Source organism: Micromonospora sp. DT43 (assembly GCF_049841645.1).
Taxonomy (GTDB): domain Bacteria; phylum Actinomycetota; class Actinomycetes; order Mycobacteriales; family Micromonosporaceae; genus Micromonospora.
Map to the genome: position 1 here is coordinate 57,095 of NZ_JBNCKR010000003.1, position 115,343 is coordinate 172,437.

General features: G+C 71.6%; 98 protein-coding genes and 3 pseudogenes (2 of these 101 running past the window's edge). 71 read left to right on the plus strand and 30 right to left on the minus strand.

Annotated elements, in window-relative coordinates:
* Positions 1 to 6 carry the end of a DUF4328 domain-containing protein gene (locus ACLQ26_RS08060; protein WP_425743839.1) on the plus strand. Its footprint begins 864 nt before the window's first position, so 6 of the gene's 870 nt are visible here — the last part of the coding sequence; its start codon lies off the left edge, out of view; the stop codon is at positions 4 to 6.
* A gap of 123 nt (positions 7 to 129) precedes the next feature.
* Positions 130 to 1,350, plus strand: a complete 1,221-nt coding sequence (gene ilvA / locus ACLQ26_RS08065) for a threonine ammonia-lyase (protein WP_425743840.1) — start codon at positions 130 to 132, stop codon at positions 1,348 to 1,350.
* A 119-nt stretch (positions 1,351 to 1,469) separates the two neighbouring features.
* Here the strand turns inward: ilvA and greA are convergent, their stop codons facing one another.
* Together greA and ACLQ26_RS08075 are read right to left on the minus strand one after the other, a co-directional pair.
* Complete coding sequence (gene greA, locus ACLQ26_RS08070) at positions 1,470 to 1,967, minus strand: transcription elongation factor GreA (protein ID WP_266248993.1); 498 nt, start codon at positions 1,965 to 1,967, stop codon at positions 1,470 to 1,472.
* Between the two features lie 167 nt (positions 1,968 to 2,134).
* A complete protein-coding gene (locus ACLQ26_RS08075) occupies positions 2,135 to 2,575 on the minus strand; it encodes a DUF4307 domain-containing protein (protein WP_425743841.1) in 441 nt (146 codons plus the stop codon).
* Positions 2,576 to 2,775: 200 nt separating this feature from the next.
* Between ACLQ26_RS08075 and mca the strand changes: the two genes are divergently transcribed.
* The 9 genes and pseudogenes from mca to purE all read left to right on the plus strand — a co-directional run bounded on the left by mca (position 2,776) and on the right by purE (position 13,107).
* Positions 2,776 to 3,657: a mycothiol conjugate amidase Mca gene (gene mca, locus ACLQ26_RS08080; protein ID WP_425743842.1), complete on the plus strand. Its 882-nt coding sequence runs from the start codon at positions 2,776 to 2,778 to the stop codon at positions 3,655 to 3,657.
* A 49-nt stretch (positions 3,658 to 3,706) separates the two neighbouring features.
* Entirely contained in the window at positions 3,707 to 4,000 is a 294-nt protein-coding gene (locus ACLQ26_RS08085; protein WP_425743843.1) for a hypothetical protein, read from the plus strand.
* 229 nt (positions 4,001 to 4,229) lie between these two features.
* The gene (locus ACLQ26_RS08090) at positions 4,230 to 6,710 is read left to right on the plus strand and encodes a putative bifunctional diguanylate cyclase/phosphodiesterase (protein ID WP_425744390.1); all 2,481 of its coding nucleotides are present in this window, start codon (positions 4,230 to 4,232) and stop codon (positions 6,708 to 6,710) included.
* Positions 6,711 to 6,866: 156 nt separating this feature from the next.
* Complete coding sequence (locus ACLQ26_RS08095; protein WP_425743844.1) at positions 6,867 to 7,751, plus strand: hypothetical protein; 885 nt, start codon at positions 6,867 to 6,869, stop codon at positions 7,749 to 7,751.
* An 81-nt stretch (positions 7,752 to 7,832) separates the two neighbouring features.
* A pseudogene (locus ACLQ26_RS08100) lies at positions 7,833 to 7,970 on the plus strand (DUF255 domain-containing protein); the annotation flags it as partial.
* A gap of 474 nt (positions 7,971 to 8,444) precedes the next feature.
* Positions 8,445 to 9,194 (plus strand): MerR family transcriptional regulator, encoded by a 750-nt coding sequence (locus ACLQ26_RS08105; RefSeq protein ID WP_425743845.1) that lies wholly within the window; start codon positions 8,445 to 8,447, stop codon positions 9,192 to 9,194.
* Between the two features lie 58 nt (positions 9,195 to 9,252).
* Positions 9,253 to 11,289, plus strand: coding sequence for a thioredoxin domain-containing protein (locus ACLQ26_RS08110; protein ID WP_425743846.1), 2,037 nt, complete (start codon positions 9,253 to 9,255; stop codon positions 11,287 to 11,289).
* A gap of 118 nt (positions 11,290 to 11,407) precedes the next feature.
* A complete protein-coding gene (locus ACLQ26_RS08115) occupies positions 11,408 to 12,583 on the plus strand; it encodes a 5-(carboxyamino)imidazole ribonucleotide synthase (protein WP_425743847.1) in 1,176 nt (391 codons plus the stop codon).
* A gap of 32 nt (positions 12,584 to 12,615) precedes the next feature.
* Positions 12,616 to 13,107, plus strand: coding sequence for a 5-(carboxyamino)imidazole ribonucleotide mutase (purE, locus tag ACLQ26_RS08120; RefSeq protein ID WP_425743848.1), 492 nt, complete (start codon positions 12,616 to 12,618; stop codon positions 13,105 to 13,107).
* Between the two features lie 10 nt (positions 13,108 to 13,117).
* On the opposite strand, the gene ACLQ26_RS08125 is transcribed toward purE, so the two are convergent.
* Positions 13,118 to 18,013 (minus strand): SCO7613 C-terminal domain-containing membrane protein, encoded by a 4,896-nt coding sequence (locus tag ACLQ26_RS08125; RefSeq protein ID WP_425743849.1) that lies wholly within the window; start codon positions 18,011 to 18,013, stop codon positions 13,118 to 13,120.
* A gap of 151 nt (positions 18,014 to 18,164) precedes the next feature.
* Positions 18,165 to 19,592 carry a UDP-glucose dehydrogenase family protein gene (locus tag ACLQ26_RS08130; protein ID WP_425743850.1) on the minus strand — a complete coding sequence of 476 codons (1,428 nt, stop codon included), beginning with the start codon at positions 19,590 to 19,592 and terminating at the stop codon, positions 18,165 to 18,167.
* A gap of 248 nt (positions 19,593 to 19,840) precedes the next feature.
* Here ACLQ26_RS08130 and ACLQ26_RS08135 point away from each other — a divergent pair, with 248 nt between their 5' ends.
* Together ACLQ26_RS08135 and ACLQ26_RS08140 are read left to right on the plus strand one after the other, a co-directional pair.
* Complete coding sequence (locus ACLQ26_RS08135; protein ID WP_425743851.1) at positions 19,841 to 21,004, plus strand: acyl-CoA dehydrogenase family protein; 1,164 nt, start codon at positions 19,841 to 19,843, stop codon at positions 21,002 to 21,004.
* Between the two features lie 6 nt (positions 21,005 to 21,010).
* Positions 21,011 to 21,724, plus strand: coding sequence for a sulfotransferase domain-containing protein (locus ACLQ26_RS08140; protein WP_425743852.1), 714 nt, complete (start codon positions 21,011 to 21,013; stop codon positions 21,722 to 21,724).
* 51 nt (positions 21,725 to 21,775) lie between these two features.
* On the opposite strand, the gene ACLQ26_RS08145 is transcribed toward ACLQ26_RS08140, so the two are convergent.
* Both ACLQ26_RS08145 and ACLQ26_RS08150 read right to left on the minus strand, forming a co-directional pair.
* The gene (locus ACLQ26_RS08145) at positions 21,776 to 22,921 is read right to left on the minus strand and encodes a M23 family metallopeptidase (protein ID WP_425743853.1); all 1,146 of its coding nucleotides are present in this window, start codon (positions 22,919 to 22,921) and stop codon (positions 21,776 to 21,778) included.
* Positions 22,918 to 23,394 carry a hypothetical protein gene (locus tag ACLQ26_RS08150; protein ID WP_425743854.1) on the minus strand — a complete coding sequence of 159 codons (477 nt, stop codon included), beginning with the start codon at positions 23,392 to 23,394 and terminating at the stop codon, positions 22,918 to 22,920. The genes ACLQ26_RS08145 and ACLQ26_RS08150 overlap by 4 nt, the downstream gene beginning before the upstream one ends.
* Before the next feature lie 254 nt (positions 23,395 to 23,648).
* On the opposite strand from ACLQ26_RS08150, the gene ACLQ26_RS08155 reads away from it, so the two are divergent.
* From ACLQ26_RS08155 to pheT, 8 genes are all read left to right on the plus strand, one after another.
* Entirely contained in the window at positions 23,649 to 24,170 is a 522-nt protein-coding gene (locus ACLQ26_RS08155; RefSeq protein ID WP_425743855.1) for a hypothetical protein, read from the plus strand.
* 10 nt (positions 24,171 to 24,180) lie between these two features.
* Complete coding sequence (locus ACLQ26_RS08160; protein ID WP_425743856.1) at positions 24,181 to 24,465, plus strand: hypothetical protein; 285 nt, start codon at positions 24,181 to 24,183, stop codon at positions 24,463 to 24,465.
* Between the two features lie 28 nt (positions 24,466 to 24,493).
* Entirely contained in the window at positions 24,494 to 25,246 is a 753-nt protein-coding gene (locus ACLQ26_RS08165; RefSeq protein ID WP_425743857.1) for a hypothetical protein, read from the plus strand.
* Complete coding sequence (locus ACLQ26_RS08170; RefSeq protein ID WP_425743858.1) at positions 25,246 to 26,535, plus strand: hypothetical protein; 1,290 nt, start codon at positions 25,246 to 25,248, stop codon at positions 26,533 to 26,535. Before ACLQ26_RS08165 ends, ACLQ26_RS08170 begins: the two co-directional genes overlap by 1 nt.
* Before the next feature lie 5 nt (positions 26,536 to 26,540).
* Positions 26,541 to 28,013 carry an SCO6880 family protein gene (locus ACLQ26_RS08175; protein ID WP_425743859.1) on the plus strand — a complete coding sequence of 491 codons (1,473 nt, stop codon included), beginning with the start codon at positions 26,541 to 26,543 and terminating at the stop codon, positions 28,011 to 28,013.
* Between the two features lie 14 nt (positions 28,014 to 28,027).
* The gene (locus ACLQ26_RS08180) at positions 28,028 to 29,491 is read left to right on the plus strand and encodes an ATP/GTP-binding protein (protein ID WP_425743860.1); all 1,464 of its coding nucleotides are present in this window, start codon (positions 28,028 to 28,030) and stop codon (positions 29,489 to 29,491) included.
* Between the two features lie 150 nt (positions 29,492 to 29,641).
* Positions 29,642 to 30,679 carry a phenylalanine--tRNA ligase subunit alpha gene (gene pheS / locus ACLQ26_RS08185; RefSeq protein ID WP_425743861.1) on the plus strand — a complete coding sequence of 346 codons (1,038 nt, stop codon included), beginning with the start codon at positions 29,642 to 29,644 and terminating at the stop codon, positions 30,677 to 30,679.
* A gap of 15 nt (positions 30,680 to 30,694) precedes the next feature.
* The gene (pheT, locus tag ACLQ26_RS08190) at positions 30,695 to 33,109 is read left to right on the plus strand and encodes a phenylalanine--tRNA ligase subunit beta (RefSeq protein WP_425743862.1); all 2,415 of its coding nucleotides are present in this window, start codon (positions 30,695 to 30,697) and stop codon (positions 33,107 to 33,109) included.
* A gap of 19 nt (positions 33,110 to 33,128) precedes the next feature.
* Here pheT and ACLQ26_RS08195 read toward each other — a convergent pair whose 3' ends face one another.
* From ACLQ26_RS08195 to ACLQ26_RS08245, 11 genes are read right to left on the minus strand one after another with little or no spacing between them, the layout of a single operon-like run.
* Entirely contained in the window at positions 33,129 to 34,283 is a 1,155-nt protein-coding gene (locus ACLQ26_RS08195; RefSeq protein WP_425743863.1) for a glycosyltransferase family 4 protein, read from the minus strand.
* Positions 34,280 to 35,233, minus strand: a complete 954-nt coding sequence (locus tag ACLQ26_RS08200; RefSeq protein ID WP_425743864.1) for a hypothetical protein — start codon at positions 35,231 to 35,233, stop codon at positions 34,280 to 34,282. Before ACLQ26_RS08200 ends, ACLQ26_RS08195 begins: the two co-directional genes overlap by 4 nt.
* Entirely contained in the window at positions 35,230 to 36,366 is a 1,137-nt protein-coding gene (locus ACLQ26_RS08205) for a DegT/DnrJ/EryC1/StrS family aminotransferase (RefSeq protein WP_425743865.1), read from the minus strand. The genes ACLQ26_RS08200 and ACLQ26_RS08205 overlap by 4 nt, the downstream gene beginning before the upstream one ends.
* A gap of 28 nt (positions 36,367 to 36,394) precedes the next feature.
* Positions 36,395 to 38,227, minus strand: a complete 1,833-nt coding sequence (locus tag ACLQ26_RS08210; protein WP_425743866.1) for a B12-binding domain-containing radical SAM protein — start codon at positions 38,225 to 38,227, stop codon at positions 36,395 to 36,397.
* 36 nt (positions 38,228 to 38,263) lie between these two features.
* On the minus strand, positions 38,264 to 39,187 hold the full coding sequence (locus tag ACLQ26_RS08215; RefSeq protein ID WP_425743867.1) for an NAD-dependent epimerase/dehydratase family protein: 924 nt from the start codon (positions 39,185 to 39,187) through the stop codon (positions 38,264 to 38,266).
* A gap of 39 nt (positions 39,188 to 39,226) precedes the next feature.
* Positions 39,227 to 40,315, minus strand: coding sequence for a 3-phosphoserine/phosphohydroxythreonine transaminase (gene serC, locus ACLQ26_RS08220; protein WP_425743868.1), 1,089 nt, complete (start codon positions 40,313 to 40,315; stop codon positions 39,227 to 39,229).
* 7 nt (positions 40,316 to 40,322) lie between these two features.
* On the minus strand, positions 40,323 to 41,108 hold the full coding sequence (locus ACLQ26_RS08225; protein ID WP_425743869.1) for a hypothetical protein: 786 nt from the start codon (positions 41,106 to 41,108) through the stop codon (positions 40,323 to 40,325).
* Positions 41,105 to 42,007 (minus strand): methyltransferase domain-containing protein, encoded by a 903-nt coding sequence (locus tag ACLQ26_RS08230; protein ID WP_425743870.1) that lies wholly within the window; start codon positions 42,005 to 42,007, stop codon positions 41,105 to 41,107. Before ACLQ26_RS08230 ends, ACLQ26_RS08225 begins: the two co-directional genes overlap by 4 nt.
* A complete protein-coding gene (locus ACLQ26_RS08235) occupies positions 42,004 to 43,032 on the minus strand; it encodes a zinc-dependent alcohol dehydrogenase (protein WP_425743871.1) in 1,029 nt (342 codons plus the stop codon). The genes ACLQ26_RS08230 and ACLQ26_RS08235 overlap by 4 nt, the downstream gene beginning before the upstream one ends.
* Positions 43,029 to 43,853: a glycosyltransferase family 2 protein gene (locus ACLQ26_RS08240; protein WP_425743872.1), complete on the minus strand. Its 825-nt coding sequence runs from the start codon at positions 43,851 to 43,853 to the stop codon at positions 43,029 to 43,031. Before ACLQ26_RS08240 ends, ACLQ26_RS08235 begins: the two co-directional genes overlap by 4 nt.
* Positions 43,854 to 43,858: 5 nt before the next feature.
* On the minus strand, positions 43,859 to 45,433 hold the full coding sequence (locus ACLQ26_RS08245; protein ID WP_425743873.1) for a pyridoxal phosphate-dependent decarboxylase family protein: 1,575 nt from the start codon (positions 45,431 to 45,433) through the stop codon (positions 43,859 to 43,861).
* Between the two features lie 212 nt (positions 45,434 to 45,645).
* On the opposite strand from ACLQ26_RS08245, the gene ACLQ26_RS08250 reads away from it, so the two are divergent.
* The 3 genes from ACLQ26_RS08250 to ACLQ26_RS08260 all read left to right on the plus strand — a co-directional run bounded on the left by ACLQ26_RS08250 (position 45,646) and on the right by ACLQ26_RS08260 (position 49,570).
* The gene (locus tag ACLQ26_RS08250) at positions 45,646 to 46,224 is read left to right on the plus strand and encodes a hypothetical protein (protein WP_425743874.1); all 579 of its coding nucleotides are present in this window, start codon (positions 45,646 to 45,648) and stop codon (positions 46,222 to 46,224) included.
* 46 nt (positions 46,225 to 46,270) lie between these two features.
* Positions 46,271 to 48,100 carry a type IV secretory system conjugative DNA transfer family protein gene (locus tag ACLQ26_RS08255; protein ID WP_425743875.1) on the plus strand — a complete coding sequence of 610 codons (1,830 nt, stop codon included), beginning with the start codon at positions 46,271 to 46,273 and terminating at the stop codon, positions 48,098 to 48,100.
* Positions 48,101 to 48,289: 189 nt separating this feature from the next.
* A complete protein-coding gene (locus tag ACLQ26_RS08260) occupies positions 48,290 to 49,570 on the plus strand; it encodes a multidrug effflux MFS transporter (RefSeq protein ID WP_425743876.1) in 1,281 nt (426 codons plus the stop codon).
* Between the two features lie 70 nt (positions 49,571 to 49,640).
* On the opposite strand, the gene ACLQ26_RS08265 is transcribed toward ACLQ26_RS08260, so the two are convergent.
* The gene (locus ACLQ26_RS08265) at positions 49,641 to 50,309 is read right to left on the minus strand and encodes a hypothetical protein (protein WP_425743877.1); all 669 of its coding nucleotides are present in this window, start codon (positions 50,307 to 50,309) and stop codon (positions 49,641 to 49,643) included.
* A 23-nt stretch (positions 50,310 to 50,332) separates the two neighbouring features.
* Here ACLQ26_RS08265 and ACLQ26_RS08270 point away from each other — a divergent pair, with 23 nt between their 5' ends.
* Entirely contained in the window at positions 50,333 to 50,851 is a 519-nt protein-coding gene (locus ACLQ26_RS08270) for an acyl-CoA thioesterase (protein WP_363678658.1), read from the plus strand.
* Positions 50,852 to 50,993: 142 nt separating this feature from the next.
* The gene (locus ACLQ26_RS08275) at positions 50,994 to 53,003 is read left to right on the plus strand and encodes an acetoacetate--CoA ligase (protein ID WP_425743878.1); all 2,010 of its coding nucleotides are present in this window, start codon (positions 50,994 to 50,996) and stop codon (positions 53,001 to 53,003) included.
* Positions 53,004 to 53,110: 107 nt separating this feature from the next.
* Here ACLQ26_RS08275 and ACLQ26_RS08280 read toward each other — a convergent pair whose 3' ends face one another.
* The gene (locus ACLQ26_RS08280) at positions 53,111 to 53,800 is read right to left on the minus strand and encodes a TIGR03089 family protein (RefSeq protein WP_425743879.1); all 690 of its coding nucleotides are present in this window, start codon (positions 53,798 to 53,800) and stop codon (positions 53,111 to 53,113) included.
* Positions 53,801 to 53,952: 152 nt separating this feature from the next.
* On the opposite strand from ACLQ26_RS08280, the gene ACLQ26_RS08285 reads away from it, so the two are divergent.
* Together ACLQ26_RS08285 and ACLQ26_RS08290 are read left to right on the plus strand one after the other, a co-directional pair.
* Positions 53,953 to 55,098, plus strand: a complete 1,146-nt coding sequence (locus ACLQ26_RS08285; protein ID WP_425743880.1) for a glycosyltransferase family 4 protein — start codon at positions 53,953 to 53,955, stop codon at positions 55,096 to 55,098.
* A 64-nt stretch (positions 55,099 to 55,162) separates the two neighbouring features.
* Positions 55,163 to 56,254, plus strand: coding sequence for a mannose-1-phosphate guanylyltransferase (locus tag ACLQ26_RS08290; protein ID WP_425743881.1), 1,092 nt, complete (start codon positions 55,163 to 55,165; stop codon positions 56,252 to 56,254).
* On the opposite strand, the gene ACLQ26_RS08295 is transcribed toward ACLQ26_RS08290, so the two are convergent.
* A complete protein-coding gene (locus ACLQ26_RS08295) occupies positions 56,202 to 56,777 on the minus strand; it encodes an NUDIX hydrolase (protein WP_425744391.1) in 576 nt (191 codons plus the stop codon). The two genes, ACLQ26_RS08290 and ACLQ26_RS08295, sit on opposite strands and share 53 nt — an antisense overlap.
* 102 nt (positions 56,778 to 56,879) lie before the next feature.
* Between ACLQ26_RS08295 and ACLQ26_RS08300 the strand changes: the two genes are divergently transcribed.
* Complete coding sequence (locus tag ACLQ26_RS08300; RefSeq protein WP_425743882.1) at positions 56,880 to 57,926, plus strand: hypothetical protein; 1,047 nt, start codon at positions 56,880 to 56,882, stop codon at positions 57,924 to 57,926.
* A 290-nt stretch (positions 57,927 to 58,216) separates the two neighbouring features.
* A complete protein-coding gene (locus ACLQ26_RS08305) occupies positions 58,217 to 59,215 on the plus strand; it encodes a winged helix-turn-helix domain-containing protein (RefSeq protein ID WP_425743883.1) in 999 nt (332 codons plus the stop codon).
* A 198-nt stretch (positions 59,216 to 59,413) separates the two neighbouring features.
* Here the strand turns inward: ACLQ26_RS08305 and ACLQ26_RS08310 are convergent, their stop codons facing one another.
* A complete protein-coding gene (locus ACLQ26_RS08310; RefSeq protein WP_425743884.1) occupies positions 59,414 to 60,523 on the minus strand; it encodes a coenzyme F420-0:L-glutamate ligase in 1,110 nt (369 codons plus the stop codon).
* Complete coding sequence (cofD, locus tag ACLQ26_RS08315) at positions 60,520 to 61,467, minus strand: 2-phospho-L-lactate transferase (protein ID WP_425743885.1); 948 nt, start codon at positions 61,465 to 61,467, stop codon at positions 60,520 to 60,522. The genes ACLQ26_RS08310 and cofD overlap by 4 nt, the downstream gene beginning before the upstream one ends.
* Positions 61,468 to 61,565: 98 nt before the next feature.
* On the opposite strand from cofD, the gene ACLQ26_RS08320 reads away from it, so the two are divergent.
* The 6 genes from ACLQ26_RS08320 (at position 61,566) to ACLQ26_RS08345 (ending at position 68,346) form a co-directional block, all read left to right on the plus strand.
* The gene (locus tag ACLQ26_RS08320; protein ID WP_425743886.1) at positions 61,566 to 62,549 is read left to right on the plus strand and encodes a hypothetical protein; all 984 of its coding nucleotides are present in this window, start codon (positions 61,566 to 61,568) and stop codon (positions 62,547 to 62,549) included.
* A gap of 297 nt (positions 62,550 to 62,846) precedes the next feature.
* On the plus strand, positions 62,847 to 65,390 hold the full coding sequence (locus tag ACLQ26_RS08325) for a bifunctional FO biosynthesis protein CofGH (protein ID WP_425743887.1): 2,544 nt from the start codon (positions 62,847 to 62,849) through the stop codon (positions 65,388 to 65,390).
* Positions 65,391 to 65,555: 165 nt separating this feature from the next.
* Positions 65,556 to 65,834, plus strand: a complete 279-nt coding sequence (locus ACLQ26_RS08330; RefSeq protein WP_358106100.1) for a hypothetical protein — start codon at positions 65,556 to 65,558, stop codon at positions 65,832 to 65,834.
* A gap of 51 nt (positions 65,835 to 65,885) precedes the next feature.
* Positions 65,886 to 67,280: a DUF4331 domain-containing protein gene (locus ACLQ26_RS08335; RefSeq protein WP_425743888.1), complete on the plus strand. Its 1,395-nt coding sequence runs from the start codon at positions 65,886 to 65,888 to the stop codon at positions 67,278 to 67,280.
* 21 nt (positions 67,281 to 67,301) lie between these two features.
* Positions 67,302 to 67,631 carry a phospholipase gene (locus ACLQ26_RS08340; protein ID WP_425743889.1) on the plus strand — a complete coding sequence of 110 codons (330 nt, stop codon included), beginning with the start codon at positions 67,302 to 67,304 and terminating at the stop codon, positions 67,629 to 67,631.
* A 457-nt stretch (positions 67,632 to 68,088) separates the two neighbouring features.
* Positions 68,089 to 68,346 carry a WhiB family transcriptional regulator gene (locus ACLQ26_RS08345; protein ID WP_007455784.1) on the plus strand — a complete coding sequence of 86 codons (258 nt, stop codon included), beginning with the start codon at positions 68,089 to 68,091 and terminating at the stop codon, positions 68,344 to 68,346.
* A gap of 70 nt (positions 68,347 to 68,416) precedes the next feature.
* Here ACLQ26_RS08345 and ACLQ26_RS08350 read toward each other — a convergent pair whose 3' ends face one another.
* Positions 68,417 to 68,866 (minus strand): metallopeptidase family protein, encoded by a 450-nt coding sequence (locus ACLQ26_RS08350; protein WP_007455785.1) that lies wholly within the window; start codon positions 68,864 to 68,866, stop codon positions 68,417 to 68,419.
* Positions 68,867 to 69,019: 153 nt separating this feature from the next.
* Between ACLQ26_RS08350 and ACLQ26_RS08355 the strand changes: the two genes are divergently transcribed.
* The 9 genes from ACLQ26_RS08355 (at position 69,020) to ACLQ26_RS08395 (ending at position 76,784) form a co-directional block, all read left to right on the plus strand.
* The gene (locus tag ACLQ26_RS08355; protein WP_039905477.1) at positions 69,020 to 69,388 is read left to right on the plus strand and encodes a DUF3499 domain-containing protein; all 369 of its coding nucleotides are present in this window, start codon (positions 69,020 to 69,022) and stop codon (positions 69,386 to 69,388) included.
* 302 nt (positions 69,389 to 69,690) lie between these two features.
* Entirely contained in the window at positions 69,691 to 70,461 is a 771-nt protein-coding gene (locus tag ACLQ26_RS08360; protein ID WP_425743890.1) for a helix-turn-helix domain-containing protein, read from the plus strand.
* Complete coding sequence (locus tag ACLQ26_RS08365; protein ID WP_363678685.1) at positions 70,452 to 70,637, plus strand: DUF397 domain-containing protein; 186 nt, start codon at positions 70,452 to 70,454, stop codon at positions 70,635 to 70,637. Before ACLQ26_RS08360 ends, ACLQ26_RS08365 begins: the two co-directional genes overlap by 10 nt.
* 236 nt (positions 70,638 to 70,873) lie before the next feature.
* Positions 70,874 to 72,058: an extracellular solute-binding protein gene (locus ACLQ26_RS08370; protein WP_425743891.1), complete on the plus strand. Its 1,185-nt coding sequence runs from the start codon at positions 70,874 to 70,876 to the stop codon at positions 72,056 to 72,058.
* Positions 72,059 to 72,063: 5 nt separating this feature from the next.
* Complete coding sequence (locus tag ACLQ26_RS08375; RefSeq protein WP_425743892.1) at positions 72,064 to 73,215, plus strand: ABC transporter ATP-binding protein; 1,152 nt, start codon at positions 72,064 to 72,066, stop codon at positions 73,213 to 73,215.
* On the plus strand, positions 73,212 to 74,120 hold the full coding sequence (locus ACLQ26_RS08380) for an ABC transporter permease (protein ID WP_425743893.1): 909 nt from the start codon (positions 73,212 to 73,214) through the stop codon (positions 74,118 to 74,120). Before ACLQ26_RS08375 ends, ACLQ26_RS08380 begins: the two co-directional genes overlap by 4 nt.
* The gene (locus tag ACLQ26_RS08385; protein ID WP_425743894.1) at positions 74,117 to 74,947 is read left to right on the plus strand and encodes an ABC transporter permease; all 831 of its coding nucleotides are present in this window, start codon (positions 74,117 to 74,119) and stop codon (positions 74,945 to 74,947) included. The genes ACLQ26_RS08380 and ACLQ26_RS08385 overlap by 4 nt, the downstream gene beginning before the upstream one ends.
* 413 nt (positions 74,948 to 75,360) lie before the next feature.
* Complete coding sequence (locus ACLQ26_RS08390; RefSeq protein ID WP_425743895.1) at positions 75,361 to 76,008, plus strand: G5 domain-containing protein; 648 nt, start codon at positions 75,361 to 75,363, stop codon at positions 76,006 to 76,008.
* 107 nt (positions 76,009 to 76,115) lie between these two features.
* Positions 76,116 to 76,784: a hypothetical protein gene (locus ACLQ26_RS08395; RefSeq protein ID WP_425743896.1), complete on the plus strand. Its 669-nt coding sequence runs from the start codon at positions 76,116 to 76,118 to the stop codon at positions 76,782 to 76,784.
* A gap of 72 nt (positions 76,785 to 76,856) precedes the next feature.
* On the opposite strand, the gene ACLQ26_RS08400 is transcribed toward ACLQ26_RS08395, so the two are convergent.
* Positions 76,857 to 78,098 carry an SUKH-3 domain-containing protein gene (locus ACLQ26_RS08400; protein ID WP_425743897.1) on the minus strand — a complete coding sequence of 414 codons (1,242 nt, stop codon included), beginning with the start codon at positions 78,096 to 78,098 and terminating at the stop codon, positions 76,857 to 76,859.
* A 78-nt stretch (positions 78,099 to 78,176) separates the two neighbouring features.
* On the opposite strand from ACLQ26_RS08400, the gene ACLQ26_RS08405 reads away from it, so the two are divergent.
* From ACLQ26_RS08405 to ahcY, 15 genes and pseudogenes are all read left to right on the plus strand, one after another.
* Positions 78,177 to 78,599, plus strand: coding sequence for a YbaB/EbfC family nucleoid-associated protein (locus ACLQ26_RS08405; protein WP_425743898.1), 423 nt, complete (start codon positions 78,177 to 78,179; stop codon positions 78,597 to 78,599).
* Positions 78,596 to 78,928 (plus strand): hypothetical protein, encoded by a 333-nt coding sequence (locus tag ACLQ26_RS08410; protein WP_425743899.1) that lies wholly within the window; start codon positions 78,596 to 78,598, stop codon positions 78,926 to 78,928. Before ACLQ26_RS08405 ends, ACLQ26_RS08410 begins: the two co-directional genes overlap by 4 nt.
* A 15-nt stretch (positions 78,929 to 78,943) precedes the next feature.
* The gene (locus ACLQ26_RS08415; RefSeq protein WP_425743900.1) at positions 78,944 to 83,347 is read left to right on the plus strand and encodes a toxin glutamine deamidase domain-containing protein; all 4,404 of its coding nucleotides are present in this window, start codon (positions 78,944 to 78,946) and stop codon (positions 83,345 to 83,347) included.
* A 50-nt stretch (positions 83,348 to 83,397) separates the two neighbouring features.
* Complete coding sequence (locus tag ACLQ26_RS08420) at positions 83,398 to 83,784, plus strand: hypothetical protein (RefSeq protein ID WP_425743901.1); 387 nt, start codon at positions 83,398 to 83,400, stop codon at positions 83,782 to 83,784.
* Positions 83,785 to 83,836: 52 nt separating this feature from the next.
* Complete coding sequence (locus ACLQ26_RS08425) at positions 83,837 to 84,130, plus strand: hypothetical protein (protein ID WP_425743902.1); 294 nt, start codon at positions 83,837 to 83,839, stop codon at positions 84,128 to 84,130.
* A gap of 122 nt (positions 84,131 to 84,252) precedes the next feature.
* A pseudogene (locus ACLQ26_RS08430) lies at positions 84,253 to 84,839 on the plus strand (DinB family protein).
* Entirely contained in the window at positions 84,839 to 85,495 is a 657-nt protein-coding gene (locus tag ACLQ26_RS08435) for a tetratricopeptide repeat protein (RefSeq protein ID WP_425743903.1), read from the plus strand. The pseudogene ACLQ26_RS08430 and the gene ACLQ26_RS08435 overlap by 1 nt, the downstream one beginning before the upstream one ends.
* Before the next feature lie 126 nt (positions 85,496 to 85,621).
* Positions 85,622 to 86,362, plus strand: coding sequence for an endonuclease V (locus ACLQ26_RS08440; RefSeq protein WP_425743904.1), 741 nt, complete (start codon positions 85,622 to 85,624; stop codon positions 86,360 to 86,362).
* Between the two features lie 194 nt (positions 86,363 to 86,556).
* Positions 86,557 to 87,630 carry a hypothetical protein gene (locus ACLQ26_RS08445; protein ID WP_425743905.1) on the plus strand — a complete coding sequence of 358 codons (1,074 nt, stop codon included), beginning with the start codon at positions 86,557 to 86,559 and terminating at the stop codon, positions 87,628 to 87,630.
* Positions 87,631 to 87,699: 69 nt separating this feature from the next.
* Positions 87,700 to 89,085, plus strand: coding sequence for a phosphomannomutase/phosphoglucomutase (locus tag ACLQ26_RS08450; RefSeq protein WP_425743906.1), 1,386 nt, complete (start codon positions 87,700 to 87,702; stop codon positions 89,083 to 89,085).
* Between the two features lie 61 nt (positions 89,086 to 89,146).
* Positions 89,147 to 89,332: a Trm112 family protein gene (locus tag ACLQ26_RS08455; RefSeq protein WP_030490836.1), complete on the plus strand. Its 186-nt coding sequence runs from the start codon at positions 89,147 to 89,149 to the stop codon at positions 89,330 to 89,332.
* Entirely contained in the window at positions 89,329 to 90,528 is a 1,200-nt protein-coding gene (locus ACLQ26_RS08460) for an SIS domain-containing protein (protein WP_425743907.1), read from the plus strand. The genes ACLQ26_RS08455 and ACLQ26_RS08460 overlap by 4 nt, the downstream gene beginning before the upstream one ends.
* Before the next feature lie 58 nt (positions 90,529 to 90,586).
* Positions 90,587 to 91,594 carry a cation diffusion facilitator family transporter gene (locus tag ACLQ26_RS08465; RefSeq protein ID WP_425743908.1) on the plus strand — a complete coding sequence of 336 codons (1,008 nt, stop codon included), beginning with the start codon at positions 90,587 to 90,589 and terminating at the stop codon, positions 91,592 to 91,594.
* 3 nt (positions 91,595 to 91,597) lie between these two features.
* Positions 91,598 to 92,761 carry a mannose-6-phosphate isomerase, class I gene (manA, locus tag ACLQ26_RS08470; RefSeq protein WP_425743909.1) on the plus strand — a complete coding sequence of 388 codons (1,164 nt, stop codon included), beginning with the start codon at positions 91,598 to 91,600 and terminating at the stop codon, positions 92,759 to 92,761.
* Positions 92,762 to 93,025: 264 nt separating this feature from the next.
* Positions 93,026 to 94,525 (plus strand): adenosylhomocysteinase, encoded by a 1,500-nt coding sequence (gene ahcY / locus ACLQ26_RS08475; RefSeq protein ID WP_425743910.1) that lies wholly within the window; start codon positions 93,026 to 93,028, stop codon positions 94,523 to 94,525.
* A 78-nt stretch (positions 94,526 to 94,603) separates the two neighbouring features.
* Here ahcY and ACLQ26_RS08480 read toward each other — a convergent pair whose 3' ends face one another.
* A complete protein-coding gene (locus ACLQ26_RS08480) occupies positions 94,604 to 94,762 on the minus strand; it encodes a hypothetical protein (protein ID WP_425743911.1) in 159 nt (52 codons plus the stop codon).
* Between the two features lie 150 nt (positions 94,763 to 94,912).
* Between ACLQ26_RS08480 and efeU the strand changes: the two genes are divergently transcribed.
* The 8 genes from efeU to hpf all read left to right on the plus strand — a co-directional run bounded on the left by efeU (position 94,913) and on the right by hpf (position 104,520).
* Entirely contained in the window at positions 94,913 to 95,920 is a 1,008-nt protein-coding gene (efeU, locus tag ACLQ26_RS08485; RefSeq protein WP_425743912.1) for an iron uptake transporter permease EfeU, read from the plus strand.
* Between the two features lie 23 nt (positions 95,921 to 95,943).
* A complete protein-coding gene (gene efeO / locus ACLQ26_RS08490; RefSeq protein WP_425743913.1) occupies positions 95,944 to 97,077 on the plus strand; it encodes an iron uptake system protein EfeO in 1,134 nt (377 codons plus the stop codon).
* 25 nt (positions 97,078 to 97,102) lie between these two features.
* Positions 97,103 to 98,380: an iron uptake transporter deferrochelatase/peroxidase subunit gene (efeB, locus tag ACLQ26_RS08495; RefSeq protein WP_425743914.1), complete on the plus strand. Its 1,278-nt coding sequence runs from the start codon at positions 97,103 to 97,105 to the stop codon at positions 98,378 to 98,380.
* Between the two features lie 275 nt (positions 98,381 to 98,655).
* Positions 98,656 to 99,345 carry an MtrAB system response regulator MtrA gene (gene mtrA / locus ACLQ26_RS08500; protein WP_425743915.1) on the plus strand — a complete coding sequence of 230 codons (690 nt, stop codon included), beginning with the start codon at positions 98,656 to 98,658 and terminating at the stop codon, positions 99,343 to 99,345.
* Between the two features lie 12 nt (positions 99,346 to 99,357).
* The gene (mtrB, locus tag ACLQ26_RS08505; protein WP_425743916.1) at positions 99,358 to 101,115 is read left to right on the plus strand and encodes an MtrAB system histidine kinase MtrB; all 1,758 of its coding nucleotides are present in this window, start codon (positions 99,358 to 99,360) and stop codon (positions 101,113 to 101,115) included.
* Positions 101,112 to 102,929: an LpqB family beta-propeller domain-containing protein gene (locus ACLQ26_RS08510; RefSeq protein ID WP_425743917.1), complete on the plus strand. Its 1,818-nt coding sequence runs from the start codon at positions 101,112 to 101,114 to the stop codon at positions 102,927 to 102,929. Before mtrB ends, ACLQ26_RS08510 begins: the two co-directional genes overlap by 4 nt.
* A 4-nt stretch (positions 102,930 to 102,933) precedes the next feature.
* The gene (locus ACLQ26_RS08515) at positions 102,934 to 103,641 is read left to right on the plus strand and encodes a ComF family protein (RefSeq protein ID WP_425743918.1); all 708 of its coding nucleotides are present in this window, start codon (positions 102,934 to 102,936) and stop codon (positions 103,639 to 103,641) included.
* Positions 103,642 to 103,887: 246 nt separating this feature from the next.
* Entirely contained in the window at positions 103,888 to 104,520 is a 633-nt protein-coding gene (gene hpf, locus ACLQ26_RS08520; RefSeq protein WP_405427047.1) for a ribosome hibernation-promoting factor, HPF/YfiA family, read from the plus strand.
* A gap of 63 nt (positions 104,521 to 104,583) precedes the next feature.
* Here the strand turns inward: hpf and ACLQ26_RS08525 are convergent, their stop codons facing one another.
* Positions 104,584 to 105,696, minus strand: coding sequence for a GNAT family N-acetyltransferase (locus ACLQ26_RS08525; protein WP_425743919.1), 1,113 nt, complete (start codon positions 105,694 to 105,696; stop codon positions 104,584 to 104,586).
* Positions 105,693 to 106,844, minus strand: a complete 1,152-nt coding sequence (locus tag ACLQ26_RS08530) for a GNAT family N-acetyltransferase (RefSeq protein WP_425743920.1) — start codon at positions 106,842 to 106,844, stop codon at positions 105,693 to 105,695. The genes ACLQ26_RS08525 and ACLQ26_RS08530 overlap by 4 nt, the downstream gene beginning before the upstream one ends.
* A gap of 168 nt (positions 106,845 to 107,012) precedes the next feature.
* Between ACLQ26_RS08530 and secA the strand changes: the two genes are divergently transcribed.
* On the plus strand, positions 107,013 to 109,934 hold the full coding sequence (secA, locus tag ACLQ26_RS08535) for a preprotein translocase subunit SecA (protein WP_425743921.1): 2,922 nt from the start codon (positions 107,013 to 107,015) through the stop codon (positions 109,932 to 109,934).
* 543 nt (positions 109,935 to 110,477) lie between these two features.
* Here secA and ACLQ26_RS08540 read toward each other — a convergent pair.
* Together ACLQ26_RS08540 and ACLQ26_RS08545 are read right to left on the minus strand one after the other, a co-directional pair.
* Positions 110,478 to 111,059, minus strand: coding sequence for an Rv3235 family protein (locus ACLQ26_RS08540; RefSeq protein ID WP_425743922.1), 582 nt, complete (start codon positions 111,057 to 111,059; stop codon positions 110,478 to 110,480).
* A gap of 228 nt (positions 111,060 to 111,287) precedes the next feature.
* Entirely contained in the window at positions 111,288 to 111,515 is a 228-nt protein-coding gene (locus ACLQ26_RS08545) for a helix-turn-helix transcriptional regulator (RefSeq protein WP_053657286.1), read from the minus strand.
* 217 nt (positions 111,516 to 111,732) lie between these two features.
* Here ACLQ26_RS08545 and ACLQ26_RS08550 point away from each other — a divergent pair, with 217 nt between their 5' ends.
* Positions 111,733 to 112,242, plus strand: coding sequence for a DUF6912 family protein (locus ACLQ26_RS08550; RefSeq protein WP_425743923.1), 510 nt, complete (start codon positions 111,733 to 111,735; stop codon positions 112,240 to 112,242).
* Positions 112,243 to 112,627: 385 nt separating this feature from the next.
* Here the strand turns inward: ACLQ26_RS08550 and ACLQ26_RS08555 are convergent.
* A pseudogene (locus ACLQ26_RS08555) lies at positions 112,628 to 113,599 on the minus strand (hypothetical protein); the annotation flags it as partial.
* A gap of 471 nt (positions 113,600 to 114,070) precedes the next feature.
* On the opposite strand from ACLQ26_RS08555, the gene pruA reads away from it, so the two are divergent.
* Positions 114,071 to 115,343, plus strand: partial view of an L-glutamate gamma-semialdehyde dehydrogenase gene (gene pruA / locus ACLQ26_RS08560; RefSeq protein WP_425743924.1) — the 5' portion only. It continues 356 nt past the right edge of the window; the window shows 1,273 of its 1,629 coding nt (coding positions 1–1,273); its start codon is at positions 114,071 to 114,073; its stop codon lies off the right edge, out of view.

A 115,343-nucleotide genomic window follows, 5' to 3' on the forward strand; every position in this document is an offset into this window, starting at 1 on the left:
GCGTGATCCACTCCAGGTCGCCGATGGTGCGGTGTCGGAGCGCGGTTGATGCCGCGACGTCGGGGATGTCGAGTGAATCAACCCGGTGTCGCCGCAGGGGGCACCGGGGCCGGGTGGCACGATCGGGGCATGACGGAACTGGTCGGCCTCGACGACGTACGGGCTGCGCGGAAACTACTCGCCGACGTCGTCCGGACCACCCCGCTGGAGCCCTCCCGGCCACTGAGCGCGGCACTGGGCGGACCGACCTGGCTCAAGTGCGAGAACGTGCAGCGGGCCGGCTCGTACAAGGTGCGGGGCGCGTACGTGCGGATCTCCCGGCTCTCGGCGGCCGAGCGCAGACGCGGCGTGGTCGCGGCGAGCGCCGGTAACCACGCGCAGGGTGTGGCTCTCGCCGCCGGCCTGGTCGGCACGCACGCGACCGTCTTCATGCCCGTCAACGCGCCGCTGCCGAAGGTCGCCGCCACCAAGGGGTACGGCGCGCAGGTCGAGCTGGCCGGCAACACGGTCGACGAGTCGCTGGTGGCGGCGCAGACGTACGCCGAGCGCACCGGCGCGGTGCTCATTCACCCGTTCGACCACCCGGACGTGATCGCGGGGCAGGGCACGGTGGCGTTGGAGATCCTCGAACAGTGCCCGGACGTGCGGACGATCATCACCGGCGTGGGCGGCGGAGGCCTGATCTCGGGCATGGCGGTGGCCGCCAAGGCACTGCGGCCGGACGTACGCATCATCGGTGTGCAGGCGGCCGGCGCGGCGGCCTTCCCGCCCTCCCTGGTGGCCGGGGAACCGGTCCGGCTGCCCGCGTTCGCCACCATCGCGGACGGCATCGCGGTCGGGCGGCCGGGGGAGATCACCTTCAACCACGTCCGCAAGCTCGTCGACGAGATCGTCACGGTCACCGAGGAGGACATCTCGCGGGCCCTGCTGATGCTCCTGGAACGCGGCAAGCAGGTCGTCGAGCCGGCCGGAGCGGTGGGCGTGGCCGCGCTGCTGGCCGGGGTGGTGGAGGTGGAGACGCCAGTGGTCGCGGTGCTCTCCGGCGGCAACATCGACCCCCTGCTGATGCTGCGGGTGATCGAGCACGGTCTGGCGGCCGCCGGACGATACCTGCGGGTAACGGTGCGGTGCTCCGACCGGCCCGGCCAGCTCGCCTCGTTGCTGAGCCAGATCGCCGAGCACCGGGCCAACGTGGTGGACGTGGAACACCAGCGGGCCAACCCGCACCTGAGCCTCGGTGAGGTGGAGGTGGCCCTGTCGGTGGAGACCCGTGGCGTGGAGCACTCCGACACGCTGATCAGCGCGCTGCGTGCCAGTGGTTACCAGGTGGTCTTCGCCGCCGAGGCGTGACACCGACGTGTGTCACACCTCGGCGGCGGTACGCCTTGTTCGGCGCCCTCGGCGCTCAGGCGCCCTCGGGGCGCTGGCGCCCGGTGGGATCGGCGACTGTGGTGCGGGCCGCTTGGCGCTCAGCCGGAGAACGGCTCGAAGCTGACGACTGTCACCTTGATGTCGGCGCCGCTCGGTGCCGTGTAGGTGCAGGTCTGCCCGGCGCGACCACCCAGGATCGCCTTGCCGAGCGCCGACTCGGGGCTGTAGACGGTGAGGTCGGTGGTGGCGGCGATCTCCCGCGAGCCGAGCAGGAAGGTCTCGGTGTCGTCGGCGTCGTCGTCGAAGTAGATCGTCACGACCATGCCGGGCGACACCGCGTCGGCCGTCGGGGCCTCGCCGACCTTGGCGGTGCGCAGCAGCTCCTGCAGGTAGCGGATGCGACCCTCGGCCTTGCCCTGCTCCTCGCGGGCGGCGTGGTAGCCACCGTTCTCGCGCAGGTCGCCCTCCTCGCGTCGGGCGTTGATCTCGGCTGCGATCGCCGGACGGTTGGCGATGTGCTCGTCGAGCTCGGCCTGGAGGCGGTCGTACGCGTCCTGGGACAGCCAGGTGGCGGGCGCCTCGTTGCCAGTGGACACAGGCGTTCTCCTCAGTTGTGCGTGCTGGCTGACAGGTGAACTACCAAGTTACCAGTGCGGTACGACACAGCGTGTCGGCGATCACCGCCGGTGTCCGGATCCGGCACGGGCGGTAGACCCGTCGGTACGGGTTGCCCGCAGGCGTTACGGGGTGACGTATCCGCAGCTCAGGCGGCAGGTCGGCAGCGCAGCACCTCGCCGATGAACGGTCGGGCGGAGGTGCTCAGCCGGTGCCGGGTGGTGACGTGCCGGTCGCCGGGTGCGGCGGTCACCGTGATCTCCGTACGGGCCACCTCGACCCCGGCGCGGTCCCGGGCGCGCAGCACACAGACCGCCGATCCACCCGGCGGGACGGTGACCCGGAAGTCGACAACCACCTGACTGTCCGTGATGTCGGTGTACGTGATCACCTGGGCGTCGTAGACCGGGTCGCCGTACTGCCGATAGAGCCGCAACGAGATCAGGCTCAGCACCGCCACCAGCACAAGGAGCACCAGCGCGGCCAGCAGCGTACGGCGGCGGCCTCCACCGGGTGCCCGGCGTCGGCCGTAGCGCCCGGCCGGAAAAACCGGAGTGCCCGGTGAAATTGTGGCGTGCGTCTCGGTCACCGGCGGGTATCTCCTGGCGTTGTTGTCGGCGGCATCGGCAAGAATGGCAGGAGTCCATCCTCCCAGCCCGGCCAAACGGCAGGAATGGCAGGTCGGGCCCCCCGTGGTGCCGACCGGCGGCGGGGTGTGGAGGGTCCCGGCAGGTCAGCCGGTCGAGCCCGGTCGGGTCTACCGGCCGGCACAGACGAGGAGCGCCGAAGTTGGCAGAGCAGCTGCGTCTCATGGCCGTCCACGCGCACCCGGACGACGAGTCGAGCAAGGGTGCGGCGACGATGGCGAAGTACGTCGCCCAGGGGGTGGACGTGCTGGTGGTGACGTGCACCGGCGGTGAGCGCGGCAGCGTGCTCAATCCCAAGCTCGACCGGCCCGACGTCTGGGCCAACATCGCGGACATCCGGCGCGCCGAGATGGACGCCGCCCGGGCGATCCTCGGTGTCGACCAGGCCTGGCTCGGGTTCGTCGACTCCGGCCTGCCCGAGGGCGACCCGCTGCCGCCGCTGCCCGAGGGCTGCTTCGCCCTTCAGGACGTCGAGGTGGCCGCCGGCCCACTGGTGCGCCTGATGCGTGAGTTCCGTCCGCACGTGGTGACCACGTACGACGAGGAGGGTGGCTACCCGCACCCGGACCACATCATGTGCCACAAGGTGAGCGTGGCCGCGTTCGAGGCCGCCGGTGACCCGGAGCGCTACCCGGAGCTGGGCGCCCCCTGGCAGCCGCTGAAGCTCTACTACGACATCGGCTTCTCCAAGGCCAAGATCATGGCCCTGCACGAGGCCATGCTCGCCACCGGCGCTGAGTCGCCGTACGAGGAGTGGCTCAAGCGCTGGGAAGAGCGTCCGGACAAGGGCCCTCGCATCACCACCCGGGTGGAATGCGCCGAATACTTCCCCGTCCGTGCCGACGCGTTGCGCGCCCACGCCACCCAGGTCGACCCGGACGGCTTCTGGTTCCACGTGCCCATGGAGCTGCAGCAGCGTGCCTGGCCGACGGAGGATTTCGAGCTGGCGCGCACCGTGGTGGACAGCCCGCTGCCCGAGTCCGACCTCTTCGCCGGAGTGCGGGAGACGGCGCACGCGGGCTGACACCCGGCCGGGGCTACTGTGGTAGGTAACCGCACATCGGAGGAACGCCATGCTGACCGCTGCACAGGTGCTCGCGGAGAACAACTTCGGGGACACCCGCACGGGTGGCCTGGCTGGGCCGATGGGCCTCTTCCTCATCCTGCTGTTGGCCGCCGCGACCATCCTGCTGATCCGCAACATGAATGCCCGACTGCGGCGTCTGCCCGACCGGTTCCCCCAGCCGGGGCGGTCGGTCGATGCGACCAGGGCCGACGCTTCAGTCGTCGATCCGACAGACGGGATCAGCGCGCATGATTCATCCGCGCCCGCTCCCAACGGGCACCAGCAGCAGCGGAACGGGTAGTCCGGGCATGATTCACGCCGAACCGGGTGGTGGACCCCTGTTGCGGCCACCCGGTTTGGCTTAGCCTTCCGCCGGGGGACCAAAAGTCCCCGAGCCGTGCGCGGAAGGGGGCGCCGATGACTGTCACAGCACCGGCCGCCCGCCGTACCGTTGGTCGGTCGGCTGACGGGGGAGGTCGATGACCTCCGGCCCGGCCGGCGACCCGTTCGACCGGCTCGGGGTCCACGGCATGCCTGCCCGGCTGCTCGTGCTGACGGCTGCGGTGACGGTGACGGCTCTCGTCGCCGCCGTTGTCGGTCTGACCCTTCCGGCCGGGCTGCCGTCCGACGACCCTCTCGGTGGTCCGGCCCGCTTCGGCATCGCCGTAGCCGTCCTCGCCGTGGCCCAACTCGCCCGGCTCCGCTTCCGCAGCTCCGCCGGCATGGTCAGCATCACCTGGGGCGAGGCGGCCCTGATCGTCTGCCTCTATCTCGCGCCGGCCGGCTGGCTGCCGTCGGCCACCCTGCTCGGCACCGGGCTGGCCTGGACGGCGCTGTCGCTGCACAGTGACCGCCGTCCGCCGCTGGAGATCGTCCGGATCGCCGCGTCGCTGACTGCCGCGTCGGCGCTGGCCGTATCCGTGACCACCGCCCTGGGGCACCCGCTGCTCACCGCGCCGACACCGATGCTGGCGCTGGCCGTGATCGCCGGGTCGGTGACCTACCTCCTGGTGACCGCCTGGCTCGGTGGGGTGACGCTGGGGCTGCGGCACGGGCTGCCCATCGGGCCCCCGCTGCTCGCCGCGCTGCGCAGCAAGCTGCTGATGTTCGTGGGCAACGTGGCGGTCGGCCTGGTCGTGATCGCGTTGCTGGAGCTGGATCCGCGCTGGTTGCTGCTGCTCCCGCCGTTGCTCTGGCTGCTGCAACAGACCTACCGTTACCGGCTGCGCGCGGACCAGGAACGCCGCACGTGGCGTGCCTTCGCCGAGGCCACCGCGGCCCTCAACCAGCTCGACGAGCGGGGCGTGGCCAGCGCGGCGGTGACCGGCGCGCTGGCGTTGTTCAACGCCGAACTGGTCGACGTGGACGTGGCCCGGGCCGACGGCAGGTGGCGCCGCTACCGGGGGGACGCCGGCGGTCAGCTGCTCGACCGGGAGGTGAGCCCTCCGGACCGGTCCGAGCCCGACGAGTACGAGTTGGTGCGGCCCCTGTCGGTGGGCGCCGCGCCGGTCGGCCAGCTACGGGTCCGGTTCCCCCGCTCCGCTCCACCCGCGATGAGGGAACGGGACGCGGTGGCGGCGTTCGGCGATGCGCTCGCCGCAGCCCTGCACGACGCCGCGACCCATCGTGAGTTGCGGCTGGTCACCGCCCGATCGTCGTACGAGGCGGTGCACGACCCGCTCACCGGTCTGGCGAACCGTACGGCGATGCTCGGCAAGGGTGACCAGTCGCTGCGGCAGCTCGCCCACGACCACCCGGTGGCACTGCTGCTGCTGGACATCAACCAGTTCAAGGAAGTCAACGACACCCTCGGGCACGCGGCCGGCGACCAGTTGCTGCGGCTCACCGCCAACCGGCTCAGCGCGCTGGCCCGGCCCGGCGACCTGCTCGGCCGGCTCGGAGGCGACGAGTTCGCGCTGTTGCTCACCTCGGTCCCCGTGCTCGGCGACCGGGCCGCGCCGATGGCGCACGCGCTGCGGCAGGCTCGTGAGATCGCCGAGCGACTGGCCGCACCGACCGAGGTGGCCGGGGTGCGGATGTCCATCGAGGTCTCCGTCGGGGTGGTGGTCGCCGACGCCGGCACCGCCGACCTGACCGAGCTGCTGCGCCGCGCGGACATCGCGATGTACCAGGCCAAGGAGGGCGGCGGCAGCGTCGCCGCGTACGACAGCACCCGGGACGCGGCCAGCACCGACCAGTTGGCTCTGCTGGCCGAGCTGCGCGAGGCGCTGAAGGTCGACGACCAGTTGGTGCTGGCGTTGCAGCCGGCGGTCGACCTGGCCACCGGCGCACCCACCGGTGTGGAGGCGCTGATCCGCTGGCAGCATCCCCGGCGCGGCTGGCTGAGCCCGGCCGACTTCATCCGCCCGGTGGAGAACAGCGAGCAACTCGGCACGTTCACCCGCTACGTGCTGGACAAGGCGCTCGGCGTGGCCGCCGGCTGGGCCCGCGAGGGGCTGGACGTCCCGATCTCGGTCAACCTCTCCGCGCGCAGCCTGCTCGACCCGCGGCTGCCGGCGGAGATCGCCGACGCGCTGCGCCGACACCAGGTGCCACCGCACCGGCTGGTCCTGGAGATCACCGAGACGGTGGTGATGAGCGAGTTGGAGATCATCGACGAGGTGCTCGCCACGCTCCGGTCGATGGGTGTGCAGCTCGCGGTGGACGACTTCGGCACCGGTTTCTCGTCGTTGACCTTCCTCACCCGGATCGCCGTGGACGAGTTGAAGGTGGACCGCTCGTTCGTGATCCGGATGGCCGACTCTCCGGAGGCCGCGGCGATCGTCCGGACCACCGTGGGGCTCGCCCATGAGCTGGGGCTGCGGGTGGTCGCCGAGGGCGTGGAGACGGCCGAGCAGCGGCTGGCCCTGGCCGAGTTGGGCTGCACGTCCGCGCAGGGCTACCACTTCTTCAAGCCGATGCCGGCGGACAAGATCGGTGCGGTGCTCGGCTCGCTGCGCGACTCGGCCGAGTCGAACGTCTTCCGGCTCCGTGCCGACGGCGCCTCCTGACCGACCGCGCAGGCTGTGCGGCCTGACCGGCCGTCCCGTGCGCGCTGGTGGAGGTCGGACGGGGCATTCGATCGCCGCGGAAGGCTCTACAGTCGATTGAGCCTCGTGGATCTAACAAGCTGCGGGGCGGTCCCATCCACCTGCTGAAGGGGCAGCATGCGACTCTTCCGGAAACGTCCCGTGCTCGCGGCGGCGCTCGCGCTGACCGCCGCGACGCTCGGCGCCCTGGCCATCACGTCACCCGCACAGGCCGCGCCGGAGTCCGCCTCGCTGACGGTCACCGGCGACGCGGACGATCCGATCACCCAGGGCGACGGCGTCTCGTTCTCCACCGCCGCGGGCGACGGCTTCAACGTCTGGGGCACCGAGAACCACCTCACCGTCCAGGTCTTCGACCCGCCCGCCGGGCCCTGGATGCTCGACCTGAGCGCGCCGGTCGGCCAGCCGCTGACCGTGGGCACCTACACCGGCGCCACCGAGTACCTCTACGAGAGCCCGCTGCCCGGCATCGCGCTGGCCGGTCACGACCGGATCTGTCCGTACGGGCAGACCGGCTCCTTCACCGTCACCGACATCTCCTGGGGCCCGCACGGCTATCTGGAGCGGTTCGACGCCACGTTCGAGCAGCGCTGCAACTACTCCACGGGCTCGGCCCGGGGCGAGGTGCACGTGGCCAACCCGCCCGCGCCGCCGGTGCTCGCCGTCGGCGTGGCCGTGGCCCCCGCGGGCACCATCGACGCCGCGACCGGCGAGGTGACGGTGGGCGGCACTGTCACCTGTACCGCACCGGCCACCGTCTACGTCGAGGGTGGCCTGACCCAGACGTGGCCCGGCAGACGCGCCAAGGGCATCGTCCGGGCGGAGGTGGCCTGCACCCCGGGCGCCCCGATCGCCTGGACGTCGAGTTCGCAGTCGTTCAGCGAAACCCCGTTCCGCAAGGGCGACGTCGAGGTCTCGGCGAACGCCAGTTCCTACGACACCACGTACAACGTCTTCGTCAGCGACGAGACCACCGCGCGGGTGGCGGTGCGGCGAGGCTGAGGCGGCGCCCGGCCCGGGCCCGTGTGGCCCGGGCCGGGTGACCGCCCGGCGCGGCCCGGCGGCGGTGGTTATGGTCGTCGGGTGAACCGACTGGCCGACTCGACCAGCCCGTACCTGCTCCAGCACGCCGACAACCCGGTCGACTGGTGGCCGTGGTGCGACGAGGCGAAACGGCGTGACGTCCCGGTGCTCATCTCGGTGGGCTACGCGGCCTGCCACTGATGTCAGTGAACATCGCAACTCAGTAGTGCGTGATCTGGGAAGACGCCAAGAAGTGACCGGTTGTGCACGCACGACGAGGAGCTGGTCATCGCTATCGCCGCGCACACCAACACCACGGGCGACGCCTGGCCGTCGGTTGCGCCATCGCTGACCTTGTTGGCACCTCGGAGCGTACCGTCCAGCGCGCCCTCGCCACGCTCGTCCAGCTCGGCCGCGTCATCTGGCGGTCGGTCGTCGGCGTCACCACGCGGGTCTACCGCCTCGTCCTCGGGGTGACGAGCCAGCCGGCGGGGGTGTCAAACAGGCGGCAGCGGGGTGTCAAACTCGCCGGCCGGGGGTGACAGCCCGAGCGGGGCGGGACCCGGACAACCCCCGCTGGATCGGCGGGTTGACTTTGACGTTACGTCAACTTCTAACCTGGACTGGCACGAAGAGATCAGGGGTGGAAGGCGAGATCAGGGGTGGACGGCGATGGAATGGTCGATCCAGGACCTCGCCCGTTCGGCCGGGACGACCAGTCGGACTCTGCGCCACTACGGGCAGGTCGGACTGCTGGCTCCGAGTCGGATCGGCCGCAACGGTTACCGCTACTACGACCAGGAGTCCCTGGTACGGCTGCAGCGAATTCTGCTGCTGCGCGAACTGGGCCTCGCCCTGGCCGATATCGGCCAGGTGCTGGACGGTGAACGGGAGCCGACGGCCGCGCTCCGCACCCATCTGCGGCTCCTGTTGCGGGAGCGTGAGCGGATCGGGCGGCAGATCGAGTCGGTACGGACCACGCTGCGCAAGATGGAAGGAGGTGAACAACTCATGGCGGAGGAAGTGTTCGACGGCTTCGACCACACCCAGTACGAGCAGGAGGTGACGCAGCGGTGGGGCCGCGAGGCGTACCAGCGGGCTGACCAGTGGTGGCGCTCGCTCAGCGATGCCGACAAGAAGGCGTTCCAGCAACGTCAGCTCGACATCGCGGCCGACTTCGGTCGAGCGCACGAAGCCGGCATCCCGGTCGAGAGCGACGAGGTGCAGGCGATCACCCAGCGCCTCTACGACTGGCTGTCGCTGACGACCGAGCCGGTGACGAAGGAGTATTTCGTCAACCTCGGCGAGATGTATGTCGCGGACCCGCGCTTCACGGCGAACTACGACGTGCACGGCGACGGCACGGCGATATTCATCCGGGACGCGATGAAGGTCTACGCCGAGCGGAAGCTCAGCGGCTGATCCGGGCGGGCGGGGCTGCAGACCCGCTCACCCGCGTACGGGAGGTTATGGTCGTCGGGTGAATCGACTGGCCAGCGCGACCAGCCCGTACCTGCTCCAGCACGCCGACAACCCGGTCGACTGGTGGCCCTGGTCGGACGAGGCGTTCGCCGAGGCGAAGCGGCGGGACGTCCCGGTGCTCATCTCGGTGGGCTACGCGGCCTGCCACTGGTGCCATGTGATGGCGCATGAGTCGTTCGAGAACGAGCAGGTCGGCGCCCTGCTCAACGACAACTTCGTGTCGATCAAGGTGGACCGTGAGGAGCGCCCGGACGTCGACGCCGTCTACATGACCGCCACCCAGGCGATGACAGGTCAGGGCGGCTGGCCGATGACTGTCTTCGCCACCCCGGACGGCACCCCGTTCTTCTGCGGCACCTACTTCCCGCGCGCCAACTTCACCCGGTTGCTCCAATCGGTCACCACCGCCTGGAAGGACCAGCGCGCGGAGGTGCTGCGCCAGGGCGCCGCAGTGGTCGAGGCGATCGGCGGCGCGCAGGCCGTGGGCGGCCCCACCGCGCCGCTGGACGGCCCGTTGCTCGATGCCGCGGCCGGCAACCTCGCCAGTGGGTACGACGAGACGAACGGCGGTTTCGGGGGCGCCCCGAAGTTTCCGCCGCACATGAACCTGCTCTTCCTGCTGCGTCACCAGCAGCGCACCGGCGACCCGCGCAGCCTGGAGATCGTCCGGCACACCGCCGAGGCGATGGCTCGGGGCGGCATCTACGACCAGCTCGCCGGCGGCTTCGCCCGCTACTCCGTGGACGCGCACTGGACGGTGCCGCACTTCGAGAAGATGCTCTACGACAACGCGCTGCTGCTGCGCGTCTACACGCAGCTCTGGCGGCTGACCGGCGACCCGCTGGCCCGTCGGGTCGCCCGGGACACGGCCCGGTTCCTCGCCGACGAGCTGCACCGGCCTGGGGAGGGCTTCGCGTCCGCGCTGGACGCCGACACCGAGGGCGTCGAGGGGCTCACCTACGCGTGGACACCCGCCCAACTCGTCGAAGCGCTCGGGGAGGACGACGGCCGCTTCGCCGCCGACCTGTTCACTGTCACCGCCGAGGGCACCTTTGAGCACGGGATGAGCGTGCTGCGGCTCGCCCGGGACGTCGACGACGTCGCGCCCGAGGTCCGGGCCCGCTGGCAGCGGGTGGTCGGGCAGTTGCTCGCGACCCGCGACACCCGACCCCAGCCGGCCCGCGACGACAAGGTGGTGGCCGCCTGGAACGGGCTGGCGATCACCGCGATCGCCGAGTTCCTCCAGGTCGCCGCGCTGTACGCGTCGCCGCAGGACGAGGACGCCAACCTGATGGAGGGCGTCACAATCGTCGCCGACGGTGCGATGCGCGACGCCGCCGAGCTCCTGGCCACCGTGCACCTGGTCGACGGCCGGCTGCGGCGGGTCTCGCGCGACGGCAGGGTCGGCGAGCCGGCCGGGGTGCTGGAGGACTACGGCTGCGTGGCCGAGGCGTTCTGCGCGCTGCACCAGCTCACCGGCGAGGGCCGCTGGCTCACACTTGCCGGTCAGCTGCTGGACACCGCGCTGGAGCACTTCGCCGCGCCCGGAGGCGCCTACTACGACACTGCCGACGACGCCGAGCAGTTGGTGGCCCGGCCGGCCGATCCGACCGACAACGCCACCCCCTCGGGTCGGTCCGCCCTGATCGCCGGCCTCGTGTCGTACACGGCGCTGACCGGGGAGACGCGCTACCGGGAGGCCGCCGAGGCCGCGCTCGCCACAGTGGCACCCATCGTCGGGCGGCACGCCCGGTTCGCCGGGTACGCGGCCATGGTCGGCGAGGCGCTGCTCTCCGGGCCGTACGAGATCGCTGTGGCGACCGACGACCCGGCCGGCGACCCGCTGGTGGCCGCGGCCCGGCGGCACGCCCCGCCCGGAGCGGTGGTGGTCGCCGGTCGCCCGGACCAGCCCGGGGTGCCGTTGCTCGCCGACCGGCCGCTTGTCGACGGACGCTCCGCCGCGTACGTCTGCCGGGGTTTCGTCTGCCGGCGGCCCGTCACCTCGGTCGACGAGCTGGTCGCCGAGCTGGGGTGAGCCGTAGCACCCGGTAGTCGCCGGTATCCCGCACCCGGGCGGCCCGTCCGGCGCTACCGGGGTGGGTCACCGGCCCTCCGGATCGTGACGTCGGCCGCCCGGATAGGCTGGCCGCGCTATGGATTCCCGTACCGGTCTCCCCGTTGTCGGCATGGTGGGTGGCGGCCAGTTGGCCCGGATGACCCACCAGGCCGCGATCGCCCTCGGTCAGTCACTGCGTGTGCTCGCGAGCGCCCCCGACGACGGCGCGGCCCTGGTCGCCGCCGACGTCCAGTACGGCGACCACAGCGACCTGGCCGCCCTGCGCACCTTCGCCAAGGGCTGTGACGTGGTCACCTTCGACCACGAGCACGTGCCGTCCGAGCACATCCGCACCCTGGCGGCCGAGGGGGTGACCCTGTACCCGCCGGCGGACGCGCTGCTGCACGCCCAGGACAAGCAGGTCATGCGGGAACGCCTCACCGAGCTGGGCGCGCCCAACCCGGCGTGGCGGCCGGTCGGTGAGCCCGCCGACCTGGTCGGCTTCGGCGAGCAGGTCGGCTGGCCGGTGGTGCTCAAGGCGGCCCGGGGCGGCTACGACGGTCGGGGCGTCTGGATGGTGGACGACGCCACCCAGGCCACCGAGCTGGCGACCACGCTGCTCGCAGGCGGCACCCGGCTGATCGTCGAGGAGCGGGTGCCGCTGCGTCGCGAGCTCGCCGTGCAGGTGGCCCGCTCGCCGTTCGGGCAGGTGGCCGCGTACCCGGTCGTCGAGACGGTCCAGCGCGACGGCATCAACGTCGAGGTGCTGGCCCCGGCGCCCGGCCTGGACGAGGAGCTGGCCGTCACCGCCCAGCAGCTCGCCATCGACCTGGCCACCGCGCTCGGCGTGATCGGCCTGCTCGCCGTGGAGCTGTTCGAGGTACGCGACGACGCGGGTCGGCCGGCGATCGTGGTCAACGAGCTGGCGATGCGCCCGCACAACTCGGGGCACTGGACCATCGAGGGCGCTCGTACCTCCCAGTTCGAGCAGCACCTGCGGGCGGTGCTGGACTACCCGATGGGTGACACCGCGCTGACCGCGCCGGTGGTCGTGATGGCGAACGTCCTCGGCGGTGAGCCGGGCGGCATCTCGATCGACGAGCGGCTGCACCACCTCTTCGCCGCCGAGCCGGGCGCCAAGGTGCACCTCTACGGCAAGCAGGTACGCCCCGGCCGCAAGATCGGGCACGTCACGGTGCTCGGCGACGACCTGGACGACGTACGGGCGCGCGCCGCGCGAGCCGCACGCTGGCTGCGCGCGGGGCACGAGTGAGCCACGGTTTCGAAAACGACGAGAGGGCCGCAGTGAGCACGGTTGGGCTGATCATGGGCAGTGACTCGGACTGGCCCACCATGCGGGCCGCCGCCGAGGTGCTCGACGATTTCGAGGTGTCCTACGAGGTGCGGGTCATCTCGGCACACCGGACCCCGGTCGCAATGATCGACTACGGTCGCGACGCCGTCGACCGTGGGCTCAAGGTGATCATCGCAGGCGCCGGTGGTGCGGCCGCACTGCCGGGCATGGTCGCCTCGGTGACCCCGCTGCCGGTGATCGGCGTGCCGGTGCCGCTGAAGCACCTCGACGGCATGGATTCGCTGCTGTCCATCGTGCAGATGCCGGCGGGGATTCCGGTGGCCACCGTGTCGATCGGCAACGCCCGCAACGCCGGCCTGTTGGCCGTCCGGATCCTCGGCGCCTCCGACGAGACCCTGCGCGCCCGGATGGCGACCTACCAGCAGGAGCTGGAACAGCTCATCAAGAGCAAGGACACGGCCCTCCAGGCCTCCCTCCCCTGACCCTCCGGTTTCATCTCATGCCGCGTAGCGCGGTCTGGAGGCGTTCCTGGGCGCGGCGGCGGCGCTCGTTGCTGGCTCCGAGGACGAGCAGCAGGAGCCCCACGGGGATCAGCGCCAGCCACGGGCCGAGGCTGAACAGCGCGTGGATGGCGGCGATGGCGGTGACGGACGCGCCGACGATCACCGGGGCCTGCTGCCGGCTCGACGAACCGAAGATCAGCACCGCCACCGCGCCGAGCAGCAGAAGCATCTGCCGCAGCGTGCTGGAATCGGTGGCCAGCACGATCGCCAGCGTCGGCACGAACGCGGCGACGAGCGCCGGCCCGTACGCCACCCAACTGCTCAGATCCGGTCGGTGGCGCAGTTCGAGAACGCCTACCAGCAGGGCCAGCGCGGCGAACGGCAGCGTGTACGCCTCGGGCAGCGCCACGTCGGCGACGCGCATCAGGATCCACCAGGCGGTGATCTCGCAGAACACCACAGCCCAGAAGAGGATCCGGCGTTCCACCGGCTGCCGGCCGGGGCGGGTCGCCGCCACGCCGAGGACCGCTCCCCAGGCGGCGAGCAGGGCGGCGATGTGCCGGGGGGAGTCGAAGGCGAGCGCCAGCGCGATCAGGGCCGCCGCGTACCCGCTCCACTCCACGGTGGACGCCTCGCGTTGCGCCTCGGGGCGACGCAGCCGGGGCAGGGTCGCGGCGAGCACCTGGAGCACGGCGCCGACCGCGAGCACGCCGAACGCGGACCAGACCGCCGCCAGTCCGGCGACCAGACCCGCGGTGAGCACGAAGAGCTGAGCCATCAGCGACGCGAAGAGCCAGCCGAGGATGCGTGCCCGCTGCGTGACGCCGAACAGCGCCGCGACAGCGCCCACGCCGACGGCGCTGCCGAGGGTGAACAGGGTCAGGTCCCGGACGGCCAGACTGCCGGACAGGCCGGCGCTGCCGCCGGCCAGACCGATGGCGAACACGAGCACCCGGGCCAGCCGCAGGGAACGGGCCGGCTCGACGAGCGGTGGCGGCGGGGTCAGCGCGAGGCCGAGCATCGCGATGGTGAAGACGGACAGGGCGGCGACGGTACTCGCGGGCCAACCCCGACCCAGCGCGAGGGGCGCGATCAGCAGTGTGACGGCAGCGCCGGGCAGCACCACAGGTACGGCGCGGGACCGCCGGCCGCCGCTGAACCCGGTGGCGGCCAGGGCTGCCGTCGCGGTGAGCAGCAGGGCGGTCAGCACGTGGGTCGGGTTGACCACGTCCGGCGGCGGGGTGAGCAGCTCCGGCGGTGGGCCCTGCCAGATGCGGCTCAACGTGCGGTGCGGCTCGACGAGGGCGACGATCAGGGCGGGCGTGATCGACGCGACCGCCAGGGCGGTCGGCAGCGCGGCGGCCGCGAGCGCGCCGGCGGAAGGGCTGACCCGCCACCGTCGCCGGTCCGGGTCGTCCGGTAGTCGCCGCAGCGCACCGTCGAGGAGCACCGCCCAGCGGCGGACCGGCTGGGCGGAACCGGTGGGCGGTACGGTCGCCGCGCGGATCAGCTCGGCGAGGACGCCGAGCAGGGCGGCGGCGGCCGCGTACACCCCGGCGGGGAGGCCGGTGGGAATGGCGGCGAGCGCGCTGATGCTGGCGCCGCCGACCACGGCAACGCTGACCCAGGGCAGGTACTGCGGAACCTGCCGGCGTACGGCGGCGACGCCGGCCAGACCGAGGCTGGACGCGGCCAGCGCGGCGGTCAGTACCACCTGTGCCGAGTGCTGGAACTCGACGGCCAGCGCCGCCACCGCGCCGGGCAGCGCGAGCAGCGCGGCACCGGCAGCCGCGCCACCGATCTGCACGAGGTGCGGCGGCATGCCCTCGGTCTCCAGGTCGGCCACCTGCGGCCGGGCCAGGACGCGCGCAAGCGTGGCCACGACGATGCCGATCAGCGCGATGCTGCCCAGCGCCAGCGCGGTGGTCCACGGGCGGACCAGGCCGGCGCCGGCCCCGTGCAGCGCGACCACCCCGGCCACGGTGGCCCGGGACAGCCCGGCTCGGGCCTCCTCGCTGGCCACCGCCGCCATGCCGTAGACGGTGGCGACCGTGGCTCCGACGAGCACCGGCGACCACCAGGGCAGGTCGAACGCGGCCGGCGCGCCGATCGTGGCGAGCACCACTGCCACCCCGGACGCGTCCCACCGCCAGGGCGGCGGGAGCAGGACACCGGCGGCGATGGCCAGCAGCACCAGCGCGATCGGTGCCTGCCAGGTCGCGCCGCCGGTCGGCGCGGCCGGCCAGCCGCTCAGGTCGCCGTCCCAGATCGGCCCGGGGGTGGCCAGCACACCGACCCCTCCACGCAGCGCCGTCCAACCGGCGAGTACCCCGATGAGCAGGCCGCCGACGGCGATGCCGAGGATCGGGCCGCGTCGCCACTCCTCGGGCATGGCGCGGGCGCCCACGGCCACCACCAGGACCAGGCCGGCGGCCACGGCCAGTTGCCCACCCGGGACGAGGACCGCGGCGATCCGCACCATCGTGGCGATCAGGGCGGTGGTGACCGCCGCGGCGGCCAGGTCCGAGCCGTCCAGGGTGAGGTCGGAGCGGCGGCCAGCGTCGATCGACGGGGCCAGGAAGAGCAGCACCGCGGCGACCAGCAGCAGCGCACCGACCCAGGCGTCGGCCACCGTCGCGCCGGGTGCGCCGAAGGCGGCGGCGGTGACGACCAGTGCCCCCAGCCCGGTGCCGACCGAGAGCGGCGCGGGGATGCGCCGCTGGGAGACCTGCACCATTGCGGCGTACCCGAGGGTCACACAGACGGCCAGGAAGCTCGCCGCCAGCACCGGGACGGTCGCCTCGCGGAGGCTGGCCGGGGTGGGGGTCGGATCGACGGGCATGGTGGCGGCCACGAAGGCGGCCACCGCCCCGGGCAGCGCGAAGGCCGCTCCTCCGGCGGCCCAGTCCGTGACGGTGTCGGCGGCGGCCGACGCGATCCGGACCCGGGGAGCGAGCGCGACAAGCGCGCCGGCCGCGAAGAGGGTGAGCAGGACCGCGGCCGTGAGCGCGGGACGGGACAGGCCGGCGCCCGCGCCGAACAGGCCCACCACGGCGGCGCCGACGGCGTGGGCCAGCGCGGCCCGGGTGGTGCGCGCGGAGAGGCCGATGACCCCGATGCCGATCGCGGTGACCACCATCGGCCAGGGCGCCGACGCCCAGCCGAGGCCGAACGACGCCGGTACGGCGAGCGCGGTCAGCGCGGCCCCGGCGACCGCGAACTCGCGGCGGATCTCCGGCGGCAGGGCCAGCACCGCGGCGATGGTGAGCAGGAACGCCGCGGCGGCGAGTTGCCACGTGGTCGGGCCGACGGCGGCTGCCAGTTCGGCGGCGTACCCGTCGAGGTCGGCGCTCCACGCGGGTAGCGCGGCCCGGACCGGGGCTACCCCGGCGCGTAGTGCCCCTCCGGCGACCACCAGGCCGCTGACGGTGAGCGCGACCGCCGAGGCGATCTGCGGGCCGCGTCGGGCGGTCTCGGGGATCGCGCGTACCGCCAGCCCGGTCACTGTGATCACCGCCGCGATCAGCAGCAACGCCTGGCCGGGCAGCGCCACGGAGGCGATCCGGCCGAACGCGCCGATCACGGCCAGGGTCACGATGCCGGCCGCCACGTCCGGCAGCGGTGGGCGGCGCAGCACCAGCGCGCCGGCCAGCCCGACGGCGGCCGCCAGCAGGAGCACCAGCCCGGCGCCGGTGGCCGTCGGCACGGTCTGCGCCCGCAGCAGGGCGGTGACCGCGTACGCCAGGGCGACCGCGACGGCCACCGCGTGCAGCGACCAGGTCAGCTCGCGCAGCCCGGGGACCGGGCGGGCGGGCCGGGCGTCGACGGCGCCCGCCCCGGCGTCGATCAGTTCGCCGGCCTCCTCCGGGTCGGCCTCCGGTCGGGCCTCGGCGTCGCGTTGGCGGGGCGCCGCCGACGGGTTGGCCGGGCCGGGCAGGTCGTGGCGGACGGGACGCTCCACCACGAGCGGGGAGCGGGCCAGCCACAGGTCGAGGAGGGCCACCATGGTCAGCACCAGCGCCCAGCCGCCCGGCCCGGTGATCCGGTCGTACGCGAGCAGCGGCAGCACCGGCTGGGCGGCGACCACCGTCGCGAAGCGGGGTGTGCGCAGCCCCGTCCAGGCGGCGTATCCGACGGACACGGCAGCGGAAGCTCCGAAGATCAACCCGGCGAACACGGCGCCGGAGGTGCCGTCGTCGGTGATCCGGTCCACGGCCCACAGCGCGTACCCGGCCAGCGGCACGAGCAGCAGGCCCACCGCCGAGATCGTCTCCGCGGTGGACGTGAGCCCGCGCCGGGCCAGCGCCGGCGGCGCGAGCAGCATCAGCACCGTGGCGACCAGCAGGACACCGAGGCGGGCCAGCGCGTCCATCGAGCTGGTCGCCACCGCGGCGAAGACCACCGCGGCCACGGCGAGCAGCAGCGCGCCCAGTCCGAGTGGGATGTTCTGGACCTCCCGGGAGGACGCCTCCGGGGGGTGCTCGGGGTCGTCGGCGTCCAGCCAGGACGCCGGGGGCGGAGGCGGCGGATCCTCCGGTGCGGGCGGGGTGCCCTGGCGCGGAACCCGGGGGGGCGCGCCGGCGGTGGCCGTCGGCGGGCGGCGACCGGGGCGGCGGCGCAGCACCCGGCGGGGCCGGGTGGCCTGCTTGGTCCGCTCCTCACCGGCGTGGGCGAGGATGTCCCGCTGGAAGAGTGCGGCCTGCATCTTGGCGGCGATCTGCCGCTGTTCGCTGGCGATGGCGGCGTCGCGCGCCTTCATCTCCGCGATCGAGCGCTCGATGTCCGCCAGGTGATCACGCCACTGCGGTTGGTCAGCCCCGCAGTGCGGGCAGCGCACGGCCGGCTTGATCTCCCGGCCGCACGAGGAGCATTGAAAGGTCGCCACGACACCCCTCCACCCGCACTGTGGACTCCCACTGTCGCAGCATGCCCAAAGCTGGCGCGGATTTCGACACTTGTCGGCGGGTCCGTGGCAAACAACATCACCGGCCGGCCGCGAAGGGGGGTTTCGCGACCGGCCGGTGAGTGGCGAACCGTCAGGGGCGGCCCATGCCCCGGTACTCCCAGCCGGCCTGCGTCCACAGTGCCGAGTCGAGGCAGTTGCGCCCGTCGACGACCTTGCGGCCGGCGACAAGCTCACCCAGGGCGACCGGGTCGGCGTTGCGGAAGTCCGCCCACTCGGTGAGGACGCAGACCAGGTCGGCCTCGGCGACGGCCTCGTTGATGCCGGCTTCGTAGGTCAGCTCGGGCACCGCGCGGCGGGCGTTCTCGGCGCCCTGCGGGTCGTACACGTGCACGTCGGCGCCGGCCTTCTGCAACAGCGCGGCGACGGCGAGCGCCGGGGCGTCGCGGACGTCGTCGGTGTTGGGCTTGAAGGTGGCGCCCAGCACGGCGATGCGGGTGCCGGAGAGGTCCGGGCCGGCCGGCCCGGAGCGCCTGCCGAGCAGGTCCGCCGCGAGCTGGAGTACGCGGGTCCGGCGGCGCAGGTTGATCAGGTCGACCTCGTGCAGGAAGCGCAGCGCCTCGCCCGCGCCCAGCTCCTGCGCGCGGGCCTGGAAGGCACGGATGTCCTTGGGCAGGCAGGCGCCACCGAAGCCGAGCCCGGCCTGGAGGAACCGGTTGCCGATCCGGGGGTCGTACCCGATCGCGCGGGCCAGCTGCGTGACGTCGCCGCCGCTGGCCTCGCAGACCTCGGCCATGGCGTTGATGAAGGAGATCTTGGTGGCCAGGAACGCGTTCGCCGCGACCTTGACCAGCTCGGCCGTCGCGAAGTCGGTGACCACCAGGGGCACCTCACGGTCCTCGGTGGCGGCCAGGTCGAAGACGCCCTTGTGCGCGGCGTAGAGCATGCCGTTGGCCCACTCGCTCTTCACGCCGACCACGATCCGGTTGGGGCGCAGCACGTCGTCGACGGCGAAGCCCTCCTGGAGGAACTCGGGGCTCCACGCCACCTCGACCCCCAGGTTGCCGGGGGTGTGCTTGCCGACCAACTGCTCGACCCACTCGGCGGTGCCCACCGGCACGGTGGACTTGCCGACGATCAACGCCTTGCGGCTCAGGTGCTGCGCCAGGCTGGTCACCGACGCCTCGACGTACGACAGGTCGGCACCCATCCCGTCGGCCCGCTGAGGGGTGCCGACGCAGATGAAGTGCACGTCGCCGAACTCGGCGGTCTCGGCGATGTCGGTCGAGAACCGCAACCGGCCGGCGGCCAGGTTGCGCTTGAGCAGCTCGTCCAGGCCGGGCTCGTGGATCGGCACCTCGCCGGCGTTCAGCATTGCGATCTTGTCCGCGTCGACGTCGAACCCGAGCACCTCGTACCCGAGTTCCGCGTAGCAGATGGCGTACGTCGCACCGAGGTATCCGGTCCCCAGGAACGTCACCCGCGGCCGAGGCGCACCCGAAGGCGGCGTCACCGCGGCGATGACTGGGGTCGGCTGGATAGTGGGGTAGGGGATCGTCACGCCTGTCTTCTCCGCTCGCACTGGCGGCGCGTCGTCGCGTCGCATTCTGCCGCGGCGCCTGACGGGGCACCGGAGGGGTGGCTCACTGTCTGTCTTCCATCATCGCCCAGCGGCGCGGGTGCTCCGTCATGCCCATACCTACGCGCCGGTAACATCACCTGAACTGCAGTCGCTATCCTTCAGTCTGCGCGGCGGCGGTCAGGGAGGCCACAGACTGCGCATGATAGCGGTGAAGGGGAGGGGCCGACATGGCCGCAGGGGAGTCGTTCGACGTCTACCGGTTGCCCGAGGAGCACGAGGCGATCCGGGAGGCGGTACGTGAGGTCTGTACCGCCAAGGTGGCGCCGCACGCCGCCGAGGCCGACGAGACCGGTGAGTTCCCGAAGGCGTCCTACGACGCGCTGCGGGCCGCCGACTTCCATGCACCGCACATCCCCGAGGAGTACGGCGGCGCGGGCGCGGACGCGCTGGCCACCGCCATCGTGATCGAGGAGGTGGCGCGCGCCTGCGCCTCCTCGTCGCTGATCCCGGCGGTCAACAAGCTCGGCACGATGCCGTTGCTCCTGTCCGGCTCCGCGGAGATCAAGCGCCGCTACCTGACCCCGGTCGCGGCGGGCGACGCCATGTTCTCGTACTGCCTCTCCGAGCCCGAGGCGGGCAGCGACGCGGCGTCGATGACGACCCGGGCGGTGCGTGACGGGGATCACTGGGTGCTCAACGGCGTGAAGCGCTGGATCACCAACGCCGGCGTCTCCGAGTTCTACACCGTCTTCGCCGTCACCGACCCCGCCGCCCGTTCCCGGGGCATCTCGGCCTTCGTGGTCGAGAAGTCCGATGCCGGGGTGAGCTTCGGCGCGCCGGAGAAGAAGCTCGGCATCAAGGGCTCGCCGACCCGCGAGGTCTACCTGGACAACGTCCGCATCCCCGCCGACCGCATGATCGGCGCGGAGGGCACCGGCTTCGCCACGGCAATGAAGACCCTGGACCACACCCGGGTCACCATCGCCGCGCAGGCCGTCGGGATCGCGCAGGGCGCGCTCGACTACGCCAAGGGGTACGTCGCGGAGCGCCGCCAGTTCGGCAAGGCGGTCGCCGAGTTCCAGGGCATCCAGTTCATGCTCGCCGACATGGGCATGAAGCTGGAGGCGGCCCGGCAGCTCACGTACGCCGCCGCCGGCAAGTCCGAGCGGGGCGACGCCGACCTGACCTACTTCGGCGCGGCGGCGAAGTGCTTCGCCTCGGACGCCGCCATGGAGATCACCACCGACGCGGTGCAGTTACTCGGCGGCTACGGCTACACCCGTGACTACCCGGTCGAGCGGATGATGCGGGACGCCAAGATCACGCAGATCTACGAGGGCACCAACCAGGTGCAGCGCATCGTGATGGCACGGCAGCTCCTGAAGGATTGATCCAGCGTGATTGTCTGGGTGTCCTCGTTTCCCCGGTCGGGGAACACCTTTCTTCGGATCGTCCTCAACCGGCTGTACGGCGTACGGACATCGGTCGTGTACGACATCGATGGCGTGGCCGAACGTCTGGGCGCCGACCTGGTCGGTTTCACCGAACGCTCCGGAGCGCTCGAAGCCATGCGGAAGTCCGACGAGGTGCACCTGGTCAAGACGCACCGGCAGCGCGACGATCAGGTTGACGAGACGGACAAGGCCATCTGCCTCGTCCGAGACGGCCGCGACGCGCTCGTCTCCTGGGCGCGGATGGCCAGCGAGGCAGACGCCACGCGGTTCGAGACCGAGCTGACCGCCATGATCACCCGGCGGGACAGGGTCGGGACGGGTAGCTGGGGACGCAACGTGCTGAGCTGGCTCCGGCCACCGAGCCCGCACCGCGTAGTGCTCCGGTACGAAGCACTCGCCCAGGAGCCGAGAGTTGCCGTGGAGGGGCTCATGGCAACGCTGGTGCCTCAGCTCCGCCCCGTCGCCGACGCACGGATCCCGTCGTTCGCCGAGCTTCAGCAGACTGACGACCTCTTCTTCCGCAGAGGGCTCACCGGTACCCACCGCGACGAACTGCCCGACGAGCTGCACCGGCTCTTCTGGGCCCAGCCCGACAACGTCGCCGCGATGCGACTGCTCGGTTACGGGACCAGGACGGACGATCCGTCAGGACGATGAGCGCCCGCCGCCGGCGGATGGTCGGTACGTCGGGCGGTCCCCGACCCGTTCTCAGCCCAGCGGCGCTCCCACGGACGCCATGAACGGCACCGGGTCGACAGCGTTGCCATTGCTGAGGCTGTCTCCCGGGCCGACGTTGCGATGCACCTGGAAGTGCAGGTGCGGGCCGCTGGAGTGGCCGGAACTGCCCACCACGCCGATCAGCTGCCCGGCCTGGACGGCCTGCCCCACCTTGACGAAGGGCTGTTGACCCATGTGGCAGTACCTGGTGCCGATGCCGCCGGCGTGCCGCATGTCGACGTACCAGCCACAACCCATGACGCCCGTGCCGCCGTCGCGGTCGCAGGTGCCGATGGAGGAGTTGCACCGCACCCGGATCACGATCCCGCTGGACGCGGCGTAGATCGGATCGCCGCGGATATCGGCCGAGCTGAGGTCGACCCCGGCGTGTAGGCGGCCGGACCGCTGGCCGAACGGGCTGACGATCGGGTCGCGAACGGGTTGGATCCAGCCGCCGGGCCCGACCTCACCCGGTTCGAAGGACCCCGCGCCGCAGGGTGCGACCGGGTCGCCGCCGCCGACGTCGTCGATGTTCGGCAGCCCGAGGATCTTCGCGGCCAGCTGTTCGGCGTCGTCCTGCCACTCCTGGTACGCCTCCGGCAAGCCGGACCGCTGTACGGCCTGGGCCGCGTCGGTCAGCCGCATCTGCTCCCACCCCGGCACGCGGAGCAGGGCCCGGTAGAACTTCCGCGCGCTGATCGAGGGGGTCATGAGTTCCGGCACGGTGCCCCAGCTCCCCGCACCCGCCGGTGGGAGTGGACGCTGCTGGAAGAGGCCGACGCTGTCGTGGTCGTGCCCGACCGCGTCGTGCGGGATGCGGAGCGACTCGGGCACCTTCGAGTTGGCGTAGTTCTTGAGCGACGATTCCCGCATCGCGGTGGCGAGGGCGATCACCAGCCCTCGGGGCGGAACGTTCAGTTGTCGGCCGGCGGCCACGATCGCGGTGGCGTGGGCGACCTGGAACCCCTCCCACCTGCCAATCGGCTCCGCATCCACCGCCGGATTGCCGCCCCCGCCCTGGCAGGTTGCCTGCGCCGTGCCGGTGAGCAGCAGCAGCGGCAGCCCGACCAGACAACCCGCAAGCACCAGCACCACCACGACGGCGACCGCCAGTGCCGTCGACCCCTGTCGCTTCACCGCTCGGCCCGTTCGAAGTCGTTGCCGGAGACCAGCCAGGTGCCTTCGAGGTCGGTCACGGTGACGAGCAGGGTGCCCGCGTCGGTGGGTACGGCGTACCGGGCGGACCGGTCGGCGGGCGCGGCGACGACGCGGGGTGACCCGGTGATCCGGGTGGCCGGGATGTTGCCGGGGTCGACGGTGCGAAGCTGCGTGGCGAAGCCCGACTCACAGAGCGGGGCGATCTCCTTCCACCAGGTGTCGGCGCTGAGCCGCGGCCGGGCCCACGCCTTGGCGAACCGGGCTGCGGCCGGGGCCGCCTGGCCCGGTGCCGCGGTGGGCCCCTCCGCAGAGTCGTCCTCGCCGTGCGGGTCGACCGATGCCGATGCGGGGGCGGGTGCTGACGAGGGTGGCCGGCCCGCCGGGCTCGGAACCTGCGGGCGGGTGCAGCCGGCGGTGACGAGCAACCCCGCCGTCAGGCACGCGAGCGCCATCGCGCCGGTGGTGAATCCCCCGCGTGGGGTGCGACTCGTGGTTTCCGCCCGATTTGGCATTAATGAGAGAGGATGTGGACCGTTCCGTGCAGGTGGGTGATCCCTGACGTCACACGAGATTCCACGACCCGTCATGTCAGAACACAATAGACGGACCACTTGCATTGAAGTGTTACTCTCGCCCCGTCGGTTCGAGGGGCGCCACGGGGGGCGACAGCCGTGCTATCTGACAGTGCAGTGGTGGCGGTGCCGTCATGTCGGTAAACCACCTCACCCGATCGGCTGTACCGCCGTTTCTCCCCGCCGTCGGCGTCCCCGCGGACGCGGTGGCGGAGGGCTGGCCCACCGTGTGGTGGATCGGCTGCCACGGCGGCAGTGGGTCGAGCACTCTCGCCCGGCTGACCGGTCTCGGTCGCGATTTCCCCCCGGGCTGGCCGCTCTTCCCGCCGGCCTGGCCGATTGCCGAGGTGGTGCTCGTCTGTCGCGCCTCCGCCACCGGAGTTCTGGCGGCCACGGGCGCGGTCGAGCAGTGGCGGCGTCGCGCGGCTCCCCCGCAGGTCCGCGTCCGGGGGTTGGTCGCGGTGGCAGCCTCGCCCCGCAAGCCGCCGCGGATCGTCGTCGAACGGCTTCAACTGCTGGCCGGTTGGGTGCCCGCCCTGTGGCGGGTGGGCTGGCAGGAGGTGCTGCTCGCCGCCGATGATCCGACGGATGTGGGGATCCCCCACGATGTGGCCGCTCTCCGCGACTCCATCGTCCGCGTCATGACAAACAATTAAGGGCTTACAGATGTATATTGCCGAGGTTGCCCATTTTGCAAGCGATCTGCTCGCGGCCGCGCCGGATCCGGGAGGTGGCAAGCAGCCACCCGGCACCGAGGCAATCGTGACGCTGTTGCAATGGGTGAAATGGCTCTTCACCGCGGCGGCAGTGGCCGGTGGCATGATCATCGGGGGAAAGATGGTGCTCTCCCACCGGCGGGGTAACGACGCCGGTGTGTCGGCACTCGGTTTCTGGCTGGCCGGATGCGTGCTCGCAGGCGCCGCGCCTCATCTCGTCGACGCGCTCGTCTGACATCGCTCCGACCAACGGGAGGTAACGGATGGGCCGCTCGTCCGGCTCCGAGCCAGACTTCGCCGACACGCCGTCCCCGTGGACCCGGCCGGCGTTCGTCGTATCGGCGGTGGTGGTGGGCCTCATCGTGCTGGGCGGCATCGTCGTCGCGGTCCGGTCGGGCGATCCTGACGACACGCCTCCGGCTGCGGGGACGTCGGCTCCGGCCCCCGTGGACGGCAGCGCTCCGGCGCCGACCGGCGACCTGCCCACAGCCGTACCCACCGCCCCCCCGGCGGACGTCACCTGGCAGTTGGTCGGGCAGAGCGCGGTGCCGGTCAGTCGCACCGCCGGGCCGTCGAAGGTCGACGACGCCACCGCGGCCGGGTTCGCCCACACTCCGGAAGGTGCCCTGATCGCCGCGGCACAGCTGGGCAAGCGGGCTGGTTTCGCGTCCGGCCGGCAGCGTTGGGAACCGACCATCACCGGCCAGTTCATCGCCAACGCAGACCGCGAGCAGCTGCTTCGCAGCCTCCGCGCACAGCCCGAGCAGCCGGCCGAGCCGGGCGAGTTGAACCCGCTCGCGGGCTTCATCTACCAGTCCTACACCCCGGACACGGCGGTGATCGGGGTTGTCTACCGTTCCGCGGGGAGCGCGAGCGGCCGGTACAACGTGGTCACGTACACCCTGGTCTGGCGCGACGGCGACTGGCGGATGGTGCCACCCCCCGGCGGCTCCTGGTTGTCGGTCAACCGGGCGACCACCGACCTCACAGGCGTCGTGCAGTGGGGTGCCCGCTAGTGGTCTGCATACCTGGGCTGGACCCGGACTGCGATCCGATCGGCGATTTCGTCAGCAACCAGTTCGCCTCCGCCCTCGACACGCTCGCGGAGAACATGGCCAAGACCGCGCAGTGGACGGTCGAGATGCTGTTGACCGGCTGGATCCGGGTCGAGTCGCCGCTGGTGAGCAACGAGGGCGCGGTCACCTTTCTGCGCGCCTACACCGAGTGGGTGACCGCGGCGATCGCGGTCTTCTCCCTGCTCATACTCGCGATCCGGATGGTCCTGCAAAAAAGCAGTGGTCGGGCCGTCGCCGACGCCGCACGGGGCATGGTCCAACTGATCCTGCTGTCGGCGACCGCCTTCGTCGTGGTCCGTATGCTCGCCGTCTTCGGTGACCAGTTCTCGGTCTGGATCATCGACGAGGCGACCGGCGCGCAGTTGACCGAACGCATCAAACGGATCATCCCGGTGGCCGGCAATCCGGCCTTCGCGGGGATCACCGCCGTCGCCATCATGGCGATCTCGTTCGTGCTCATCCTGGTCTCGCTGACGCAGATCCTGATCAGCATCGCGGTGGGCGGCATGCAGATCCTGCTGACCGGTCTGATCACGGTTCCGGCAGCGGTGGCGGTCACCGGGGGAGGCTCCCGCAGCGTGCTCGCTCGCTACCTGACCTGGCTCGGGGCATCGTTGCTCTACAAACCGGCGGCGGCCACCGTGTACGCGTTGGGCTTCTGGCTCATCGGTGAGGGGAAGGACATCAAGGCCGTCTTCACAGGCATCGTGACCCTCTGCATGGCGATCGTGGCGCTGCCGGCGCTGATCCGCTTGCTGGCGCCCGTCTCCAGCCAGGTGGCGCTGTCGGGCGGTGGTGGCGGCGGAGCGGGGGCCGCTGTCGAGATCGCCGAGGGCGCGATTCGGTCGCGCTCATCCTCCGGTGGCGGTGGTGGGAGCGGCTCGGGCGGCGGCGGTCAGTCGCCGTCGGGCAGCCGACCCTCCCCGTCCGGCAGTCGCCCACCCGCGGGGGCGGCGCCCGGCGCGTCCGCTCCGACGGCGGGTGCCGGCGCAGGAGCCGGCGGCGGGACCGCCGCGGCTGGTGGTGGCGCCGCGGCTGGTGGCGGTGCTGCGGGTGCCGGCGCGGCGGCGGGCGGGGCCGGAGCGGCAGCCGCCGGCCCGGTGGGCGCCGTGGCCGCGGCCGGGGTTGTCGGAGCGGCGGCGGCGGTGAAGGCCACCCAGGCCGCCGTGTCCAAGGTTGGCCAGACCGGCGCGGACGGCCTGGGGGCCACGGGGGCTGAGCAGAGATGACGACGATGGCGCCTCCACCAGCGCGTGACACCGAGTCGCCGCAGCGGACGTACGGCAACTGGCGTCGGGGCGTCGGCGCGGGCCTGTTCGGTCTGGGGCCGGTGGCGACCCTGGTCATGTTCGCCATCGCCCTGCTGACCGTTCTGATGCTGGCCGTCTCGATCATCGCGGCGCTCGTCACGGCACTGCTCGGCCTCTGCATACTGGGACCGCTGGCCTTCCGCTTCAACGGACGGACCGGCCTGCAGGCCATCGCCGCGCGGATCGCCTGGTGGCGTGGCCGCTCGCGGCGGCAGCACGTCTACCTCTCCGGGGTCGCCTCCCGGGCCACCGGGTCGCACCAACTGCCGGGCATCCTGGCCCGCTCGGAGGTGTACGAGGTGGAGACCGGCCGGGCTGGCCGGATCGGCGTGGTCGTCGTTCCCCAGTCGCGGCACTACACGGTGACTCTGCGGTGTTCGCCCGAGGGCATCGACCTGGTCGACCAGTCGGCGGTCGACGCCCGGGTGGCCCACCTGGCGGGCTGGCTGGCGGCGTTGTGCAGGGAGCCCGGGCTGGTGCAGGCCGCCGTGACTGTGGAGACGACGCCGGACCCGGGCCATCTGCTGGCGGCCGAGGTGCACGGCAACATGGCCGATGATGCCCCCGACCTGGCCCGGCAGGTGTTGGGCGAAGTGGTCCGCCACTATCCTGCCGGCGCTGCCACCGTGGAGACCCTCGTCTCCCTGACCTACACCGTCCCGCCGGGCCGTCGCGGCCTCTCCCACGAGGACATGTGCCGCGAGGTCGCCGCCCGGCTGCCGCATCTGCACTCCGGGCTGTCGGCCGCCGGCGCGGGCGGGGTACACCCGGTGTCACCGCGAAGCCTGGCGGCGGCGGTACGCGCGGCGTACGACCCGGCGGTCGCCCACGACCTCAGTGGCGACCACAGTTTGGATGTGACCTGGGAGAACGCGGGGCCGGTGGCGGCCCGGGAAAGTTGGGACTCGTACCGGCACGACTCCGGGTTCTCCCGCACCTGGGGGATGGTGGAGGCGCCGCGCGGGGTGACCTTCTCGAACACCTTCTCCCGCCTGACCGACCCGGACCCGGAGTTGATGCGCAAGCGGGTCTCGTTGATCTATCGCCCGTACTCGCCCGCCGAGTCAGCCCGCCTGGTGGAGGCCGACAAGCGCGACGCGCGGTTCAATGCGACGAAGAAGGCGCGTCCGACCGCACGGGACCTGGTCGACCTCGGTTCCGCCGAGCAGGCGGCGCAGGAGGAGGCGGCCGGCGCGGGTGTCGTCCGCTTCACCCTCCTGGTCACCGCCACCGTTGCCAGCGCGGACGAGCTCGAACAGGCGGACCGGATCATCGCCTCCCGAGCGGCTGAGGCCCGACTTTCCCTCCGGCCCATGTACGGCGCCCAGGCCGCCACGTTCGCGGCCGGGCTGCCGGCCGGGGTGGTGCTACCCGTCCACGCCAGCGTTCCGTTCTAAGGGGTCTGTCTCGTATGTCCCGTCTGGATCCGCCGCGCCGTCGGCCCACCCGGTACGGCTACCCCGGCCCGGGTGGCGGGAAGGTGTCGTGGGTCGAGGGGCCGGTCGAGTACCGGGGCACCACAGTTCAGGTCTGCGGGCTGTGGCCGTTCGGCACTGGCGCGTCCACGCCGACCGTGGGCGCCCCGCTGGGCCGGCACCGGTACACGCAGGCGACTGTCTGTTTCGACCCCATCTCGTGGTACGAGCGGGCAAAGTTGATCAACAACCCGTCGGTGTGGATCCAGGCCGAGCCGGCCATGGGCAAGTCGACAAGCGTGCGCCGGATGCTCCTCAGCCTGGCGGCGCAGGGCGTCACGCCCCTGATCCTCGGCGACCTCAAGCCCGACTATGCCGACCTGGTGGCCGCGTTGGGTGGCCGGGTCCTGCGGGTCGGCCCCGGTCTGCACCGGCTCAACCCACTCGACGTGGGCCCCTGGCAGCAGGTGCTCGCCCGGGTCAGCGACCCGAAGGAAGCCGAGCAACTGCGGGCCGAGGTGGTCGACCGGCGACTCAACGCGGCTCTGGTGCTGGCCACCCTGACCCGGGGCGCGCCGCTCGCCTCCGACGAGATCACCGTTCTGGCGGCTGCGTTGCGGTTCCTCACGGAACGGGAGTCGAGCCAGCAGCCGGTCCTGTCGGACGTGCTGCGGATCGTCGAAGAGGGGCCGCAGCAGGTGCGCTGGGTGACCCTGTGGCACGACGAGAGTGATCTGCATCGCTATCGGGAGGAGACCGAGAACCTCCGCCGGACCCTGCGGGCCCTGATCCACGGGCCGCTCGGACCGACTGTGGAGGGCCAGACGACGGCGGCCATCGATCTCGACACCCGGGCGCTCTGCGTCGACATCTCCGGCATCAGCGAGACGAATCAGCTCCTGACGGCGGCCACCCTGGTCAGTACCTGGGCGGCGGGGTTCGGTCAGGTGGAGGCCGCGCACCGGTTGGCCGACCTGGGGTTGGCCCCGCCGCGCCGATTCTTTCTCGTGCTCGACGAGATGTGGCGTGCGCTGCGGGTGGGCCACGGCATGGTCGACCGGATCGACGCGCTGACCCGACTGAACCGGTCAAAGGGTACGGGAACCGCCTTCATCACCCATTCGCTCGGTGATCTGGAGGCGCTGGCGAGCGAGGAGGACCGGGCGAAGGCTCGCGGCTTCGCCGATCGGTGCGCGGTGTTGATGATCGGCGCCTGTTCCGAGCAGGAACTCGACGCCGTGTCCCGGGTACGGCCGTTGTCCCGTTCTGAGCGCAGTGAGGTCCTGTCCTGGTCAGCGCCGCCGTCGTGGACCACCGGGCCGGATGAGCAGGAGGTGCTCATCGGGCGCGGCAACTTTTTGATCAAGGTCGGCAACCGGCCGGGTATTCCGGTGCACCTTGAGCCCACGGAAATCGAGAAGCGTCTCGGCAACACCGATTTCCGGTGGAGCCGAACCTGAGTTGGTCGCCGATGCGATTCGGCGGTCCGGGACGCCGGATCGCGTACCCGCGGGGTTCGGGTGACATCTGGGGTGGTGTAGGGAGACCGCGTCCGTTGTCGCTAGACTTCACCACGATCCAGAACTGCCAGTTCAACCATGGAGTGGAGCATGACGGCCGACACCGACGCCCTACGGGAGGCACTGCTTCATGAGTTGGCCGAGGCCCGTGAGCCCGACGAGGTGGAGCGTGTCCGGGTCAAGTTCCTTGGCCAAAAGGACGGTTCGATCACCACTCTGATTCGTGGGACGAACTTCGGTGCTCTCGACAAGGACGAGCGGCGGGTCGTCGGCAACGAGCTCAGCGGGCTGAAGTCGTTCGCCGAGACGGCGATCCGGGACGCGCGGCAGCAGGTCGAGGCCGTGGCCGCCCGGCAGCGCCGGCGCGGCCTGGTCGACCTCACGCTCCCCGGTGAGCGGGTGAACGTCGGCAGCATCAACCCGGTCAACACGATCCAGCTCTTCCTGGAGGACGTGTTCCGCGGCATGGGCTTCATGGTCGAGCAGGGCTTCGAGGTGGAGACGGAGTACTACAACTTCGACGCTCTCAACGTGGCACGAGACCATCCCGCCAGGGACATGCAGGACACCTTCTGGCTGGACAGCGGCGCCCTGCTTCGGACTCACACCTCTGCCACGCAGGTCCGGGCGATGCGCAAGTACGGCACGCCGCTGCGGGCCATCTTCCCGGGCCGTTGCTTCCGGTACGAAGCCCTGGACGCCTCGCACGAGACCTCGTTCTATCAGTGCGAGGGTCTTATGGTCGACCGCGGCGTGACTGTCGCGAACCTGCTCTCCGTGATGCAGACGCTGCTCCGGCAGGTCTTCGAACGCGACGTGTCCGTGCGGCTTCGTCCCGGATACTTCCCGTTCGTCGAGCCGGGCTTCGAGCTCGACCTCTCCTGCCTCATCTGCAGCGGCGAGGGCTGCCGGGTCTGCAAGCACAGTGGCTGGGTGGAACTGATGCCCTGCGGAATGGTGCATCCCCGGGTGTTGGAAGCCGCAGGTGTCGACCCCGAGACGCACAGCGGTTTTGCATTCGGGCTCGGAATGACTCGATTGGCGATGCTCAAGTACGGAATCCCTGACATCCGCCTTTTCGATTCTGGTGACTGGCGCTTCTATCGGCAGTTCCCGGCCACCGTCTAGACGAACGGCTACTCGATGAAAATCTCCGTCAACTGGCTCTCCGACTATGTCGACCTGGACGACATGTCATCGGGGCAACTCGCCGAACGGCTGACCCTGGCCACGGCCGAGAGCGAGGGCGTCGAGACGGTGACAAACGTCGCCGACGCCGCGGTGGTCGCCCGGATCGTGGACGTGCAGGCGTTGTCCACAGGCGAGGGTGCGCGGCGGGCGCTGGTCACCCTGGACACCGGGGTGGGGGAGGCCGTCCGCACGGTCAGCACCGCGCCGAACGTCCGGCTCGGCCTCCGGGTCGCCTACGCGCCTCCCGGTGCCGCGCTGCCCGGCGGCGTCGTCGGGGTCGCCGACTTCGACGGGGTGGTGAGCACCGGAATGCTGTGCTCGGCCGCCGAGCTGGGCATCGGGTCGTCGCACGAGGTGGTGCTGGAGTGCCCGGACGACGCCGCCCTCGGAAAGCCGCTGTCGACCTGGATCCCCACCCGGGACGCCTTGATCGACTTCGACAACAAGAGCCTCACCCACCGGCCTGACCTGTGGGGGCACTACGGCTTCGCCCGTGAGGTGGCGGCGATCCTCGAACGGCCGCTGCGCCCGCTGGCGGTGGCCGACCTGTCGCGCTTCGACGACCTGCCGGCGTTCCCGGCCACCGACGACGCCCTCGACGACTGCCCGTGCTTCAGCTGCCTGGCGGTGGACATCGCGGCGAACGTGCCCTCCCCGCTGACCATGCAGGGGCGACTTCACCTGCTGGGTCAGCGCACCTTCAACGTGCTCGTCGACACCACGAACTACCTCATGCTTGAGCTGGGTCAGCCGACCCACGTCTACGACCGTCGCAAGGTCTCCGAGATCCGGGTCGCCCACGCAGGTGAGGTCTCCTCCTTCCGTACGCTCGACGGCCAGGAGCGTCAGCTGCAGTCGGACGACCTGCTGATCTACGGCGGTGACGGCCCGATCGGCCTGGCCGGGATCATGGGCGGGCAGGACAGCGGTGTCCGCGCCGACACCACCCAGATCCTGCTCGAGTCGGCGAACTTCCGGGCTGCCCGGGTCCGCCGCACCTCGGTCCGCCTGGGCCTGCGCACCGACGCCAGCCAGCGGTACGAGAAGAGTCAGCCGCCGTCGAACTCCCCGGTCGGCCTGGCCCGGCTGCTGCGACTGCTCGAGGACGCGGGCACCGCACCGACCCCGGTGTCCCGGGCCAGCGTGCTGGGTGACCCGGCGGATGCGCCCCGCATCATCACCATGCCGGCCACCTACATCCAGGAACGCGCCGGCGCGGAGCTGCCGCAGGAGCGGATCACCCAGATCCTCACCGGCCTGGGCTTCGGCGCCGAGGTGCGTCAGGACGAGCTGACGGTAAGCGTCCCGGCGTTCCGGGCCGCCCAGGACATCTCCCTCCCGGCGGACATTCTCGAAGAGGTGCTGCGCGTCCACGGGTACGCCTCGATCGAGCCCGTGGTGCCCAGCGGCGGTCTCGCCGCCACGAAGCTCAACGGGCCGGTCCGCCGCGAGCACAAGGCGCGTCGGCTGCTGGCTCAGGCGTACGGCTTCACCGAGGTGGAGAACTACCCCTGGCTCGACGACGACTGGAACGCCGAGCTCAAGTACGTCCCCGGGGAGAGCCTGCGGCTGCGCAACCCGGTGGCACCCGAGCGGTCCCGCCTCCGCAAGAGCCTGCTGCCGAACCTGCTGCGGGATGTCGCGGAGAACGTGGCGAACGTGGACGACTTCCGGCTGTTCGAGATCGGCCGCGTCTACCTGCCCGGCACCTACCCGCCGGACGCGCACAGCTCGGACCCGAGCAGCCACCTGGAGGAGGTCCGGCTGGCGGGGGCGAGCGTCCGCCCGGCCCGGTCCGGGTCGGTGGAGGAGCACTTCCGGCAGGTCAAGGGCGCGTTGGAGGATCTGGGCGCCATGCTGGCCGAGACGCCGGTGCGCACCGGCGCCGGGCACGAGGAGGCCGGCGATCCCTGGCAGGTACCGGACCTGTGGGCCGACATCCAGATCGGGGACACCACAGTCGGTTCGGTAGGGGTCCTGATGGGGCCCATCCTTGACACCGTGGCGCCGCAGCGGCAGGTGATCTGGTTCGAACTGGCCCTCAGCCTGCTCGACGCCCCGGTGTACCCGGAGCCGCACTACGAGTCGCTGCCCTCGGTGCCCGGTTCCCGGCAGGACTTCTCGCTGGTCTGGGCGGGCGACTACGAGGAGCTGGTGGCGACCCTGGACGAGTTCAGCCATCCGCTGGTCCAGCAGCGCGAGTTCGTCACGGTCTACCGGGGCAAGGGCCTGCCGCCGGGTACGGCGAGCTACACCTTCCGGTTCTGGCTCCAGGCGCCCGACCACACGCTCACCGGCGCCGAGCTGGAGGGCTTCCGGGACGAGTTCCTGACGTTCGTCAAGGAGCGGGGCATCACCCTGCGCTAGGGCCTGTGGACGTTCCCGGTCAGCGCGCTGACCGGGAACGCGTCCGGGTGGAAGCGAGGTCGCGGAGCCTCTCGGCGAAGGCCGGGAGGCTCGTGGCCAGGTTGTGCTGCTCGGCGAAGTAGCGGTAGGCGTTCTCGGACTGCCGCTGCCACGTCTCCGGCTGGTCGAGCAACTCGTCCAGTCGCCGACCGAGCAGGCCCATGTCGTCCCCTGCGGCGCTGCCGATGTCGGCCCGTCCGAGGAGTCCGTCGGGATCGACGGTCAGCGACAGGATCGGCGTGCCGACGCGGGCCGCCTGGATGAAGGTGTTCGGGAAGCCCTCCGCCGTCGAGGTGTTGACGAAGGTCAGGGCCCGGCTGAACAGGTCCTCGGTCTCCGCGAAGGGCACGAACTCCCGGAAGTCGACGTTCGGCAGGCGGGCGGCGCGGCGCGTCACCTCGTCGTAGAGCGCGCGTTCCCCCTCGTACGCCGGGCAGGCCATCACGAACGTCTGGTCGGGGCGCTCCGCCGCGAGGTCGAGCAGGGCCAGCGGGCGTTTCCAGCTCAGGCACCTGCCGACCCACAGCACGTGGTCGCGGGGGACGTCCGCCCGGGACGCGGCCGGGTAGACGGTCCGCTGCACGATGCTGTCCACGTCGAGGTGCTGGCGCAGCAGGGTCCGCTGATGCTCGGACTGTGCGAAGACCAGGTCGGCCGCGCGCAACCCCGCGAGATAGTACGTCCCCGCCAGGTACTGCCAGCCGCGCTGGTGCCGCCTGTCGCAGTCCCAGTCGTGGGCCGCCATGAAGGCGAACGCGCGCCCGCGGGTCCGGCAGTAGGTGGCGACGTCGCCGGTGAGGACGGCACCGCCGCGTTGGAGATAGATGTCGGCGTCCGCCCGGCGCAGCGCCCGCAGGTAGGCAGGCGCGGGCACCGGAATCCGGTCCCGGAAACGCGCGAAGGCGCGGCCCACCGGGGGCACCGCAAGCATGCGTACGCCCTGGTGGCGGCCGTCGACGTCGCCGTACTGCTCGACCACCATGCTCACGTCGAACTCGCCGGTCGCCGCCAGCCCGGTGGAGAGGTAGTAGAGCTGCACCTCGGCGCCACCGAAGACCCTCGTCGCCCGACCCGACGGATCGAACAGCTCGTATCCGTGGGGGTTGACGATGCACAGCCGGATGGGCCCGTTCACCGGGACGCCCCGACGGCCATGTCGCAGACGCGGACGAACTCGGCGAGGCAGCGGGCCGGGGCGTAGCGGTCCCAGGCGTAGGCCCAGCCGGCCTGGGCTACGGCGAGCCGAACCGCGGGGTCGGCGAGGTCGCCCAGCCGGGCCGGTACCTCCTCGGGGCGGCAGCACAGCCACTCCAGCCCCAGGTCGGCGAGCACCTCCAGGTAGGCGGGTGTGGCGGACACCAGCGTCGGCAGGCCGAGGGACATCGCCATGACCAGCCGGTTGTTGTCCTTGAGCGGCGCCTCCCGCTCGCCGTGCGCGAGGATGTGGACGTCGGCCCGCAGGAGGCTCGGCACGAAATCGTCCAGGTGGAACGGCACAAGCGGCACGCGGGGCAGGTCGCGTTCCGCGCCGGCCGGCCCGACGACGTACGTGTCCAACTCCGGCGGTACGGCGGCCAGCCAGGGCAGTGTGTGCCACAGACTCAACAGGTTGCCGAAGGAGCCGACGGTGCCGATCCGTTCGCGCACCGAGGGGGCGGGCCGGCGGGCGGGATGCTGGGCCGCGTCGATCATGCAGGGCAGGACCACGGCGTCCCGAGCGACCCCGCGCAACGAGTCGGCCCGTGCGTCGGAGTCGACTGTCACGACGGTGGCCAGCTTGCACAGCTCCTCCTCCGCCATGTCGGGCCAGCAGCCGAAGTCGTCGTCGATGTCGTACACGATGGGCACCCGGGCGTCCGTGGCCCGCCGGCACAGCTCCAGCACCGGCGGTCGGGCGTCCTTCTGCACGTACACCAGGTCGAAGGTGTCCACCCGCAGGTCGTGGACGGCGGCCGACCCCGGCGGCGCGACCGTCACGTCGAACGTGGGCGGCAAGCCCGCCACGAGGTCGTACAGGCGTAACCGGCTCGACGCGGTGTCCCGCCCGGCGATCGGCACCGCCAGCAGCCGCAGGCCCACTGTCACCAACCGCCCCGGATGACGTCGACGATGTGCTGACGGTCGGTGTCGGTGACCCACCAGCCCACCGGGATCGACACCACCTGGTCGGCGAAGGAGTCCAGCCCGGGCAGCAGTTGGCGGTACTCGCGGGCGCAGCTGTGCGTGTCGTTGCGGTGGTGCACCGGGCTGGAGTCGATGCCCCGCTCGGCGAGCCGGTCCATGAACGCCTGCCGTCGCTGGACGAGCAGGGAGTAGAGCCAGAAGGACGACTGTCGGTCGTCGGCACGTTCGGTCATCCGGATGCCGGCTACGTCCTTGAGTTCGCGGTCGTAGAACGCCGCGTTGTCCTGGTGCCGGGCCACCCGACCGTCGACCTCGGCCAGGTTCGCCAAGCCGATGGCCGCGTTGATGTCGTTGAGGTGGAACTTGAAGCCGTACTCGGCGACGTCGTGTTCGCAGCGGAAACTCTGGCCCCGGTCCCGATCGATGCCGTACCAGCGCAGCAGCCGCGCCCGCTCGGCCAGCTGCGGGTCGGGCAGCACGAGCAGGCCGCCGTCGCCAGTCGTCAGGTGCTTGATCGCCTGGAAGCTGAACACCGCGATGTTGCCGTGGTTGCCCAGCGGACGGCCACCGAAGGTCGAACCCCAGGCGTGGGCGCAGTCCTCGATCACCACGGGCCGGTGGCCGAAGGTCCGCTCGGCGTCGTCCAGGATCCGGCTCAGGCGGTCCAGGTCGACCGGGTAGCCCGCCCAGTGGACCACCACCACCGCCCGGGTCCGCTCGGTGATCTTGCGCGCCAGATCGGTCAGGTCGACGTTGAGGGTGGCCGGGTCGACGTCCACCCAGCGGATCCGCAGGCCGTTCGCCAGGATCGGCCAGTTCGTGGCCGTACACGTCAACGGCGACGTGAGGACCTCGCCCGGCACCGACACGTCGGCGCCGCCGGGACCACCCGCGCCGGCCACCATGTGCAGCGCGAGGTGCAGACCCGAGGTGGCGCTGTTGACAGTCACCACGTTCGGGTTGCCGATCCGCTCCCGCAGCGCGTCCTCGAACTCCTCGACCCGGGGACCCTGGCCGATGTAGCCGCTGGACAGAACGTCGCTGACCAGGCGGCCCGCGTCGGCGGACATGCCTACCTTGAACAGGGGAATCACGCGCATTCCTTCCGCTGTGGCCCGGACGTCAGATGTTGCCCAGGCCCGCCTGGGCGCCCGTCTGCACGGCGGCAGGCCGTGCCGTGGCTGCCGGGGCAACCGGCCGGGCACGGGTGGACCCGCTGGCCGAGGTGCCGCTCTCCTCCTTGATCGCCTCGGCGAAGAGCAGGTAGCGGTTGTGCGAGACCGACATGTCCACAGCGGTCGGGTAGTACTCCCGGTAGAAGAGCTCGGCCAGTTCCTCCGGCCGGACGATCTCCCCCTGCACCTGGAAGGTGAGATCCATCGGGTGGTTCAGGTCGTACGAGACGATGCCGAACTTCTCCGTCTCCCGGAACACGTCGGAGTTGGCCGAGATCCGGTAGCGGCCCACCGAAACGGCGTCCACCACGCCCCGCAGCGACTGCAGGTCGGCGATGTCCGCGCGGACCTCCGCGGGGGTCTGGGACGGCAGCCCGGAGATCAGCCAGACCCAGGACCGGATCCCCGCCCGGTCGACGTCCCGCAGCGTCTGGAAGATGTCGGCACGTCGGATGCCCTTGCGCACCACGTTGAGGACCCGCTGCTGGAACGACTCGACACCGAACAGGATCAGCCGACAGCCGTTGGCGTAGCTACGCCGCAGGGAGTCGTAGTCGACCTCCTTGGCGATCTTCGAATAGTTGGACCAGCGGAAGACGCCGGCCAGGTCGCGCCGCTCGATCTCGTCGTTCAGATCGGTCATCCACTGCGGTTCGATGGCCTCGTCGACGAACTGGAGATGGGTGACGCCGAACCGGTTGCGCAGGTCCTCCATGTGATCGACCACCTGAGTCGAGGTCTTCGGCCGGTAGTGCAGCCGGTAGCCCTCCTCGTGGTCGCAGAACGCGCAGATGCCCCAGTGGCATCCCCGGGAGCCCTGGTACGGCACCACGGGCCAGGGCATCAGGTAACCGTCGTGCAGATCGAAACCGGTGTAGTCGTACTGGGCGAGGGTGTTCACCTGCTCGTACCGCTTGACCGGCAGCAACGCCCGCTCCAACGGCTGCGGGATGAGCCCGCCGATGAAGTTCGCGTCGCGCGGGTTGCGGGAGATCGTGATGGTCCGCCTCCAGCCGGGACCGTGCGTCTGCTGGGCCGCCCGAGCTCGGCGGGCGAGGCCCAGAATCGCGCTCTCGCCCTCACCGAGGCAGAGGAAGTCCGGCAGATCCCGCCACCAGGACTCGGGTCGGCCGGCCTTCTCGTGGGTGTAGCGGATGTCGCTGCCACCCCACAGGATGATCCCGTCGAACCCCGCCTCCCGCAGCCAGTAGCTGATCGCGATACTGGGCACCAACTGCTGCTCGCCAAGCAACGAGAGGCCGACCACGACCGGCTCCTCACGGCGGATCAGCGGCATCACCCGGGACAGGAACAGCTCACGCATCGGCTTCCAGGCCGCGTGGTCGAGCACGCCCGGGTCGGCCATCAGCCGCCCGATGTCCGGATCCTGCCGGACGAAGTACCCGTAGTGGACGATCGCGTCGAGCACGTTGAGCCGGCCCATGTCCCACTCGGCGATCGCACGGCGGTGGCGGGGGAGGCTCAGGACCGACTCGGCGATGTCGTGGTGGCGCAACACGTCCGGCACGAACTCGCGCATGCCGAGCACCACCTTGTGCTCGTGCGGCACCCGGCTGTCGAAGACGTCCCGATCCCGTAGGTCGCTCAGCGAGCCTCCGACGATCTCGTCGTACTGCGCGGCGAAGAAGATCTGGTTGAAGTCGATCTGGGCGGCCGGCACCGAGTTGGCGCGCAGGTGCCCGAGTAACGCCGCGGTCGACGCGGGCGGCCCGTACGGGTCCCAGAATGGCGGGTGGATCAAGACGACGTCAGCGGACATGGCGCTCTCCTGAGGGCTGGGCGGACGGGAGCGGGGTCATCGGCCGGTCACCGTTGCTGCGGGCTGCGCGTCGGCGTCTCGCAGCGCCGCCACGACCTGCCGGCGGATCAGCGCGCGAATGTCGGTTCGCGGCCGAAGACCGGTAAGCGAGTGCAGGTGGGTGGGGTCGGCAAGGGTGGCGTTCGGGTCGTCGGCGTCGACCGGGTGCCGGGTCACGGTGATCGGGCGGTCGAGAGCGTCGCGCAGGGCGTCCAGCATCTGGCCCAGGGAGTGCGCCTGGCCGGTGCCGATGTTCACGGTGCCCGGCACTCCCCGGTCGGCCAGGGCGCGTACCGCCGCGACCAGGTCGAGGACGTCGACGAGGTCGCGGCTGCGACTCAGGTCGCCGAAGACCGGCACCGCGCGCCCCTCCAGCCCGGCCCGGATCCATCCGGCGAGGCCCATGTCCGGGCGTTGCCGCTCGCCCGCGACGGTGAAGAACCGGGCCGTGACGACCAGGGCGCCCCGTTCCCGCTGTGCGGCGCAGTGGTGCTCCATCTCCAGCTTGCTCTGCGCGTAGCCGCCCCGGGGGCGCAGCGGGAAGTCCTCCCGGCAGGGACGGCCGTCGGAGCCGCCGTAGACCGACGACGACGAGGCCACGACAAGCGGCGTCCCTCGCGGTACGTGGCGCAGCACCTGCTCGGTCGACAGCACGTTGTCGCGCCGCCGTCGCCACTGCACGTCGGGGCTGCGGTCCCGGACGCCCGGGCAACCGGCCAGGTGGAACACCGCGTCCGCGGTCCGCAACGCCTCCACCGCCTCGTCACAGGGGTCGCTCAGGTCGGCGATCAGCGGTTGGAGACCGGGTGCCTGTGACATGTCCCGCCGGTCGATCCCGATCACCGTCTCGCCGGCACCCCGTAACTGTGCGACGAGGTGCCCAGCGATGAAGCCCGCTGCTCCAGTAACGACTACCGCCATTCCGTTCCCTTCGCGTCGGGGTGTGCTCCGGACCCGCCGTCAGCCGTGCCGCGCCTCGAATTCCTTCAGGAAGCCGGTGAGGGCGTGCACCCCCGCTTCGGGCATGCCGAGGTAGAGGCAGGCCCGAAGGCCGCCGACCGAGGGGTGCCCGCGTAGGCCGTGCAGGCCCGCCGCCTCCGCCTCGGCGAGGAACGTCTGGGTGAGGAGGGGATCGGTGAGGCGGAAGGGGACGCTGGCGGATGCCCGGGAGCCCACCTCCACGGGTGCGCTGAAGAGACCGGAGTCGTCGATCGCCGCGTAGAGCAGCTCGCTGCGCCGGCGACTGGCGGCGCACACGGCAGCCGTGCCGCCCTGCTCCCGGACCCAGTCGAGCATCAACCCCGCGACGTACCAGGGAAAGACGGGCGGGGTGGTGAAGCGGCTCCGGGTGCGTTCGTGCACCGCGTAGTCGAACGTGGTGGGCGTACGCGGATCCGCGTGCCCGATCAGGTCACGGTGGACGATCACCACTGTCATCCCGACGACGCCCAGGTTCTTCTGGGACGAGGCGTACGCCAGGCCGAGGCGGCGTACGTCCAGGTCCGCGCTGAACAGCGCCGAGGACACGTCCGCCACCACCGTCGCCCCGCCCGAGTCCGGCACGTGGTCGAACTGCACCCCGTGCACCGTCTCGACCGGCGTGTAGTGCAGGTACGCGGCCCGCTCGTCCCACCTCGGTTCGCCGGGGCGGGAAGCGCGGCGGAAACCGACCGCCTCGGTCGACGCCGCCACGTTCACCTCGGCGTACCGGCGCGCGTCCTGAATGGCCTTGCCCGACCAGAGCCCGGTGTGCAGGTAGTCGACGTGTCGCCTGCCGCGCAGCAGGTTCATCGGCACCATTGCGAACTGGTTCGAGGCGCCCCCGTGCAGGAACAGCACCGCGTAGTCGTCCGGGACGCCGAGCAGGTCCCGCAGATCCGACTCGACCTGGTCGAACATGGCCAGCAGCGTCTCGTCCCACTGGCTCAGCTCCAGCACGGAGAAGCCGGTGCCGCGCCAGTCACCCAGGTCGTTTCTGATCCGCTCGCGTACCGGGGCAGGCAGCATCACCGGCCCCGCGCTGAACGTGTACCCACCCCGTGTGGTCATCCTGACCTCAGGTCAGCAACCGGACGGAGAAGTCGCTCGCGTCCGGTTCGTGACGCAACTGCAGCCAGGTCTGCAGGGTCACCCGAGGCGGGTCGTCGAAGCCCAGCACCATGTGCGGCAGCGCCGGGTTCCAGACCACCAGGTCGCCGACGTTCGGTTGGACCACGCAGCTCGGCGCCTCCGTCGGAATCTCCCCGTCCGCGAACCGGTACGCCCCGGTGGACTGCCGGTAGGGACCGTCGTGCCGCCAGATCCGGGTGCCGCCGCCGGTGCCCGGCATCCGTAGGTACACGTTCGCGGTGAGGCAGTCGCGACGGCCGACGTCCGCGTGGACAAGCTGCCGGGACGACTCCATCACGCGGCCGACGCCGGAGAGGCGGACGGTGCTGCCGTCGCGGTACAGACCGGCGCCGAGGGGCGCGACCTCGTCGAGTTCGAGCCGGAGTCGGTCGATGGGCGCGAGCTCGGGCGACGCGGCCGACCGGATCGCGCGGATCATCGAGACCGGATCCTGCTGCCTGGGGGCGCCCTCGGGCGGTGTGTCGATCGGCCCCACCCGGTCCACGTCGGTCTCCGTGAACCGGTCCTCGGCCTGGATACCGGCCTCCGTGCCGCGAGCCCACCGGGCGCGGTAGTTCACCCGCTCCGGGTGCTCCACGAGCAGCGCCGAGATGAGCTCCGCGGCCCGGGGCGTGCAGTAGCCGGGCACGACAGCGGCGGCGATCTGTTCCGTACGCAGCTGAACGAGCAACTCGGCGCTCAGCCGGTCGACCGTGCGGACCTCCCAGGTCACGATGACGGCTCCTTCTCGTCCTTGGTGAGTGTCAGCAGGTGGTACTCGTAGAAGCGACACGGGTGCGCCGCCGTGTTCGCGGCCAGGAACCTGGTCAGCTCGTGAGGGTCGACGCCCCACCGGACGCGGGCCCAGCGGGCCGCGGCCCTGCGGACCAGGTCGTTGTCGTGGCCGAGCCAGCGCAGCAGCCGGAGGAACTCGTGATGACGGGGGCCGAAGACCCCGTCGGTCAGGTCGCTGTGCGCGGTCGGCCGCAACCCGACGGCGGCGAAGTGGGCTTCGACTGTGGTTCGGGTCGGTATGTCGCGTGGCTGCTCGGCGAAGAACTCGGCGACCCGCCGGAGATGCGTCCGCTGTTCGTCGGGGAAGTCGGCGTAGTTCCGGGCCAACGCGATGTACGCCAGCACGATCCGACCACCGGGCCGCAGCACCCGAGCCAGTTCGGCCACGAGAGCCGCCTTGTCGGCGATGTGGGACAGCAGCTCGACGCTCAGGATCGCGTCGAACGTGGCGTCGAGAAAGGGCAGGCGCTCGGCGTTCGCCGCGACGAACCCGGGCCGCCCCGGGGCGACGACCCGGGCACGGGCCAACTGAAGTTGATCGATGTTGAGGCCGACGGGGCGGGCGTCGGGACACCTGCGCGTGATGAGGCCTACCATTCCGCCGCTGCCGCAGCCGACGTCCAACAGCCGTTCACCGCTCGCCGGTGCCACCGCGTCCAGCACCATCTGCGCCATTCGCCGCTGACGCACCGAGGTCGTGCCCGGCCGGACCGGGTCGGACGCGAAACCCAGGTTCATGAAGCCGAGGTTCCCGCCGGCGGCGACGACCCGTGCGAAGCTGCCGACGCTGTAGGTGTGCGCCATCCGGTGGAGGTGGGACTGTGCGGTAGTGGTCATGCCGCCGGCACCGCCCGGCGGTCCGCGTGATCCACGCCAGCGGCTTCGGGCTCGTCGACGGCGACGGACCAGTCGTTGCGGAGCACGACCTGGATGCCACCGGCAGTTTCGGCCCGCAGCCGCAGCGCCGCCGCCGCGTCCTCCATCGGGTACGCGTGGGTACGCAGCCGACCCAGCGCGAGCACCCCGTCGTAGGCCAACTGCAACGCCTCCCGCCAGATCGCGCGGGCCTCGCGTACACCGCCGATCCGCTCGCCCTCCTTGATCAGCGAGACGCTGCGGTGGTGCAGGGCCAGCACGTCGATGCGCGCCTCGTCGTCGAGCCCTCCGTACGCGACGATGCGCGAACGCGGGCGCATCAGCGGCGTGATCTCGTCTACGACACCGGTGGGCGTGGCCGCGATGGCGACGTCGAAGCCGTGCGGATAGTCCGCGGCCAGCGTGCCGGCGACCTCGGCGAGCGTGCCGGTCCGGACGTCGTGGGCGCCGAACTCACGGGCGAGGGTGCCCTTGGCCGGATCGGGATCGACCACCACCAGTCGCCGGCAGCCGTGCACCGCGACCAGCCTGGTGATCAGCAGGCCGCTGACCCCCTGGCCCACGACCAGCACGTCGCTGTTCCGCTCGATGCCGGTACGCCAGGCCGCCATCGCCACTCCCGGCAGCACCTCCAGCAGGCATCCGTCGACGAGCGGGATGCGGTCGTCGAAGACGAGGGAGTTGGTGGGGGTGGTGACGAGGTGCTCGGTGAGCGCGCCCCACCCCTCCACGCAGCTGACCCGGTCACCGAGGCGGATGCCACCGACACCCGGGCCCACCTGGTCCACCGTGCCGGAGACGGCGTGCCCGACCACCGGCAGGCCGTGGCGAACCTTCGGCGGCCGGCGACCCTGGAAGATCTCGACGTCTGATCCGCAGATCCCCACGGCGGCGACCCGGAGCCGGATTTCTCCGGGGCCCGCGACGGGGGTCGCCACCTCCGCCGGGACGAGTTTCCCGGGCCCCGGAATCGTCCACAGCCTCATCGCGCGCCCTCGTCGAGGAGGGCCGCTGCGGAGGTGGGCCACGAGGTGGCCGTCGGGGTTCGCGCGGCGGACGGGTAGTAGAAGTTGACCAGGACCGCGGGCACCTGGACCACCGATTCCCTGCCGTACGCGCGGATGATCCGTTCGGCGAGGTCGAGGTCGTTGTGGCGGCGGTAGGGGCAGCGCCGCCCCTGGTGCTCGTTGACCCAGGCCCGACGCGGATGGACGGTGTGCCAGAGCGAGCCGAGCGCCCGGAAGACGGACGCCCGGTGCATCATCTCGTTGGTGTCCACGTACTGCGACAGACCGAGGGACTCCGGGACGAGCTCGTCCTGAGCGAACACGACCCAGCCGGGGCCGCGCTGGACTGCGGTTCGGCTGTCTGCGGCGATCACCTGGTCGAGTTGGTCGGGGTGGTGGTGGTTGCGGGACCTGCAGTAGACGAGCTGCGCGTCGGGTCGTTCCACCAGGACCTGGGCCAGGGTGGCAAGCGTCGGGGGCTCCCAGCGGTTGTCGGCGTCCAGGTAGGCGATCAGGGTGCCCCGGGCGACCTGGAGGCCGTTGTTGCGGGGTTCCCACTGGATGATGCCGCGGCGGCTGTTGGTCGTGTTGGTGACCACCCGGACCCGGTTGTCCAGTGCCCGGTAGTGCTCCGCCACCCGGGCGGTCCCGTCGGTGGACGCGTCGTCCACGATGATCAACTCAAGGTCACGCAGGCTCTGGTCGAGCACGCTCTCGATGGCGTCCGGGAGCACCCGCTCGACATTGAAGGCCGGCATGATCACCGAAATGAGGGGCTCGCCCTCGTGGGAGGTCGGCACGCCTGTCACCTCGCCTGCCACTCGGGCTCGCGGGACAGTGCGGCCCCGATCCGCACTGTCGTCTCCAGGCACTCTCGTACGACAGGCCAGTCGGAGAGCGGGTTGCCGAACATCATCCGAAGCGGATGGATGACGCCCTTGTCCGCCCGGATCCGCGCCTCGTCGTCCCGGGCCGGGAAGGCGTGCACGAAGAACGTGGTCTCGGTGTTCAGCCTGGTGTGCAGCGCCCGGTTGAGCTGGTTGAGCGCCGCGACGTCCCCGGGGTCCTCCGGGTTCGGCAGGTACATGAAGGCGACGGCGTTGTGCGTCACGTCCGGATTGACCAGGCGGAGGTTGGGGTGCGCGTCGATCCACTCGGCGGCCGTCCTGGCCAGCGCGTGTCGACGGTCGATCTCCTCGGCGAGGCGTTGCCATCCCCAGTGTTGGAGCATGAACAGCAGCTTCAGCGAGATGAAACTCTTGCTGTTGATCGCCGGGGTGTAACCGCCGAGCGACATCTCGTCCTGGTTGATGACTGTGGCCGGGTCGCCGGAGAAGTAGGTCAACCACTGCGGCTCGCGCAGGAAGAACAGGCTGATGTTGTACGGGACGAGCAGCACCTTGTGCGGGTCTATGGAGAGGCTGTGTGCCCGTTCGACGCCTGCCATCAGCTCGCGACGATTCGGGCTGAACAACACCTGGCCGCCCTCGCAGGCGTCCACGTGCAACCAGATGTCGTGGCGCTCAGCGATTGTGGCGAGAGCGGTGAGGTCGTCGAAGGCCATGAACCTGCTGTCGCCGGCGACAGCGAAGATGCACATGATGTCCTCGCCGCGCGCACGAACGGCCTCGATCTGGCGCTCGAGGTCGGCGGGGTCGATGCGGAAGTGCTGGCTGGCGACGTCGCACAGCGCCTCCTCGGCCAGGCCCGCCTCCTGCCGCTGCTGCGCGGTCAGGTCGCGGTTGCCCAGGCCCAGCATGTGCAGGCTGCGCCGGAGGGAGAAGTGGGTGAACGGCCGGTTGGCAAGCACGCGGGTACGCCGTGGGTCGAAGATGCGGCCGCGTGCCGCGAGTTGCCGCTTGAGGTGTTCACGGGCGGCGAGCAGGCTGGAGAAGTTGGCACCGGCGCCACCGAAGACCACAGCGCCGCCGGTGCTCAGCGCGCTGTCGCCGCTGCTGGGCGTGGGATAGCCGACCAGTTCGCGCAACGTGTGCAGCAGGTGCACCTCCAGCACCGTCGCGGCCGGCCCGTAGTCGAACGAGGAGAGGTTCTGCTGGAGGAAGGCGTTGGCGACGTCCCCGAGGATGCCGGCGCTCGAGTTGCCCGCGTCCGGGTGGGCCAGGAACGTCGGGGCGGCGAAGTTGAGGCAGGCGGGAAGGACCGTTTCGGCGAACCGCCCCACCACGTCGCTGAGCTCGCGGCCGTTCGTCGTGATCTCCGCCGCGTCGCGCAGCAGTGCGCGGTCCATTCGGGACGGCGGGACGACGTGCGGCGCGGCGAACTTGAAATCGACACAGGCCCGGATCAACTCCTCCAGGCTGGCGTCGAACTCCTTCAGTGTTGACTCGGCCAGGACGTGGTGCCGGCTCAGTGAATTCACCCCGTTTCGCGAGCGAGGGCTCCGAAAGCGACAGTCCCCTGTGGACACCCTGTTGACCATCGATCTCGATGGCCGAGCATAACGGCGTTACCTGCCGCGGGGAACCCCGCAGGGTGACCCCGGGGACACCGGCCGCGACGCGGGAGGCACCCGGACGGTGACGAGATGTACTACGTTCCCCAGCGGAGGCGCCGTTGGCGAAAGGGGCCAGGATGCAGGAGCAGGTCGCGGAGCTACAGCGGCTCGCTGCCCTGGTGGCGGCCCAGCAGCAGGTCATCGACCGGCTGGCCGTCGCCGTGGACGGTCCTCCCGCGGATGCCGCCGAGCCCTCGACGTCGACCGACGGGGTCGCGCCGGACGCCGCCGCCGACGGCCCTTCCCGCGCCGTGGACTGGTTCACTGTCTCCGGGGCCGAGCGGCTCGCGGCCTGGACGGCGCTGGCGCGCTTCGTCGAGCTGCTGGTCTTCCGGTACAGCCTCCAGTTGGAGATCCGACCCTGTTGGTGGCGGCATCCGGAGGCGGTGGAGGAGCTGGCCGCACTGTGGCATCTGCGGCAGAAGTACTTCGGCCCCGATGGCGGGCTCGACGATGCCATGTCCTGGTTGGACAATCTATACAAAAGCCGCGAGCGGCTACGGATGGCATTTGTGGCCTGTCGGGAGACGCACGTCGACACGACGGGACGAGCCTGGATGCCCGACGGCATCCGTGCCGACTTCGCGCGGGAGATCCAGCGGGATCAGCCGATCACAGCGCGGCTGTCGCCCGAACCGCCCCGCCCGGCGGAGTGACACCGCGCAGCCCCGCACCGACCTGCCCGAACACCTCGGAGTGGCCATGAGTTCCGGACCGACCCGCAACGATGATGCCACCGGCGTGCTCTTCTTCCTTGCCGCGGTGGCCGGTGTCGTCCTCTCCCTGGTGGCTCTGCTGCTCTGGCTCGCCGGCCAGTTGGCGGCCCTGCTCTCCGGCCGTGGATGGCCCGAGTCGACCCCCGGCGATCTCTTCGGCATCGCCCGCAGGCTGGTCGAGAACGGCGGTGACGTGGCCGCGGCCTGGCCGGTGGGCGTGACGGTCGGCCCCGCCTGGTTGATCTGGACGATCTTCGTGGCCTGCCTGGGGGGAATCGGCTGGGCGGCGGTGCCCATCGTCCGGTTCGCGCTGAACTGGCGGCGTCGACGCGAAATGCGGATCTTCCGGCTGGGCTTCGCCTCCGGCAACGAGATCCGCCGCACCCTGAGCGCGAAGGCGGTGCTGGACAAGGCCCGCAACGTCCGACCGTCGTACCGGGGTCGGAAGAATGTCGATCCCCGAGAAGTGGGCTTCTACCTGGGGCGTGACATCCGCTCCCAGCAGCAGATCTACGCCTCCGTCGAGGACGTCTTCATCGTCCTCGCTCCACCGCGGCAGGGTAAGGACGTCCACTTCTGCGCACCGTTCACCATCGACGCGCCAGGTCCGTGCATCGTCACGTCCACCCGCGCCGACGCGTTCACCAACACCTACGCGATGCGCAGCAAGCTGGGTCGCGTCTACGTCTTCGATCCCAACGGGATGACCCACTGGCCCGAGCGGCTGCGCTGGTCGCCGGTCCTCGGTTGCGAGAATCCACTCATCGCGTCCAACCGTGCCGCGGCGATGATCAACGGCGCCGGTCTGGAGGTCGAGGGGAACGCCGCCTACTTCATCCTCGGCGCCACCACGATCCTGCGGTGCCTGCTGCACGCGGCGGCGCTCGGCGGCAGGACGATCCGGGACGTGACCACCTGGTGCGTCCAGCAGGTCAACCCGGAACCGGCGGCGATTCTGCGCCGGGCCGAGGAGGAGGGCACCGCCGCTCCCGGTTGGGCCTCGACGCTCGAAGCGACTGTGGGTGGCGAGCCGGGGCACCGGAGCATCATGTTCGCGGTGGCCACCCAGGCGCTCGGCTGCTTCGCCGACCCCGGGGTGATGGACGCCTGCTCGCCGGGCGTGGACGACCTGTTCGACCTCAAGGAGTTCCTCGCCGGTCCGAACACCCTCTACGTCCTCGGCAAGGAGAAGAAGACCGGCAGCGTGGCGCCGGTGGTCACCGCGATGCTGGAGGACCTGTTCGACGGCGCCCGCAAGGTGGCGTCCCGCATGCCCGGCAGCCGACTCGACCCGCCGTTGACGGTCGAGCTCAACGAGGCGGCCCACATCGCGCCGCTGCCGAACCTTCCCGGCTACATGGGTGACTCCGGCGGCTTCTCGATCTCACTGCACGTGTACCTCCAGTCGCTGTCCCAGGCCCGCTCCCGGTGGGGCGAGCACGAAGCGATGATCATGTGGGACAACGCCGCCGTGCGGGTCATCATGGGCGGCGCCGGCAACGTGAACGACCTGGAGGACATCTCCCGGTTGATCGGCGAGGCCGACGAGAAACGATCGACGGTGACCCGAGGCAGTGACGGTCGGTCGGTCTCCACGGAGCGGCAGAAGCGGCGGGTGCTCACGGCCGACGAGATCCGTACGCTCCCGTTCGGTCGCGCCGTCGTCGTGGCCCGCGCCGCCCGTCCGGTCGAGGTGAAGCTGTTGCCGTGGTGGAAGCGCAAGGACGGCGACCAGATCGGGGCCGGCAAGGCCGAGACCGAGAAGCGGGTCCTGGAGTACACCGGCGAGGCCGAGGCGCGCGTCACGGGTCACTGAGACCCGGCCGGTTCTCGAGAGACTGTGACCCCGGTCGCCAGGAGCGGTGCCTCTCGGCATGACTCCCCACACATCGGCGTCGCCGTACGGCCTCCGCGGCGTTGAAGAGCGGGAGAATCACGTGTCCGGACGACACCACGCTGCCTACCGCACGTGTCGACGCACCGGCTTTCCCGCAGAGAGATCGAGATGATGAAGCAGTTGGTGGAGAAGACCGTCCCCGAGCAGGACGTGCTGCCCGGCGACCTGATGACCAACCGCCAGCGGGCGCGGCTCGTGCTCGTGCTCGGCGCGTTGATCGCGATCGGCCCACTCACCATCGACATGTACCTGCCGGCGCTGCCCGCCATCACTGCGGGCCTGCGGACCACCGAAACGGCCGTGCAGTTGACGCTTACCGGCACGCTTATCGGCCTGGCGTTGGGTCAGTTGCTGGTCGGGCCGCTCTCCGACGTGGTGGGGCGGCGACTGCCGCTGCTCGCCGGGCTGACCGCGCACATCGTGGCCTCCGTGCTGTGCGTCTTCGCGCCCAACATCGCCGTGCTCGGCGCGCTGCGCGTCCTGCAGGGCCTCGGCGTGGCGGCCGCCACAGTGGTCGCCACCGCCGTCGTCCGCGACCTGTTCAGCGGTGCCTCGTTCGCGCGGATCTTCTCGCGCCTGATGCTGGTCATGGGTCTGGCACCGATCCTCGCGCCGACGCTTGGCAGCGGGCTGCTGGGCTGGACCGACTGGCGGGGTGTCTTCGCGGCGCTGGCCGTGCTGGGCGCGTTGCTGATCGTCGTGGCGGCTCTGCAACTCCCGGAGACCCTTGCGGTGGAACGCCGCCGGCACGGTGGGGTGGCCGCGACCCTGCGCGACTACCGGGGGCTGCTCAACGACCGGGCGTTCGTCGGTCTGGTGCTTGTCGCCGGGCTGGCCATGGCGTCGCTGTTCGCGTACGTCTCCGGGTCGTCCTTCGTCCTGCAGGACCAGTACGGCCTCGACGAGCAGCAGTTCGGTCTGGCCTTCGGGGCCGGTGCGGTCGGCCTGATCGGGGGCACCCAGTTCAACGTCCGCCTGCTGCGGCGCTACACCCCGCAGCAGATCCTGATCAGCGCCCTGATCGCCGGAACGGCCGCCGGGCTGCTGCTGATCGTGTTCGCCGCCACCGGCGTTGGTGGCCTCGGCACCCTGCTCGCGTCGCTGTGGCTCGTGCTGGCCGCGGCGGGTCTGGCCCTGCCGAACGCACCGGCGCTGGCCATGAGCCGCCACAGCGAGGCCGCCGGCACGGCTGCGGCGCTGCTCGGGGCCGTGCAGTTCGGCGTCGGCGCGTTGTCGGCGCCGCTGGCGGGTCTGTTCGGCACGGGAAGCGTACCGATGGCGATCGTCATCGCAGGCGGCATGGCGGCGGCGCTCGCGGTCATGGTCCTGGTCGTGCCCCGCGCCACCCTCGGCGCGGTCGACCCGGATCTGGCCGTCGCCGTGCACTAGAGAGCGCGGACCTGGCCGTCGCCGTACAGGGAAGAGAGGGGCGGGCCGGGTCTCCCGGCCCGCCCGACGATCAGCGGATCTCGGTGGTGTTGTCCTCGGGGCGCGACTGGCCGCGCGGCGGGGCGGACCACGGCGACTCGCCGCCCACCCGGCGCGGCAGCGGCTCGGTGGGCGTCGGATCGGCCGGGTAACCCAGGGTCAGCGGGGCGGTGTCGCGCTCCGCGGGCTCGGGCGACGGCCAGTCGGTGAGGGTGAAGTCGTCGGCGCGCGGCCCGTCCGCCGGCGCGGGCGTCAGGGCCGGCGCGGTCGCCGCCTGCGGCCACCGCCGCCACCGTTGACCACTGAACGTCGCCATCAGCAGCAGCAGGCCGAGCAGGAACAGCGTGCCGTTCTCCACCGGCAGCCGCAGCGGCAGCGGGTCGCCGAGCACCTTCCACCCCTGCGGGATCGCGTCGCGCACGTCGAAGGGCGCAACGAACATCCCGACGTACGGGGTGACCAGCAGCAGCCCGGCCACCAGCGGGCCCGCCGGTGAGAAGCGCAGTGTGCCGAGCAGCCCGAGCAGGACACCGCCGACGCCGAGGTACACGGCCGGCTCGATCAGGTTGGCGGTGTTGAAGGTGCCGATCTCCACCCAGCGGTCGACCGTCCGGCTCGACCCGTCCTGCCCGAGTGTGACAAGCGCCCACGTGATGGGTGCCACCACCAACCCGGCGAGGAAGCTCCAGAGATGTCGCATCCGCGCACCGTACCGTTTCCGGCATGACCGAGCACCTCTCCGACGCTCCGACCGGCAAGCCGACGTCGTACTCCCGCGTCACCCTCAGCAAGATCATGACTGCGGTGGACGTGAACCTCTACGGAACCGTCCACGGCGGGGTTCTGATGAAGTTCGTCGACGACGTGGCGGGAGCCGCCGCCGCCCGGCACAGCGGCGGGACGGCTGTCACCGCGGCGATCGACGAGATCGTCTTCTCCGAGGCCGTCCGGGTCGGTGACCTGGTGCACGCGCACGCCCAGGTGAACTGGACCGGGCAGACGTCGATGGAGGTGGGCGTGCGGGTGGTCGCCGAGCGGTGGGACTCGGCCGAGGACGCGCCGGTGCGGGTTGCCACGGCGTACCTGGTCTTCGTCGGCGTGGACGTCGGCGGCGCGCCGCGCACGGTCCGGCCGGTGCTGCCGGAGACGCCGGAGGACGAGCGCCGGTACCGGGAGGCCGAGATCCGGCGCGAGCACCGCCTGGCCCGCCGCCGAGCCATCCAGGCGCACCGGGCTGGCTGAACCACATGGGTGGGTGGGGTGGAGTGTGGGCCGGGCACGCGTCGATCGGCCTACCCGGTGCGCAGAATGGCGCTTCGAGGTAGGGCAAGATGGCGCCACGGCCCATTCACAGTGTCGTGCGGGGCCAGGGGAGGGTGGAGCAGTGGGTGACGTGCTGTGGACGCCGCCGGCGGACGTACTCGAGCGGTCCCGGATCGGCGACTACCTGCGCTGGCTGCGGGAGAACCGTGGGCTGGACTTCGCCGACTACGACGCGCTGTGGCGGTGGTCGGTCACCGACCTGGACGCGTTCTGGCGCTCGATCTGGGACCACTTCGAGGTGATCGCGCACACCCCGCCGACCGCCACCCTGGCCGAGCGGGGGATGCCGGGGGCCCGCTGGTTCCCCGGCGCCACCCTCAACTACGCCGAGAACGTGCTGCGGATGCCGGGCCGCGCCGACGACGACCCCGTGGTCATCGCGCACGGTCAGACCCGGCCGCCGGTCACCCTCACCGCCGGGGAGCTGCGCGAGCAGGTCCGCCGGGTGTCCGCCGGTCTGCGCCGGCTCGGCGTCACCGCCGGGGACCGGGTGGCGGCGTACGCCCCGAACATCGGCGAGACGTACGTCCTGCTGCTGGCCACCGCCAGCCTGGGCGCGATCTTCTCGTCCTGCGCGCCCGAGTTCGGCACGCGCAGCGTCACCGACCGCTGGCAGCAGATCGAGCCGACAGTGCTCGTCGCCGTGGACGGCTACCGCTACGGCGACAAGCCTGTGGACCGCCGCGCCGAGGTCGCCGCCATTCGGGCCGCCCTGCCGTCGCTGCGGCACGCCGTGAGCATCGGCTACCTCGACCCGGCGGGTCCCGTGCCCGAGGGCGCGCTGAGCTGGGCCGAACTGGCCGCGCCCACCGACGAGCCGTTGACGTTCACGCCGTTGCCGTTCGACCACCCGCTGTACGTGCTCTACTCCTCGGGCACCACCGGCCTGCCGAAGCCGATCGTGCACGGCCACGGCGGCATCCTGCTGGAACACCTCAAGATGCTCGCCCTGCACCACGACCTCGGCCCGACCGACAGGTTCTTCTGGTTCACCACCACCGGCTGGATGATGTGGAACTTCCTCGTCTCCGGGCCGGCGGTGGGCGCGACCATCGTGCTCTTCGACGGCAACCCGGGGGTCCGGGCGGAGCCCGGCCGGCCGGCCGAGCCCGACCTGGGCGCGCTGTGGCGGTTGGCGGCCGAGACCGGCACGACGTACTTCGGCACCTCGGCGCCCTTCCTGCTGGCCTGTCGCAAGGCCGGCCTGGTGCCCCGCGAGGTCGCGGACCTGTCCGCGCTGCGCGGCGTCGGTTCCACAGGCGCGCCGCTGCCCGCCGAGGGCTTCGGATGGGTGTACGAGACCGTCGGCGACCAGGTGCAGCTCCAGTCGCTGTCCGGCGGCACCGACGTGTGCACGGGCTTCGTCGGTGGCGTGCCGCTACTGCCGGTGTACGCCGGTGAGATCGCCTGCCGCGCGTTGGGCGCCAAGGTGGAGGCCCGCTCGGCCGACGGCACTCCGGTGATCGGCGAGCTGGGCGAGCTGGTGATCACCGAGCCGATGCCGAGCATGCCTGTGGGCTTCTGGAACGACCCGGACGGCACCCGCTACGCCGAGGCGTACTTCAGCGTCTACCCGGGCGTCTGGCGGCACGGTGACTGGATCACCATCAACTCCCGGGGCGGCTGCGTGATCACCGGGCGCTCCGACGCCACCCTCAACCGTGGCGGGGTCCGGCTCGGCACCGCCGAGTTCTATTCGGTGGTCGAGGGCCTCGACGAGGTCGTCGACTCGGTGGTGGTGCACCTGGAGGACGACGAGGGCGGTGCCGGCGAGCTACTGCTCTTCGTGGTGCTGGCCGACGGGCTGACCCTGGACGACGCGCTGCGGAAGAAGATCTGCCGCGAGCTGCGTACCGCGCTGTCACCCCGGCACGTGCCCGACGAGATCCACCAGGTACGCGCCGTGCCCCGCACCCTCTCGGCGAAGAAGCTGGAGGTGCCGGTCAAGAAGATCCTCACCGGCACCCCTGTCGACCAGGCCGCCGCGAGGGGCGCGCTTGTGAACCCCGACTCCCTGGCGTCCTTCGCCACCTTCGCCGAACGCAGAGCCACGATCCAGCGGCCCACCTGAGGGTTCCTGCGGGCCGGCTGACCCGCGACGCGGCCGCACGCCGATTCCCCGCTGGAGCCCGCGTCGCGGTCGGGCCCGGTGGGCGCCAACCGGGTACGGCGGGCGGGTCACGGGAGGGTGTGGGTGGCCTTCTCCATGGTCTGGCGGTCCGCCAGGCGGGCCGGGTCGAGGTTGGCGCAGAGGATGACGGTGGCCGTCCGGGTGAGCGGGGCCAGCAGCCAGTCCACCGGGTCCGGGTAGCGGCCGGCGTCGACGAGGACACGAGCGCCCGGCTCGATGCCCAGCTCGGTGGCGCGGGCCTCGGCACGGGCGAGCAGTTGCGCGTCGACGGGGCCGGGACCGGACTGCGGGGTGAAGTGGTCACCGTGTCCGCGTACCTCGACCACGTAGTCGGCGAAGCCGGGCGGCACCTGCCGCAGCGGGGCGGCGAGCGGGGCGAGGCCCAGGGCGTACCGCTCGTCGGCGGACCACGACTGTGCCTCGTCGAGCCGGTCGGCGGCGGCGAAGAGGACGTCCACCGCGCCCGGTGTGTCGACGACTGTCACCTTGGCCGACCAGCAGCCCAGCAGCACGGCGGCGGTCTGCCAGTGGGGAGGGAGCAGCACCCCGGCCGGTGTGCCCGGCGCGAGGCCGACCTCGTCGACGAGAAGGTTGGCGGTCTTCGACACCCAGTTCGCCAGGGTGGCGCCGGAGAGTTCGGTGCGGTCACCGGTGGCGTCGTCGTACCAGGTCAGCAGCGGTCGGGTCGGGTCGGACGCGATCGCGTCGGCGAACACCCGGGCAATGTTGTCGGCCATCGGCGCGAACGATACGCCTCCGCCGCCCGTACTCGATGACGACGACAAGTCGGCGTACCGTCGGGTCGCAGTCAGCGTCGGCCCCGTACTCCGGCGTAGGCTTTACCCCCGGAGTGTTGTTCCCCACAGACCCACCTTCAAGGAGTCGCCACGTGACCGCCGGTCGCCCGCCCCGCGTGCTCATCGACGCCACGAGTGTCCCCGCCGACCGTGGTGGCGTCGGTCGATACGTCGACGGTCTGCTCGGTGCCCTCGGCAAGGTGTGCGGGTCGGGGGTGGAATTGGCAGTGGTGAGTCTGCGCACCGACCTGGAGCGTTACACCCGGATGCTGCCCGGCGCGGAGATCATCCCCGCTCCGGCCGCCGTGGCGCACCGCCCGGCACGGCTCGCCTGGGAGCAGACCGGTCTGCCGCTGCTCGCCCAGCAGGTCGGCGCGCACGTCCTGCACTCGCCCTTCTACACCTGCCCGCTGCGGGCCGGCTGCCCGGTCACGGTCACCGTGCACGACGCGACGTTCTTCACCGAGCCGGAGCACTACGACAAGTCCCGCCGCACGTTCTTCCGCAGCGCCATCAAGACCTCGATGCGCCGCGCCAACCGGGTGATCGTGCCCAGCAAGGCCACCCGCGACGAGCTGATCCGGCTGCTCGACGCCGACCCGACCCGCATCGACGTGGCCTACCACGGTGTCGACCACGACGCCTTCCACGCGCCCAGCGAGGAGGAGAAGGCCCGCGTGCGCGCCCGGCTGGGGCTGGGCAACAGCACGTACGTCGCCTTCCTCGGCGCCAAGGAGCCGCGCAAGAACGTGCCCAACCTGATCCGCGGCTGGGCCCGTGCGGTGGCCGACCGGGCCGACCCGCCGGCCCTGGTGATCGCCGGTGGGCAGGGGCACGACGACGACATCGACCGGGCGGTAGCGGAGGTCCCGTCCCACCTGCGGCTGCTGCGCCCCGGCTACCTGCGCTACGCCGACCTGCCCGGCTTCCTCGGTGGCGCTCTGGTGGCCGCCTATCCCTCCTACGGCGAGGGTTTCGGGCTGCCGATCCTGGAGGCGATGGCGTGCGCCGCTCCGGTGCTGACCACCCCCCGGCTGTCGCTGCCGGAGGTGGGCGGCGACGCCGTGGCGTACACGTCGGAGGACGCGGAGCAGATCGGCACCGACCTGGCGGCCCTGCTCGACGACGAGCAGCGTCGGCTGTCGCTGGCGAAGGCCGGCTTCGACCGGGCCAAGGAGTTCACCTGGGAGTCCAGCGCCGAGGTGCACATCGCCGCGTGGAGCCGCGCCCGGTCGTGACCGTTCGGGCCCTTCCGTGGTGACCCGTGCCACTGCGCGGGGATGCGTCGGGCATGATGTGCGGATGCTTTATGCGGTCATCCCGGCAGGTGGCAGCGGCACAAGGTTGTGGCCGTTGTCCCGCGCCGGCCACCCCAAGTTCCTCCACCCGCTGACCGGCACCAGCGCCTCGCTGCTCCAGGCGACCGTGGAGCGGCTCGCGCCGCTGACCACGCCGGATCGGACCCTCGTGGTCACCGGTGCCGCGCACGTCGCGGCGGTCGCCCGGCAGCTGACCGGGCTGCCGGAGGAGAACATCCTGGTCGAGCCGTCTCCTCGGGATTCCTGTGCGGCGATCGCGCTGGCCGCGGCGGTGATCGCGCAGCGTGACCCGGACGCGGTGATGGGCAGCTTCGCGGCCGACCACCTGATCCGCGACCCGGACAGCTGGGTGCGCACGGTGCAGGAGGCGGTCCGGGGAGCCGAGCACGGCATGCTGATGACTGTCGGCATCACCCCGACCCGGCCGGAGACCGGCTACGGCTACCTGGAGACCGGCGACGAGACCGAGGGCACGCCGTGGCGCACGGTGGCCGAGTTCAAGGAGAAGCCGGCCGCCGAGGTCGCCGAGGCGTACGTCCGTTCGGGCCGGCACCTGTGGAACGCGAGCATGTTCGTCTGGCGGGTGGACGTGTTCCTCGCCGAGTTGGCCCGCCAACAGCCGGCGCTGCACGCGGGTGTCACGGCGATCGCCGCCGCCTGGGGCACCCCGGAGCAGGACGACGTGCTCGGCACGGTCTGGCCGACGCTGCCGAAGATCTCCGTCGACTACGCGGTGATGGAGGGTGCGGCCACCGCGGGTCGGGTCGCCACCGTGCCGGGCGACTTCGGCTGGAACGACGTCGGCGACTTCCACACCCTTGGTGACGTGCTGCCCGCCGACAACGCGGGCAACGTGGTGCTCGGCACCGACGCCAAGCCGGGTGTGCTCCTGCGGGACACCGCCAATCTGGTGGTGGTGCCGCAGTCGGGTCGGTTGGTGGCGGTCCTCGGTGTGCGCGACCTGATCGTGGTGGACACTCCGGACGCGGTGCTGGTCTGCCCGCGCGACCGGGCCCAGGACGTCAAGCTCCTGGTCGACGAGCTGAAGGAGCGGGGCGAAGAGGGCTACGTCTGAGGGCCGCGAGGGCCGGCGCGACCAGTTGCGCCGTCCCGCTGGCCAGCGGCTCGGGCAGTCGGTCCGGTGGAAACCACCCCAACGCCTCGGCCTCGTCGCTGACCTGCTCCACCGCACCGGGCGGGGCGACGACTGCGAACCGGACGTCGTAGTGGCGCGACCCGCCCTGGCAGAGCACCTCGTGCACGTCGATGTCGATCGGCACCGGATCGATGCGCAGGTCGGCGATCCCGGACTCCTCGGTGGCCTCGCGCAGCGCGGCCGCGACAAGGGTCTGGTCGACCGGCTCACAGTGCCCGCCGAGCTGTAACCAGAGACCGAACTTGCCGTGCAGGCAGAGCAGCACCCGGGAACCGGTCGGGTCCATCACCAGCGTGCTGGCGGTGACGTGGCCCCGACGGTGGTGCCGGCTCATCGCGACAGGCCCGGCGGCGAGCAGCGCGAGGGTCCGGTCCCGCGCGTCGGCCGCCGCCGGGCTGGTCGGCCGCCAGTCGTCGAGCAGTGCGACGGCGTCGGCGTGCAGCGTCGCGTACGACGCGGGATCGGTGGGGTCGACGGCGGGTCCGGTGAGCGCGGTGTCGGGCACCCCGTCACTGTACGAGCGCGCGCTGCGTACCCTGGCGCGGTGACCCTACGACTCGTCGAATTCGTGGTGGCCGGCAACGAGGCCAGTGATCTGCTGCCGGTGCGCTCGTCGGCGCTGCTGCGGTCGTACGGCGCTCGGCGGGGTTTCTGGACGGTGTTGGACGAGGGCCCGGTCGAGCGCTGCCTCGCCCTGCTGCTGGAGTTGGACGATGGTGAGTGGACGGCCCGGCACGTCAGCGCCGACGCCGGGGCCGAGAACGGTCGGACCGAGGACGGTGAGGCGCTCGCCCACCACGACGGCTGGGTGTACGTCTTCGGCTCCCACTTCGGCTCGAAGGCGGGTCCGCTGCGCCCCCGACGGGCGTTCGTGGCCCGGTTCCGCGAGGACGACGCGGCGACCGGCCCGCTGTCGGTGCACGTGGTGCGCAACCGGTTCCGGCTGCACCGGGCGGTGAACGACGCCCTCGCCGCGTCGCCGCTGACCCTGCTGCAAGCGGGCGAGCGGGTGCGCGACCGCTTCATCGTGGAGACCCTGGCCCGGGGGACCAGCCGGGCGAAGAGTTGGGTGAGCCGCCTGGCCCCGGACGACCTGCCGTTGAACGTGGAGGCCGCGGCCTTCACTCCGGCCGGCACGGCGCTTCTCGGGTTGCGATTCCCGGTCACCGAGGCCGGCGAGCCGATCCTGGTGGAGGTGGCCGGGGTGCCGGGCATGTTCGCTGCGGACCCGGTGTGGCCGCAGGCGCTGGGGGCGTACGCGGTGACCGGGGTGACGCCGCCGGGCGAGCTGACCGGCTTCCGGGCGATGGTGCCGGCGCCGGACGGCGGGTACGCGGCGGTGATCGGCTCGATCGACGCGTTGGGCAAGGGGTCGGTGCTGCTCGACGACCATCCGGGCGGGGGTGCGGTCACGTCCCGGCACGTGCGGTTCCGGCTGCCGGCGGGACGGACGGACGACTCGTGCCGACTGGTCGGTGAGCTGGCGGCCGACCTGGCGCCGTTCCACCACGTCGAGGGCCTGGCCGAGCTGGACGGGCGACCGTTCTACGTCACGGACGAGGACCATCGGGTCGCGCTCTGGGTTGGCTGAGCGGGGCAGGCGCACCACGGCGATGGGATGACCGGACGGCACCTCTGCGGAGCAAGGGCCGCAGACCCTCGTGGTGCCGCCCGATCACCGGCCCCTCCCCGGTCCCCGGTGCCCCGACACCGGATGCGTCCAGGACGCGTCGGTGCCGTGCTCGGGCACTGGAAGCATGCCTAACCGGCCCCGAAGGCGTCGAGGTTTTTCAGCCCAGGCTTAAAGATGGAGATAACTGCCGGCCGGGTAGAGTCGAACGGTCACCCGGCATCCCCCTGCCGGCGACACGGGAGCGCTCCATGCTGAAGATCCACTTTTCCGGCGAGGACATTCTCCGGACCCGGGTGGCGCCGGCGGCCGACCCGGTCTGGGAGCTTGTCCTCAGCCTGCACGTGTTGCAGGGCCGCAACCGCGACCCGCTGACGTCGGCCTGGCGACGCACCGTGACCCGCGGGCTGCGCCAGGATGTCGCCTCCGACCAACTCCGACTGCTCTTCGCCCTGAACCCGCCGCGCGGCTACTTCCCCGACTTCCTCACCCCGTACGCAAGTGTCGAGGGTTTCGAGGCAGGGCTGGAAGCGGTTCGCAGTACGCCGACCTCGCTGCTCCAGCGGGACCTGGCCCTGGTGGCGGCGGACAACCAACTGCCGTCCTCCGCCGCCGCGCTGGCCCGAGGTGACGTGGCGACACTGCGCCACCTCGCGGATTCGATGGAGCAGTACCGGTCGCTGGCGATCGGCCCGTACTGGAGCCGGATCCAGTCGGCGGTGGCGGCGGACCGCACCCGCCGCGCGCGGGCCCTGCTCGACGGCGGCGTCGAGGGGCTGTTGGCGAGTCTCCGCCCACGGATGCGCTGGGACAGCGGGGTGCTGGAGGTGCGCGACTACCCGCACAGCCGGGAGCTGCACCTGGACGGTCGAGGGCTGCTGCTGGTGCCGTCGTTCTTCTGCGCGGGCACCCCGGTCGCCCTGCTCGACCCGGCGCTGCCGCCGGTGCTTGTCTATCCGGTGGACCGGCTGGGCGGGCTCGCCGCGACCGACGGTGACGCGCTGGCCACGTCGAGCGCCGGCCGCGACTCGCTGGCCGCGCTGCTCGGCCGGACCAGGGCGGCCGTGTTGGAGGCCAGCGACGACGGCTGCACCACTGGCGAGGTGGCCCGCAGGCTCAACATCTCACCGGCGGCGGCCAGCCAGCACGCCACCGTGCTGCGCAACGCCGGCCTGCTCGTGAGTCACCGCGACCGCAACACCGTGCTGCACACGCTGACCCCACTGGGCCGAGCCGTACTGGACGCCTGACCCCTCCCTCCGCGCGTCCCTCCGCGCATCCCTCCGCGCGTCCCTCTGGGCGTCGCTTCGCTCGTCGATCATGAAGTTGTTGCCCCGACACGCCGAGGTGACGGGCAACAACTTCATGATCGACGCGGAGAGGGGCGACGCGCGGAGGGTCGACGCGGAGAGGGGCGGCGGGGGAGGGGCGGCGGGGTTGGGGTTTGGTTACAGGGCTAGGGCGGCGCTGGCTGGGCTGCCGGCGGGTGGGGGCAGCAGCGTCGACCGGACACCCTCGGCGGCCAGGGCGACGCGCAGCCGGTGCAGGTCGGCGCCGAAGCGAACCAGGTCCATCGGGTCGAGCGGCGCCGGCGCGGTGCCGAGCACCAGCGCGCTGGCGTCGGCCGGCCAGCCCGGCACCTCGGCGACCAGGCCGGCGTGTACCTCCGCCTCGTCGACAAGTGTGAAGACCGTGCCGGGGGTGACCACCTCGGCGACCGCGTCGAGCGCCCGTCGCACCGCGGCCGGGTCGGCCGGCTCGGGGCCGACCGCCTCGGCGAGGGTCGCGGCCTCGGCCAGCCCGGCCGCCCGGGCCTCGGCGGTGCCCAGCGAGAACAGGTCCTGCGCGGCATCGCGGATCAGCGCTCGCGCGCCGTCGGAGTCGTCCGCACGAGCGGCCGCCTCGTCCGTACGGGTGGTCGTGAGGTAGCCGCGCACCACGGCCACGGGCACCTGGTCACACTTGCCCTTGATCAACTCACCGGCGCCGGCCAGCTCGTCCACCACGGCCATCTGGGTCAGTTGCAGCTCGTTGCCGTACGGGTCCACCTCGCCCCGGTGGTCGCGGATGGCGGGCATCCCGGCCACCCCGAGCGCGACGTCGGTCAGCCCGTTGCGCCAGGGCCGGCCCATGGTGTCGCTGACGATCACGGCGACATCCAGGTCGTACCGGTCCCGCAGCGCGGTGCGCAGCTCCCGGGCCGACGCGTCCGGGTCGACAGGCAACAGCACCAGCCGGGTCTTGTCGACGTTCGACGCGTCGATCCCGGCCGAGGCCATCACGAAGCCGTGGTGGGTCTGCACGATCCGGGTCGGCCCCCGGCTGGCCACTACCCGGGCGGTCTCGCCGGCCAGCACCTCGTCGCGCGCGGTGAGCCGCTCCGGCCCGTCCGCCGGCACGTCGACCAGCCGCCCCTCCGCCTTGGAGACGATTTTGCTGGTCACCACCAGCACGTCGCCGTCGCGCAGCCAGGGCGCGGCGGTGGCGATCACCGCCGCCAGGTCGTCACCCTCGGTCACGTGGCCGATGCCCAGCACCGGCAGAATCTCCAGCCTCACGTCAACTCCACCGCGGCGCGGACCATCGCCGCCGTCGCCGCCTCGTCGGTCATCCGCAGCGGCATCGCGCGGACCGTCACCTCCGGCACCAGCGTGTCGGCGTCCTCCTCGGCCACCAGCCAGCCGTCCAGCAGCCCACCCGCCGCCCGACCGCCGTAGAGCCGGCCCACCCCGGCCGCGCTGCACTCGACCCCGAGCACCGCGAGGCAGCGGTCGGCCATTCCCCGGACCGGGGCGCCGCCGATGATCGGCGAGACACCCACCACCGGCGCCGGGCCGTCGATCAGCGCCTCGCGCATCCCCGGTACGGCAAGCACCGGCGCGACGCTCACCACCGGGTTGCTCGGCGCGATCAACACCAGGTCGGCCGAAGCGATCGCGTCTCGCACCCCGGGTGCCGGCTTCGCCGTCTCCGCGCCGACGAACACGAAGCGGTGGGTGGGAATGTCGGCCCGGTACCGCACCCACCACTCCTGGAAGTGGATCGCCCGCTGACCCTGGTCGTCCTCGACGACGGCGTGGGTCTCCAGCCGGTCGTCGGTCGCCGGCAGCAGGCGTACGCCGGGCTGCCACCGGGTCGACAGCGCCTCGGTGACCGCGCTCAGCGGGTAGCCGCCGTTCAGCATGGTGCTGCGCACCAGGTGGGTGGCGATGTCCTTGTCGCCGAGGCCGAACCACGTCGGCTCCGCTCCGTACGCGGCCAGCTCCTCCTTGACCGTCCAGCTCTCGCCGGCCCGGCCCCAGCCCCGCTCGGGGTCGGCGCCGCCACCGAGGGTGTACATGACGCTGTCCAGGTCGGGACAGATCTTCAACCCGTGCAGCCACAGGTCGTCGCCGACGTTGACCACGGCTGTCACCTCGGCGCCGACCTCCCGGGCGTACGCCCGGACGCCGAGCAGGAACCGGGCGCCGCCGATGCCGCCGGCCAGAACCACGATGTGCATGTCGACCATCCTCGCGTACGTGACGCCTCCGGTCCGCCGCTGCCCGGCGAGACTAGGCTCACGTGCGACCTGTCCGTCCACGCCCCGAGGGGGAGTTCGTGACCAGCCCCGCCGAGCCCGCGTCCGCCGACGCGACGCAGGCCCGCCAGCTGACCAAGCCACTGCGCGAACTGGGTGCGCTCGCCCTGCTCGGCGCCAACGCCGTGTTCCTCTTCGTGGGGCTGCTCCGGCTGCTCACCCCGAACGACTACGGTGGTTTCACCGACCGAGCGGGCGACCAGTTCTCCTCGTTCGTCGGACTGGTGGCGGTGGTGCTGCCGCTGCTGGCCGTCCTGCTGGCCACCCACATCGCGCCGGTGCTGCCGAAGGCGAAGCTGATCACTCAGGTGGCGCTCGGCGAGTACGCCGTCAGCGCGGTGCTCGGCACGCTCACCATGCTCATCTGGACGGTGGGCCGGCTCGCCGACGGCGAGATTTTCGACGCGTTGCTCGGCATCCTCACCCGGTTCGCCTGGCTGGTGATCTTGGCGGTGGCCGCCTGGGTGGTCTTCACGATCTGGAAGGCGTTCTACTACGTGCCGAAGCCGAAGCCCCAGCCCGGCGTCTACGGCCAACCGCAGCCGGGCTGGCCGCAGCAGCAGGGTGGTTGGCCGGCCCCAGGTCAGCCCGGCGCGCAGCCGCAGGGCGGGTGGCCCGCTCCCGGCCAGCCGGGCGGCTACCCGCAGGCCGGCCAGCCGGGCGGTTACCCGCCGGCGCAGTTCCCCGGCCAGTACGGCCAGCCGTCCCCGCCGTTCCAGGCCCCGCGGTCGGCACCGCCGCACCCGCAGTCCGCGCCCCCGTTCCAGGCCGCCCCGCAGTCGGCGCCGCCGTTCCCGCAGTCCGCGCCGCCGGCCAACCCCGCCCCGCAGTCCGCGCCGCCGTTCGGGCAGCCGCCGTCGGCCGACCCGACGCAGGCCATTCCGCGCCAGTCCGTCGAGCCGGCCTCCGCCGACCCGACCCAGGCCATTCCGCGCCCGGCCGACCCCGACGCCGACCGCACCCAACACATCAACCCGGCCAACCACCCCGACCAGCCCCGCTGACCCACCCCCACCCCGGCCCAGCCCGCCCCCCGACTCCCCGCCCCCCGACTCCCCGCCCCCCGACTCCCCGCCCCACCCCTGCCCCCGGCGATCATGAAGTTATTGCCCGACCATTCGGCGTGTCGGGGCAACAACTTCATGATCAACGAGGGTGGACGGGGGCGGACCGGGGTGGGCCGGGGGTGGACGGGGTGGACCGGGGTGGGCGGGGTGGACGCGCCTGGGGTTGGGGTGCCGTTTCCCACGGTCCGGGCTGGGACTGGTGGGGCGGGCTCGCGCTGCGCATAGGCTGAGCGGATGGTTGATCGCACCCACTCCGGCCCGAGCGAGGCGAGCGTGCGGCGGGCCCTGGGCCGGGCCGCGACCGGGCGCGCGCTTGACGTCGACGAGGCGACCGCGCTGCTCGCCGCCCGTGGCGACGCGCTCGACGAACTGCTCAGGACCGCCGGTGGGATCCGCGACGCCGGGCTGCGCGACGCGGGGCGGCCTGGCGTTGTCACGTACTCGAAGAAGGTCTTCATCCCGCTGACGCGGCTCTGCCGGGACCGTTGCCACTACTGCACGTTCGCCACCGTGCCGCACCGGCTGCCGGCGCCGTTCCTGGACCGGGACGAGGTGCTCGACATTGCCCGGCAGGGGGCCGCGCAGGGCTGCAAGGAGGCCCTGTTCACCCTCGGTGACCGGCCGGAGGATCGCTGGCCTGCGGCCCGGAGCTGGCTCGACGAGCGCGGCTACGACTCCACACTGGACTATCTGCGGGCCTGCGCGGTGGCCGTGCTGGAGGAGACGGGCCTGCTGCCGCACCTCAACCCGGGCGTGCTGTCCTGGTCGGAGCTGCAACGGCTCAAGCCGGTCGCCCCGAGCATGGGCATGATGCTGGAGACCACCGCGACGCGCCTGTGGTCCGAGCCGGGCGGCCCGCACTACGGCTCGCCGGACAAGGAACCGGCGGTCCGACTGCGGGTGCTCGACGACGCCGGCCGGGTCGGGGTGCCGTTCACCACGGGCATCCTCATCGGCATCGGGGAGACCCCGGCCGAGCGGGTCGACGCGCTGTTCGCGATCCGGCGCGCGCACCGGGAGTACGGGCACCTCCAGGAGGTGATCGTGCAGAACTTCCGCGCGAAGCCGGACACGGCGATGCGCGGCATGCCCGACGCCGAGCTGCACGACCTGGCCGCCACGGTGGCGGTGGCCCGACTGCTGCTCGGCCCGAAGGCCCGCATCCAGGCCCCGCCGAACCTCATCGCCGGCGAGTACGACCTGCTGCTGCGCGCCGGCATCGACGACTGGGGCGGCGTCTCTCCGCTCACCCCGGACCACGTCAACCCGGAGCGCCCGTGGCCGCAGATCGAGGAGTTGGCCCGGCACAGCGAGCTGGCCGGGTTCACGCTGCGGGAGCGGCTGACGATCTACCCGGAGTACGTGCGCGCCGGTGACCCGTGGCTCGACCCGCGGCTGCTGCCGCACGTCGACGCCCTGGCCGATCCGGCGACGGGCATGGCCGTCGAGTCGGCGATGCCGCAGGGCCACCCGTGGCAGGAGCCGGAGGAGACGTTCGGCGGGCGGGTCGACCTGCACGCCACAATCGACACCACCGGTCGGACCGACGACCGGCGGGGCGACTTCGACAGCGTCTACGGGGACTGGTCCGAGGTCGCCGGCAAGGTGACCCCGGAGGCGGCGGCGCGGCGTGCGGGCGTACCCCAGGTGCCGGCCGGAAGCGGCGCGGACCGTGACCTGGCGGCCGGGCTGCGGTTGGCCGCCGACGACCCGGCGGCGCTGCTCGAACCGGGCAACACCGATGCCGCGCTGGCGCTGTTCGCAGCGGACGGGCCGGCGCTCGACGAGGTGTGCCGGCTCGCCGACGACGTGCGCCGCGACACCGTCGGCGACGACGTCACCTACGTGGTCAACCGCAACATCAACTTCAGCAACGTCTGCTACGTGGGCTGCCGGTTCTGCGCGTTCGCCCAGCGTGAGCGGGACGCCGACGCGTACCGGCTCTCCGTCGACCAGGTCGCCGACCGGGCCGAGCAGGCGTGGGCGGCCGGCGCGAGCGAGGTGTGCCTCCAGGGCGGCATCGACCCGAAGATGCCTGTCACCGGGTACGCCGACATCGTGCGCGCGATCAAGGCCCGGGTGCCGGGGATGCACGTGCACGCGTTCTCCCCGATGGAGATCGTCACCGCCGCCGCGAAGGCGGGCGTGCCGGTCCGCGAATGGCTGACGCACCTGCGCGAGGCCGGGTTGGACACCATCCCGGGCACCGCCGCCGAGATCCTCGACGACGACGTGCGCTGGGTGCTCACCAAGGGCAAACTGCCGGCCGCCGCCTGGGTCGACGTGGTCAGCACGGCCCACGAGCTGGGCATCCGGTCCAGCTCCACGATGATGTACGGCCACGTCGACCACCCGGGGCAGTGGCTGGCGCACTTCCGGGTGCTGGCCGGCGTGCAGGACCGCACCGGCGGGTTCACCGAGTTCGTGGCGCTGCCGTTCGTGCACACCAACGCGCCGATCTACCTGGCCGGCATCGCCCGCCCGGGGCCGACCTGGCGGGAGAACCGGGTCGTACACGCCATGTCCCGGCTGCTGCTGCACGGCCGGATCGACAACATCCAGTGCTCCTGGGTGAAGCTCGGCGACGAGGGCACTGTCGCGATGCTCCAGGGTGGCTGCAACGACCTGGGTGGCACGCTGATGGAGGAGACCATCTCCCGGATGGCCGGCTCCGACAACGGGTCGGCGCGTACCGAGGAGCAGTTGCGGGCCATCGCGAAGGCCGCTGGCCGTCCGGCGCGCAAGCGAACGACCGCGTACGGTCACGCCCCGCGCTGACGTCGAACCTTTTCCCGCCGCCGGCCGTACCACGCGGTGCCGGCGGCGGTCGCGGCGAGGACCGCCGCCGGTGTTCCCCCCAGGGGGCCCGGCGGCGTCGGTCGACGGCACCGGACCCGTCCGTCACCGCGGGCGCGTACCGCGCCGCCGCCGGAAAGGTTGCCCATGACCAGTGATCAGCGGAAGCGGCAGTGGCCGCGACTGACCCGCCGGCAGACGTTGACAGCCGCGGCCAGCGCCACCCTCGGCGCCGCGGCGCTCACCGTGCCGGGTCTGTCGGCCGCGCAGAACGCTCCGGGCGCGGCCGGCCGGGACGACGAACCGATAGTCGTGCACCTGCGCGACGCCGCGTCCGGAACGATGGACGTCTTCGTCGGTGAGTCCCGGATCGAGGTACGCGACCGCGGCCTGGCGGACCGGCTGCGGCGCGCCGCCCGGCGCTGACCCGCACGCTCCGCCCCGCCATCAGTCCCCGCCCAGTGAGGTTGGTCCGCCATGTCTTCCCACCGCGAGGCTCCGGAGATAGCCAAGGATCCGGTCGCCGACAGCTCCGACCTGTACGCGTTCGTGAGCCCCGACAAGCCCGACACGGTCACGTTGATCGCCAACTACGTGCCGTTGCAGCTTCCGTCCGGGGGGCCGAACTTCTTCGAGTTCGGCGACGACGTGCGCTACGAGATCCACATCGACAACGACGGTGACGGCCAGCCCGACGTCACCTACCGGTTCGAGTTCACCACCGAGATCACCAACCCGAACAGCTTCCTCTACAACACCGGGCCGATCGATTCGTTGGACAGCAAGAACTGGAACCGGCGGCAGTTCTACAGCCTGACCCGGGTGACCGACGGCCGGGAGCACCGGCTCGCGCACAAGCTGCCCTGCCCGCCGTGCAACGTCGGCCCGCTGTCCACCCCGAAGTACGCCGACCTCGTCCGGCAGGCCACCTACACCCTGTCGACGGGTGAGCGGGTCTTCGCCGGGCAGCGTGCGGACGGCTTCTTCGTCGACCTGGGGGCGATCTTCGACCTCGGTACGTTGCGGCCGTTCCAGCAGCTGCACGTGGCGGGCAAGAAGATCTTCAAGGCCGAGGGGGAGCCGGTCAACGCCACCGACCGGATGAACGTGCACAGCCTCGCCGTGCAGGTGCCGTTGAAGCAGGTGCGCCGCCGCGCCAGCCGGTACGGCGCGGCCGACGCGGCGTCGGTGCTCGGCGTGTGGACGTCGGCGTCGCGTCGGCAGGTCCGGGTGCTCGGCGACCGGGTCGCGCGGGACACCTCCACCGGCCCGTTCACCCAGGTCTCCCGGTTGGGTAATCCGCTGTTCAACGAGGTCATCGTGCCGATGTCCAAGAAGGACCTGTGGAACTCGCTGCCGCCGTCGGAGGACAAGCGGTTCGCGCAGTTCGTCGAGCGCCCCGAGCTGGCCGCGCTACTGCCGGCGCTCTACCCGGACGTCTTTCCCAACCTGGACAAGCTCAACAAGTCGAAGAAGGCCCGTGCGGACCTGGTGGCGATCCTGCTCACCGGCGTACCGGCCGGGCTGATCGACGGCTTCACCAACACCACGGGCGACGTGCAGGCCGACATGCTGCGGCTGAACACGGCCATCGCGCCGACCAAACGGCCGGACCGGTTCGGGGTGCTCGGCGGCGACCTGGCCGGCTTCCCGAACGGGCGGCGGGTCGGCGACGACGTGGTGAGCATCGCGCTGCGGGCGATCGCCGGGGTGACAGTCCCGCTTGTGGACAAGACGTTCCGCCCGGACGCGGCGGCCGGCGCGGTCACCCCGGGGCTGAGCGCAGCCGACGTGACGGCCCCGTTCCTCGCGAACTTCCCCTACCTCGGTACGCCGTACGACGGGTTCAACAACCCGCCGGCGTCGTCCTGACCGTCGACGGGGGAGCAGCGAATGCACGAGCACACGTACGGGCCGTCGGAGACGGGCAGCGTCGTCCTGGAACTGGGCGGTGACACCGGCGCGCTGATCGTCTACACCGGCCGGGATCTGCACGGCCGGGAGATCGAGATCAGCCGCGGCGATGATCGGCGGGTCCACTCGGCGGTACGGGAGCGCCGGGTGCGGGACGGGTCGTTCCACAGTGCGGTCTATCCCGATCTGCCCGCCGGTATTTATACCGTCTGGTGGGACGAGAACACGTCCGCCGGCACGATTTCTGTCCATGGTGGAGGGATAGCCGAGTTCGCTTGGCCCAGCAGCGGTTTCGGGGCCGCTGGCTGACCTCGACGCGCCCTTTTCCACTCGCACCCCGTCCACATCGTGGGCGGGGTGCGAGTGCTGTCCACGACTCGGTGGGCGGTCTGCGCCGAGCCGCGTTAACCTGTCCCCCACCAAGATCAGCTTTGCGAAAGGGGGCCGGTGCTTCCCGGGCGGTGGCCCGCCGGGGGGAGCGCCACGGCAGAAAAGTCGGGCAACTCGCCGGAGAGGGCGTTACTCGGTCGGGGTCTGAATCGATAGGGCAGGTTGCGAGGCTGGGACGGTCCTGGTGGCCGACCAGGGGTGTCGGGAGGGCGACTCCATTATCAAGTTTGGCTTGACGGCGCACGCATTACACGCGTGTAATTTGAATGGGGTTGTTCGCACGGAACGCAACAAAAAGGGACCGGACGGACAAGCACGCCTTTCGCGTGGGGGGTTGCAGCGGCGATGACGCCGGTGCGCGACAAGGAGGCATTTGATGGACGGCCAGCTTGAGGTGGCCGACCTGCTCGGAAACGCGCCGGAGTGGCAGGAGCGGGCCTTGTGCTCGCAGACCGACCCCGAGGCGTTCTTTCCCGAGAAGGGCGGCTCGACCCGCGAGGCGAAGCGAATCTGCTCGCGCTGCGAGGTCAAGACCGAATGCCTCGAATACGCTCTCGGCCACGACGAGCGGTTCGGCATCTGGGGTGGGCTCTCCGAGCGGGAGCGGCGCAAGTTGAAGCGGCGGGCCGCCTGAGCGGTGCAGGGTCGGGGCGGTGGGGGCCGCCCGACTCAGCCGTCGTACGCGTGCGACAGGCGCGTACGGCTCAGGCCAGCTCGTCGGGGTCGACCCCGAGCAGGTTCGCCACCTGTTCGATGATCACGTCGTGGACGAGGTCGGCGAGATCCTCGCGGTCCATGGCACGGAACTCCAGCGGTCGCCGGTACAGGACGATCCGCGGCGGCACCTCCTGGCGGCCGGGGCGGCCGGGCAGGAGCCGGGCCAGCGGCACCTCGCCGTCCTCCAGCACGTCGGAGTCGTAGACGTTCAGGTCCGGCGGGACGTCCTCGACGGCGAACTCGACACCGGCCAGCTCCTTGGCGAACCGTCGCTCCAGCGTCTCGACGGTGTCCAGCACCAGGTCGTCGAAGACCTCGGCCTTCGTCCGGGCCAGCGGCACTGTCGCCGGCACCAGACGCCCGCGCAGGCCACGCCCGTGCCGGTCGCGGTGTGCACGCCGGCCGGGGCCGGGGCGGCGGTGTTCCGGGCTCGTCATGAGGCAAAGGGTAGCCCCCGTGCCGGGCCGGCCAGCGACACCGCCGCACCCCTGGCGCGGCGCGACCCGAACCGCGAATTGTGATCACCGCGACGGGCGTGTCGCAACGCGAAGCGATGCGCCGGACCCGGTAATGGAGATACCCTGCCGCACGTGAGGTCACCACGGCGCTGCTCCCGTAACGGCTGCCCCCGGCAAGCGGTCGCCACATTGACCTATGTCTACAACGAGTCGACTGCCGTGGTGGGCCCGCTCGCGGCGTTCGCCGAGCCACACACGTACGACCTGTGTGAGCAGCACGCCCGCAGTCTCACCGCTCCGCGCGGGTGGGACGTGGTGCGGCACGAGGGCGAGTTCGAGCCGCCCCCGCCCACCACTGACGACCTGGTGGCGCTGGCCGAGGCGGTCCGCGAGGCCGCCCGCCCGGCCCCGCGCCCGCCGGAGCCCGACCAGGGCCACCACGAGAACCCGCACCAGACCGGTCGTCGAGGCCACCTCCGGGTGATCCCCCCGAACCACTGAGTCGACTCGGGTTCACGGAAACCGGGGCGTCGGGGCGCGGTTGATACCGCGACTTCAGTGAAGTCGAGTGGATCAAGCACGGATGGGTCCGGCGACACCGCTGGGACACCTTGGGGGCGGTCAGGGGACCTCCTGGTCGGTTGCCAACACGTCCCACCGCAACACGCCGACAGTCAGCAGACACGGACACGCAGCGTCGCTAACGTGCGCCGCAGCGTGCATAGAGCGCCGTCGTGGTTCTCCTGGTGGGTGGGGCTCCCGCTCGGCTGCGACGCGACATCCGTGAGCGGCGGGAGGATCCGATGGGTAACGAGGCACTGCGGGTGGCGATGGCCGAGGCGGGGGAGACGGTCGAGTCGCTGGCCGAGAAGGTTCGCGTCGACCCGAAGACGGCGGCACGGTGGCTCGCCTCCGGGCGCATCCCGCATCCGCGTACCCGCATCGCGGTGGCCGAGGTCCTGCGCCGCGACGCCGCCGACCTGTGGCCGGAACCGTTCCGCCGCCGCGATCTGCCGTGGTTCCGACCATGGGCCGAGATGGAACAGGACGCCGCGTCGCTGCGGTCCTACCAGCCGCTGCTCGTGCCGGGTCTGCTGCAGACCGAGGGGTACGCCCGCGCGATCCTGGGCACCGGTGGGCTGGTCGCGCCGGCCGAGGTGGACCAGATTGTGGCGAGCCGCATCGATCGGCAGACGGTCCTGTGCCGCGACGACCCGCCCCAGCTCGTGGCGGTGATCGACGAGGTGGTGCTGCGCCGGCCGGTCGGCGACCACAGCGTGATGGCCGGCCAACTGGCTCACCTCGCAAGCGTGGCCGAGTGGGAGCATGTGCAGGTCCGGGTCATCCCCGCCGAGAGTCCGTGGCACACCGGCCTGGCCGGGCCCTTCGTGCTGGGCCGGCTGCCCGACGGGACGGAATTGGCGTACCTCGACAACCAGCTCCGCGGTCAGGTCGTGACCGATCCCCTCGACGTCGCTAACCTGGGACGCAGGTGGGAGAGCGTCACCGGCGAGGCGTTACCCCGGCGCCGGTCGATCGAGTTGATCAGGAAAGTGGCCACGACATGGACATGACCGACGCCCGTTGGCGCACCGCGACTCGCAGCAGCAACAACGGCGGCGACTGCGTCGAGGTGGCCGACAACCTGCCCGGCCGGGTGCTGGTGCGCGACAGCAAGGACCGCGACGGCGGCACCCTTGCCTTCGCGCCGACCGCCTGGGCGTCCTTCGTCGGCGCCGTCCGTCGCTGATCCACTCGGGATCACCGAAACCGGGGCATCGGGGCGACCCGGACACCCCCGTTTCCAGGAAGCCGAGTCGATCAAGCGAGGGTCAGGCGAGATAGCCGACCTCGTGCTGCCGGTTCCTCATCGCGCGCTCGCCAATGTCAAGATCAGTCGTCCCTGGCACCTGATCCTTCCGACATTCCCGCCGGCGCGCGTCCACAGCATCTCGCCCGCCGACGATGACCCCTCTAGGAGTCGTCATGCGTACTCCCCTCCGGCCCCTCTCCCGGCGTGGACTGCTCACCGGCACTCTCGGATCGGCCGCCCTCCTCGCCGCGGGCGGCAGCCTCGCCGGCTGCGGCACCAAGGGCGCGCAACAGACCGAGGCCGGCTGCGTCAGCGAAGACCTGTCCGGCACCGAGAAGCGGCTCGCCTTCTCCAACTGGCCGCAGTACATGGACGTCGACGAGAGGGACGAGTCCAAGCGGCCGAGCCTGGACGAGTTCGTCACGACCAGCGGCATCCAGGTCACCTACACCGAGGACATCAACGACAACAACGAGTTCTTCGGCAAGGTGCAGAACCAGTTGGCCGCCTGCCGGAGCACCGGCCGGGACATCATCGTGCTGAGCGACTGGATGGCGGCGCGGATGGTCCGGCTCGGCTGGATCCAGAAGCTCGACCCCGCGAAGATCCCCAACGTCCAGGCAAACCTGCTGCCATCGTTGCTCAACCGCTCGTTCGACGCCGAGAACCGGCTCTCGATCCCGTGGCAGTCCGGCCTGGCCGGGTTGGCGTACAACGGCAGCGTCACCAGGGAGCTGCGGACCGTCGACGAGTTGCTGACCCGCCCCGACCTCAGGGGCAGGGTGACCGCGCTCAGCGAGATGCGCGACACCATGGGCCTGCTGCTCGGTGCCAACGGGCACGACCCGTCGAACTTCACCGCCGCCCAGTTCGACGACGCGCTCAACAAGCTCAGGAAGGCCGTCGACTCCGGGCAGATCCGCAAGTTCACCGGCAACGAGTACGCACCCGACCTGGCCAAGGGCGACATCGCCGCGTGCATCGGCTGGTCCGGGGACGTCATCCAGCTCTCCAGCGCGAACTCCAAGGTGCGGTTCGTCGCGCCTGACTCCGGCGCGATGCTCTACAGCGACGACATGTTGGTCCCCAACAAGGCCACCCACAGGGGCAACGCCGAAGCGCTGATCAATTACTACTACGAGCCGGCGGTCGCCGCGAAGCTCGCCGCGTACGTCAACTACATCTGCCCCGTCAAGGGTGCCCAGGCCGAGATGGAGAAGATCGACCCGGATCTGGCCGCCAACCCGCTGATCTTCCCTGACGACGCGCTGCTGGCGAAGTCCACGGTGTTCATGGCCCTGGACGAGAAGCAGGAGCGGGAGTACGAAGGCAAGTTCCAGCAGGTCATCGGGGCGTGACGGCGATGGCGCGCGAGACACCCGCAGGCGATCTGCGCCTGGCCCGCCTCACCAAGAGGTTCGGCAGCTTCACGGCCGTCGACGACCTGAGCCTGACGATCAGCCAGGGCTCGTTCTTCGCGCTGCTCGGCGCATCGGGATGCGGCAAGACCACCACCCTGCGGATGATCGCCGGACTGGAGACGCCGACAAGCGGCCAGGTGTTGCTCGGCGACACCGACATCACCCGGCTGCGGCCGTACAAGCGGCCTGTCAACACCGTGTTCCAGAGCTACGCGCTCTTTGGGCACCTCACCATCTTCGAGAACGTGGCCTTCGGGCTGCGGCGGCGCGGCATCCGCGCGGTCGACGACCAGGTCCGGCGGATGCTGTCGCTGGTGCAGCTCGACGGGTTCGGCCCCCGCCGTCCGGCCCAGCTGTCCGGAGGTCAGCAGCAGCGGGTCGCGCTGGCCCGCGCGCTCATCAACCAGCCGCAGGTGCTGCTGCTCGACGAGCCGCTCGGCGCGCTCGACCTGAAGCTGCGCCGCCAGATGCAGATCGAGCTGAAGCGCATCCAGACCGAGGTCGGCATCACCTTCGTGCACGTCACCCACGACCAGGAGGAGGCCATGACCATGGCCGACACCGTCGCGGTGCTGAACGCCGGCCGCATCGAACAGCAGGGCGCCCCGGCCGACCTCTACGAGTTCCCGGCCACCGCGTTCGTGGCGAGCTTCCTCGGCCAGTCCAACCTGCTCGCCGGCGACGCTGCCGGCACCACAGGCGACGAGGTCGCGGTGACGGCGCACGGCGCGCGCTTCTCGGTGCCCGCCGGCCGGTCGCGGGCCGACCGAGGGCCGGTCCACCTGGGGGTACGCCCGGAGAAGCTGCATCTGGTCGGCTCCGCCGACCAGGTCCCCCACGGACACCAACACGTCACAGGGGTGATCACCGACGCCTCCTACCTGGGTGTCAGCACGCAGTACCTGCTGCGCACCGGCTGGGGCGTCGAGCTGTCGGTTTTCGCGGCCAACAGCGGGACCTCGACGACTGTGGCAGTCGGCAGTGAGGCCGTGGCGCACTGGAATCCGCGGCACGCGTTCCTGCTGCCCCGCGACGCCGCCGACGCCGACCGGACCGCCCCCGTGTTCGCCGAGCCGGCGGGTACGTCGTCGTGACCCTCCTGGCACCCACCGGAGCGGGGCAGCCGCCGCCCGCGCCACCGGCAGCCCGGTCCGGGCGGCACCGGCTGCTGCCGTACCTCCTGTTGCTGCCCGGCGTGGCCTGGCTGCTGGTGTTCTTCGGCGTGCCGCTGCTGCAACTGGCCGCCGCAAGCCTCTACGACCCCAGCGGCTCGCTCTCCACCGGGTACGCGATGACGTGGGCGTTCGGCAACTACCCGGACGTCGTGCAGGCGTACTGGCCGCAACTCCTGCGCTCGTTCGGCTACGCCGGACTGGCCCTGGTGCTGGCGCTGCTGCTCGGCTACCCACTGGCGTACGCCATCGCGCAGAAGGCCGGCCGGTGGAAGAACCTGCTGCTGGTGTGCGTGGTCGCGCCGATGTTCACCAGCTTCCTGGTCCGCACCCTCGCCTGGAAGACGATCCTGTCCGACAACGGGGCGCTCGTCGGCGTGCTTCGCGACGTGCACCTGCTCGCCCCGGACGGCCGGCTGCTGGCCACGCCGTTCGCTGTGGTGCTCGGGCTGACGTACAACTTCTTGCCGTTCCTCGTGCTGCCGCTGTACGCGAGCCTGGAGCGGCTGGATCCCCGGCTGCTGGAGGCGGCCAGCGACCTGTACGCCAGCGGGGTTCAGACGTTCCGCCTGGTGACCCTGCCGCTGTCCGTGCCCGGCCTGGTCGCCGGCACGCTGCTGTTCTTCATCCCGGCCAGCGGCGACTACATGAACGCCGAACTGCTCGGCACCCCGAACGAGTACATGGTCGGCAACGTCATCGACTCGGCGTTCCTGGTCCGGCTGGACTACCCGCAGGGCGCCGCGCTGTCGTTCCTGCTGATGGCGGCGATCCTCGCGGTGGTCTTCGGCTACCTGCGGCGGGCCGGCAGGGAGGAGGTGCTGTGAGACTGTCCCGCTGGCTCGCCGACCGCTGGGTGATGATCGTGGCGCTGCTGGTGCTCGGCTACCTGGCGTTGCCGATCCTGGTGGTCGCCGGGCTGTCCTTCAACCGCCCGTCGAGCCGACTGTCGTACGACTTCAACGAGTTCACGGTGGACAACTGGCGGCACCCCTGCGCCACCTCGGACATGTGTGACGCGGTCGTCCGCAGCGTGCAGATCGGTTTCCTCGCCACGGTGGTCGCCACAGTGCTCGGCACCCTGATGGCGTTCGCGCTGGTCCGGCACCGCTTCCGTGGCCGGTCCGGCGTCAACGTGCTGATCTTCCTGCCGATGGCCACCCCGGAGCTGGTGATGGGCACGTCGTTGCTGGCCCTGTTCGTCTCGGCCGGGGTGCCGCAGGGCTTCTGGACCGTCGTCATCGCGCACGTCATGTTCTGCGTGTCGTTCGTGGTGGTGACGGTCAAGGCGCGGCTTGCCGGAATGGACCGGCGGTTGGAGGAGGCCGCGATGGACCTCTACGCCAACGAGTGGCATACCTTCCGGCTGATCACCCTGCCTCTGGTGCTGCCCGGCATCGTGGCCGCCGCGCTGCTGGCGTTCTCGCTGAGCTTCGACGACTTCATCATCACCAACTTCAACGCCGGCACGACAGTCACGTTCCCGATGTACGTCTGGGGCGCAGCCCAGCGGGGCATCCCGCCGCAGGTGAACGTCATCGGCACCGCGATGTTCGCCATCGCGCTGCTGCTGGTCGGCCTCAGCTCACTACGCGGGCGGCGTGGCCGCCGTGCCGCGCTGCTGGCTCGCCCGGTGCGGCAGGCGCGTCGGTGACGGCATCCCGACACGTCGAGGCGGCACGCAGTTCGCTGTCGGGATGCCCGCCCGCACTCCGGCGCGATATTGGGCTGATGCGGCGGTTTGTCGCTGTGGGAGGCCGCACGATCGGCCCGGACCGTCCCGCCCGAGAGGTCACCCGATCTGTCGGCTCGTCACGCTCCACGCCCGATCGGCGGTGCTGATCGGGCCCTCTCGATCATCTTCGCCGGAGCGAACGGCGCAGGTGACCGACGTGACGGTGGATATTGCCGGCAGTGTTTGCGACGACACTCATCGCCGTGACGATGCAACCACCGCCCGGGCCTGCGCATCCACCGCCGTACGGCCCCGGACCTCAGCCAGCCGCCGCCCCGAACTGGTTCCGCCGCGCCAGCCCAGGCCGCCGCGTCGCCGTGATCCTCGGCTCGGTGGCGCTCTCCGTGTTGCTGCTCTGCTGCGCCGGCACCGCCATCGTCGGCGCGCTGACCGGCGAGCCGGAGCCCAAGCGCACGGGCACTGCCGCCGAGCAGCCGCAGCAACCCATCGTGGCGGCTCCCGCCGAGCCGACGCGGGAGGCGCCCGCTCAGGCGCAGTCGCCGGAGACGCCGCCCTCCGCCACCTCGGCACCCACCTCCTCGGCGCCGGCCCCCGCCACTGCCGCGCCTTCGCCCGTGGTGCGGGTGACGACAGTGACGGAGCGCGCCGCGATCCGGCACGGCGAGCGCACCGTCAAGGACGCATCCCTGGCCGAGGGCAAACGGGTGGTCCGCACCAAGGGTGTCGACGGCGTACGGACGCTTACCTACCAGGTGACCACCACCGACGGCGTGCAGACCGGCAAGAAGCTGGTCAAGTCCACGGTGACGAAGCAGCCGGTGACCGAGGTGGTGGCCGTCGGCACCAAGAAGAAGTCGAACTGCGACCCGAACTACAGCCCCTGCGTCCCGATCGCCAGTGACGTGGACTGCGCGGGCGGCTCCGGCAACGGCCCGGCTTACGTCAGCGGAGTGGTCAAGGTCATCGGTGAGGACATCTACGACCTGGACCGGGACAACGACGGCTACGGCTGCGACTGACCCGTACGGTGCTTCTCGGTCGATCGGTGCCCGTGCGGGCTGAACGGTCGGGCGCTGTCATCCGTACCAGGCGGTGAAGGACACCACCGAGGACGGGAGTGACGGCGATGAGGGTGCAGCGCAGGCACGTGCTGGCGGCGACCGTGGCGGTGCTCGCCGCGGCGGGCGTGGCGGTGGGGACCGGGTTCGGGTTCGCCGACACCGCCCCGGCACGGAACTCCGTCTGCTCCGGCTCGGTCACGTTCTCTGCGGAGACCGGGGCGCCGGCAGCGACAAGCGACCGGTTCCCGGTGGGTACGCGGCTGCGGGTGACGAACCTGGACAACAACCGGGCCGCCACGGTGACGGTGACCGGCCCGTCGGGCAGTTGCGTGTTGCTCAACTCCGCAGCCATGGAGTTGGTCCGCGAGCCGGGCAAGAACGTGATCCGCCGCAACGTGGTGGAACGGCTGGACGGCGGCGCCGCGCAGCCCGTCGACCCCGGTACGGTCCGTCCCGGTGCCGCATCGCCCGGTGCCCCCGGCCCGGCGCCCCGCTCGGCGTGCGCAGGGGCGATCACCTTCTTCGAAGAGGCGGCCGGGCCGGCAGCGACCAGCGGACAGTTCCCGGTCGGCACGCGGCTGCGGGTGACGAACCTGGACAACAACCGGGCCACCACGGTGACGGTGACCGGCCCGTCGGGCAGTTGCGTGCTGCTCAACGCCGCGGCGATGGACCAGATCCGGGAGCCGGGCAAGAACCTCGTCCGCCGCAACGTCGTCGAGGTGCTGCGCTGACAGTCGGAGGCCGGCCGGGGTGGTGGTGGTCGAACACCACCGCCGCCGGCCTGTGCCGCCGTTCGCGTCGCGCTAGTCGGCCTGCCAGGTGCCGTCGTCGCGCACCCGAGCGGGGGCGCGGCCGAGCAGCAACGTGGTGAGCGCGGCGTCGATGGTGTCGCCGAGGAACCACTCGCCGGCCTGGTCGAGGGCGAAGACCCGGCCGCGCTCGTCGACGGCGAGGATGCTGTCCTGCTGCTCGGTGCCGATCGGGAAGAGCCGCACGCCGAGCACCGCGCCGAAGTCGGCGAGCGTGTCGGCGGTGTGCGCGATGGTGTGCGGGCGGATGTCGAAGCGGGAGATCCACACCTGGGCGCCCGGGCCGCGTCGCGCGCCGACCAGGCTGGGGAACGTGGTCAGCGCCTCCACGGCGGCGGGAAAGACCTCGTGCCGATGGGTCTGCCCCGGCACGGCGATGACATCCCGTACGCCGGCGGCGGCCATGACCTGGTCACCGAAATGCGGCCGCCAGCCCGCCGCCACCAGCGCGTTGGCCACCTCGGGCGGAAAGCGACCCGGGTCCGGGTCGGGCTCCGGCGGGGCGAGCCACGTCTCGGTGTACGCCCGCGCCGACTCCGGCAGAACGTTCGCGCGCACCAGAAAATCGACGCACGAGTCGCAGGGCCGATCTGCGGCCCCACCGGCCGGGTCACCCGGCTCGCGGATCCGGAAGACCTCGAAGCGCGCCGCCTCCAGCAGGGCCCCCGCCTCGGCCCGCCCCATCGGCTCGATGCCCTCGGCGGCCCGGCGGTGGTCGTACTCGTGGAGCACGTCGGAGACCACGATCAGCTCGGCGTGACACTCGGCGCCGCGGACCAGTTCGCCCGGAGGTCGCTCGTCCAGGTAGCCGCGGACGAGCGGGTGGTGGTTCAGCGCGACCGCGCCCTTCGTGCCCTGGGCTGTCCAGATGCGACCGTCGAGGGTCAGGTGGGCCACCGTGTTCGGCGTCGGCGCCCGACGGATCTCACGGATCAGCAGGCTCGACGCGTCGACGGTGCGGGGCGCCGTCGGCCCGCTGGGCCGACTACGCCGATACAGGTCCGCCACCACCTCGCTCGGCACGCGCGGCCAGGTGGTGACCTTTCCGGTCTGCCTGTCGATGACCGTCGTCGGGAGATCGCCGGGGATCGCCCGCATCCCGTTCGACACGATCGAGGTGATGACGAAACCCAGGTCGAACTCGTCGACCACCGGGATGCACTCGTGGCCGAGGCGCTGCGAATCGCGCCGCGCCCAGGCGGACGCGAGCTGCTCGGCCTGCTGACGGTCGATCACACATCGAAACTACCGGACTACGCGGATCGATGGCGGCCGGTATGGTCTTCCCTACCGACGGTGACGGGAGGAGCGGCGGTGAGCGAACGCGTGGACCGGGACGCCAATCGCGAGCTACGGGCCCGATTCGACGACGTGTACGGCCAGTATCAGCAGCTCAGGTCCGGTTTGGACACTCTGCAACAGCGGTTGGCCCAACTGCGGGTGACTCGACGCTCGCCGGACGGCCACGTCACGGCGACCGTCGGCGCGCAGGGCCAGCTGATCGCGGTCGACCTGGCCCCGGCCATCTACCGGGACCGCGACGCCGAGGCGCTGAGCCGCACGGTCACCGAGACGGTCCACGCCGCCGTGGCGGCCGCCACCCAGGCCACCCAGGATCTGGTCGCCGAAACCATGCCGGCCGGGTCCGGTTCGGCGGAGTTCCTGCGTACCGGCGATTTCGGCTCTCTGCTCGGTCGCGCCGACGCCGTGCTCCGCCGCGGGGAGGGGGCGGCATGACCGACGGGCAGCTCTGGCTCGACGCCTCCCGGGCCCGGCGCGGTGGCGCCGACCTGGCCCTGTCCGGCGAGGCGGTGACGGCCCGCCGCGCGGCGGAGGGCGGCGAGATCGAGGCCGCCAGCGGCGCCCGCCCGTGGGGGCGCGACGACATCGGCGGCGCGTTCGAACGGAGCTACCGCGGCATCGAGCAGACCGTGCTGCGTGCCTGGGCGGGCGTCGGGCAACGGCTCACCGAGCTGGGCACCGACGTGGTCAGCGCGGTCGACGCCAGCGTGCAGACCGACCAGAGCAGCGCTGCCCGGCTCGACCGGGCCGCCGACCGGCGCTGACGGCGGTCGATCCGGATGAGCGTGCTGCCCAGCCCGATCCCGCACCCGCTGGACTACGCACCCTGGGACGTTCCCGGGTGGATCTACGAGGCCCTCGACTGGGCGGTCGGCGTGCAGTGGCCCGAGGGGAACGAGCGGGCCGTCTGGGACGTCGCCGACAGGTGGTACGCCGTCGCCGGCGTCCTCGCCGGCCCCCATGCCGACGCCGCCGCGGCCGCCACCGAGGTCCGCAGCGGCTACGGCGGCGTCGGAGCTGTCGACGCCGCGTTCGAGGCGGCCTGGCGTGGGATCGCCGAGGGCGACGACGCGCCCCTGCCGGTGCTCCTCGCGGTCACCGCCGACCTTGGTCGCCTTGTCGAGGAGTGCGGCTGCGACATCGAAGGCGCCAAGCTCGAAGTCTGGATCGAGCTGGGCATCCTGGTCGTCGAGCTGCTCGCGGTCGCGGTGGCGGCGGTGCTCACCGCCGGTGCGGCCTCCCCGGCTGCCGGTGCGGCGATCACCGCCACCCGGCTGGTGATCCAGCAGATCCTCAAACGCCTGATGGGCCAACTGGCCACCAAGGCTCTCCGGCGCGGCCTCAAGGAGGCCGGCGAGCGGGCCGCCAAGGAGATCGCCAAAGGTGGCGTGCGCGGCCTCGCCAAGCGCGCCACCCGGGAAGGGCTGGAGGAGGCCGCCGAGGAGTCCGGGGTCAGCCTGGCCACTCAGGCGTACCAGAACACGACGGGCCGCGCGCACGGCGTGGACCTGACCGACCTGGGCGCGTCTGCGGTTGGCGGGCTCGCCGGGGGAGCGGTCGCGCCGCTGGCGGGCCTGGGCCGCCACGCGACCGGCCGCGCCGCGCGCATCGGCGAGCACCTCGGTCGGGAGATGACAGGCGAGATGTTCGCCGAGAGCGCCGCCAGCCTCGCCACCGGGCAGGGCCTGACGTCGGTGGAGGACGCGGTACGTGCCGCCGCGTCCGGCGCCACCGGATCGGCGACCGGGCAGACCGACCACGCCCTACAGGCCCGGCTGCACGCGCAGGCCAACGCCCTCGCCGGAGCGTCCCTCACCGGCCCGTCACTGTCGCCCCCCGCCACGGCTGGGGTGGATGTCTCGACCCCGGACCAGGCGTCGTCATCGCCATCTGCGCCTCCTGCGTCGGCATCTGCGGCCTCCTCGGCTCCGGATTCTCCGTCTGCGGCGTCGTCGCCGGGGTCTCCGGTGGCCGATGGTGCCCGCCAGGCGGGTGCGGCCACCGTCGGCTCATCGGTGCCGACGGCCTCCGACGCGACGTCGCCGGGCGTAGGGCACGGCACGAGTCCGGCGGTCGGCGGGGCTCCCACGCTGTCGGCGGCCGCAGGGCCCGTTCAGCTCCCTGCCGTCGGAGCGGAACCCACGCTCTCGGCCGTCGCGGCCCCCGGGCTCCCTGGTGTCGCGGCCGATCCCACGCTCTCGGCGGTCACCGCGCCCCTAGCCGGCGCCGTTGACCAGAACGGCGGGCCTGCGGTCGGCGCGTCCCAGGGGGTCGCCTCGGGTGCGCTCGCCCCGGGCGCCAACGGCTCGGTTGCCGGGCCCTCGTCGACCGGGCCGACCCCCGCCTTCTCGTCGACTGCCGGATGGTCCCCGTCGGCCGGCCCGTCGTCGGCTTCGATGCATCCGTTTCCTGGACCGTTGGCCGGGGCAGGTTCCCCGGCGGTGGCGGCGAGCGCCGTGGGTGTGGCGTCGCCTGTCGCGTCCGCCGGTCCCGCCTCGACCGTCGCCCCCGGACCGGCATCCCCGTCCATACCCTCCGGGTCGGTGCCCGGCACGCCGCCCGATGCCGCGGCCGGGCGCGGTGGAGTCAGGACCGACACGGTCACCGGCGCACCGATGGGGCGGCACAACGCACCCGAGCCGTTCCCCACGCAGGAGGCGTTGGCGCCGGCTCGCGTACCCCGTCAACGAGCCCGCGGTCGGGCCTCGGTCCCCGTCGACGTGCTGGCGTTCGGCGATCCGTCGGTGCCCAGGACCGAGAGCGACGAGTACGCCGCCCGGTGGGTGGCCGAGGCGGAGGCGGCCGAGCGGCGGCGCTACCAGGGCCACTACGAGTTGCAACGGGCCGGGTTCGAGACCAATCGCCGGCAGGCGGAGGCCGCCCGCCTGCGGGTCCGCGCCGCGGAGCACGACCGCAGGGCTGTCGAGTACGCCGACTACGCCCGACAGTTGCACCAGGCGGGGCACCGGCGGTGGGCCGACGGCTGGCAGCGGGCGGCGAACGACGAGGCACGCGCCTACGCCCAGTGGCGTGACCTGGCCGACGACGTGCTGGCGGGGATCAGGGCACCGGCGGTCGTGGACATCACCGACGGCACGTTCGCGCACGCCAACACCGACGTGGGCGCCCTCGCGCTCGGCGCGGTGGAGACCTCCGGCCCGTCCCGGCTCACCGGCGACGACGTTCCCCCGCCGATCGACGACTCCCGGCCGTACGGGCAACCGGGCGGGCTACGTCCACCGCTCGCCCTGCACCAGGTCGACGTCGAACGGCAGATGCCCCGCGACCTCGACGGCGGTGTTGTGCGTACCGCCGATCCCCGCCGGGGTGGCTGGTTCCGCCTGCTGAACGACGGCGGTCCCCAGGCCGACGCCACTCGCGGCATCAACTGCCTGGACTGCACGCTGTCGCTGTTCGAGACCTGGGTGCACGGTCGGCCGCGGGTGTCCGCGCCACGGACCTTCGACGGCTACCTGGCCGGTGACACCCGACGCCCGATCCGCGGTGAGGCGGGTGGTCCGGGCCGGGTGGAGGACATGACCGGCGGCCGTTTCCAGCGCGTCCTCGCCCCGACACCCGGCCAGCAGTCACACCCGGCGCAGGCGCGGCAGGCGGCCGACCGGGGGTACGCCAACCTGCACGACCAACTGCTGCTCGGTGGCCACGGCAGCTACGCGTTCCTGATCACCGAGTGGGCCGGCGGTGGCTCACACGCGTGGGTGGCGCTCAACCAGAACGGCACGGTGCTCTACGTCGACCCGCAGACCGGCCTCGTCCGGGACCGGCCGCTCTACCCCGACGTGGTCGGCATCGACGCGCTCGTGCTGGGCGGGGACGGCCGGCCCATGCCGCTGGGCGGGCTGCCCCGGGGGCGGTTCAGTGAACGTCCCGACCTGCCCTACCACCCGCCGGCCCAGGACGACGGCGGGCACGGCGACCCGTACATCAACCGCATGTACCTGCTGCTGGATGGGCCGGGCGCCCTGGACGACGGCGGCGAAAGTCCGTCCGGTCTGGCTGGCGATGAACCGCCGGGACACCGCGACCCGGCCCGGGTGCTCGCGCTGGCCGGCGGCCTGGACGAGGTCTTCTCGGCCGGGCTGAGCCCGAGCGAGTTCGCGAGAGCCGTGGACCCACCGACCCTCCAGCGGCTGGTGCCCGGTCTGGACGACGCGGCCGCGCAGGACGTGTCGCGACTCTTCGCCGACGCCCGTGTCCGCGACATGCTGGACACCGCCCTGCGAGAGCCACCTCCGAACGAGCCGAATCTGGCCGTGCACCTGGCCCAGCAATTGGCACAGGCGCCGGATCTGGCGCGAATCATCCTGGGCACTCCCGAACTGGCGGCGTCACTGACGGCCCGCCCGCTGACCCTGCATCACCTCGCGAGCCATCAACAGGCGATCGACACCCTCGCCGACGTGCTCGACAACATCACCCAGCAGGAGACGGCAGGGCCAGGGGCGACCGATCGGGGGAACCCCCATCCGCAGCCGACACCCCTCACTGATGAGCAGCGCCGGATCAGCGCGAGCATCCAGTTGCCGGATGATCCGCCGACCCAGCCAGGCTTCGACAGTCAGCAACGAGGCAACGGGTCCTATCGGAAGCGCTACCTCGACGACCTCTACTCCGCCGCTGCTGTCGCTCAGCTTGAGCTGAATCAGTTGGCGACGTCTCTTGCCCAGGTAGGTGACCGTCCTGTCGGTGAGCCTGGTTGGCGCACCGAGCCCAAGGACCGCCGCCGAGCCGAGGACAAGGTCAACAAGTACGGGGGTGACGCCTCGAAGCTGCTCGATCTTGCTGCCGGCAAGGTCGAGTTTCGTAGCCTTGCCGACCTCTACGCGGCACTCGGACGCATACGCGATCACCCTGACGTCGTCATCGTTGCCCGTGACGACCGTTTCGTCTCGCCCATGGATAGTGGCTACCGTGACGTGCAACTCGTGCTGCAGACACGGAGTGGTCACCTGGCTGAGTTCCGGCTGCACCTGGCCGCGCTCGATGCTGTCGCCGTCTGGGAGCATGGGCTCTATGAGGTACGACGCGATCTCGAAGCTCTTGCCCAGGCTGAGGGGCGAGCGTTGACGCCGAAGGAGCGAGCGATTAACGCAGGCATTCGTCAGCGCGAGCGTCAACTGTTCTGGGAGGCGTTGCAGTCGACCTTAGAGGGGGAGTCCTAATGTCCGGAGATATTTCACTTCCCTCCTACTACCTCTATTACTCATCCCCGGTGAAGATCGTGGAAACGCCGGATGGCGGTGCGAGGGTCTGGCACCTTTCCATCGATAGTGGGGGATGGCAGGAGAAGAACGACATCTTCGGGGAAATTACACTCGGCGTCGGGGGTGATATTTTCCGGCGGACGCCCGAGGACTTCGTGCAGGAGGTTGAGCGTTTCCGGGCTCACTACCTGGTCGGCGAAGGCCCCATCTTCGCCCTCTACGAGACCGTGCAGGCGCTCAGGGACACGGCGAAAGCTCAGGGGCGATCCTTGTCTCCGAAGGAGCAGGCTCTCATCCGGGGGATCCGCCAGCGGACCTTCGTGATGTTCGAGGAACAGTTGCGGGCAGCCGGCGACCCGGGTGCCGATCCCGACGTATCGGGCCATGCGGCCTGACGGGCTGGCGGTCCTCGCGCCCAAGTCGCCGAAGAGTTGGAGCACGAGATTGTTGAGCTATTACGTGATCTACCGGAATGATGATGTGCAGGGCGGGCCTGCGGGCATCTTTGTCATGGACGCGGGGCTCGGGCAGGCTATCCTCTGGGATCATCGCGCCCGAGCGTGGGCCTATGACCCCGGACTCGTGGTGCGTTTCCTCGATGACTACCGGAATGCAGACCGCTATAAGAATGTGAGCCGTGCTGACGCTGTGGCAGTGGCAGCAGCAGTCACCGGCGGTGCCGAGTTGCCGGACGAAACCTCAATCCGCGCCATGTTCAAAGATGGTGGCGGTGATCGCTGAAGCTGGGGCCTCCCCCATGCCCAGGCGCCTGTCGTCCTGCCTGTCATCTTCATCGCTGGGCAGGCGTGGCCGAGGCGCGCGTCCGGTTGCCGAGGTGGGTGGGCATCGACGAGAGTCGCCGTATGGCTGACGTACCCGCCGAGGCGACGAACCCCGAGCCCGCGCGCACCTTCGGTTGGTCGTACCTGTTCGTTCATCCGGACGACGATCCGCGCTCGGATGGCAACTTCGCCGAAGAGCGGAGTGTCCTCGTCGAGTACCTGCGCGACCAGCGCCTCACGTTCGAGCTCAAGTGTGCCGGCCTGAACGTGGAGCAGCTGGCCCTGCGTGCGGTGCCGCCGTCGACCATGTCGCTGCTCGGGCTGATTCGACACCTGGCCGAAGTGGAGCGTGGCTGGTTCCGCAGGACGATGGCCGGTCAGGTGGCGCCCAAGCTGTACTGCTCCGACGACGATCCCGACGGCGACTTCGACGGCGCGGTGGCCGATCCGGCGGTGGCGGACGAGGCGTACCGGGCCTGGCGTACGGAGGTGGAGTTCTCCGAGCGGTTCGTCTCCGAGGCGGCGGATCTGGGAGTGCAGGGCGGCAGCGGGACGGCAACGTCATCGTGCTGCGCAGGCTGCTGGTGCACATGATCGAGGAGTACGCGCGGCACAATGGCCACGCCGATCTCCTACGCGAGCGTATAGACGGAAGGGTGGGTCAGTGATGGCCGAGGGGTTCGACGTCCGGTTGACGCGGGCGCGGGAGCGTTACGAGCAGGCGGTCTTCGGCGGCGACGCGAAGTCGTTGGACGAGGCGGAGCGGGATCTTGTGGCGTTGGAGGCGGACACGGCTCTGGCCCGGGGTCGGCTCCTGCACGCCCGTTTCCTGGAGACCGGCGCGGAGGACGCGGCCGAGCTGCGGCTCTTCGAGCGGGCGGCGCAGCTCTACGGTGAGTTGGGTGACGCTCGCGGCGAGGGGGAGTCGCTGTTCTGGGTGGGCACCGTCCACCAGGTGATCCGGCAGGACCAGGCGGCCGCCGACCCGGCCTTCGCGCGGGCGCGTGAGCTGGCGACCGAGGCGGGGGACGACCTGACCCTGTCGTACGTGCTGCGGCACCTCTGCTTCGGTGAGCAGGCCGCGGGTCGTGTCGAGGCGGCGCGCGAGTTGCTGGCCGAGTCGACCCGGCTGCGCCGGGACCTGTCCTTCACCCCCGGCGTCGCGGCGAACCTGATCGGCCTGGCGGACCTCGCGGCGAGCGACGGTGACCGGGACGCCGCCCGTGGTCTGCTCGACGAGGCTGCCTCCCTGGCCGCCGGCAGCGGCGCGCACGGCGTCGCCCGGTGGGTCGAAGAGGCTCGCGACGAGCTGAAACTCGCCTGATCACGGTCGAGCGGCCGCGCAATGGCGTCGCCGAGCGTGATCGACTCGACATCGCCGATATCGGGGTGTCAGAGGCCATGGGATACCGCGACATCGCCGAAGCCGAGTGGATCAAGGTGGGCGCTCATGACCGGTGGAGCACCGTCGGGCCCGTGGTACGTGCCGCGCGGTGTGGCCGAGGCGGTGGCCGTACAGGAGGAGTTGCGGCCGCTCGCCGACCTGGTCGGGCCCGGTCCGGCCGCGCCCGCGACGGTGGCCGGCCTGGACGTGGCGTACGCCGAGAGCGGTGACCTTCTCGCGGCGGCCGTGACCGTGCTGGACGCCCGGACGCTGGCCGTGGTGGATTCGGCCGTCAGCGTGGGTCGGCCCGCGTTCGACTACGTGCCGGGGCTGTTCGCGTTCCGTGAGCTGCCCGCTCTGCTCGCCGCGCTGGACACGCTGACGACCATCCCGGACCTGCTCGTCTGCGACGGGCACGGCGTGGCCCATCCGCGTCGGTTCGGGCTCGCCTGCCACCTCGGGGTGGTCACCGGTCTGCCCGCGATCGGGGTGGGCAAGACGCCGCTGGTCGGCGCGTGGGCGCCGCCGCCCGCCGACCGGGGCGCCTGGTCGGCGCTGCGGGACGGGGGCGAGGTCGTGGGCCGGGTGTTGCGCACCCAGGCCGGGGTCAAGCCGGTCTTCGTGAGCGTCGGGCACCGGATGAGCCTGGACAACGCGACAGCGCAGGTGCTGGCGTTGACTCCGCGCTACCGCCTTCCCGAGACGACCCGGACGGCCGACCGGCTCTGTCGGGACACGCTCGCCCGGACGGCACCGTCCGGCCGGGACGGAGCGGACGAGTCGCCGGGCGAACCTCGTCGCACGTGATCGACTCGACTTCGGTGAAATCGGGGTGTCGCACGGCCTCGGACACGCCGACTTCACCGATACCGAGTGGATCAAGAACCGCGCCGCAAACCGTAACGCGGCACACATGCGGGCCGCTCTATGACCGGTGGCAGGGGTGGCCCGGTAGTAGCCTGGCCCGCGGACCCCGCCCGGGGAGGAACGGTGAGGTGATCATGACGGTGCGTCGACGCGCGGCACGGCTCGCGACGGTCTGCGGTCTGCTGGTCGGCCTGGTGCTGCTCGGCGCGTCACCCGCGCTGGCCGACGGCGACTCGGTCCGTGTGGGGGCGGCCAGCAGCTTCGCCGCCGGCGGCTCGGCCCAGGGGGTGAACGTCGCGGTGCGCAAGCGCTCCGGCGGCTGCGTCCTGCTGCGTACCGCCCTGGGTCTGCGCCTCGAGGGTCTCCAGCCGAGCCAGGTGGCGGTCCAGGTGAACGCGGGCGGGCGCTGGTTCCCGGTGGCCGTCGGCGGCGGTGGTGGCACCGTGCAGACTCAGCAGACCTCGCCGGCGAAGCCGACCCTGTGCAAGGGCAAGGGCATCACCGTGCGATACCGGGTGACGTTCGCCGCCGACGCGCCGGGCGGCCCGCTCTACGTGACAGGTGTGGGTCTCACCGCGACCGGCCAGCAGTTGGGGCACGGGGCCGACACGGCGAAGGTCACCGCGCGGTTTTCCCCGTCGCCCACCCCGACGCCGTCGAAGAAACCGACTCCGACCCCCAGCCCGACCGAGGTCGCGGCGGCCAGCGAGGTGGTGAATCCGGCCGCGGCGGGCCCGACGTCCGCCGCGCCCAGCCCGACAGCGGTGGCCGCCGAGTCCGGCGGTGGTTCGCCGATCATGTTCTTCGGCATCGCGATGGTGGTGGTCGGCCTGCTGCTCATCGTGCTGTTGGTGCGCCGCTCCCGGAAGGACCGCACGCCTGTCGACGCGCCGGGCCCGCTGCCGGGCAACCCCGGTGGCACCACCTACCGCTCCGGGGGTGGGTCGCCGGCCGTGCCCGGTCAACCCGGCCCGGTGTACGGCCAGCAGCCGCCGACCGCCGGCCAGGTGCCTCCACCACGTCCCGCCGGCGGGGTCTACGGGGCGCGACCCACGACGCCGAGCCCGGACGCCACGCAACCGATGCCGGGTGCGCCGGCTGGTCCCGCTGGTCCCGCTGGTTCGGGTGCCCGGCCGCTGCCCGGTGACCCGCCCCAGCCGCCCGACGGCGGCGATCACACCGTGTTCATGCCCCGGCTCCCCGGCTGAGCGGGGTCGGGCCGGGACGCTCCGATACGCTCAGGTTCGTTGGAAACCTGCGGCCAAGGAGCGGAACTAGTGTCTGATCTGTCCCAGATCGTCAAGGCGTACGACGTCCGAGGGACGGTGCCGGACCAGTGGGACGAACGGGCTGCCGAGGCGCTCGGAGCCGCATTCACCCAGCTGCTCAACACCACTGACGAGCCCGGCGACGCGGTAGTCATCGGGTACGACATGCGGGCCAGCTCACCGGGCCTGGCCGCCGCCTTCGCGGCCGGGGTCCGGTCCGAGGGCCGCTCGGTGATCGAGATCGGGCTCGCCTCCACCGATCTGCTCTACTTCGCGTCCGGTTCGCTCGACCTGCCCGGGGCGATGTTCACGGCCAGTCACAATCCCGCGCAGTACAACGGCATCAAGATGTGCCGCTCCGGCGCCCGACCGATCGGCCAGGCCAGCGGTCTGGCGGAGATCCGGGAGCGGGCTCAGGCCCTGCTGGACTCGGGGGCGTCGCGTCCGGCGGGTGAGCCGACCCGGCCGGCCGAGCGACGGGACCTGCTTCCCGACTACGCCGCGTACCTGCGCAAGCTCGTCGACCTCTCCGGCATCCGGCCGTTGAAGGTGGTGGTCGACGCCGGCAACGGGATGGGTGGCTTCACCGTCCCCACAGTCCTCGGCGACGCCGCCCTGTCGGCCCTGCCGCTGGAGATCGTGCCGCTCTACTTCGAGCTGGACGGCACCTTCCCCAACCACGAGGCGAACCCGCTGGACCCGGCGAACCTGGTCGACCTCCAGCGTGCCGTGGTCGAGCACGGGGCCGACATCGGCTTGGCCTTCGACGGCGACGCCGACCGGTGCTTCGTGGTGGACGAGCGTGGTGAGCCGGTCTCGCCGTCGGCGATCACCGCGCTGGTCGCGGCGCGGGAGCTGGCCAAGCACCCGGGCTCCACGGTGATCCACGGTCTGATCACCTCCAGCGCGGTCGCGGAGATCATCCGCGAGCACGGTGGGGAGCCTGTTGTCGCCCGGGTCGGGCACTCCTTCATCAAGGCGGAGATGGCCCGTACCAACGCCGTCTTCGGTGGTGAGCACTCCGCGCACTACTACTTCCGGGACTTCTGGTTCGCCGACACCGGGATGCTCGCCGCGATGCACACCCTGGCCGCCCTGGGCGAGCAGTCGCTGCCGCTGTCCGTGCTGGCCGGCGAGTACGAGCGCTACATCGCCTCCGGTGAGATCAACTCGACGGTCGCCGACCAGGCCGCGGTGGTGGCCGAGGTGCGTGCCGCGTACCCGGACGCGACGGCCGACGAGATGGACGGGCTCACGCTGCGTTTCTCCGACGGCGCCTGGTTCAACCTGCGTGCCTCCAACACCGAGCCGCTGCTGCGGCTCAACGTCGAGGCGCCCACCCGCGAGCGGATGGTCTCGCTGCGGGACGAGGTGCTCGACCGCGTTCGCCGATAAGATCGCCTGCGCCGGTCGGCACCGCCGCCGGTGACCCCGCACTCGTGGAAGGAGCCGCGCCATGGCCCTGGATCCGCAGTTGCTCGAGATCCTTGCCTGCCCGGACACGCACCACGCCCCGCTCACCTACGACGCGGAGGCGCAGACGTTGACCTGCACGGAGTGCGGCCGGATCTTCGAGGTCCGCGACGACGTGCCGGTGCTGTTGCTCGACGAGGCGCGTGGCGGCCCGGGGCAGCCCTCATGATCGACGGTACGGCCGGGGTCAGTGGGCGTCGCGACGCCGACGAGGCCCTGCTCGACAACCCGGACGCGCTGGCCGAGCGCGACCCGGGCGGCATGCTGCGGCACACCGCGTCGGGTGGCGCGCAGGTGCGTGAGAGCGCTGCGTTGGCCGCCGAGGCGAACCTGGCGGTGCTCGCCGACGACGGGCGGCCCCGGGCCGTGGTGATCGCGGGCATCGGCACCGCCGGGCGTACCGGTGACGTGCTGGCCACTGTCGCCGGGCCCCGCTGCCCGGTCCCGATCATCGGGCACCGCAGCTCCGGCGTGCCCGGTTGGGTGGGTGCCGCCGACGTGGTGATCGCGGTGAGCGCGTCCGGTCGGAGCCCGGAGGCGTTGGGCGCCGCCGAGGCCGCGCACCGTCGCGGTGCCCGGCTGGTCGCGGTGGGCGCCCCGGACTCTCAGTTGCAGTCGGTGGCCGAGCGGGCCCGCGCGCCGTTCATCCCGGTGCCGCGACGCGCGCCGGCCCGTGCCAGCCTGTGGGCGCTCACCGTGCCGGTGCTGCTCGCGGCGCGTTCGCTCGGGCTGGTGAAGGTCAACGAGGCGGATCTGGCGGAGACGGCGGCCCGGCTCGACGCGGACGCCGACCGTTGCCGCTCCGCCGCCGAGTCGTTCGTCAACCCGGCCAAGTCGCTGGCGCTGGGCCTGGCCGGCTCGATCCCGATCGTGTGGGGCTCGTCCCCGCTGGCCACCGTGGCGGCTCGCCGGTTCGGCGACACCCTGTCCGCCAACGCCCGCTACCCGGTGGTCACCGGAGCGTTGGGCGAGGCCGGGCGGGGCCGGGTCGGGCTGCTGGACGGCGTCTTCGGCGGCCTGGCCGAGGGTGAGCGGGACATCTTCGCCGACCGGGCGGAGGACGACGACGGCGAGGGCACCCGGCTGCGGCTGGTCCTGCTGCGCGACGGCGGGCTCAACGCCGAGGACGACACGGACGAGCCGCTCGCCGTCGAGGAGCGCCGCGCGGACGCGGTGCAGACCCTCGCCGAGCGCCGTGGTGTGCGCTGCGACGTGGTGACCGCCGAGGGTGGGTCGGCCCTGGAGCGGCTGGCCTCACTGATCGCCGTACCGGATTTCGCCTCGATCTATCTTGCTCTGGCACACGGATTGGACCCGATGGCCGTTCCGGCCATCACCGAGATGAAGGAGCTGTCGAACCAGTGAACGTACGCAGGGCGCGGCGCGTCACGGACGTCACCACGACGCGAAGCGGAGTGGCAGCGTGAGCGCGAACGGCGGGACGAAGGCGATCGTCGCCGCCCTGCTGGCCAACATCGGCATCGCCGTCACCAAGTTCATCGCGTTCCTGCTCTCCGGGTCCTCGTCGATGCTCGCCGAGGCGGTCCACTCGGTCGCCGACTCCGGCAACCAGGGTCTGCTGCTGCTCGGCGGCAAGCGGGCCAAGCGCGCCGCCACCCCGGAACACCCGTTCGGGTACGGCCGGGAGCGCTACATCTACGCGTTCATCGTGTCGATCGTGCTGTTCAGCATCGGCGGCCTGTTCGCCCTGTACGAGGCGTACCACAAGTGGTCGCACGCGGAGGGCATCACCGAGTGGCAGTGGCTTCCGGTGGCGGTGCTGGTGGCGGCGATCGCTATGGAGTCGTTCTCCTTCCGGACGGCCATCAAGGAGTCCAACCACATCCGGGGCAAGCAGTCCTGGGTGCGTTTCATCCGGCGGGCCAAGGCGCCGGAGCTGCCGGTGGTGCTCCTGGAGGACTTCGGCGCGCTTGTCGGTCTGGTCTTCGCGCTGTTCGGCGTGGGCATGACGCTGATCACCGGCAACGGCAGGTGGGACGCGGCCGGCACCGCGATGATCGGCGTTCTGCTGGTGGTGATCGCCATCGTGCTGGCCATCGAGACCAAGAGCCTGCTGCTCGGTGAGGGCGCCGAGCAGCAGGACCTGGACGCCATCGAGCGGGCCATCACCGAGGGCCCCGAGGTGGAGCGGATCATCCACATGAAGACGCTCTATCTGGGCCCGGAGGAGCTGATGGTGGCCGCGAAGATCGGCGTGCCGGCCTGCGAGAGCGCACACGAGCTGGCGCGTGGCATCAACGCCGTGGAGGTGCGGATCCGCACCGCCGTGCCGATCGCCCGGGTGATCTACCTGGAGCCGGACATCTACAGCGCCGCCGCAGCGGCGGCCGGCACCGGTGCCGCCGCCGATACCGCCGTACCGCAGCCCGAGGACGTGTCGGGCGAGGCGGTCGGGCGGCCCAGGGGCTGACCTGTGGAACCGCTGTACGGACCGATCCGGGACTACGCGTGGGGGTCCCGCTCAGCCATCGCCATGTTGCAGGGTCGACCGGTGCCGAGCACCGGTCCGGAGGCGGAGCTGTGGCTGGGCGCCCACCCTGCCGCCCCGGCCAGCGTGGAGCGCGCCGGCGTGCGGGTGAGTCTCTGTGACCTGGTGCGCGACGAGCCGGGGCAGTGGCTGGGCCAGCGGGTGGCCGACCGGTTCGGCACCCGGCTGCCGTTCCTGCTCAAGGTCCTCGCCGCCGACGCGCCGCTGAGCCTGCAGGCGCACCCGGACGCCGAGCAGGCCCGGGTGGGTTTCGCGGCGGAGGCCTGTCGCCCCGTGGAGGAGCGCAACTACTCCGATCCGCACCACAAGCCGGAGTTGCTTGTCGCGCTCACCCCGTTCGAGGCGCTGTGCGGCTTCCGCGAGCCGGTGGAGTCGGCGGAGGCGCTCGCCGCGTTCGGCGTACCGGAGTTGGCGCCTGTGGTCGCCGCGCTGCGGGGCGGGCCGGCGGGGCTGGCCACGGCGGTACGCACACTGCTCGGCTGGCCGGCGGCCGAGCGCGAGGGGCTGCTGCGTGCCGTCCTGGCGTCGGCGGCCGACGGCCCGGACGCGGACCTGGCTCGCCGGCTGGCGGTGCTCTATCCGGGCGACCCGGGCGTGCTGGTGGCGCTGTTGCTGCACCACCTGCGGCTGGCGCCGGGGGAGGCGATCTGGATGCCCGCGGGCAACCTGCACGCCTACCTGAGCGGCTGCGGAGTGGAGATCATGGCGGCCAGCGACAACGTGCTGCGGGGTGGGTTTACCCCGAAGCGTGTGGACGTGGACGAGCTGCTGCGGGTGCTGCGCTTCGAGGTGCTCGACGAGCCGGTACGTGCCGCGCAGCCGGTCGGCCCGGGGGTGGACTGCTGGCCGGTGCCGGTGGACGATTTCGCGCTGCACCGGGTGCGGGTCGGCGCTGACGTGCCGGAGGTCACCCTGTCGCTGCCCGGCCCCCGGGTGGTGCTCTGCGGTGCGGGCTCCGTCACCGTCGACGATGGGGCGGGTGCGCTGACGCTGGTGTCCGGCGAGGCGGCGATCGGTACGGCGGCCGGCGAGCCGCTGCGGGTCGGAGGCGACGGCGAGGCGTACGTGGCGACGTCAGGGCTGCGCTGAGTCCGCCACAAGTCCGACTTTCCCGGAATAGCTTGACGCGCCCTTGGCTGAATGTGACTCTATGAGTACGCAGCGTTATCGCGACGACGGTCCGGCAACGTGCGGGGAACCAAACCGGGGGGATGCGCGGGGCGGGCGGCAGTGGGCAGCGGGTCTGTCCACCACCGACCGCCCCGTGCGCTGTCCGCAGCCCGTCCCCCGGCGCCCGGCGTCAACGCGCGTAAGGTGGAGGATCGGCGCAGACATCGTTCGACAGGAGCTTTCATGACCAGCACCCTCCCGGCGGCCGCCAGCGGCACGCCGTCCGAGGCCCGGCCGAGCACGCTCGCCGAGGGCGACTTCAAGGTGGCGGATCTGTCGCTCGCCGAGTTCGGGCGCAAGGAGATCCAGCTCGCCGAGCACGAGATGCCCGGCCTGATGGCGATCCGGCGGGAGTTCGCCGACGCGCAGCCGCTCGCCGGCGCGCGGATCACCGGCTCGCTGCACATGACCATCCAGACCGCCGTCCTGATCGAGACGCTGGTCGCCCTCGGCGCGCAGGTCCGCTGGGCGTCCTGCAACATCTTCTCCACCCAGGACCACGCCGCCGCCGCGATCGTCGTCGGCCCGAACGGCACCCCCGACGCCCCCGCCGGCGTCCCGGTGTACGCCTGGAAGGGCGAGACGCTGCCGGAGTACTGGTGGTGCACCGAGCAGGTGCTCGCCTGGCCCGACGGACACGGGCCGAACATGATCCTCGACGACGGCGGCGACGCCACCCTGCTGGTCCACAAGGGCGCCGAGTTCGAGAAGGCAGGCGTCGTGCCGCCTGTCGAGTCCGCCGACTCCGAGGAGTACGGGGTCATCCTCGAACTGCTGCACCGCTCGCTCGCCGAGGACGGCCAGCGCTGGACCCGGATCTCCGCCGGCATCAAGGGCGTCACCGAGGAGACCACCACCGGCGTGCACCGCCTCTACGAGATGCACCGCGCCGGGACGCTGCTCTTCCCGGCCATCAACGTCAACGACTCGGTGACGAAGAGCAAGTTCGACAACAAGTACGGCTGCCGCCACTCCCTCATCGACGGCATCAACCGGGCCACCGACGTCCTGATCGGCGGCAAGATGGCCGTCGTGATGGGCTACGGCGACGTGGGCAAGGGCTGCGCCGAGTCGCTGCGCGGCCAGGGCGCCCGGGTCGTGGTGACCGAGGTCGACCCGATCTGCGCACTGCAGGCCGCGATGGACGGCTACCAGGTCGCGACCCTGGACGACGTTGTCGAGCAGGCGGACATCTTCATCACCGCCACCGGCTGCTTCGACGTCATCACCAACGAGCACATGGCCCGGATGAAGCACCAGGCCATCGTCGGCAACATCGGCCACTTCGACAACGAGATCGACATGGCCGGCCTGGCCAAGCGCTCCGACGTCGAGCGGATCAACATCAAGCCGCAGGTCGACCTGTGGCGCTTCGCCGACGGGCACGCCATCATCGTGCTGTCCGAGGGGCGTCTGCTCAACCTGGGCAACGCGACCGGGCACCCGAGCTTCGTGATGTCGAACTCGTTCGCCAACCAGACGATCGCCCAGATCGAGCTGTTCACCAAGACCGAGGAGTACCCGGTCGGCGTCTACGTGCTGCCCAAGCACCTGGACGAGAAGGTGGCCCGCCTGCACCTGGGCGCGCTCGGCGCCAAGCTGAGCACGCTCACCAAGGAGCAGGCTTCGTACCTGGGCGTTTCCCAGGAGGGCCCGTTCAAGCCGGACCACTACCGCTACTGATCGACGTCTCTTCGCACCGGGTCGGCTGTTCGCAGCCGGCCCGGTTCGTCGTTTCCGCCGGGGCGGGGCGGGGCCGGGTCAGCCGGAGCGGGAGCCGCGGCTGCTGGGGCGGAACCACGTCCACGCGCACCAGGCCAACCAGCCCAGGGACACGACGGTGGCCAGTGCCCGCAGGCGCAGCGCGCTGAGCAGCATCACCACGGCGAGCACCGCCAGCCACGGCAGGAAAGCCTTCACGGCAGGGATCCTCCCACGCGCGGCCGGTGACCGGCTCGCATCGGCCCGCAAGCCCAGGTCACAGCGAGAGTGAGCTTGTCATGAACGACTTGACGAGGCTCCTGAACTGGAGGAAGGTATGGCTGCCCTAAGTTAGCTGAGGCGTGCCTAATGAACACGGAGCCCCTGATGTTCGCCACCTACCTGATCGGCCTGCGGGAGGGCCTGGAAGCGACCCTGGTGGTCAGCATCCTGGTCGCCTTCCTGGTGAAGTCGCAGCGCCGGGACCGGTTGCCCCAGGTGTGGGCGGGCGTCGGCCTCGCCGTGGTGCTCTCCGTGATCTTCGGCTGGCTCATCGAGTACACCTCGACCTCGCTGCTGTCCCGCTCCGAGGACCGCGAGCTGTTCGAGGCGATCACCTCCGTCGCGGCCGTGGTGTTCGTCACCTGGATGATTTTCTGGATGCGCAAGGCGGCCCGCACCATCGCGGGCGAGTTGCGCGGCAGGCTCACCGAGGCGCTGGCCGTGGGGTCACTCGCCGTCGCCGGAATGGCCTTCCTCGCGGTGATCCGGGAGGGCCTGGAAACCGCCCTGATCTTCTACTCGGCAGCCCAGGGCGCGGCCGGCGACAGCGGGCCGCTGCTCGCGCTGATCGGCGGCATCGTCACCGCCGTGGTGCTCGGGGTGCTGCTGTACGCCAGCGCCCTGCGGATCAACCTCAGCAAGTTCTTCACCTGGACCGGCGCGCTGCTGATCCTGGTCGCCGCAGGCATCCTCAAGTACGGCGTGCACGACTTCCAGGAGGCCGGTGTCCTGCCCGGCCTCAACGACCTGGCCTTCGACATCACCGGCGCGCTCGACCCGACCACCTGGTACGCGGCGCTGCTCGCCGGGATGTTCAACGTGACCCCCGCGCCCACCGTGCTGGAGACGATCGCCTGGATCGGGTACGCCGTGCCCGTCCTCCTGCTCTTCCTGCGCCCGACCCGGCGTACCCCCGCACCGGCCGCGGCCACCGCGTCGCCGGCCGCGCCCTCCGCGCCGGAACCGGCCCCGGCCGTCGCGGCGTCGCCGGCCGAGTCGACGTCGCCGGACTCCACGACCACCACCACCGAGCGCGGGGCCGACACCGGCGCCGAGGCCGAGGCCGAGGCGGCATCCGCGCCGCAGCGTGCCTGACCCCACGAGGAGAGACAGCTCAGATGCGTACCACCCGATTCTTCGCGCTGGCCGCTGCCGGCGTGCTGGCGACGGCCGGCGTCGCCGCGTGCTCCGACTCCAAGAAGGATGAGGCGGGCGCGGCCGGCGGCCCGATCGTGGTCAAGGCCACCGACACCGCCTGCGAGGTCGGCACGACCGACCTCGGCGCCGGTACCGCCAACTTCAAGATCACCAACTCGGGCGCGAAGGTCACCGAGTTCTACGTGTACGCCTCCGGCGACCGGGTGATGGGCGAGGTGGAGAACATCGCCCCCGGGCTGAGCCGTGAGCTGCACGTCGAGCTGCCCGCCGGCACCTACGAGACGGCCTGCAAGCCGGGGATGAGCGGCAAGGGCATCCGCGGCGCGCTCAAGGTCAGCGGGTCGGCGCAGCCGCTGACCGCCGACGCGGCTCTGGCCGGTGCCACCGACAACTACCAGCGCTACGTCAAGAGCCAGACCGACGCGCTGCTGGAGAAGACCGAGGAGTTCGTCGCCGCCGTGAAGGCCGGCGACGTGGCGAAGGCCAAGGCCCTCTACCCGGTCGCGCGCACCTACTGGGAGCGGATCGAGCCGGTGGCCGAGATCTTCGGCGACCTCGACCCCAAGATCGACGGCCGCGAGGAGGTCATCGAGGAGGGGATGGAGTTCACCGGCTTCCACCGGATCGAGAAGGACCTCTGGCAGTCCGGCGACGTCAGCAAGGACGGCCCGATCGCGGACCGGCTGCTTGTCGACGTCAAGGAGATCGTGGCGAAGGCCAACGCCGAGAAGCTCTCCCCGCTCCAGCTCGCCAACGGCGCGAAGGAGCTGCTCGACGAGGTCGCCAGCGGCAAGATCACCGGCGAGGAGGACCGCTACTCGCACACCGACCTGTGGGACTTCGCCGCCAACCTGGAGGGTTCCAAGGCGGCGCTGTCCGCCCTCCGGCCGGCGCTGGAGCAGCGCTCGCCGGAGCTGGTCAAGCAGCTCGACACCGAGTTCGCGAACGTCGAGGCGCAGCTCGGCAAGCACCGCGACGGCGACGGGTGGAAGCTGCACACCGCGTTGAGCAAGGACGAGCTCAAGGAGCTCTCCGACGGCATCAACGCGCTGGCCGAGCCGATCAGCAAGGTCGCCGCAGTCGTCGCCAAGTGACCGGGACGCAGGGGGAGTCGAGTCGATGAGCGCAAGCAGGTTGACGCGCCGGCGGGCCATCACGCTCGCCGGCGCGGGGGTGGCCGGAGTCGCCGGCGTGGCCGCTGGCGCGGGCGCGCTGGTCGGCGACTCCCGTGGCCCGGCGGCTGCCAGTGACCATCCGGCGGGCGCGGTGCCGTTCTTCGGTGAGCACCAGGCCGGCATCGTCACCCCGGCGCAGGACCGGCTGCACTTCGTCGCCTTCGACGTGATCACCAAGGACCGGGCCCGCCTGGTCGAGATGCTCGAGGAGTGGTCGGCCGCCGCCGCCCGCATGACGGCCGGCCGCGATGCCGGCGTGCTCGGCGCGGTCGGTGGCATGCCGGAGGCCCCGCCGGACGACACAGGTGAGGCGCTCGGCCTCCCGCCGTCGCAGCTCACCCTGACCATCGGCTTCGGCCCGACGCTGTTCCGCGACGCCGACGGCCGGGACCGGTTCGGCATCGCCGACCGCCGCCCGGCCGCCCTGGCCGAGCTGCCGAAGTTTCCCGGTGACGCGTTGCAGGCCCCGATCTCCGGCGGCGACCTGTGCGTGCAGGCCTGTGCCAACGATCCCCAGGTGGCGGTGCACGCGATCCGCAACCTGGCGCGGATCGGCATGGGGGTGGTCAGCGTCCGCTGGTCGCAGCTCGGCTTCGGTCGTACGTCGTCGACATCCCGGGACCAGGCGACCGCCCGCAACCTGTTCGGTTTCAAGGACGGCACGGCCAACCTCAAGGCCGAGGAGACCGACAGGCTCCGCGACCAGTTGTGGGTGCAGCCGGGCGACGGGCCGGACTGGATGACCGGTGGGTCGTACCTGGTCACCCGCAAGATCCGGATGCTCGTGGAGACCTGGGACCGGACGTCGCTTGCCGAGCAGGAGGAGATCGTCGGCCGCACGAAGGGCAGCGGCGCCCCACTCGGGCGCAGCAAGGAATTCGACGAGCCGGACTTCGCGGCACGCGGTGACGACGGCAAGCCGCTGATCCCGGAGCACGCCCACGTCGCCCTGGCCCACCCGAGCAGGAACAACGGCGCGCACCTGCTGCGGCGGGGCTACAACTTCGTCGACGGCTCGGACGGTCTCGGTCGGCTCGACGCCGGCCTCTTCTTCATCGCCTACCAGCGGGATCCGCGCCGGCAGTTCGTGCCGATCCAGACCCAGTTGGCCCGCCACGACGTGATGAACGAATATCTGCGGCACGTCTCCAGCGGCCTGTTCGCCTGCCCGCCCGGCGTGCGCGATGGTGGGGACCACTGGGGCCGGGCGCTCTTCGGCTGACCGCCAGCCCGATCGCGGCGCCGCGCGCCGCCCGCCGTCCCGAGTTCGCGGCGGCGGACCGCGTCCGAATCGCGACAGCGCGACCTTCCGGATCCTGCGGTGGCGCCGGACGGCGCCGAGGGGGGATCATGGTGACAGCCGGCCGATCCCTGTGCCGGCCCTCGCACCCCGTGGCGCCGCCGCCGCGGGTCGCGGTGACTGGTTTCCCGGCGGCGCTATCCCGTGCCGGGTGACGCCGGTCCCACCGAACTGAACGGGGATGCAATATTAATCCCATGAGAGCCCGGGTACTGGTGGTCGACGACGACCCCGCACTCGCCGAGATGCTCGGCATCGTGCTGCGCAGCGAGGGTTTCCTGCCCTCGTTCGTGGCCGACGGCGAGCGGGCGTTGGCCGCGTTTCGTGACAGTCGGCCGGACATCGTCCTGCTCGACCTCATGTTGCCCGGAATGAGTGGTATTGACGTGGCGCGGTCGATCCGCGCCGAGTCGGGCGTGCCGATCGTCATGCTGACCGCCAAGAGCGACACCGTGGACGTCGTTCTCGGCCTGGAGTCCGGCGCCGACGACTACGTGGTCAAACCGTTCAAGCCCAAGGAACTGGTGGCCCGGATGCGGGCCCGGTTGCGCCGTGGCGAGGACGTGGCACCGGAGATGCTGACCATCGGCCCGCCCGGCAACGAGATCACCATCGACGTGCCGGCCCACACCGTGAGCCGCAGCGACGAGGAGGTGAAGCTGACGCCGTTGGAGTTCGACCTCCTGGTCGCGCTCGCCCGCAAGCCGCGTCAGGTCTTCACCCGCGAGGTGCTGCTGGAGCAGGTCTGGGGCTATCGGCACGCGGCCGACACCCGGCTGGTCAACGTGCACGTGCAGCGGCTGCGCGCCAAGATCGAGCCAGATCCGGAGCGGCCGGAAATCATCCTCACCGTGCGGGGCGTGGGCTACAAGGCGGGCACCGGATAGCCTGGTCACACTGTGTCGACCTCGCCGCCCCCGCACCCCCAGACCACGGCAGCCCGCCGGCTCAACGCCGGTCGGGACCTGTGGCGTGCGCTGAGTGGCCGAGGCGCACGGCTGGTGGCCCGGGTGCATCAGACCTGGCGCCGTTCGCTCCAGGTCCGGGTCGTCACCATCACGCTTGTCGCCTCCAGCCTGCTGGTGGGCGGTTTCGCGTACCTGATCGCAGACAAGATCACGACGATCCTGCTCGACAACGCCCGCACCGACGTCCAGTCGCGGGTCAAGGGCGGCGCCGGTTACGCGGTCAAGCAGGTCTCCCTCTACGGCCAGCCGCAGGAGGCGCAGCTTCAGGAGACGATCGAGGACACGGTCAACTACCTGGCCGGCGGCGACCCCCAGCAGACCAGTGGCGTGGTGGTGGCCATCACCGCCGCCGACTACCCCACCATGATCCAGACCCGCACCGCGCCGGCGGCCAACGTCCAGCCCCTGATCAGCAAGGAGCTGCGGGCCGCGGTCGCCAGTGGCAAGGTGGCCAGCCAGATCCAGACCGGTCGGCTCACCGGCGAGCCGACCAAATACCTGGTCTACGGCTCGCCGGTGCCGACCCGCTTCGGGCAGGTCGAGCTCTACTACCTCGTGCCGCTGACCCGGCAGGACAAGACCGCCGCGGACGCCCGAGCGACAGTCGTCGCCACCGGCTTCGCCCTGGTGGTCCTGCTGGGGCTGCTCGCCGCCCTGGTCACCCGGCTGGTGGTCAACCCGGTGCGGGTCGCCGCGCGTACCGCCCAGCGGCTCTCCGCCGGCCTGCTCGACCAGCGGATGGTGGTCAACGGCGAGGACGACCTCGCGCTGCTGGCCGCCTCGTTCAACCAGATGGCGACAAACCTGCAACGGCAGATCCTGCGCCTGGAGGAGATGTCCCGGTTGCAGCGCCGGTTCACCTCCGACGTGTCGCACGAGCTGCGGACCCCGTTGACCACGGTCCGGATGGCCGCCGACCTGATCTTCGCCGAACGCGACGAGTTCGACCCGGCGGTGGCCCGCAGCGCCGAGCTGCTCCAGGCCGAACTGGACCGCTTCGAGGAGCTGCTCACCGACCTGTTGGAGATCAGCCGGTTCGACGCGGGCTTCGCCATGCTGGACTCCGAGCCGACCGACCTGGTGCCGGTGGTGCACCGGGTCGTCGACCGGCTGGCCGGCCTGGCCGAGCGGGTGGGCGTCCCGATCGAGCTGGACCTGCCGACCACGCCGGTGATCGCCGAGGTCGACCCCCGCCGGGTCGAGCGGGTGCTGCGCAACCTTGTCGGCAACGCCGTCGAGCACGGCGAGGCCCGGCCGGTGCTGATCACCCTGGGCATCGACGAGACCGCCGTGGCGATCACCGTCCGCGACCACGGGGTGGGGCTCAAGGTGGGTGAGGAGAAGCTGGTGTTCAACCGGTTCTGGCGGGCGGACCCGTCCCGGGCCCGGCAGACCGGCGGCACCGGGCTGGGTCTGTCGATCAGCCTGGAGGATGCCCGCCTGCACGGTGGCTGGCTGGAAGCCTGGGGAGCGCCCGGTCAGGGCGCCCAGTTCCGGCTCACCCTGCCGGCCCGCGCCGGTGACCGGCTCACCACGTCGCCGCTGCGACTGGTGCCCGCCGACGCGGCGCTGCCGTTCGGTGGCCCCCGCGACGGCGGTCCGCTGGCCATCGGGCCGGGCACCGGCGGGGCGCTGGCGATCGGGCCGGCGTCGGCCGGGGACGGCGAGCGGGAGGAGGTGCGCTCATGAGGGCTCGGCCACTGCTGTGCGCCGTCGGCGCGGCACTGCTCCTGAGCGCCGGCTGCGGCATCCCCGCATCGTCCGACGTTCGGGTGGACGGCAAGGCCGGCACGGCGACCGAGGCCGGGTCGGACAACGGTCGCCGCAGCGAACCACCGTCGCGTACGGCCAGCGGCAGCGACAACGAGGCGTTCGTGCGCAACTTCCTGTCCGCCGCCGCCGGTGAGCCGGATCGGGCGTACGAGCGGGTGAAGGCGTTCGTCGCCCCGGAGCACAAACCCCGCCTGCAGGACAAGAAGGGCAGCGAGGTCGTGCTGACCGTGGTGCGGCTGCGGGATTCGGTCTTCACCTTCAACAGCGACTCGACCACCACCGTCCGGCTCTCGGTGCAGCAGATCGGAGTGCTGCGGACCAACGGCACCCTGGCGCCGCCGGAGGCGACCCAGACGGAGTACGAGTTCCGGCTGCGCAGCGCCTCGCTCGGCGGGGCCGACAACGACGAACGGGCCGGCCAGTACGTCCTCGACCCGCCGAACGTGCTGCTGCTCAGTGACGTCGCCCTTCAGCAGTACTACCAGGACGAGTCGATCTACTTCTGGAGTGCCGACCGCACCCGACTGGTGCCCGACCAGCGCTACCTGCCATTGGCCGTACCGGACGAGCGCCGGGTCAACGAGGTCGTGCGCTGGCTTGTCGGTGGCCCGTCCGACTGGCTGCGGTCGGGCGTCGTCGGCCTGCCCGACGGCACCGAGCTGATCAACAACGCCACCGGCGCGAACAACCGCTGGGAGGTCAACCTGGACATGTCCGGCGACGACCAGAGCCGGGTCGACCAGGTGGTCACCCAACTCGCCTGGTCGTTGGGTGACCTGCCGGGCGAGTTGGAGTTGAAGATCCGCAACAACTCGCAGCCCGTACAGGATCTCAACGAGCGCCGGATAGCCAAACCGCTCTACCCGGTCCGGGAGAGCCCGCAGCGGTTCGGCGTGTACGAGGGCGCGATCCACCCGCTCGACTTCGTCGGCGAGCCCAGCGGCGTGGTGCCCCTCGCGGCCGAGGTCAACCGCAACGTCGTGTCCGCCGGCCTCGCGCGGGGCACCGACCAGATTCTCGCCGCGATGGTGGTGACCAGCGGCAAGGACCGGCAGCGACTCGCCGCGGGCACCGGCGCGACAACGGTGGCCGCGCTCAACCGCAGCGGCACGGAGTACGCCTCGATCAGCCGCCCGGTATGGCTGCGTACCGTCGACTCGCGCCCGGCGCAGGGGCTGGTGGTGGCCGACGGTCACCTCTACCGCTTCGACGAGGCCGCCCGGATGTCGGAGGTGCCGCTCAATCTGCCCTCACCGCAGGTCACCGCGGTCGCCGCCGCGCTGGACGGTCAGCGGGTCGCGTTGATCGCCGGCGGGCGACTCTACGTCGCGGCGATCAACCTGGACGGCGCCGGGAACGGGATGTCGGTCGGCCCGCCCCGGGCCCTGGTCACCTCGTTGACCAACCCGACGGCGGTGGACTGGATCGGGGAGGATCGGCTGGTGGTGGCCGGGTCGGCCGGCCAGCCGGCGATCTACGAGATCAGCGTGGACGGCGCTCTGGAGACGCCGCTGCGCACCGAACTGGGCGCGAAGGTCAACCACCTGACGGCGTACCCCACCAACCGCAGGGTGCGCGTGCCCACCGGGGCGTACATGTGCGAGGCGAACAAGGTGGCGTACCGCAGCAGCCCGTTCGAACGGATCGAGCCGGAGCGCGTGCGGGACGTCCCCCCGCCGCCGGCCGGGGTCCGCCCGAGCAACCCGTCGGCCCCGTTCTTCCTCTTCTGACGCCGTGCGCGGGCTCTGGGCGGATCTCGCCGACCTGGTCCTCCCCGCGGACTGCGCCGGCTGCCGGGAGCGTCACCCCGTCCTGCGGCACGGGTTCTGCCCCGCCTGCGTGACGGCGCTGGGCGTGCTGCGTCCCCGACCGGTCCGTCCCACTCCCGCCCCGCCGGGGCTCCCTCCCTGCGTCGCCCTCGGCCCGTACGCCGGTCCGCTGCGGGAGGCCCTGCTGGCATACAAGGAGCACGGCAGACACGGTCTGGCCCGTCCGCTGGGCGCTCTGCTGGCCGAGGTGGTCGCGGCGGCGGTCGGCGAGGTCCGCCCGCTGGAGCTGGTGCCCGTGCCCGACACCGCCGCGGCGGCCCGAGCCCGCTACGGCGACCACCTGGACCGGTTGGCCCGGCACTGCGCGAGCCGGCTCCGTCGGGGCGGCTGGCCGGCGCGGGTGCGCCGTCCGCTGCGCGCGCTGCCCCGACCGGACTCGGTGACGCTGGACAGCGCGGGCCGCGCCGCAGCGGCCGAGGCGGCGTTCCGGCAGCGCACCGGCGCGTCGGGTGGGCGTGGCCGCGCGGACGGCGCACCCGTCGTGGTGCTGCTGGACGACATCGTCACCACAGGTGTGACCCTGGCTGCGGCGGCCCGGGTGCTGACCGCGAGCGGGTGGCCACCCGGTGTCGCCGCGGTGCTCGCCGCGACCGAGAAAAGACACCACTTGTAACCGACAGTGTTTCCGTTTCACCCATTGGTGTATGAGGTGCGAAAAATTCTGGGTGGTCTTGGCGACATGGGGTGACTGCCGGGCGAACAGGAGTTAGCGTTTCGCTGTCCGGGGTAGGAGGTCGTTCCATCCCGCCCCCGGCGGTGAGAGGAGGCGTAGCCGTAAGAACCGGTCGACGCCAGCGGGTCTCCCCACGGCGCGCGACCGGGAAAACCGGATCGAAGACGTCCGAACAAGGGAGGTCACGTGGACATCGTGGTCAAGGGCCGCAACGTCGAAGTGCCGGACCATTACCGGGTACACGTAGCCGAGAAACTCGCCAAGGTCGAACGCTACGACCACAAGATTATCCGCATCGATGTCGAGCTGTTTCACGAGCGCAATCCCCGCCAGGCCGATCACTGCCAGCGGGTGGAGATCACGTGCGTTTCCCGCGGCCCGGTGATTCGGGCCGAGGCCTGCACGAACGATTTCTACAGCGCGCTCGACGCCGCCATCGCGAAGCTCGACACCCGGCTGCGCCGCGCGGCGGACCGCCGCCGCGTACACCGTGGTCGGCACGCCCCGATCTCCGTCGCCGCCGCCACCGCCGACCTGCCGGTCACGGACCTGGTGGCCGCCCCGCTGTCCGCGCCCGGCGCGGGCGCCCGCGCCGGCACCGCCGTCGCGGAACGGGTCGAGGAGGAGCACGACCAGCCGTGGCACATCGCCCGGGAGAAGGTGCACCCGGCGGAGCCCATGACGATCGACGACGCCCTGTTCCAGATGGAGCTTGTCGGCCACGATTTCTACCTGTTCCAGGACAAGGAAACCGGCCGCCCCAGCGTCGTCTACCGACGCCACGCCTACGACTACGGCATCATCTCCCTCGACACGTGACCGGCCCCTGACCCGCGTCGAGCACGGGGTTGTGGCGGGCGACCGCCGCAACCCCGTGCGTCGTCAGCGCACCTCGCCCGGCAGGAGAGCGAACGTCAGGTCGTCGAGGCGAGCGCCCGCCAGACCGGGCAGGCGACCGCGTTGCAGGGCCTCACGCTGGAAGCCGACCCGCTCCAGCACGCGGTGCGAGGCGGTGTTCTCCGGCACGGTGCCTGCGGTCAGCCGGGCGAAACCGGCAGGGCCGAACGCCCAGCCGGCGAGCAGCCGCACCGCGCGGGTGGCGTACCCGCGCCCCCGCCACCCGGGCAGCAGCGCGTAGCCGATCGAGCCCTCACCGCTGCTCACCTCCGTGTACGACAGGCCGCAGCTGCCGGCCGGCTCGCCGGTGGCCACGTCGACGATCAGCAGCCGGGCGATGTCGCCGGTCAGCCACGCGCTCTCCGCCAGCCGGCAGCGCCGCTCGATCGACTCCCGGGTCGGCGGCACCGGCGGGGCCTGGTTCGCAACCACCTCCGGCCGGCTGTGCAGCCCGTACATCATCTCCGCGTCGTCCGGCGTAAGGCGACGCAGCGCCACCACCTGATCGGTGAGCACCCCGTCGGGAAGGTCGGGCAGCAGCCGGGCCGTCGGGCCGGGTGGATCGTCGGCGAGGCGTACCCAGGTCAGCAGATCGTGCCGGCCGCCGTCCCGGCCGGACCCGGCCGACCGGCGCGAGCCCTCGTAGTGGAAGCCGGCGGCCAGCGCGACCCGCTGGCTGGGGCCGTTCGCCGGGTTGGTGAGCAGCTCCAGCCGGACGGTTCCGTTGGCGAACGCGTGTTCGCTCAACGCGCGGGTCGCCGCCGTGGCGACCCCGCGTCCGCGCGCCACCGGCCGCACCCAGTAGCCGATCTCCGCCTGGCTCCGGCCGGGCACCGGGTTGCTCAACCCGGCCCCGCCGAGCAGCCGGTCGGTGGCCGGGTCCGCGATGGCGTACGCGGCCCCGCCGCCGGCCCAGACCGCCGGTGCGCCGGCCTCGACCCACCAGTGGGCGTCGACCTCGGTGTACGGGGCCGGCATGCTGGACACGAACCGCTGGCTGAGCGGGTCCGCGCAGCCCTCGACCAGGTCCGCGATGTCGCCGGCCGCAAACGGCCGCAACCGCACCCCGTACGCCTCGACGACCTGCTGCGGGTTCACGCCAGATCCCCGGCGAGCAGCGCGGCCACCCACGCGTCGATCCGCTCACCCCGGTGCTGGACCCCGCCCCGGGCGGTCCCCTCGAACGTGAAGCCCGCCTTCTCGGCGGCCCGCCGGGACGCGGTGTTGCCCACGTTCGCCTTCCACTCGATGCGAGCCAGGCCCAGCGTGGTGAAGCCCCAGGCGGCCAGCGCGACCAGGGCGGCCGGCATGTACCCCCGGCCCCGGGCCGCCGGGGCGGTCATGAAGCCCACGTCCGCGAGCAGCGGGTCGGCGGGGGAGAGCCGCAGGTCCAGAGAGCCGACGTAGCTGTCGTCCGGATCGGCGATCACGAAGCAGGCGGCGTCCCCCCGGGCCCAGTTGTTCTGGCCGAAGGCCCGGTACCCCTGCGCGTCGGCGCGGTCGTACGGATCCGGGATGGTGGTCCACCGGATCGACTCCGGGTCCCGGCAGGTCTGCACCACAGCGTCCAGATCCCGCTCCTCCATCGGCCGCAGTCGCAGCTCACCTGTCGCCGAGGTGGCGAACAGGGTCGGCTGTGGGCGGCCGAAGACGGCGGCCCGGCGAGCGGCCAGGGTGCCGGCGCCGGCCGGCCCGGTCGCTCCGGGTTCGGGCACCTCGCCGGGCAGCAGCGAGCCGATCCAGCCGTCCGGGCCGCCGTCCGGTGCCGGGTTGGCCAGCCGCAGCCGGCCGTCGATCCGGAACCCGGCCCGCAGCGCGACCAGCCGGGAGGCGTGATTACCCACCTCGGCCTGCCAGAGCAGCCGGCGCAGCCCCAGCTTCTCGAAGGACCAGCGGGCGACCGCGCGGGTGGCCCGGACGGTCACGCCCCGCCCGCGTGCCCAGGGGGCCGTCCAGTAGCCGATCTCACCGGTGCCGGCACGATCGATGGAGATCAGCCCGCACGAGCCGAGCAGCTCGCCGGTGGCCGCGTCACAGACCGCGAACGGCGCCCCCGTGCCGTCCGCCCAGGCCCGCGCGCTCAGCTCGGTGACGAAACCGTGGGCGTGTTCGCGAAGGTATGGGCGCGGTACGGTGGTCCAACGCTGAATGTCCCGATCCTGGCAGGCACGGTGTACGCCGTCGGCGTCGGCCTCCCGCCAGGGTCGCAGCAGCACGCCGTCCTCGACGATCTCCACAGGCTCCACCCGTGCATCGTGCCGGAACGTTCGCCGAAGGCGTAACCGGATAACGTCCCGGGCGCATCCCGTGCGCGAGTTATGTCGGGTTCGGCGGAGCGGACCGCCGCCACCAGTGACCATCGCGCCGATGTTGCGCCTACGATGGTTCGAGACTGTCTAGGGGAGCGTTGATCCGTGTCGATTCTGGAAAAGGTCCTTAATGCGGGCGAGGGCCGCATGGTGCGCCGGCTCAAGGCCATCGCCGCCGCCGTCAGCTCGATCGAGGACGACTACGTCAACCTCACCGACGAGGAACTGCGCGGCATGACCGAGCAGTTCCGGGAGCGGCTCGCCGACGGCGAGACCCTCGACGACCTGCTGCCGGAGGCGTTCGCGGTGGCCCGCGAGGCGGCCGCCCGGGTGCTCGGCCAGCGGCCGTACGACGTCCAGGTGATGGGCGGCGCCGCGCTGCACTTCGGCAACATCGCCGAGATGAAGACCGGTGAGGGCAAGACGCTGACCTCGGTCATGGCCGTCTACCTCAACGCGCTCTCCGGCGACGGCGTGCACGTGGTCACCGTCAACGACTACCTCGCCCAGCGCGACGCGGCCTGGATGGGTCGCGTGCACGAGTTCCTCGGGCTGACAGTCGGCGTGGTGCTGCCCAACCGGCCGGCCACCGAGCACAAGGCCGCCTACGAGTGCGACATCACCTACGGCACCAACAACGAGTTCGGCTTCGACTACCTGCGCGACAACATGGCCTGGTCGAAGGACGAGCTGGTCCAGCGGGGCCACAACTTCGCGGTGGTCGACGAGGTCGACTCCATCCTGATCGACGAGGCGCGCACCCCGCTGATCATCTCCGGCCCGGCCGAGCACTCGGCCCGCTGGTACGGCGAGTTCGCAGGCGTCGTGGCCCGGCTCCAGCCCGGCACCGACGGCGAGGGCGACTACGAGGTCGACCACTCCAAGCGCACCATCGCGGTCACCGAGCGCGGCGTCGCCAAGGTCGAGGACCGGCTCGGCATCGACAACCTGTACGAGTCGGTGAACACTCCGCTTGTCGGCTACCTCAACAACGCCATCAAGGCCAAGGAGCTCTACAAGCGCGACAAGGACTACATCGTCAGCGACGGTGAGGTCCTGATCGTCGACGAGTTCACCGGTCGCATCCTGCACGGCCGTCGCTACAACGAGGGCATGCACCAGGCGATCGAGGCCAAGGAGGGGGTGGAGATCAAGCAGGAGAACCAGACCCTGGCCACCATCACCCTCCAGAACTACTTCCGCCTCTACAACAAGCTGTCCGGGATGACCGGTACGGCGCAGACCGAGGCGAGCGAGTTCAACAAGGTCTACAAGGTCGGCGTCGTGAGCATCCCGACGCACCGTCCGATGGTCCGCGAGGACCGTCCGGACGTCATCTACAAGACCGAGAAGGCCAAGTTCAACGCCGTCATCGAGGACATCGCCGAGCGGCACCAGCTGGGCCAGCCGGTGCTTGTCGGCACCGTCTCGGTGGAAAACTCGGAGATCCTCTCCCAGCTGCTGCGCCGCCGCGGCATCCCGCACAACGTGCTGAACGCCAAGTTCCACGCCCGGGAGGCCGAGATCGTCGCCCAGGCCGGGCGCAAGGGCGCTGTCACCGTGGCCACCAACATGGCCGGCCGCGGCACCGACATCCTGCTCGGCGGCAACCCCGAGTTCCTCGCGGCCAACGAGCTGCGTCAGCGCGGCCTCGACCCGCTGGAGAACGAGGAAGAGTACGCCAAGGCGATGGAGGAGGTCCTGCCCACGTGGAAGCAGGCCTGCGACGCCGAGGCCGACGAGGTCTCCACCGCCGGTGGCCTATACGTGCTGGGCACCGAGCGGCACGAGTCCCGCCGGATCGACAACCAGCTGCGCGGTCGTGCCGGCCGGCAGGGTGACCCGGGCGAGTCCCGCTTCTACCTGTCCCTGCAGGACGAGCTGATGCGGCGCTTCCGGGCCGGCGCGGTCGAGGCGGTGATGGAGCGCTTCAACATCCCGGAGGACGTGCCCATCGAGTCGAAGATGGTCACCCGCCAGATCAAGAGCGCCCAGGCCCAGATCGAGGGCCAGAACGCCGAGATCCGCAAGAACGTTCTGAAGTACGACGAGGTGCTCAACAAGCAGCGCCAGGTCGTCTACGCCGAGCGGCTGCGGGTGCTCAACGGCGAGGACCTGTCCGACCAGGTCCGCAACATGATCGACGACACCGTCGAGGCGTACGTGCGGGGTGCCACCTCCGAGGGCTACGGCGAGGACTGGGACCTGGAGCAGCTCTGGTCCAGCCTCAAGCAGCTCTACCCGGTCGGCGTGACGATCGAGGAGCTGGAGGAGGAGGCCGGCGGTTCCCGGGCCGGCATGGACGCGGACTTCCTGGTCTCCCGCCTCAAGGACGACGCCAACGCCGCGTACGACAAGCGCGAGGAGCAGCTCGGCGAGGAGGGCGTACGCCAGCTCGAGCGGATGGTGCTGCTCCAGGTCATCGACCGCAAGTGGCGCGAGCACCTCTACGAGATGGACTACCTCCAGGAGGGCATCAACCTCCGGGCGTACGCCCAGCGCGACCCGGTGGTGGAGTACCAGCGCGAGGGCTTCGACATGTTCGCCACGATGATGGAAGGCATCAAGGAGGAGACCGTCGGTTTCCTCTACAACGTGGACGTCCAGGTCACCGAGCCGGAGCCGGCAGCCGACTCGGAAGAGGTCACGCTGCTCGACAAGCCGGTGGAGATCCGCGCCAAGGGTCTCGACCGCTCGCCGCAGCGGCGGGGCCTGCAGTATTCGGCGCCGACGATCGACGGTGAAGCCAGCCCCGGCGCCGTCAGCATCGAGCAGGAGCAGCAGCAGGCGCCGGCGCTCGGTGTGGGCCGGCCGCCCCAGGGCACGCCGGCATCACCCGGGCAGAGCGCGCCGTCGGCCCCGCAGCGGCCGGCCTCCGGGCTGCGTGGCCCGACGCTCCCGACCGCCGGGTCGCGACGGCCGGTCCCCAACCAGGCCGACGCCGGCCCGTCCCGCAACGCCCCGTGCCCGTGTGGCTCGGGCCGCAAGTACAAGCGCTGCCACGGTGCACCCAACGGCGGCAACTGACCGATCGCACGTCCCGATGGGCCCTGGCCGACGAGGCCGGGGCCCATCGGCGTCTCCACCCCCGCATTGCGCGCCACGCCCGGCGCCCGGCGCTGCTCGGCGCCCGGCGTCCGGTGTCTCGGCGTCCGGTGTCCGGCGTCCCGCTGCCGGCGCCCGGCGCCGACGGCCGGGTCGCCCGGCCCGTGGCTGGTCGCCCGTGGCTGGTCGCCCGTGGCTGGTCGCCCGTGGCCGGGTCGCCCGTGGCCGGGTCGCCCGTGGCCGGGCGAAGATCATCCCGGTTTCCTGGAAGTTGGGGTGTCAGCGCCGGGTTGATACCGCGTCTTCCTGAAAGTCGAGTCGATCAATGTGGGCAAGCTCCGCGAGAGCGGCCGGGCGAGCGCCCGTGTCCGGGCGAGCGCCTGCGGTCGGGCGAGCGCCCGTGCCCGGCGAGCGCCAGCGGATCGCCAGCGCGTGTCCGGCCTGGAGGGTCACCGGCTGGGCATGCGTCAGCCGCGTGGCTACGCCCGGCGGCGGGACGGTGGCTGCGCAGGCTTCCGCCGGTGGTCAGAGGACGTGCAGGGCCGTGCACAGCCAGCGGCCCCGCCGGTGCTCAAGGCGCACCGCCATGGCCCAGCTGCGACCACCGTTGCCGCTCACCACTGCGGCCGCCTCCACCGCGGTGTCAGCGGGCTCGCAGACGCGCAGCCGAAGCAGCCGCAGAGCCGGCCGCGCTGCTCGACGGCGGCCCGGCCCGGCCCGGCCGGTTGCCCGGGCGAGTTCGGTGAGCAGTTCGACGGCCCGGCCCGGGTCGAGCAGTGGGCGCACCTGGGCCGGCGAGCGGTAGCCGTTGGCCACCTCCAGGCAGGTGCCGACGAAGCGATGCGCCGCCCGGGTCGCCTCTGGGGCGGTCGCTGGTGGCAGCGGCGCACCCGGGTGACTGGCCGGCCGCGAGGGGGTCCGGCGTGGGGCCGTGCGCCGCTCCGCCGGCCGGACCGGATCCGGCCGTGTCGAGGCGAACAGGTCGAGGGCAAGCTGCCCGTGGGTCGACCCCGGCCAGTACGTCTCGTCGGGGTACGGCGGATCGATGGGCGGGACGGGGCGCAGGCGCACAGGTGGCCGGAAGGGGCCGGGTCGCCGTTCGCTCATCGCAGCTCCCTTTGATCTTGCGTTTGCCTTCGTTTGCCTCCGACTAGTTCGATTCTGCGCGACAGAACGGCCTCGGTCAATGCCTTCGGCAGCGAACGGGCCACCCCCATGCGTGATCCACTCCGGTTCGCCGACATCGCGGTATCCCGGTGGGCCGGACAGCCCCACTTGGGCGATCCGGAGTGGATCACGCGTGTGGCACGCCGTTGGGCGCGCCGCGGGCCGGGCCTACTCCGGGTCGCGGTCGACGAGGGGATTACCGCGCACCCAGTCGGCGGTCTCGGCGTACTTCTGCGCGATGTACTCCTCCAGGCGGGCGCGCTCGACCCGCCACTGACCGCGCCCACCGATCTTGATCGCCGGCAGCTCCCCGCTGCGGACCATGTGGTAGACCTGCGAGTCCGACACGTTCAGCTCGGCGGCCACGTCGGAGAGCAGCAGGAACCTCGGCTCCACGGGAAACTCCAGGGGTTGACGTCGTTTGCCTCAGTTTGCCATCGACAGGGCTCGCCGCCCAGCATCCAGCCGGCCCGACGGCGGCCAACCAGTGGCCGGACACACCGGCGGGAAACTTCCCCCGGCCGGAGGTGGGGTGTATGACGGTCACGGCGTGCGGCATGATCTGCGCCCGTGCCGGCTGCCGCCGACACAGGACCGAGCGGGGAGACGACCGGTGACCGACGAGCTTGTCCGGGTGTACGTGCCGGCGACCGTACCCATGCTGAGCCGCCTGCGTGAGCAGGGGCTGACCGCCGACCGGGCGCACGCGGTGACACCCGCGTTGCGCGAGTGGTACGCGGAGGGTGACGAGGAGGAGTTGGAGTACGTCGCGTTCACCCGGGCTGCCCAGGACGCGCTGCACCTGCTCAGGGCCGACCCGGCCGCGCCCCGCCGCCGCGTGGTCGTCTCGGTCGACCTGCCGCCCGGCGCGCTCGGTCGTAGCGACGGTGAGCTGGGTTCCAGCACCGTGACGTTGGCCGACACCGTGCCGGTGGGCGCCGTCGCGGCGATCCACGTGGACGGCGCGGACGCAGTCGAGGAGGTAGCCGCCGCCGCCGACGTGGTGGCCGAGGCGGCTGCCGGCGATCCGGACGCGCAGTTCACCGTCGACGGCGCCGAGGATCACGAGCTGGAGTGGTACGACGTGACGGAGCTGGACCTGCTGCTGAACGCCACCGACTGAGCCGGCAGCAGCCGCCGAGCGGGCAGCAGCCGCCGAGCCGGCAGCAGCCAGGGAGTCAGGGTGAAATGGCCCGAGGGCCCTCGGCGCTCAGACAGGCCGCTAGCGACTCACGGCCGGCTGTGGTCGGGCAAGGCGCTAGCGGTCAGCGGGCCGGGTCGGCTCGCGCCGGGTCGACATCGACGGCGTCGCGAGCGGTCGTCTCCGGCTGGTCCTCCTCGGCCCCGATGCCGGTGTCGGCCCCGGCCCCAGTGTCGGCCCCGGTCCCGGCGTCGGTCCCAGTGTCGGCCCCGGCCCCGGCCCCGGTGTCGGCCCAGGCCCCGGTCCTGGCGTCGGTTGCGTTCCCCGTCACTGGCGGTGCGGCGCTGGGACCGTCGGCCACGGCGGGGTCGTCGTCGCTGTGCGTCGGGCCGAGCGTGCGGCCGAACGCGATGAGCGCGGTCAGCGCCCCCACGAAGAGCATCCAGATGCCGTTGTCGACCCGTGAGGTTCCCAGCGAGGTCTGGGCCACCGCGTCCGCCTCGCTGAGCGCGCTCGCCAGGTCCAGCAGCGACCGGCCGCCGACCCGGATGATCACCTCGGCGAGCAGCAGGAGTAGCCCCGGCCCGGCACCGGCGAGCAGGTAGGCCGGCCAGCGCAGCGTGGGCGTCAGCGGATCGCGGCGCAGCGCCCGTCGCCGCGCCCAGGTGAGGTAGCCGAAGGCGAGCAGCCCGGCCAGCAGCCCGGCGATGAGCGATTCGGTGCGCGACACCCACTTGGCGGCGTCGACAAGCGACTGCTGGCTGTCGCCCGCGCCGAAGAGGTCGAACAGCGGGTCCCGGGCGTGACTGAACGCCACCACGAAGACCAGCGCGCCCAGCGCGGCGGTCACCACCGCGCCGACGGCCGGGGCCGTTCGCGCGCCGGCGATCGCCCCACCGATGATCGCGGCGGCCGCGGTGGTGCCGGCGATCACGTTGGTCGTCGAGGTGTCGAAGTAGGTCAGGTTGATCGCCAGCGCGGCGGCCAGTCCGACCACCATCCCCGCGCCGATCGCGCCGACGAAGCGCAGGGTCGCCCCGTCGCCGTACCGCCTGGTCAACAGGTTGCCGCCGGCCAGGGCGGTGGCGGCCCCGGCCACCAGCGCGGCCGAGATCACACCGGGTAGCGCGAACGCGGAGAGGCTGATCGCCGTGATGCCCGCCGCCGCCGAGGTGATGGCCTCCCGGGTCGACCACAGCATGGCGGCCAGCCAGCCGAGCGCCAGCAGCGCGAGAACGGCGGCACCGGGCGCGGGCACCGACCGGCCGCCGGGGGTGGCCGCGTCGACCGCCGGCTGGTCCAACTCCGCGGCTGGGACGCGGCCGGGCTGCTTGGTCATCGTCTCCCCTTCGAGGCGCCAGGTCACCGACCATTCAGGGTACGCGGACCACCGCGACCCCCACCGAACGAGCCGCACCTCGTGGGTACCCGCCGGCGCCGTACCCATGAAGAAGCCGCAACGGAGCCGCGGACCGCGACCAACGTCGGGGCTGGGGCGAGCGTCCCCGGCGGAGGGATCAAGCCTGACCGCCCGGAGCCGGGGACGCTCGCCCCAGCCCCACCACCGCGGCCACGTCCCGGAGCCGAGGACTGTCGCCCCAGCCCACCCCGGCGAGCGGTAAGGAGAGAAAGGGCAACCGGTCCTGAGCAACCGGGAGGTGGCGGAGGTGAGCCCAGCACCCCCGCATGAAAGAATCGTGGGAGGTCCCGCCGCTGCTCGGCCCTCCCGCGCGGCGTCCGGCGTCCGGCCGTCCGGTCGGTGCCCGCGGGTCCGGTTTCGCCACCGCTGTCGAGATCGCCAGGAGCCTTGATGGATGCCGTGTTCTCCGTACCCGAGCCGCGCAACGAGCCGGTTCGCAACTACGAGCCGGGCAGCGGAGACCGGGAGCGGCTCCAGCGGCGGCTGACCGAACTGGCCGCCGAGCGCGTCGACCTGCCGATGACCATCGGTGGCGAGCAGCGGATGGCTGCCGGCGACCCGATCAACGTGGTGCAGCCGCACAAGCACGCCCACGTGCTCGGCGTGACCGCGCACGCCACCCACGACGACGCCCGCGCCGCGATCAAGGCCGCCAAGGACGCCGCTCCGATGTGGCGGGCGCTGCCGTTCGAGGAGCGCGCCGCGATCTTCCTGCGCGCCGCCGAGCTGCTCGCTGGCCCCTGGCGGGACACCCTCAACGCCGCCACCATGCTCGGCCAGTCGAAGACCGCCATCCAGGCGGAGATCGACGCGGCCTGCGAGTTCATCGACTTCCTCCGGTTCAACGTGCACTTCGCCCGCCGCCTGCTGGAAGAGCAGCCGGCGTCCTCGCCCGGTGTGTGGAACCGCTTCGACCACCGCCCGCTGGAGGGCTTCGTCTACGCGGTCACCCCGTTCAACTTCACGGCCATCGCCGGCAACCTGCCGTCGGCGCCGGCGCTGCTCGGCAACACGGTGATCTGGAAGCCGGGCCCCACGCAGCAGTTCGCCGCGCACTTCACCATGCGGTTGTTCGAGGCCGCCGGCCTGCCGCCCGGCGTGATCAACATGGTCACCGGTCGGGGCGAGGAGGTCTCCGACGTGGTGCTCGCCGACCCGGATCTGGCCGGCATCCACTTCACCGGCTCGACAAAGGTCTTCCAGCAGTTGTGGCGGACCGTCGGTGACAACATCGCCCGCTACCGGGGCTACCCGCGTCTGGTCGGGGAGACCGGCGGCAAGGACTTCGTGGTCGCGCACACAAGCGCCGACGTGGACGCCCTGCACACCGCGCTGATCCGCGGCGCTTACGAGTACCAGGGCCAGAAGTGCTCGGCCGCCTCACGGGCGTACGTGCCGCGCTCGCTCTGGGAGGGTGGCCTGCGCGACCGCCTGGCCGCCACCGCCGACTCGCTCACCTACGGCGACGTGGCCGACTTCGGCAACTTCGGCGGCGCGGTGATCGACGACAAGGCGTTCGCCAGGCACACCGCGGCGCTGGAGTTGATCGCCGGTGACGACAGCTGCCGGGTCCTCGCCGGTGGCACGGCCGACGACTCGGTCGGCTACTTCGTCCGGCCGACGCTCTTCGAGTGCGGCGACGCCGCCCACGAGACCTTCACCA

What these genes read in the sequence shown, in the direction of transcription:
- ilvA (WP_425743840.1), top strand. Translation starts at nt 130, where the DNA reads ATGACGGAACTGGTCGGCCTCGACGACGTACGGGCTGCGCGGAAACTA.
- ACLQ26_RS08085 (WP_425743843.1), top strand. Translation starts at nt 3,707, where the DNA reads ATGCTGACCGCTGCACAGGTGCTCGCGGAGAACAACTTCGGGGACACC.
- ACLQ26_RS08090 (WP_425744390.1), top strand. Translation starts at nt 4,230, where the DNA reads ATGCCTGCCCGGCTGCTCGTGCTGACGGCTGCGGTGACGGTGACGGCT.
- ACLQ26_RS08095 (WP_425743844.1), top strand. Translation starts at nt 6,867, where the DNA reads ATGCGACTCTTCCGGAAACGTCCCGTGCTCGCGGCGGCGCTCGCGCTG.
- ACLQ26_RS08105 (WP_425743845.1), top strand. Translation starts at nt 8,445, where the DNA reads ATGGAATGGTCGATCCAGGACCTCGCCCGTTCGGCCGGGACGACCAGT.
- ACLQ26_RS08115 (WP_425743847.1), top strand. Translation starts at nt 11,408, where the DNA reads ATGGATTCCCGTACCGGTCTCCCCGTTGTCGGCATGGTGGGTGGCGGC.
- ACLQ26_RS08135 (WP_425743851.1), top strand. Translation starts at nt 19,841, where the DNA reads ATGGCCGCAGGGGAGTCGTTCGACGTCTACCGGTTGCCCGAGGAGCAC.
- ACLQ26_RS08150 (WP_425743854.1), bottom strand. Translation starts at nt 23,394, where the DNA reads ATGGCGCTCGCGTGCCTGACGGCGGGGTTGCTCGTCACCGCCGGCTGC.
- ACLQ26_RS08155 (WP_425743855.1), top strand. Translation starts at nt 23,649, where the DNA reads ATGTCGGTAAACCACCTCACCCGATCGGCTGTACCGCCGTTTCTCCCC.
- ACLQ26_RS08160 (WP_425743856.1), top strand. Translation starts at nt 24,181, where the DNA reads ATGTATATTGCCGAGGTTGCCCATTTTGCAAGCGATCTGCTCGCGGCC.
- ACLQ26_RS08165 (WP_425743857.1), top strand. Translation starts at nt 24,494, where the DNA reads ATGGGCCGCTCGTCCGGCTCCGAGCCAGACTTCGCCGACACGCCGTCC.
- ACLQ26_RS08175 (WP_425743859.1), top strand. Translation starts at nt 26,541, where the DNA reads ATGGCGCCTCCACCAGCGCGTGACACCGAGTCGCCGCAGCGGACGTAC.
- ACLQ26_RS08180 (WP_425743860.1), top strand. Translation starts at nt 28,028, where the DNA reads ATGTCCCGTCTGGATCCGCCGCGCCGTCGGCCCACCCGGTACGGCTAC.
- pheS (WP_425743861.1), top strand. Translation starts at nt 29,642, where the DNA reads ATGACGGCCGACACCGACGCCCTACGGGAGGCACTGCTTCATGAGTTG.
- pheT (WP_425743862.1), top strand. Translation starts at nt 30,695, where the DNA reads ATGAAAATCTCCGTCAACTGGCTCTCCGACTATGTCGACCTGGACGAC.
- ACLQ26_RS08210 (WP_425743866.1), bottom strand. Translation starts at nt 38,227, where the DNA reads ATGTCCGCTGACGTCGTCTTGATCCACCCGCCATTCTGGGACCCGTAC.
- ACLQ26_RS08215 (WP_425743867.1), bottom strand. Translation starts at nt 39,187, where the DNA reads ATGGCGGTAGTCGTTACTGGAGCAGCGGGCTTCATCGCTGGGCACCTC.
- serC (WP_425743868.1), bottom strand. Translation starts at nt 40,315, where the DNA reads ATGACCACACGGGGTGGGTACACGTTCAGCGCGGGGCCGGTGATGCTG.
- ACLQ26_RS08230 (WP_425743870.1), bottom strand. Translation starts at nt 42,007, where the DNA reads ATGACCACTACCGCACAGTCCCACCTCCACCGGATGGCGCACACCTAC.
- ACLQ26_RS08235 (WP_425743871.1), bottom strand. Translation starts at nt 43,032, where the DNA reads ATGAGGCTGTGGACGATTCCGGGGCCCGGGAAACTCGTCCCGGCGGAG.
- ACLQ26_RS08250 (WP_425743874.1), top strand. Translation starts at nt 45,646, where the DNA reads ATGCAGGAGCAGGTCGCGGAGCTACAGCGGCTCGCTGCCCTGGTGGCG.
- ACLQ26_RS08255 (WP_425743875.1), top strand. Translation starts at nt 46,271, where the DNA reads ATGAGTTCCGGACCGACCCGCAACGATGATGCCACCGGCGTGCTCTTC.
- ACLQ26_RS08260 (WP_425743876.1), top strand. Translation starts at nt 48,290, where the DNA reads ATGATGAAGCAGTTGGTGGAGAAGACCGTCCCCGAGCAGGACGTGCTG.
- ACLQ26_RS08265 (WP_425743877.1), bottom strand. Translation starts at nt 50,309, where the DNA reads ATGCGACATCTCTGGAGCTTCCTCGCCGGGTTGGTGGTGGCACCCATC.
- ACLQ26_RS08270 (WP_363678658.1), top strand. Translation starts at nt 50,333, where the DNA reads ATGACCGAGCACCTCTCCGACGCTCCGACCGGCAAGCCGACGTCGTAC.
- ACLQ26_RS08280 (WP_425743879.1), bottom strand. Translation starts at nt 53,800, where the DNA reads ATGGCCGACAACATTGCCCGGGTGTTCGCCGACGCGATCGCGTCCGAC.
- ACLQ26_RS08290 (WP_425743881.1), top strand. Translation starts at nt 55,163, where the DNA reads ATGCTTTATGCGGTCATCCCGGCAGGTGGCAGCGGCACAAGGTTGTGG.
- ACLQ26_RS08305 (WP_425743883.1), top strand. Translation starts at nt 58,217, where the DNA reads ATGCTGAAGATCCACTTTTCCGGCGAGGACATTCTCCGGACCCGGGTG.
- cofD (WP_425743885.1), bottom strand. Translation starts at nt 61,467, where the DNA reads ATGCACATCGTGGTTCTGGCCGGCGGCATCGGCGGCGCCCGGTTCCTG.
- ACLQ26_RS08325 (WP_425743887.1), top strand. Translation starts at nt 62,847, where the DNA reads ATGGTTGATCGCACCCACTCCGGCCCGAGCGAGGCGAGCGTGCGGCGG.
- ACLQ26_RS08330 (WP_358106100.1), top strand. Translation starts at nt 65,556, where the DNA reads ATGACCAGTGATCAGCGGAAGCGGCAGTGGCCGCGACTGACCCGCCGG.
- ACLQ26_RS08335 (WP_425743888.1), top strand. Translation starts at nt 65,886, where the DNA reads ATGTCTTCCCACCGCGAGGCTCCGGAGATAGCCAAGGATCCGGTCGCC.
- ACLQ26_RS08340 (WP_425743889.1), top strand. Translation starts at nt 67,302, where the DNA reads ATGCACGAGCACACGTACGGGCCGTCGGAGACGGGCAGCGTCGTCCTG.
- ACLQ26_RS08345 (WP_007455784.1), top strand. Translation starts at nt 68,089, where the DNA reads ATGGACGGCCAGCTTGAGGTGGCCGACCTGCTCGGAAACGCGCCGGAG.
- ACLQ26_RS08350 (WP_007455785.1), bottom strand. Translation starts at nt 68,866, where the DNA reads ATGACGAGCCCGGAACACCGCCGCCCCGGCCCCGGCCGGCGTGCACAC.
- ACLQ26_RS08360 (WP_425743890.1), top strand. Translation starts at nt 69,691, where the DNA reads ATGGGTAACGAGGCACTGCGGGTGGCGATGGCCGAGGCGGGGGAGACG.
- ACLQ26_RS08365 (WP_363678685.1), top strand. Translation starts at nt 70,452, where the DNA reads ATGGACATGACCGACGCCCGTTGGCGCACCGCGACTCGCAGCAGCAAC.
- ACLQ26_RS08370 (WP_425743891.1), top strand. Translation starts at nt 70,874, where the DNA reads ATGCGTACTCCCCTCCGGCCCCTCTCCCGGCGTGGACTGCTCACCGGC.
- ACLQ26_RS08375 (WP_425743892.1), top strand. Translation starts at nt 72,064, where the DNA reads ATGGCGCGCGAGACACCCGCAGGCGATCTGCGCCTGGCCCGCCTCACC.
- ACLQ26_RS08395 (WP_425743896.1), top strand. Translation starts at nt 76,116, where the DNA reads ATGAGGGTGCAGCGCAGGCACGTGCTGGCGGCGACCGTGGCGGTGCTC.
- ACLQ26_RS08410 (WP_425743899.1), top strand. Translation starts at nt 78,596, where the DNA reads ATGACCGACGGGCAGCTCTGGCTCGACGCCTCCCGGGCCCGGCGCGGT.
- ACLQ26_RS08415 (WP_425743900.1), top strand. Translation starts at nt 78,944, where the DNA reads ATGAGCGTGCTGCCCAGCCCGATCCCGCACCCGCTGGACTACGCACCC.
- ACLQ26_RS08435 (WP_425743903.1), top strand. Translation starts at nt 84,839, where the DNA reads ATGGCCGAGGGGTTCGACGTCCGGTTGACGCGGGCGCGGGAGCGTTAC.
- ACLQ26_RS08440 (WP_425743904.1), top strand. Translation starts at nt 85,622, where the DNA reads ATGACCGGTGGAGCACCGTCGGGCCCGTGGTACGTGCCGCGCGGTGTG.
- ACLQ26_RS08445 (WP_425743905.1), top strand. Translation starts at nt 86,557, where the DNA reads ATGACGGTGCGTCGACGCGCGGCACGGCTCGCGACGGTCTGCGGTCTG.
- ACLQ26_RS08455 (WP_030490836.1), top strand. Translation starts at nt 89,147, where the DNA reads ATGGCCCTGGATCCGCAGTTGCTCGAGATCCTTGCCTGCCCGGACACG.
- ACLQ26_RS08460 (WP_425743907.1), top strand. Translation starts at nt 89,329, where the DNA reads ATGATCGACGGTACGGCCGGGGTCAGTGGGCGTCGCGACGCCGACGAG.
- ahcY (WP_425743910.1), top strand. Translation starts at nt 93,026, where the DNA reads ATGACCAGCACCCTCCCGGCGGCCGCCAGCGGCACGCCGTCCGAGGCC.
- efeU (WP_425743912.1), top strand. Translation starts at nt 94,913, where the DNA reads ATGAACACGGAGCCCCTGATGTTCGCCACCTACCTGATCGGCCTGCGG.
- efeO (WP_425743913.1), top strand. Translation starts at nt 95,944, where the DNA reads ATGCGTACCACCCGATTCTTCGCGCTGGCCGCTGCCGGCGTGCTGGCG.
- efeB (WP_425743914.1), top strand. Translation starts at nt 97,103, where the DNA reads ATGAGCGCAAGCAGGTTGACGCGCCGGCGGGCCATCACGCTCGCCGGC.
- mtrA (WP_425743915.1), top strand. Translation starts at nt 98,656, where the DNA reads ATGAGAGCCCGGGTACTGGTGGTCGACGACGACCCCGCACTCGCCGAG.
- ACLQ26_RS08510 (WP_425743917.1), top strand. Translation starts at nt 101,112, where the DNA reads ATGAGGGCTCGGCCACTGCTGTGCGCCGTCGGCGCGGCACTGCTCCTG.
- ACLQ26_RS08540 (WP_425743922.1), bottom strand. Translation starts at nt 111,059, where the DNA reads ATGAGCGAACGGCGACCCGGCCCCTTCCGGCCACCTGTGCGCCTGCGC.